Consider the following 110,406-nt stretch of genomic DNA (forward strand, 5'->3'; position numbering starts at 1 on the left):
ATAGTAGGCATCCGTGCGGTAACGCAAGATGCTGTTGTAAACGTAGCGCACACAACCGAACGTCTGAGCCAGCAACGTTTCTTGTTGTTGGTCTGGGTAGAATCGGAATTGGTAGGCGCGTTTAGTTTTCATTATTCACAAAATATCGCATATTTCGTGAAGAGTCAACAACCGAAAATAGCAAACCAAACGGAGGAGCGAGAAGAGGGTCGGCTGTCGCCGACGCGCTATCCCTCCCCATGCCTAAAGGCAGGGGTATCTCGCGCACGACTGATGAAATCTAGCTGAAGTCAATTGGGTCTACATCAACAGACCAACGTATTCCCGAGCGCCCCGGCAGCTTTACTGAGGGATTCAACAGTTGCAGCAAGGCAGCATGGAGCGCGGCGCGGTGCTGGCTTCCGAGCAATAATTGGGCGCGGTAGCGGTTGGCGCGTTTTTCCAGTAACGCAGGAATAGGCCCTAGCCGCTGAATATCTGCACCGTCAGTAACGATCAGCAGTTGGCTGATCTGTTCCAGAAATTGCAGGGCTTTTTCCATGCTGGCTGTGCTGCTGGCACGGATCAGCGCCTGATAGCCTAACGGTGGAAAATGCCAGCGTTTACGGTCTTCCAACAATTGCCGAGCGAAAGGGGTGTAACCATGCCCCACCAGCTGATGCAGCATCGGGTGGTCGGGCTGGCTGGTTTGCAGGATCACCCTGCCCGCCTTGTCAGCACGCCCGGCACGCCCCGCCACTTGTATCAGCAATTGCCCCAACCGCTCCAGCGCCCGGTAATCGGTGCTGAGCAGCGACTGGTCGATGTCGAGGATAATGACCAACGTCAGGTTCGGGAAGTCGTGGCCTTTGGCGAGCATTTGCGTACCGACCAGAATCAGCGGGTCGTTGCTGCGTACCGTGGCGAGCTTGGCTTCGAGTTCACCCTTGCGGCTGGTGCTGTCGCGGTCGATCCGCACCACCACAGCAGCAGGAAAATAGGTTTGCAGGGCGAGTTCCAGCCGTTCCGTACCTTGCCCTTGCGTGGTGAGCTGAGGGTTCTGGCACTGCGGGCAACGTAAGGGCGTGGCCTGTTCTGCCCCGCAATGGTGGCAAACCAGTTTGTTACGGCGGGCGTGCCAAGTCATCTTGACGCTGCAATGCTGACAACTGGCCTGCCAGCCACAGGAGGGGCAATACAAGGCCGGGGCAAAGCCGCGCCGGTTGAGAAAGACCATGACTTGTTCACCACGCGCCAAGGTGGTGCGGATGGCTTGCAGGCTATGCGGCGTCAAACCTGCCTGTAATTCAAACGGGCGGGTATCCTGAATTTGCAAATCGGGTTTACGGGTCGTACCGGGGCGCTGGTTGAGGCGCACGTAGTGAAAACGTGCCGTATCCGCATTGTAGAGCGATTCCAGCGACGGGGTAGCCGTACCCATGACAATGGGAATATTGAGCATCTGCGCCCGTTTGATGGCGAGATCGCGGGCATGGTAGCGGAAGCCTTCCTGCTGTTTGAGGGAAGCATCGTGCTCCTCATCAATCACGATCAGCGCAAGGTTGGGTGCGGGCGTGAAAATCGCGGAACGGGTTCCAATAATAATACGGGCTTCACCGCTGCGGGCTTGCAGCCATGCTTTCATGCGTTCCCCATCACTCAGGGCAGAATGCAGGCAAGCCATCGGCGTATCACCGAAAAAATGCGCAAAGCGGAGCAGCAACTGCGGGGTCAGGCCGATTTCGGGCACAATCACCAGCACTTGCTTGCCAGCAGCGAACAGCGGGGCAATCAGGCGCAGGTAGATTTCGGTTTTGCCACTGCCGGTAATACCATGCAGCAGAATGGGGCGAAGTGGCGCTTGCAGGTTCCATTGCTCGATGCTGTGCAGGCACTGCTGCTGTTCATCCGTGAGTTGCAGGTGATTACGTTCAATAGGCGCGAGGGTTGGTGCTTCGTAACGACCCAACAGTTTTTGCAGGCGGCTGGATAATGGTTTGGGTTTGCGCAAGGCAACCGGCAAGGCAGAAAAGATCACTTCTCCAACCGGGTGGTGGTAATAACGGGCTGCCCAGTGCAGCAGCTCAAGCAGGTGTGCATCCGGCAAGGGCGTCGTATCAAGAAGAGCTTCCACGGGCTTCAACGTGAAGGGGCTATCAGCCGTTTCAGGTGGGGCGATTTCGGCACGGATCACTAGGCCAACAGCAGATTGCTTTCCCAAGGGTATGAGGACGCGAGTTCCCAACAACGGCGCTGAGACATTGGCGTAGCTGTAACTGAACAAAGTGCGCAACGGGCGCGGCACAGCAATATGGAGAATGTAACGGGAAGGAGCTTGGGTCATGTGCGCAAGTTTAGCCGAATTACCAACACAGGATGCGTCCGTTTTACAGTCAGATAGGGCTGAAAACTTGCTCCACCCTTAACAACTCCTTGCTACGTAAGCAGAAATTGTGGTTATACACAGAACCTGTGGATAACTCTGTGGATGAATCGCAAAATTGCCCCTCTAAGCCTTGTCTAATAAGCACTTATACACTTTGATTAAAAAATAGTCACATCAATTTATTTATTCAAAATCAATAACTTAAACTTTTTTAAATCCTTGCTATTGACAAACTTCAATACAAGATGAACGGAGGGTTACAATGTGGACAACTCGTAAAAAAGCCCGGACAAACCGGGCTTTTTTTACGATTGTCAAGACTTGACGTTCATAGTTCCTTCATATTTGTGATCAATTCATTAGCAACGGCCTGACCATCACCGTACAGCATCCGGCAGTTGTCAGCGAAGAACAAGTGGTTCTCGATCCCGGAGAAACCTGCACCCTGACCACGCTTGACCACAATCACGTTCTTGGCGTAATCCGCGTTCAAGATAGGCATCCCGTAAATGGGGCTGCTGGGGTCAATACGCGCCACTGGGTTCACCACGTCGTTAGCACCAATCACCAGTGCTACATCCGCCGTGCGGAACTCTTCATTGATCTCGTCAAGGTCGTAGATAATGTCATACGGCACGCCTGCTTCCGCCAACAACACGTTCATGTGCCCCGGCATCCGCCCGGCAACCGGGTGAATCGCGAATTTAACGGTCACGCCGCGTTCCTGCAACTGCTTGGTCATTTCCCAGATCTTGTGCTGTGCTTGCGCAACGGCCATGCCGTAACCGGGGATGATAATGACCTTTTCTGCAAACGCCATCATGATGGCTGCGTCAGGCGCTTCGATCGCTTTCATTGAACCGGTAACTTCCTGCGCTTCACCACTGGTTTCGCCGAAGTTACTGAACAGTACGTTGGTAATCGGGCGATTCATTGCCTTGGCCATCAACTGCGTCAACAGCGTACCCGCCGAGCCGACCACGATACCGGCAATCATCATCGCCGGGTTATCCAGCACATAGCCTTCCAGACCTACCGCGAGACCCGTGAAGGCGTTGTAGAGGGAAATCACCACCGGCATATCCGCGCCACCAATCGGCAAGGTCATCATCACCCCGAATGCCAAGGCCAGTGCGAAGAACAGGAACAGCACAACCATACTGTAATCCGTGCCACTAGTGGCAATGCCTAAACCCATCCACGCAACCACGATAAACAGGCCAGCATTGATACGCTGCTGATTCTTAAAGCGGAAAGCGCCACGCAATTGCTTGATACCTTGCAGTTTACCAAAGGCAATCAGTGAGCCAGAGAAGGCTATCGTGCCAATCAGCGCACCAAACACCGCCAGCAATTGCACGGTAAGATCCATCTCATGCTGCTTGATCAGTTCCACCGCCGCAATCGCCGCAGCTGCACCGCCGCCCATACCGTTGTAGAGCGCAATCATTTGCGGCATGTCGGTCATGGCCACTTCTTTGCCCGTTTTCCAAGCAATGCCACCACCGAGCGCAATCCCGATAACAATCAACAAGTAATTGCTGTTGACGTGCGGGTGTACAAAGGTAATCGCTGTTGCCAGCACCATACCGATGCCTGCCCAAACAATACCGCGCCGCGCCGTGACCGGGGAGGCCATTTGCTTGAGGCCGAGGATGAACAGCACTGCGGCTGCCAGATAGAAAATCTCAACAATAAGGTTCATGGCTTACTTGCCCCCCTTGCTGCTTTTGAACATTTCCAGCATCCGCTCAGTCACGACATAGCCACCGACGGCGTTACCTGCGGCCAACACGACGGCGATGAAACCGACCAGTTGTTCCATGACACCTTCTGCCTGACCTAGCACAACCATCGCACCGACCAGCACGATACCGTGGACGAAGTTGGAGCCTGACATCAGTGGGGTGTGCAGGATAACCGGCACTTTGGAAATCACTTCATAGCCGACAAAACCGGCGAGAATGAAGATGTAGATTGCAATAAAACCGTCCATTATTCAGCTCCTTCAACCAGTTGGCGAATGGATTCATTCATGATCTTGCCTTCGTGTGTGAGTAACGCACCTGCAATCACTTCATCGCTAAAATCCGGGGCATACGCGCCGTCTTTGAGCATGGGGGTCAGGAAGTTAAGCAGGTTTTTGGCGTACATTTCGGACGCATGTACTGCCACTTGGCTAGGTACATTCAATGGCGCGTGAATGATTACACCGTTGTGCACAATGGTTTTACCCGGTTGTGTCAGGGTACAGTTGCCGCCGCCTTCTGCGGCGAGGTCGATAATGACCGCGCCGGATTTCATGCCATCCACGGTGGTTTCAGGAATGATTTTGGGTGAAGGCCGACCGGGAACCGCAGCAGTGGTAATCAGCACATCTGCCGTGGCAATGTGTTTCGCCAGCTCGGCTTGCTGCTGCTGCTTTTCTGCATCCGTCAGTTCACGGGCGTAACCACCTGCACCTTCTGCCGTAATACCGAGTTCAATGAATTTGGCACCGAGGGATTGCACCTGTTCTTTGGTCGCAGAACGCACATCATAGGCTTCCACCACCGCACCCAAACGCCGGGCAGTCGCAATGGCCTGCAAGCCTGCTACCCCAACGCCAATGATAATGACTTTGGAGGGGCGAATCGTGCCTGCCGCCGTGGTCAGCATCGGGAAAAAGCGCGGCGCAAGGTCAGCGCCCATAATAGCCGCTTTGTAACCGGCAATCGCCGCCTGCGAAGACAGCACATCCATCGACTGGGCGCGGGAAATACGTGGAATCAGTTCCATTGCAAAGCTGGTAATGTTTTTGGCTTTGAGCGCTGCAATGCGTTCCGGGTGCTGGTAAGGCTGCAAGCTGCCGATCAACACGCTGCCCTCTTTCAACTGCTCAATTTCAGCCAGTGAAGGGGCTTGTACCTTCAGTACAATGTCGGCTTGTTGGTAAAGTTCGGCGGCAGACGCGACAATACTTGCGCCATTAAACGCACTATCAGGAAGGTATGCGGCACTGCCTGCCCCGGTTTCCAGCAGGACTTCAGCGCCCAGTTTGCCGAGTTTGGCAATAACGCTGGATTCCATGGCAACCCGGCGTTCGCCTTCGGCCGTTTCCTTGGGCACAGCCACTTTGATTGACATATTCTCTGTCTCCAGAAGGATTATCGTAAAAAATGAAGGTGTATCAGCCGGAGGTTAGCGCGATCCGAATCATACAAGGGGAGACATACTAGCCGAATATTAGCAATGAATGAAATATTCCAAGGCGGATACTTCCAAAAGAAAAGCCGGGCGAACCCGGCTTTTCTTTTATCACATCAAGGCATTCATAATGGAATGCCCAATGGTAGTGTCAACTTAGCGAGAACCGCTAGCCGTCACGTCTGTACGACGGTTAGCTGCACGACCTGCTTTGCTACCATTGTCTGCAACTGGCTGAGACTCACCCTTACCAGCGGCCTTGATAGCAGCAGCAGGAACGCCTTTAGCAACCAAATAGTCTGCAACGGCAACAGCACGTTTCTCAGACAGAGATTGGTTGTAAGCATCAGAACCGATGCTATCGGTGTGACCCACAACACTAATACCAGTCACTTTTGCACCAGCCAAACCTGCTAGGAACTGATCAAGATTCGCTTTACCTGCCGGTTTCAGGACTGCCTTATCGAAGTCGAAATTGGCATCAGAATTCAGCGTCATTTGCTGAATAGGCTTAGGAGCTGGTGCTGGAGCCGGTGGTGGAGCTGGTGCTGGAGCCGGTGGTGGAGCTGGTGGCGCGGCCTCACAGCCTTCTGGCATACTGCCATACTGTGCTTTAACACATTCGTCAAAGCTGTTTTTAACGGCCTTGCCTTCGCTGTTCTGGACGTATTTGCCATCTTCTGCATACGCAGCGGTAGCCATCGTAGCTGCCATCATGGCAGCAATACTAATGCTGGTAACTTTCTTCAGAGTCATTGTGATCTCCTTAAGCCTAGATTTTGAGTTTGGATTGTTGAACCCTGCCACCGCATTACTGAAATACTGATTCTGTCGGCGAGAGGCGCAAGTTACGACGATAGTGTCTTAAATATACAACAACGGCTAGGATTATAGGGTACTTTGAGGTCAAGTTCCTATAGTTAAGGTGCATTTTCTTTACGAGCACACAAAAGAAAAGCCTCCTTGCCTTACAGCAAGGAGGCTCTGTAAACCGTCGCGAATCAATCTCTTTGATTCGTGAGTAGGTTTATTTCTGGTAACGCTTCAGGCTAGAGCGTGCAGCCGGGTCCATCTGAACCGCGCCTTTGTAGTTGCCTTTAGCTTTTACTTTAGGCATAACAGCACGTGGTGCAACATGGCGTGGTGGTGCAGGTTGTACGGGCGTAACTGGCGCGACGACAGGCGCTGGCGCTGCTTCACAGCCTTCTGGCTCGAAACCGTATTGTGCTTGTACACATTCGCCGAAGCTATTTTTAACCACGATACCATCGCTGTTTTTGACAACTTTCATGTCTTCAGCATGAGCACTAACAGCCGTGATCATGAGAGCGGCAAAGCTAAGGCCTGCAATCTGTTTGAGAGTCATAGTGATCTCCTTCAAGTCTGGATTTTTGAGTTCGGAACATTGGATTTTGCTTTATGTTTGAGCGTAGCATTAATACCACAATTGTGTATATTGCACGACAAACGCACAATACGCCACAGGGAAATGCTATGCAAGGCAAAAACGGATCAAGTCACCCTCCTATTCAAGAATTACTCAATATTATGATGCGCTTGCGTGACCCTGAGCAGGGTTGCCCATGGGATATTAAGCAAACATGGCAAACTATTTTACCTCATACACTAGAAGAGGTGTACGAAGTCGCGGACGCCGTGGATCGCCAAGATGCCACGGCACTTTGTGATGAATTAGGTGATTTACTCTTCCAAATTGTGTTTATGGCACAAATTGCCAGTGAACAAGGCTTGTTTGATTTTCAGGACGTAGCCGCAGGGATTTCCCAGAAAATGATTCGACGGCATCCACATGTCTTCGGCGATACCGTCTATGCCGATGAGCAAACACAAAAACAGGCATGGGAAACCATCAAGCAAGCGGAACGTGATACCCAAACGCTGCCGACGAACCCAGCAAGTTTTTTCGCAGGTATTCCCGCAGCGATGCCAGCCTTACGACGTAGCCAAAAAATACAGCAGCGAGCAGCAAGGGTCGGGTTTGACTGGGATCATTGGCAGCAAGTCATCCCCAAAATCCATGAAGAGCTGGATGAAGTCATCGACGCCGTTGCCCAACAGGAATCAGCGGCACGTATTGAAGAAGAAGTGGGTGATGTGCTGATGGGAGCCACCAATATGGCGCGTTTGCTAGGGGTAAATGCCGAAAATGCCTTGCGTTTGTCCAACCAGAAATTTGAACGGCGCTTCTTGCGGGTAGAAGCCTTGTTGGCAGCTGAGGGTATTTCACTGGAAGAAGCTAACTTGGAACAAATGGAAAATGCTTGGTCAGTCGCCAAACAAGAAGAGAAAGCGACAGGCGGCTGTTAAAGCCGTATAAAAAATGAAGCCCCCGACGAACGGGGGCAGTCAACACGGGCAAATATTATTATTATTAGCTTATTATTGTTGTTCTCAAACACCGATTCCCCGGTTAAAAGCCCCCACCTTATCGGCAGGGGTTAGAGGAGTCGAGACATGGTCAGGCGCTTTATTGTTATTAATGTTTATGCCTACTCGCTATCTCTTGGGGCTTGCTGGTAAATACTTTCCTTAACCCTTTCTTATTATTGTTGTCGTCCCTTCCAGACCTTCTAGTCTTTGCCGTCTCAGTCTGTGTAAGTGTTATTGCATCCTTCGTGCCAAGTCAGGCATAAATCATTCATGTTATTAATTTTACTAATGTTTAATTAGAATTAATGATAATTATAAGAAGGCCTGGCAGGCAGCAATCCTGTCAGAATGTGACAGAATTGACATTGTTAGGCATGACACAAGCCTATCAGGTGACAATGTGACGTAATAATCTGACGTAAGGAGGAATTATTTCAAGCTAGCACGTAGGGCTTGGCGGATCATGTCTTCCACACTCAACCCCTGATCTTCGTAAGCAGCAATCATCTGGCTGGCTTGTGCAGGTTTGTAACCCAGCGCCAACAAGGCATTGACTGCCTCATCGCTGGCAGAAACATGGGGAATTTGCACAGATAGCGGCGTGTTGGCATGGCTGCCACTAGCATCTGATTTGGGTAAACGGTCACGCAGCTCGATGATCAAACGTTCTGCTGTTTTTTTACCGACACCGGGAATTCGGCTTAAGCGGGCAATATCCCCGGCGTGAATCACCTGATTGAATTCCAACGGACTCATGCCTGAAACAATGGCCAGTGCCATTTTGGGGCCGACACCATTCACCTTCAGCAAATGGCGAAACAGTTCGCGCTCGGTTTGGGAACTGAAGCCATACAGCAATTGTGCATCTTCACGCACCACAAAATGGGTGTAGAGGGTGACTTCCGCGTGCAATTCCGGCAAGTCGTAAAACGTCGTCATCGACGCCTGCACTTCGTAACCAACACCATTCACATCCAGCATCAAATCCGGTGGTTGTTTGATCAGTAATTTACCGCGTAATAAGCCAATCATTCTATCACCTCGTTAATCCTGCCAGTGCAATACGGCTTTTCAAGTGGCTCGCATGGGCATGGCATAAAGCCACCGCCAATGCATCGGCGGTATCCGCCTGCAAACGCCCCTGCAAACCCAGCAGCAATTTAACCATATGCTGTACTTGCACCTTATCCGCCCCACCTTTACCCACAGTGGCTTGTTTGATTTCTTTGGGGCTGTATTCCGCTACTGGCAAGCCAGAGGTGACACCCGCACAAATCGCCGCCCCTCGCGCTTGCCCTAATTTTAGGGCAGATGCCGCATTATTGGAGACGAACACGTTTTCAATCGCCATTTCAATCGGCTGGTATTCACGGATAATGCGGGTCAGTTCGGTAAAAATCGTACCGAGCCGTTCGGGAAAGGCTCCATCACCCAAGCGTAAACAAGTACTGAAAACATGCTGGGTATGCCGCCCGTCAGTGTCGATAATGCCGATTCCCGTCTGGCGGGAACCGGGGTCAATGCCAAGGATGCGACGTAGTGTCACTTAACCATGCGCCGCAAGGTCGTCATCGTTGAAATCGGCATTGGTGAAGACTTCCTGCACATCATCCAGATCTTCCAGCATATCGATCATTTTCAACAATTTGGCGGCAGTATCGCCTTCCACCAACGTGAGATTGTCGGCACGCATGGTAACTTCATCGTGATCCGGGGTAAAACCGGCGGCGATCAGCGCAACTTTCACCGCAGCGAAATCTTCAGGGGTAGTCACGATTTCAGCAGAACCATCGTCGTCCATCTGGATATCATCAGCGCCTGCTTCGAGGGCTGCTTCCATCAGCTTTTCCTCGTCAAGGCCGGGGGCAAAGTTCATCACACCAATTTTCTTGAACTGGAACGCGACCGAACCGTTCGTGCCCAAATTGCCGCCGTGCTTGGTAAGTGCGTGGCGCACTTCACCAACCGTGCGGTTGACGTTATCGGTCATGGTTTCGACGATCACCGCAATGCCGCCGGGGCCGTAACCTTCGTAACGCACTTCCACGTAATTGTCGGTGTTGGTTTCACCTGCACCGCGTTTGCAGGCTTTTTCGATGGTGTCGCGTGTCATATTAGCACTCAAGCCCTTATCCACAGCGAGACGCAAGCGCGGATTGGCGCTAGGGTCGGACGTTTTGCCTTCACGCGCCGCGACGGTAATTTCACGGATGATTTTCGTCCAAATTTTGCCACGTTTCTTATCAACAGAGGCTTTTTGGTGTTTAATGTTTGCCCATTTACTATGACCGGCCATGTCGAACTCTCGTTTTCAGTCTCAAAAAAGTGCCGATCAGTTTAGCATATTTGCGCGAAGTTTTAGGCATCCCGCACAGCTACCCCTTACTTTTTTCGTCAAGCCTGCTGCGCTTTCTTCACCAAGCCATGCTGAGGGTCATACCCCCACACGGCCAACAGGAAAAACAGGATCAAAGCGCCTAATACGATCAGGGAAGAGAGAAGATTGAATTGGCCGTAAAGCGCAAACCGGATCATTTCCACTGCATGGGTGAATGGGTTGAAACGTGTCAAGGCATACACAATGACCGCGCCCGATTCCTGTAATTTCCACAACGGATAGAGTGCGGTGGAAAGAAAAAACATCGGGAAAATCACGAAATTCATCGTCCCCGCGAAATTTTCCAATTGACGCACGGAAACGGATAACAGTAACCCCAGCGCCCCTAACATCAATCCGGCCAGAATCAGCGTCGGCAGCGCATACAGCCATCCCGACCACGGAATATCAACCTTGAACACCGCACACAATGCCAAAAAAGCATAGGCTTGCAACACCGACAACACCGTTCCGGCCACCAGCTTGCTCAACAGCAAAAACCAACGTGGTTGTGGTGCAATCAGCAATAGACGCATCAAGCCCATTTCACGGTCATACACCATTGCCAGTGACGATTGCATCCCGTTAAACAGCAGCACCATCCCCAACAAACCGGGCACAACGTAAACCTGATATTCGATATAAGTATCGTAAGGCGGGATAATCGATACCCCAAAAATATTCTGAAATCCAGCAGCGAACACCATTAGCCATAAGGCTGGGCGCACCAGTGCCGACAACAAGCGCCCGCGTTGATGCCAGAACTTGATGGTTTCGCGCTGACTAATCGCCAGCATTGCAGGCCAATGCCTTGTGGTTGCCATAACCGCCTCCCCGATGGTTTGCTATCCCTTGATACCGCAAACGGGGGGTTTTATCTACCCACCTTTTACCAACCTGAGGACTGATTTGCGCAAGGCACTCCTCAGTTCCCAATAAACCTACTGGGTTGTATTAACATGAGTTCTGAGAGACGTTCGCGTACCATTTCGCTACCGGATGTGCTGTGACACAGCTTTTCCATCAACAAGGTAGGATCTTGGCAAGACTCCAATGCCTGACCCATGACAGCATCAATACAATGCCGCCACTCTTCCAGCTCTGGCGATTCGGACTGGGGTAGGAAAGAGCCGCGATACAATGAAAAAGCCTCGCTGGCACGTTGCTGCTTCAGGGTTTGCCACACTTCGATAAAATCTGCCCAGACCGATGACAGCAAGCGGTAGGGGCGTGAACCGATTTGCCCGTCCAGTACGCGCCGCAAGTGTGAAAGCTCGGATTTCAGGGTGGCGGTAGAAACCGGCGAATCGCCATACAACGCAGCATGACAACCTTCGAGGCTCAATCCCTGTGGGTTAAGCGCCAACAGGCAGAGAATTTCCACCTGACGCATGGGCAAATTTAATTGTTTACCCCGAAACAGAATGCGCGGCTGCCCTAGTGCGTGGATTTCAAGTTCGGCCTTGGGTTGCGTGGGCGGTAGTGAACGCGCAATGGCTCGAGCCAGTTCCGTGACGGCTGCCTGCCCTAGCGGCGTATGCTGATTCCAAGTGGTCGACATATCAAGAATGCCCACACACTCGCCGGATTGCGGGTGAAGAATCGGTGCGCCGTAGCACACCCAATCATGAACAAAGGGCAGGTAGTGTTCGGATGAAAATACCGTGACCGAGCGCCGCAACTTCAATGATAAGCCAATGGCATTCGTCCCAACGGAACGCTCATCCCAGTGACCGCCAGCGGTGAAATTAACGGCTTCGGCACGTTTACGCATGTGATTGCTGGCGAATGTCCATAACAATCGCCCGGAGGGGTCAGCAATCGCCACGACTAACTCACCTTCCTTAGCGAGTTGCATCATCGTTTCCTGTTCACGCCGGGCTGCCTGACACAAGGGGGATTCCTGCCAATGTCGCGCGGCCGTGTATTCATCATCGGCGGGGGCATGGAGTCGTTGGGGTTTTAAGTGTTGGGCACTGCGCTGCCACGAAGACATGATGTCTTCACGAACATTATCTGGCTTGATGAACGGACTACCCACGACGAAACGGCTCCATTGAGTTTCAATGTCAGACCGTCGTTGGGTCAAAGGGCTACCTCTTACGCTTGCCTGTGCCATACGCCTCCTCCTGCGTGATGCAATTTTGATTGAAAATCGGCCTCCCAACCTTTTCCCAACCTTAGTGTGGCTATTATTAACCTTACCATAGATTAATAGCATTTTTATCATAAACGAGAATATCATGTAAAGTCATTTATTAAAAGCTTATTACAAATAAACCATGAGGTCTTAAACCCCCTATCTCTATTTGCTTTTTTAACGACCAGCAATAATAAACCAGCATTGATTTTAAAAAAATCACATCCAATCAATAACATTTCTACATAAAAATCAATTATATAATAATAACTTGCTTATTAAAATAACCTTGCCTTTATATAGCCGATCCATGTCTTTTTTTAAGCGCTTACCCCCAACCTTTTTCCAACCCTGCCGACATTAGTGTTAATCCTGTTAAACAGTGTGCTGCTGTAACCAACACTAACATGGAGAGGATAATTAATTATGCGCAAACATCAAATTTCATTCGCTATCGCCACTATCATCGCTGCTGGTAGCCTATCAACAGTTCAAGCTGCCACTTGGCAAGCCGGTGACTGGGAATTGGGCTTAGGTGGCAACATCAATACCTTCTACACCGTCACAACGTGTGATGCGGGCAAGCTGGGTGCAGGGGGTGGGACGATGGCAGGGTTGGCCTGCGCGGATCTGGATACGGGCACAGCAGCCACTGATAATACCCATAGCGTTTCCAATGGCTTGTTACCCGCCTCCCTGAACTTCAGTGCCAAAACCAAGCAAAACGGCTATGATCTTGCGGGTAACATCAATGTGTATTATGGCATGGCCTCGCAAGATGCCAACGGCTTACCGGGCGATGCATTGGACTTCTCCACAGTGGATGCACGTCAAGTTTTCATGACCTTCGGCAATGAGAAAATGGGAACGGTTAAGGCCGGACGTGATTTCGGCCTGTTCGGGTTTGACCCCATCATCAATGACATGAGCTTGTCGGGTACAGGGGCAACCTTTGCGTCCGCTGGGCCAGGGCATACGACGTTGGGCGGGCTAGGTTATGGTTATGTGTATACCGACCGCCTCTCACAGATCAACTGGACGTCACCGAAGAAAAACGGGCTGGAAGCTACCGTTGGTGTTTTCAACCCGATGGATGGCGTCGAATCCAGCGGCAAGGCTACCCGTGACGGTGGCCAGCCCGGCATCCACGGCAAACTCAGCTATGACTGGGACAAGGGCAATGGTATCAAAGGCAAGGTATCCGCCACGGCCATCAGCCAGACAGTCCAACTGGCTAACGGCGACAAACCCAGTATTCAGGGAATGGATGTGTTTGCCAAGGTGGATGTGAATAAAGCGAGTTTTGCCGGTTCCTACTATCAAGGTGAAGGCATGGATACGTTGGGATTGGGCGGTATTATTTTCCCCGGTTTTAACAGCACCACCGGTGCGGCGGAAAAATCCAAAGGCTATATGGCACAGGCAACCTACAAGGTAGGCAAAACCAAGCTGGGTCTCAACTTGTCTGAAAGCAAGCAAACCAATCTCACCAAGGTCAAAAACAACAAGGTGACGCTCGGTGCTTATCACAGCCTAACCGATAACCTGACCCTGATTGGCGAAGCCTCCAGCCAAACCAGTGACCTTGATGGCGTAGGCAAGGACGAATCTGGCAGTGTAGCGGTTGGTGCCATGCTCTCCTTCTAAAGTTGCAGCCAACCTTTCGCCAACCTGCGCTCAGGTATAGTGAAATACTCATCTTACACCCGATTGAAAAGGAGACAGAGCATGAAAAAATCCCTGAAATGGACCAAGCCAGCATTCAACGAAATGCGCTACGGTTTCGAGATTAACCTGTACATCATGAACCGTTAATCTTGTATACCTTGGTACTCGGTTCTGCGGCGGGCGGTGGTTTTCCGCAATGGAACTGTAACTGCCCAATGTGTGCCGGGGAGCGGACGGGTGACATCGTTGCCCGTTCGCGCACCCAGTCCTCGATTGCGGTTTCCACCGATAAAGTGAACTGGTTGCTGGTGAATGCTTCACCGGACATCCGTACCCAACTCAATGCCAATCATGCACTGCTGCAACCGGCTCGTCAGTTACGCGATACCGGCATCGTCGCGGTGATGCTGGCCGACAGCCAGATTGACCACACCACAGGCTTGCTGATTCTGCGCGAAAGCAAACAGCCGCTGGAATTGTATTGCACCGATAGCGTCTACGAAGACCTGACGACGGGTTTCCCCATCCTCAATATGCTGCAACATTATTGCGGGGTGAATCGCCACGCGCTGCCACTGGATGGCGCTGGTTTCAGCATTCCGGGACTGGATAACTTGCGCATCACCCCGGTAGGATTGCACAGCAAAGCGCCACCGTACTCCCCGCACCGCCATAACCCGAGCATTGGCGACAATGTAGGGTTTTGGTTTGAAGACACAGCGACCGGCGGCAAACTGTTTTACGCACCTGGCCTTGGGGAAATCGAGCCGCACTTACAAGCGTTTTTCGCCAATGCCGACTGCGTGCTGGTGGATGGGACGTGTTGGACAGATGATGAAATGTTACGCCGCAACGTTGGCACTAAGCCTGCGTTGGCTATGGGACATCTGGCACAATCGGGTGAAGGCGGCATGATCGAATGGCTGGGGAACTTCCCCGACACCCGCAAGATACTGATTCATATCAATAACACCAACCCGATTCTGGAAGAAACCTCGCCCGAACGTGCCGAACTGACAGCAGCGGGGATTGAGGTTTCGTATGATGGTATGTTATTGGAGTTTTGACATTTCTGTCGGACAGCGATAGCGTTTATAAAGGGAATTGACATCCTCCCCTCCCTGAATGTCCCTGAATGTCCCTGAAAGACGGGGTTTGCCGCGCAGTCCGATCAAGTCAGGCTACTTGGTCAGAAGAAGTAAATGAAAAGTTTACTATCTTTGACGATAGTCGCTATAATCTTACCGTGCACTAAGAAATCAGCTCTTCTGTAAAATAAATTATTAAAAATAATGAAGTAAATTATGATAAATCAATATATTGTTAATATCTTTTTGCTAAGAAAAAAATCATTCCTTGTAGGAATAAGCGTATGTTTGGTTGTGGCTGCCATTTTTTTCTATTTTCATCAAAACAAAAAGCATTTGAAGCTCCCTGATCAAGCAACCAACAATTTTCCTGATAATTATAAAGATGGTAAATCTTTAGATGTGATACTCGCTGCTAATGATTCAATAAACCCAAGTAAAGAATTTGGATTCTTAGCTAATAGTGTCAATATTGAGTTAATAAAAAGCATATCCAAAAAACTCAGTTTGTCAGATGAAGAGAAGCAAGAAGCGATTGATGAATATTATAAAAAAAGAAGTATAATAATAACCGATATTCATAAAGGGATGTTGTCTAGCAAAGAAAAACATCCAGTAAGCACTTATGGTATTGAAGTTTACAAATATAATGATGCAGTTGAGAGCTTCTCTCATTCAATGGGAAAGGAATCATGTGCATTGATTGAGCTTATGCCATGGGCAAAAGTTAAAAATTTTTCAAAAGTCGCTATGCTTCAAATAGGTTGGCTAGGGGGAGATTCTGACGATACGTTATGCTCAAAAATACTTTCAGATTTATTGCCACCTATAGCCAAATCCTTACAAGATCAAGCATTGATAAAAGACATGGAGATTATGCAAGTTGATTTGCAAAAGAAAATAAAAGAGTCAATATTGATGTTGGCTACGGCCAAAGCAAGTTATAAATTCTTTATTAGCAATACTTGGATAAAAGAAGGTTTACTTCTAACATCTGATTTAAAAATCAATGCTCATGTCAACGCAAGTATTCTCTTTGGACTTGATCTTACTAATGACTTCAAGATGTCTGTAAATCATGGTGAGCGATATATTTCTATTGACTTACCACAACCTAAAGAACTTTCACGAGCTGTAAAGTTGACGTTTGGCGAAGCTAGTGAAGGATGGTTTTCCCCGGAAATTAATAGTGATATGTATAATTCACTTAACGAAATGGCAAGAAGACGGGTATCTGCTTATGCAAATAACGATAGATTAGATTATATGGCGAAGAAGAATGCCCAAGTAGCTATCATGAACATTTTTCAGCCATTAATGTCGCTCCCTCAATTTAATTACAATGTAAAGGTTACATTTAATGGCGAAAAGCTTGTTGTGGATGAAAAAGACAAATCAGACTCAACACAGTTGACTCTATCAAATAGCAAATAACGTGGAACGTCGTTTGGCTTCTGAAGAGAAGAAAACACTGAAAAAGCCAGATGTGCTAAAGGATTGAGTTCAGCGCTTCAAGCGCAACAACTGCAACTCCTCTTATACTTATCCATCTTCCCAATCCCCGGATTAAACGTATTGGTCGGGTCAAGCTGCTTATAAAACTCGCGTAAGCCGCTTTCCCCCTCGTACAAATGCCCGACATTGTGTTCCGCCGGATACTTCGCCCCACGCGAATCCAGCAGTTCCAGCATCGCCTTTTTCACCGCTTTCGCATCCGCACCTTTTTTCAGGATGTAATCCTGATGGAAAACGTGGCACATGAAATGCCCGTAATACAGCGAATATTCAATCTGGCTACGAATGCTTTCTGGCAATTGTTCCACCCAGTCGCTGTCGTTGCGGCGCAAGGCAATATCCAGCGCCAACATCTCCCCGACCTTGTGACTGTTGACGGTCTGGTAACGGATCGCCGCGCCCGCAACCGCAAAGCGTTGCAAATAAGCTTTGCTAGCCTCGTCCGGCGTGCATTCAAAATACCCGCCGTCATTGGCCTTATCCGCAAAGAATTCCGGCAGGAACGCCTGCGCCTCGGCAATACCGCCATCACTCATTTTCAGGATCAGGTGATGTTCGTAACGGTCACGGAACGTCAGCAAACGCGCGGGCAAATGCTGCGGAAACAAATGACTTGCGCCCTGCATTACCCGGTCACTGAGGTATTTCGGCAGTAACGGCAACTTATTCAAGGTCGCATCCGTGCGCCCCTTGAGAGCAAACAGTTTCGGCATCCAGTCAGTGCCCAGCTTTTCGATGGTGAGGAAGGTATCCTTGCCGTATTTTTCCGCGATATTGAAACTGTCGCGGTGCATGTATTCGCCGACTTCCGGCATATTCTCAAAGCGGCTCAGGATGTGACGGCGCAAACGGGTCAGCACTTGCGGGTCATTCGTACCGATGTAAAAGCTCTGATCCTGCTGCGCTACCGGGAACGTATCCAACCGCACCGCAAACACTGCCAGTTTCCCGGCACTGCCGCTGGCTTCGTACAAGCGACGCGGGTCAGCATTGAAGCGCGAAGGAATCGCGGAATCCACGTCGCGCAAGCGTTCGATATACTCGCGGTCGGAAGCCATTTTGCCGCCATCATCCACGCCTTCTTTCACAAAGTCGCCGGATGCCAGCCGGGTCAGCATGGTTTCCGGCGAATCACCCAGCTCAATGCCCAGATGGTTGACCAGTTCCAGCTTACCATCCGCCGTTACCCGCGCAAACAGTGCCAGCTCGGTATAAGCGGGGCCACGTTTGACCAGTGCCCCGCCAGAATTATTCGCCACCCCGCCGACAATCGACGCCCCCAAACTGGAGGAGCCGATCACCGAATGTGGCGCTCGTTTGAGCGGTTTGAGCAGTTTTTCCAACTTGTGCAAGGTTGCACCGGGGAAACTCAGCACCTGCTCGCCGCCATTCAACAATACAATATCTGCCATCGCCAACGTATTGATCACCACCACTTCCCGGTCGTAATCCGCCCCGCTGGGGGTGGAACCTTCCGTCAGACCGGTTTTGGCCGCCTGCATAATGATAATGGTGTTCGCCGCCACACAGGCTTCCAGCACGCGCCACAGGTTCAGCAGCGAATCGGGGAACACCACTGCCAGCGCCGCACCACTGCCGGAACGGAAGCCGGTGCGGTAATACTCGGTGCGGCGTTGCCCGGTGGTAACTTTATCCGCACCCACGATGCCTTGCAGGGTGGTAATCAAAGGATGGTTCATGGCTTTTGCCTCACATTAATGGATCAGTTACGCCCAACACATGGATAGCAACCAGTGTAATAATACCCGCCATCACGAGGTAGTACAGGGTCGGAATAATCGTCAGGCGAATGGTTTGCCCTTCACGCCCCAACAAGCCGACGGTTGCCGATGCTGCCACCACGTTATGGATCGCAATCATATTACCCGCTGCCGCACCGACCGCTTGCACCGCTACCAGCATCCCGCCCGACACGCCGATCAACCCAGCCGTATCAAACTGGAATTGCGCCATCATCAGGTTAGAAACGGTATTCGAGCCAGCAATGAAAGCGCCCAATGCACCCACCGCTGGGGCAAAGAACGGGTAAATGTCACCCACACCACTCGCTACCAACTGCGCCATAGCACGCGGCATGGACGGCAAATCCGCCAGATTCACCCCGGAGTTGATCAGAATCCGCACCATCGGAATGGTGAACACCAGCACAAAACCCGCGCCCAACAAGGTGCGTGAAGACTCGCCCACCGCTGCTTTCAACTCAGAAAACTTCATGCGATGCAGGAAGAACGTCGCCAAAACCACCAGCACCATAATGCCGCCCGGCAAGTACAGGAACTCGATTTTGCCGGAAATGCCTTTTTCACCCAGAATATCCACCCACGGCAATACCAGCGTGCTGTTCAGGAAACCTTTCACCTCAGTGCTCACCCGTGACAACACCAGCAAACTCGCCAGCAAGACATACGGCAACCACGCCATGCCAATCGACACGGGTGCTTTGGCAGTCAGGCTATCCAGTTTGATTTCGATGCTACCCAGCCATTCTGCTGACCATTCGCTCGCTGGGGCAAAGTCCCACGCTTTTTTGGGGATTAAGAAACCAGCCCGCGCCGCAGGCACAACCAATGACAAACCCACCAATGCACCAATAATGGACGGGAATTCCGGCCCCAAGAAGACGCCAGCCAGTGCGTAAGGAATCACGAATGCCAAGCCTGCGAAAATCGCAAACGGCGCAACCGACAAACCTTCCACCCAGGATTTATTACGCCCGAAGAAACGGGTCAGCATGACGCACATGAACAGCGGCATCAACACACCAATGATGGCGTGGGTAATCGCCACTTCCGAGGTAATCAAACCGTAGAAAACATCCCAACTTGAACCTTGGCTGAGGAGTTTTTCACTGATACCGGCCTTGTCCAGACCGCCAGTGACACCGACGATAATGGGCGTGCCGACCGCACCGAAGGATACCGGGGTGGATTGCACCATCATGCCCACCATGACTGCTGCCATAGCCGGGAAGCCTAACGCCACCAACAAAGGTGCGACCACCGCCGCCGGTGTACCAAAGCCAGAAGCCCCTTCAATAAAGCAACCAAACAACCATGCCACGATAATGACCTGAATGCGCCGATCCGGGCTGACATTGGAAAAACCCGCGCGAATCGCAGTGATTGCCCCGGAATGCTTCAAGGTATTCAGCAGCAAAATCGCCCCGAATATAATCCACAAAATCGCCCCGGTCAGGATCAAACCTTGCAAGGTAGAAGCCAACACTCGGTTAACCGTCATGTCCCACGCGGTCAGCGCAATCGCTGCCGTCACCACAAACACGAAGGGCATCGCCCGTCGGGCGGGCCAGTTGAATCCCACCAGCAGCACGGCTGCCAGCACCAGTGGCAAAAATGCCAGTAACGAAAGCACAGTTTGGCTCATTGAAAACGCCTCCTCCAAGGTAAATAACTGGTCTTACCAATTTGACCGATAGCCAACAACTGGTAAGACCGTGAAATTCTGTAACTTTTACCAAGTCCTTGTCAATCTTTAAATTTATATGCTTGCAATAAAGTTTGAAGCCTTTTATGATAGCCAAAATTGGTAAGACCAAAAAACAGGAAGGATGCAAACCGTGCGGATTGCCGAACAAGTGACCCAACAACTCGAACAGATGATCACCAGCGGGCATTTCAAGTTGGGTGAACGCCTGCCTGCCGAACGCGCCTTGGCGGAACAGTTTGGGGTATCGCGCCCCTCCCTGCGCGAGGCGATTCAAACCCTGATCAGCCGTGGCTTGCTGCTCTCCAAACCCGGCGGCGGCACGTTTGTGCAAAGCGAAACGCCTCACGCAGCCGTTCCGTGCAGCAGCCCGCTGGTTGAGCTGTTCCGTGAAAACCCGGAATACCGTTTCGATGTGCTGGAAATCCGCCATGCGCTGGAAGGCAACGCCGCGTGGTATGCCGCCTTACGCGCCACTGACGAAGACAAGCAGAATATCCGCGCCCGCTTCGATGACATGATCCGGCTGCATGGCAGCGAAGACCCGATGGACGAAGCCCGCGCCGATGCCGATTTCCACCTCGCCATTGTCGAGGCTTCGCACAATCTGGTGCTGCTGCAAGTCATGAAAAACCTGTTTGAACTGCTGCAAAACAGCATTTCGCACAACCTCGACAAGCTTTACACCATTCCACGGGTGTTTGACCCCTTGAGCCACCAACACCGGGCGCTCATGGAAGCGGTGATTGCCAGTGATCCCGAAGCAGCCCGCCAAGCCGCGCAAGAACACTTGGCCTTTGTGGAAGATTCCCTCAAATCCATCGACGCCGACGAAGCCCGCAAAGTGCGTTCGTTGCGTCACCTGACCCTGATTGGAAGGTAAAGCACATGACAGTGAAATACCTGAACCAGCCAGAGGGTAAAACGTTGGAATTCAAACGTGATTTGTCCTCCACCCGTAATATCCTCAAAACGCTGGTGGCGTTTGCCAATACAGCAGGCGGTACGTTGCTTATTGGTATTGAGGATAAAACCCATGAAGTGCTGGGTGTGGCAAATCCACTGGATGCGGAAGAACGTTTGTGTAGCACGATTGCTGATAGCATTGAACCACGCCTTGTCCCCAATGTGGAACTCATGACATGGGAAGATAAAACCTTACTTGTCGTTGAAGTTTTCCCCAGCAATTCACGTCCCCACTGGTTACGTGCCGAAGGTGATGTACGCGGGGTCTATGTCCGGCTTGGTTCTAGCAACCGTCAGGCAGATGCTGATCTGATTGCAGATCTGCGGCGCGGTGTCATGGGCGTTACCTTCGATGAACAGGTATTGCCTGACATGACCGCCGAGGCGATCGACTTCCCGGCTGTAGTCGCTAGTTTTGCGCCGCAACGTAAACTGCTGGAGCAGGATTTACAAACCCTGCGTTTGCTTGTTCCCAGCCAAGGGCGGCTTGCCCCTACTATCGGCGGGCTGCTGCTATTCGGGCATCATCGTGACAATGTGTTTCCTGATGCCTGGATACAATGTGGGCGTTTCATCGGCAGGGATAAAGCCAATATTTTTGATCATACTGAGATACACGATCACCTGCCGCTAGCCGTTGAGCAGGTTATGGCGTTTCTGAAAAAGCACGCCATGCGTGGCGCGGACTTTTCCTCTGGTTTGCGGCGCAAGGATGTCTGGAGTATTCCGTTGACTATCCTGCGTGAAGTCGTCGTCAATGCTGTGGTTCATGCCGATTACTCACAAAAAGGTGCACCCATTCGCGTCATGTTCTTTGATGACCGAATCGAAGTGGAAAACCCCGGTATCTTACTGCCGGGTATGACGCTTGAAGACATGATGCAAGGTGTTTCCCGATTACGTAACCGGGTTATCGCCCGCGTTTTCCGTGAACTTAACCTGATTGAACAGTGGGGTAGCGGCATTCCTCGTATCTTTCAAGAAGCCGAGAAACTCCACTTGCCCCGACCCGACATTATCGAAGTTGGAATGCGAGTGCGTGTCATTATTTATCTGGCAGAACCGCTTGCCACATCAGGCAATGAAGTCACCGGGGAAGTCACCGGGGAAGTCACCGGGGAAGTCGAAAAGCTCCTGTTGGTGATACAGGGAGAAATGAAACGCGCTGATATTCAGGCTGTATTGCAACTCAAACATGCCGACCATTTTCGCGAGCATTATCTTCTGCCCGCATTGAAGACGGGTTTGCTGGAAATGACTACCCCAGACAAGCCGCGCAGCAGCAAACAACGCTACCGTTTAACGCCATCAGGCTTGCAGTGGTTCATCCAAAGGAGAGCCAAAACGTGAATATGACTCAACAAAAACCTGACACCCTTTACTTTTTCGGCACCTGCCTGATCGACCTGATGTACCCGCAAGCGGGCGTCTCGGCGATTCAGTTAATCCAGCGGGCAGGTGTGAACGTGATTTTCCCGCCCGCGCAAACCTGTTGCGGACAACCCGCGTGGAATTCCGGCTACCGCGACGAAGCGCGTGCCGTGGCACGGGCGCAAATCGCCTTGTTCCCCAAACCCATTCCCATCGTCATCCCCTCCGGCTCGTGCGCGGGCATGATGAAAGCCCATTACCCCGAACTCTTCAAAGGCGAAGCTGACGAAGCGCAAGCCTTGGATGTGGCGGGGCGCGTGTTTGAACTCACCGAATTTCTGGTCGATGTGCTGCAAATCGAACTGCAAGATTTGGGCGCACCGATCAAGGTGGCGGTACACACTTCCTGTTCCGCCCGCCGTGAAATGGGTGTTGCCGACAAGATCGAATCGCTGCTGGGGCAATTGAGCAACGTCGAACGGGTAGAACACGCCCGCAAGCCGGAGTGCTGCGGTTTCGGCGGCACATTTGCGGTGAAAGAGCCGGAAATTTCCGCCGCGATGGTGCTGGATAAAACCACCCATATCCGCAATGCCGGAGTCGATCGGCTGGTCAGTCAGGATGGCGGTTGCCTGATGAATATCAGCGGGGCAATGGAAAAGCAGGGTAATGCCATTCCAAGCCAGCACATTGCCGAGTTTTTGTGGGAAAGAACCGGAGGGAATGCCTCATGACCAGCGAATTCCGCCTCACTGTGCGCGAGAACCTCGCCAAAGCCGAAGTCCGCGCCAATTTTTACCGCGCAATGGATGGCTTGATGACGCGCCGCCTCGATCAATTCCCCGACAAGGTGGAACTGGAACGCTTGCGTACCCAAAGCATGGCAATCCGCGCCAATGCCTTAAGCAAACTGCCGGAATTGCTGGAACAGCTCGAAGCCAACCTGACCCGCAACGGCATTCAGGTGCACTGGGCAGAAACCACCGATCAGGCCAACCAGATCGTGCTGGGCATTATGCAGCAGCACAACGCCCAGTCGATCATCAAGGGCAAGTCGATGGTGTCGGAAGAAATGGGCTTGAACCATTTCCTCGAAGCATTGGGCATTGAAGCGCTGGAATCGGATTTGGGTGAATTCATTATCCAGCTTGACCACGAAGCGCCGTCGCACATTATCATGCCCGCGATCCACAAAAACCGCGTACAGATTGCCAAGCTGTTCCACGAAAAATTCCCCGACATCCCCTACACCGAAGACGTGGATGAGTTGACGCAACTGGCGCGGCGCATCTTGCGCGACAAGTTTTACGCCGCACCTGTGGGGCTTTCCGGGGTGAACTTTATGGTGGCGGAAACCGGCACGCTGTGTCTGGTGGAAAACGAAGGCAACGGGCGCATGTCGACCACCGCGCCCCCGGTACACATTGCGGTGACGGGCATCGAAAAGGTGGTGGAAAGCCTGAGCGATGTACCGCCACTGTTGAGCATTTTGACCCGTTCCGCCACCGGGCAGCCGATTACCACTTACGTGAATATGATCAGCAGCCCGCGCAAGCCGGGTGAAAAAGATGGCCCCGAAGAAGTGCATCTGGTGCTGCTGGATAACGGGCGTTCTAATATTTACAGCGACCCGGAATTGCTGGCAACGTTGCGCTGCATCCGCTGCGGGGCGTGCATTAACCATTGCCCGGTGTACGTGCGCATTGGCGGACACAGCTATGGCACGGTGTATCCGGGGCCCATCGGCTCGATTTTGGAGCCGCAAAAAGCCGGGTTGGATGTGCATGGCGAACTGACTCAAGCCTCGACCTTGTGCGGCGCGTGCAGCGAAGTTTGCCCGGTACGCATCCCGATTCCCAGCATTCTCAACCGCTTGCGTTACGACGGGGTGCGCAAGGATGCCGCCAATACCAATACTGTGGGTTCGGGCAAACGCCGCACGCTGAGTGAAGCAGCGACGTGGAAAACCTGGGCGTGGGCAGCGACGCACCCGGCGCTTTACCACACCGGCTCGAAACTGGCGACGCGCTTCAAGGGCATGTTGCCGACCAATCTGGGGGCGTGGACATCGGTACGTACTGCGCCGAAACTCGCCGAATCCACCTTGCACGAACGCCTCAAAGCCTTGGGAGTTGATCATGAGTAATACCACTGCTTCTCGCACCAACATCCTTGCGCGTTTGCGCGAACCGCAACGCCCAGAATGCGGCTTTGACGAGCGTGATTACCTGAGCCGCTTCGACTGGGATCGTGCCGAACGGGTACGGCGTTTCACCGAACGCATGGTGGCGGTACGTGCCGAAGTGCATCAGGCAACGGCTGATACGTGGCTGGATGTGGTCAAGCAAGTCTGTGCCGCCAAGGGCTTGAAAAATCTGTTAGTTTCGCCAGAAACAGAACGGGGTAAACAGATTCATGCACAGGCAGAACATTTTCCGGCACTCAAAACCTACGATCGGCCGATTGAAGGCTGGAAAGAGGAACTGTTCTACGGAGTCGATGCAGCTTTCACCAGCACCTTTGGCGGGATTGCCGAAACGGGTACGTTGATTCTGATGCCAGATGCGGAAGAACCGCGTTTGATGTCGCTGGTTCCACCCGTGCATATTGCGGTGCTGGAAGTGGATAAGCTCTACACCACGTTCGCCGAGGCGGTGCAGGAACAAGGCTGGGTAAAAACGGGAATGCCCAGCAATGCGTTGCTGGTTTCGGGCCCCTCGAAGTCGGCGGATATTGAGCAGACGCTGGCGTATGGGGTGCATGGGCCGAAGGAGCTGGTGGTGATTTTGGTTTAAAACCAGCGCTAGAGACGAAGGCCTCGGTAGAACACTAACCGAGGCTCAGAAGCCTCACTATTCTTCCGGCTTCAAGTCCACCCCTTCGAGGCTCTGCTCAACCGTATCCGGCTTGCAGTAAATCGTTGCCAGTACGTCACCATTCTTTTCAACATGCACACCAGCCTCGATAGCGTGTTCATCTGTAAGGCGGTCAACGCCCCAAAAAACACGATACACATGGTCATTATTAGGGATGTTGACCGTGTAAGACATATAGCGCCCTATACCATTCCACTGCCACGTTGTAACGTCAGCACGCGGTACCGATAGCGCCAAATCTGGCTTTTTACCAGGTTTGCCGAAGGAATAGTCGATGGTTTTGTCTGTATCACAGACCTCAATTTGCTTGCCGCTCTTTTGGGCAGTGCAATGGAACAAGGTATCGCTGCCATTCCCGCATTGGGCAAATGCAGCGCCTGAGATACTAGTGTTTAGCAGCAATGCAGCCAGCGCGATAGTGATTGTTCTCACAATTTTCTGAAGCAGTGGGTAAAACCGTGAGTATAAGCCGATGCCAGTGAAGGCGGAATAACTACGATTATCGGTTTAATTCCGTAAAGTCGCCACCAACCGGTTCGGCGTTGCCAGATACCCAAACACATCCAGCACCGACGTACACACCACATCCGCCGCCATCACGGCCTGCACTGCGACGCCTTCCGCTTGAATCAGCGCAATGCCTAATGCCGCCGTTTGCAACATCAGTTTGTCGTTATTGCCATTGCCCACCACCAGCACGTGTTCCTTGCCGAGTTGCTCGACATACTGGCGTTTGCTGACGTCCTGTTGCCCGTTGGGGATGACGTGAACCGTGCAAGCAACACCTTCCAGCGCCTGCGCCACCGTGCCATAGGTATCGGCGGTGATCACGTGGAAGGTGAATTGCGGCGCAAAGTGGTTGATCTGTTGCGCCACGCCGGGGATCAGTGCGCCATCCTCCGCCAGGGTGCCGTTGTAATCAAACACCACGTGGCGGATGTCCAGCTCAGCTTGGCCGGGAATAGTCACTTGCATGTGTAAACCTTAGCTTTTCGCGCCGCCGCTAAACTTGCCAAACATATCTGCCCACTGTTTAAACATATCAGCATTACCCATGACGCCCGGTTTGAAAAACGCCATCGGGTCATAACCTTCGACGCCTTCCTGCATTTTTTTCAGCATTTGAGCCATGACTTCGCGGTTGAACTCCTGAACATCCGGCAGCCCCATGATGCGGCGTAGGTCTTCTGGTGTCATCTCGACATTAACGGTGATATTCATGGTAATACTCCCTTGGTTGTAATACATCTATTTTGCCACACTTCCATTCGTCGGGTTTATATAACCTATACTCCAATAAACCCTTGTGAAGGAAATGGGCTGTCATGACTGAAACAGTAAACGCCGATCCCCCCATCCCGACATCCCGCTGGCAAGCACTGGGCAAACGCTTGCGTGGCTGGGTCAGCAAATCCCTCGACCTCATGCACTTTCTCACCGAGCGCATTATGGGGTTCCTGCGGCTGTTTGCCACCTTGGGATTGTTGCTGATTGTGCTATTCGTTGTCTATCAGGCAGTGGAAAGTTCGCGTTTGGTACTGGTCAAGCCCTTCACAGTGCCGCAAAGCATGAGTAATAGCCATGCGGATGCCGGGCGTATCATTGCCAATGCCCTGAAACAGGAGTTATTGCTGGCAGAAAACGATATTTACAACACCGTCAAACGCACCAGCCGCAATCGCAAGGTGAATATCGGCGCGGTGACGGGCAATAGCGAAGACTATTTGCTGGGTTCTGACATCAAGTTACCCGAAACCGGGATTTCCATCAATGACGTGGTGGAATTCATCGCCAGCATTTTCGGGCGGCGCAATATTACCGGCTCGGTCTATCAGGATCAGGGCAGGCTGTTCCTGCAAGCGGAGCTGGATGGGCGTATTTTCCCGTTCGAACGCGATCTGGCGGGACATGACACCAACGCCCTGAACATGGATTTAATCAACGACATGCTGCGTGAAGCCCGTATCCAGTTGTTGAGTGTCGCCTCGGAAAGCCACAATCTGTATTACTATTGCAGCGGGGAAGCGGATGCGCTGGAACACAGCGATGGTCAATTACGTGAGTGGTTTGATTACTGTTCGCGCCTGCAAAGCAGCCAGATGACTCCGAATGAACTCGATGGCTTATTGAATGACCTGCATTCTGCGCGGGTGCGGCAAATGGCGAATGGCAACGACACCTTGCGGCACATTCTGGGGCAAACCACTGGCAGTGCACTCGACAAAACCCGCCTACTCTGCCCAGATTATCCAACGACCAAAGCCTGCACCGCCAGTGCCCTACCAGAAGCGGGACAAGTCGCTCTGCGTATTCCAGAACCGATGCCTGCGCCGATGGCAATACCAACGCTACTTCCCAATTTGCCAGATGCCAGCGCCTTCCAAACGAATAATTCACTGACCATGCGCAGTATGATTCGAGTAGCTCCTGAGTCGAATACACCCCTGCTGGAATTACCATCCGTCAGGGTTTTGCTGGCAGAGTGCCTCAATCGCCCACCCGCCAAGCCACAGGATATGCTGGCATCCAACAGCACCGAAGGCGATGCAACCTTGCTGTTCAACAACAACCGTCCCTTACAAGCGTTGGAAAAATATGCGTTGGCTATCCAACAGAATTGCGGCAATGTATTTGCTTGGGCGAATCTGGGGGTGTTGCTGGTATCTGCTGATCCGCCGTTACGCAGCGCTGAGGAGGCGCAACTCGCGCTGGAAAATGCGGTCAGCATCAATGAGCGCATTGACTGGGTACAAAACAATCTGTGCATTGCCCGTGCCTTAGCAGCACCGCTGGATACGATGGAAAGCCTCATCAACAATGATGCCTGTAACGCCGCCCGCGCCTTGAGCCCAGCAAACAAGGTCATTCTCGACAAGCAGTTTTATTTGGCCGTAGCGGAGCGCTATTTAAGCGAAGGGCAATATGACCGCGCTGCAACTACCTATCAGGCAGCGCTCAGCGCGGACAGAAAGCGGGATTGCAATACCAGCAAGGCCATCGAAAAACTGGCCTTGCTGGAAACTTACGGGGTAAAGGGTGCGAAAGCGTCAGCGTGTGCGATTTTGCAGGATGCCCTGCCATTACCCGGTGGAAAAATCAGCGCGTGCGAGGCTAAGCTCGCCGCATTTCCGTGCCCGTGAAGAGGATTTTCTTCTATTCCAGCCCTTGGCTGCTCAGATACTCGTCGTAAGTACCACGGTAATCGACAATCGTGCCGTCGCCTTTGACGTCGAAAATACGCGTCGCCAGTGAGCCAACGAATACCCGGTCATGTGACACGAACATCAACGTGCCATCGTAGCGATCCAAACCGCCGTTGAGGGATTCGATGGATTCCATGTCCAAGTGGTTGGTAGGTTCGTCCATCAACATCACGTTGGTGCGTGACAACATCATTTTGCCGAAAATCATTCGGCCTTTTTCACCACCCGATAACACGCGCACCGGCTTTTTCACGGTATCGCCGCCGAACAGTAAGCGGCCGAGTGTGCCACGGTTTTGGGTTTCGGCGTCTTCGCCTTCATAGCCACTTTTACGCACGTAATCGGCCATCCAGTCAGTGAGGCTGATGTCACTTTTGAAGTCGTCTTCGTGGTCTTGCTCGTAGGTGGAAATGCGTACTTTTTCCGCCCATTTGATGCTGCCTTTTTGTGGCTGCAACTGGCCTTCAAGCAGTTTGAGCAGGGTGGTTTTACCCACGCCGTTTTCGCCGATGATGCCGACTTTTTCACCCGCTTCGATGGCGAAGCTGAAGTTTTTGATCAGCGGCTTATCCATACCCTCGTAGCCGAAGGTGAGGTTTTCGACCTCCACCGCGAAACGGTGCAGGCGTTCTTTTTCGTCATACTCGAAGCGAATCCACGGGTATTGACGGCTGGACGGCTTGATGTCTTCCGGCTTGAGTTTCTCGATCAGCTTACGACGGCTGGTCGCCTGCTTGGCTTTGGACTTGTTGGCAGAGAAGCGCCGCACGAAATCCTGCAATTCCAGAATGCGGTCTTTGGCCTTGGCGTTGGCATTGGCTTGGCGCTCACGGGCTTGGGTAGAAGCCTCCATGAAATCATCGTAGTTGCCGGAGTAAATCTGGATTTTACCGAAGTCCAGGTCGGCGGTATGCGTACACACTTGGTTCAAAAAGTGCCGGTCATGCGAGATGATGATCATGGTGGAATCGCGGTTATTGAGCGTTTCTTCCAACCAGCGGATGGTGTTGATGTCGAGGTTGTTGGTCGGTTCGTCCAGCAACAAAATATCAGGGTTGGCGAACAGGGCTTGGCACAGCAAGACGCGCAATTTCCAACCGGGGGCTACTTGGCTCATCGGGCCATTGTGCTGTTCGATGGGAATACCGACCGCCATCAGCAGTTCACCAGCACGGGATTCGGCGGTGTAGCCATCCATTTCCGCGAACTGACCTTCGAGATCCGCCGCTTTCATGTAATCGTCTTCGGTCGCGTCGGGGTTGGCGTAAATCGCGTCTTTGGCAGACATGACCTTCCACATTTCCTCGTGCCCCATCAGTACCACGTCGAGCACGCGCACGTCTTCAAAACCGAACTGGTCTTGGCGCAAATAGGCGATGCGTTCGTGCGGGTCTTTGGAAACGTTGCCTGCGGTTGCTTCTTGCAAGCCGCACAAAATTTTCATGAAGGTGGATTTGCCCGACCCGTTCGCACCGATCAGGCCGTAGCGGTTGCCGTCGCCAAATTTGACGGAAACATTATCGAATAGTGGTTTAGCACCAAACTGGATGGTGACATTGGCAGCAACTAGCACTGGGAATCCTCTTGAAATCTGATGGGGCGTAATGGGGTGTTACTGTAGCACTTTTGGCGCGTTACCGCAGCGCCATTCCCACGTATAATCACCCGCTTTAAGCGCGTTTGTAAATCTTCTGACCTTGGGCAATGTTATGCAATATCTCACCATTCCGGTTACGGCCTTTCAACAAAATTGCAGCCTTATCTGGTGCGAAGCCACGCGGGAGTGCGCATTTGTCGACCCCGGTGGTGACACCGACCAGTTGATGGCAGCGGTAAATAAGCAGGGTTTGAAACCCGTCGGCGTCTTCCTGACCCATGCGCATCTGGATCATGTGGGCGGCACGATGGCACTGGCTAAGCATTATCAGATTCCCGTTTCAGGCCCACACGAGGCGGATAAGTATTGGCTGGATGCACTGCCCGTGCAGGCCAAGCAGTTTGGTTTGCCGCATTGCGAGGCTTTCGTGCCGGATACGTGGTTGCAGGAGGGGAATACCTTACGGTTTGGGCAACAACAACTGGAGATTATCCATACCCCCGGACACACGCCCGGTCATGTGGTGTTGTTCCATCGGGAAGCGGGGGTGGCGTTTGTGGGCGATGTGTTGTTCAACGGTTCTATCGGGCGCAGTGACTTTCCGGGCGGGAACCATCAGCAGCTTATTCAGTCTATAAAGCTTAAGTTGTGGCCACTGGGTGATGATGTTATCGTCATTCCGGGTCATGGGCCAACCACGACCATCGGCGAAGAGCGCCGCCACAACTCCTTTATCCCGTAACGCGAGGACGATAAAGTGCGTAATATTGCAATGCTGAGCCTGACGCTGTTGCTAACAGCGTGCGGCGGTTCTTCTAGTTCATCTACCTCCCCCCCGGTAGCGACAACTGTGACAACTGTGACAACTGCGACAGCATCCACCACTCCCCTTTCACCTGCCTCAGAACCTGAGTCCATGACGGGAATGTTGGAAACTCATAATCAAGTACGGGCTGATGTTGCTGTTTTGCCACTTACATGGTCTAGCACCATGAGCAGCTATGCGCAGGAATGGGCAACTCATCTGGCCAACGAAAATGGTTGTCAAATGCAGCACCGTTCCGCTGCGGGCATGAATACCTTGGGCGTTGGCGAGAACCTTTTCTGGGCGAGTCCGCTAACATCGACCAATAGCCCTCCGACCCTACAGGCCATTACCCCTACCTACGTTGCCAATGACTGGAGTAGTGAAAAGATTGATTATAATTACGATACCAATACCTGTACTGATGGCAAAATTTGTGGGCATTACACTCAGATAGTGTGGAAAAATACCACGGAAGTTGGTTGCGCCATGGCTGTTTGTCCCGATAAAGGCCAAATTTGGGTATGTAATTACAATCCACCGGGCAATTATACCGGGCAGAAACCTTATTAGAGCCACCGCGCATTTCCCGTTACAATAGGTGTTTTTCAAGCATCAAGGGATGAAACACCATGTCGCACGTGGATATTGCCGCCGTCAAAACCTACTTGCTGGCCTTGCAGGATGATATTTGTAGCCAGTTAGCCGCCGAGGATGGCGGGGCAACCTTCATGGAAGATGCGTGGGATCGTCCCGGTGGCGGCGGTGGGCGTACTCGCGTGATCAGCAATGGCGCGGTGTTTGAACAAGGCGGCGTCAACTTTTCACACGTGTTTGGTGACAAACTGCCACCTTCTGCGACGGCGCAACGCCCGGAATTGGCGGGGCGCAGTTTTCAGGCATTGGGGGTTTCTTTGGTGATTCACCCACACAACCCCTTGGTGCCGACATCACACGCCAATGTACGCTTTTTCGTTGCAGAAAAGGAAGGCGAAGAACCAGTGTGGTGGTTTGGCGGTGGTTTCGACCTGACCCCGTATTACGGTTTCGAGGAAGATTGCATCGACTGGCATCGCACCGCGAAAGCAGCTTGCGACCCCTTTGGGGAAGACGTGTATGCGCGTTATAAGCACTGGTGCGATGAATACTTCTTCCTCAAGCACCGCAATGAACCGCGCGGGATCGGCGGCCTGTTTTTCGATGACCTGAATGAATGGGGTTTCGATACCACCTTTGCCTTCATGCGCAGCGTGGGCGACAGTTATATCAACGCTTACCGCCCCATCGTCAGCAAGCGTAAAGGCTTGGCATTCACCGAAACCCAGCGCGACTTCCAGCTTTACCGCCGTGGGCGTTACGTGGAATTCAATCTGGTCTATGACCGGGGCACTTTGTTTGGCCTGCAATCCGGTGGGCGCACTGAATCCATCCTGATGTCACTGCCTCCACTGGTGAAATGGCGTTACGCTTGGCAACCAGAAGCGGGCAGTGAAGAAGCTCGCCTTTACAGCGATTTTTTACGCCATCGCGACTGGATAGCGGAAGCCTGACAGCGCCGCTAACTTACCAGCTTTTTTCACCCGGCTCTGGCTTGTGACCGGACAATTTGTAGAATTTCCAAGCCAGATAGCCCAAAAAACCTAGGATGAAAACGATGGTGAAAACAGACATGAAAACAATGCCTTGAGAGCTGGAAAAAAAGTGTGACATGAGGCTGATTCCTTACAATGAAACATGTGTCCATCGTAAGGCCGAGCTGAAAAAGCTACTTTGCGTAAAATCAAATAATAATGCAGGAAGCGGCATTTCCTTGTTCTATATCAAGTTTTGGTAGGATTTTATCTCAAGGGGCACTAAGCGCCCTGACTGTATTGAGCAAACCATAGCCATAGTCACTGTCACGCCCTGGATTCCCCAAATCAGTTGCCGTCAAGTTCAAGGATTCAGGATTGAAGCCGGGATTTAGGGATTTCAGTAACGCGATCACTCCTGAGACATGTGCCGTTGCCAACGAAGTACCACTGGATACCTGATAGGAGTTGCGTGGCGCGGTAGTTAAAATACCAACACCGGGTGCAGATAGATCAATATAGTCTCCCCGATTAGCACGGTTGAAAATACTTTCACTCTGATCCACAGCGGTGACAGCAATCACCCCAGGCAAGGCAGCCGGATAAGCCGGTTGTGCAGATGGTCCACCATTACCCGCAGAAGCAACGACTACAATACCTTTTTGTATAGCAGCCAGTACCAATTTATCCACAACCGGGTCAGAGCCGCCCGCAAAACTTAAGTTCAGCACTTGCACCCCTTCTCGCATGGCTAATTCCAATGCGCGAGCAACCAAGCCAGAATTACTATTACGTTCATCCGGATTGGCCGCGTTGGTGCTGAATGCACTAATCGCTATCAAACGTGCATCTGGGGCAATACCAATACGGGGATTTTTACTGATCATAATACCAGCAACTTCTGTACCGTGTAGACGGTTATGCTCATCACCGGGGGCGATAAGTTCAATACGCTGAATATCGCCATGTAATGATTCATGATTGATATCAATGGGGGTGTCGATCATGCCAATCGTAACACCTCGTCCCCCTGTTCGCTGACGGGCAGCCGCAACACCTGTCAAGCTCAGTGGGTAAGCTGGCAAACTGGTATCGTTTACGGCAGCAGTAGAGTAAAAATTACTGGTGCTAGCATCCACTGCTTGCTCATTCGATTTAATGGATCGCACTAAATCATAAGGATCTTGTCCGTTCGTCGCGGCAGTAATCATCGTCGTTTTAATGGAGTCCAAATTGTCGCTGCGTTTGGCGCGTAATTTGTATTTTTTCAGCACAGCATCAGCAGTTTCTGAAGGTTTCTCACTATCATAAGTGATCAGCATTTCATCTTTTGCATAATCAACCTGACGAAATACTGGGGTGTTGACACAGATGCTACTGCTTAGCTGACAGGCGGGGGAGGTATCGGTGTGACCAATCACTTTATATTCTGCCGGGCTACACCCACTCAGAAATAGTAACAAGCTAGCGAGATAAAGAGGGAGATAACGCTGTGCTGACATGATAAATTTTAGAATTCCCGTCCAATAAAGGCAATCACGGCAGCATCCTGTCCCATTTTTTGCAGGATGACATCAGCCTGCTGCTGATCAGTGGGCTGAACACCTTTAATATAAATCTTGAACAGGTTATTTTCATCTGGACCATCGATGATAGTAGCATTCCAATCAGATAAAAACGCCTGTATTTTACTCATTTGAGTCTCATCATTGAAATCCACCAACAACACCAACCCTTTGGCAACAGACAGACTGGGCTGATCATCAGCAACCGCTGCTGTTGTATACACACTTTCAGTGGGTTTTGTCATGATCGAATTGGCAAACCAACCCACAAAACCTAATTGAATCAGCAATAGCATAGCAAACGCGGCATGACGTGGCATCAACCATTCAAAGGTAGGTAAGCAATTTTGTAGCCATGACTTAATATCCCAGCGCCATAAGCTCCCTACAGATGCCGAAGGAGACGTAGTCACTGTGGAGACAGCCTTGGAATCACTCTCTTCCGCACGCTCAATACGCTTTAATAATTTTTCTAAGCGATATTGTGTCGTGTCCATTGCAGACAATTCTAAAAGTCCTGTATTAGCACGAATAGCATCAACCATATTGAGTTCACGCTGATATTCTTCTTCTAATTCAGGGTGTTGTACCAGTGTATTTTCAACGAGCTTCTTCTCTACCTCACTCAACTTCCCAGTGATATACCAAGGTAACAGTAGACGTGCTTCTTCAACTGGATCATTGTGTCGATATTGGCTCATATAATAATATTCTCTAATGCCGCATCAAAGGTCAAAACTGACAATACCTGCCTTTTCCAGCAACTGCGCCAGACGCTTACGGGCATAAAACATGCGCGTCTTGACTGTGTTTTCGGAAATATCCAATATATTGGCTACTTCCCTAACAGATTTGTCTTCAAAATAGGTCAGCCTGATCACCTCTCGATGTTCTTCCGTTAACTGGTCCATCAGGCGTAGTAACTGCTGCTTCATATCATCCAATGCTAACTCCTCATGAGGACTAGCGGCAGGGTCGATCATGGAGTCTAGTATCGACTCGTCATCTAGCGTCACTTCCGATGTTTTGCGCAACCATGACACAACCTTATTGCGGGCAATGGAGTAAATCCATGTGGATACTTTTGACCTACCAGCAAAATTTTCTGCTGATCGCCAAACATCAAACATTGCTTCATCCACTAAATCTGCGGCCTGGGCAATATCATTACGCAACACTCGGGAACAATACTTAACCAATCTAGGCTGGTATCTCAGGTATAACTGACTAAACGCCTGTTGATTCCCTGTACTGATAAGTTCCATAAGGATCTCATCACTAAGTTTACTGGTGACATCAGCCTGTTGCTTGTTCGCTTGTGGGTGACCTTCCATCTTTTATGTCGCTCTCACTACCGGTTTGGTTCTAATCAATTTCACTCAATACTAAAAAAAATAATGAATGATCTTTTTTTATCTTTCTTTGAACCGCTTACCTGTTGGCTGCGACTCACTATTAACACTACACACTCAACTAGTAATATTCAAAAGTTATAATACTCCCTCGCAAGTCTGGCGGATCTTCGGATCCGCCTTTTTTTATTTACAATTCAGTCATTAGCATATCATAATCAGCTTATATAAAGATTTTACTCTCAACTATATGGAAGCTGGTATGTACCAAATTGGCACCACACTGACACAGTTCATCTTAGAAGAACAACGTAAACACACAGGCGCAACGGGCGAGTTCAGCTGCGTACTGAACGACATTGCACTGGCCTGCAAGAAAATTGCTGCCTTGACCAGCAAGGGCGACCTCATCGGCGTGCTGGGTTCCGCCGGTTCCGAGAACGTGCAGGGCGAGGAACAGAAGAAAATGGACATCATCACCAACGACGTGATGATCGAAGCACTTTCCCGTGGACACGCAGCGGCACTAGCCTCCGAAGAAATGGATGAAGTGTATAACTTGCCCGGTAATGTTCCTCGCGGTCACTATTTGGTGACGTTCGACCCGCTGGATGGCTCCTCCAATATGGACGTGAATGTATCGGTTGGTACGATTTTCTCCATTATCAAAGCGCCTGAAGGCGTGGAAAACCCGACCGCTGCCGATTTCATGCAGCCGGGAACCAAGCAGGTTGCAGCAGGTTATTGCCTGTATGGCCCTTCCGCCATGATGGTACTGACCACCGGTAAGGGCGTAAACATGTTCACCTTGGACAAGGATTGCGGCGAATTCTTGCTAACCCGCGAAGACGTGAAAATCCCGGCCGATACCAAGGAATTTGCCATCAACGTTTCCAACCAGCGTTACTGGGAACCGCCCATGCAGCGTTACATCAGCGAATGCCTGCAAGGCGTTGAAGGCCCGCGTGGCAAAGACTTCAATATGCGCTGGGTTGCTTCCATGGTTGCTGAAATTCACCGCATCCTGACCCGTGGCGGCATTTTCATCTACCCGATGGATTCCAAAATGAAAGCATCAGGTAAAACCGGCAAGCTGCGCCTGCTATACGAAGCTAACCCAATGGGTTTCATCGTTGAACAGGCTGGCGGCCTAGCGACCACGGCTTACACCCGCATTATGGAACTTCAGCCAACTGACCTGCACCAACGTGTACCCGTGGTAATGGGTTCACGTAATGAGGTGGAATTGGTCACGAGCTACCATAAGGCTTAACACCTGAAGAAACCCCTCCCGGCCTCCCCTTATCAAGGGAGGAGTAAGAAATGCTAACTCTCTTGCTCCCTTCCCTGATAAGGGGAGGGTTGGGGAGGGGGTTCTTTATTGCATCTCCGCATACGACACGGTATACGACTGGCCTTGCTTGAGCTTGTCGAAATTACCGAACACTTCTTTCAGATTACGCTTCATGTATTCGCGCAAACCATTAATCGTCACCAAATACACCCGCCCGCCCGGTTTGAGGTGGTGCTTGATATCGTGCAACAAAATGCTCATCATTTCCTTACCAACCTTCGCCGGAATGTTGGAAGCGATCACATCAAAACGGGCATCCTTGTCGATATGCTGAAAACCGTTGCTGAGCATCGCGCGAGCATTGGCCAGTTTGTTCACGCCTGCATTGCGGTTGGCGTATTCCACCGCCATGAAATCCTTGTCGACCATCAGCGTCTGGCCTTGTGGAGCCAGTTTTGCCATCACCAGACCGACGGGACCATAGCCGCAACCAAGGTCGAAGCAATCGTCGGTCGGGTTGATTTCCAGGTATTTCAGCAACAAGTCTGTGCCATCATCAATTTCACGCGGTGAAAAAATCCCCCACGTTGATAGGAAAGTAAAACGATTACCGCACAACTCAACATCAAAGCGGATATCATCCCGCAAGCTTTTAGAATAAGGAATATCAGCCATTTAAAGTACCGCCGGTGCTATGCCTTTGGCATATAAAAAAGTGTAAATAAAGGTCGCAAGGCCAGCCAACCACAAGATCGTTGCTGTCGCTTTGCTTAAACCTGGTTTTAGCGCAATCACACCGAGTACAACGTACACGATCAGACCCACCGCTTTAATGATGACGAAACTATCAACACCATGAGCCGTACTAATCAGCGCCAGCCACAACCCCGTTATCAGCAGAAGCAGCATGGATAACGAAGCACTAGCGAGCGCTGCCTTGCCAGTCACTGCCGGGTTGTTGGTCAACATCCAAAATCCCCGGATCAAGTAAACGACGACCGAAAGTAAGGCAACGATGGCGTGTACTTTGACTATCGGCATGTTGGTATCCATGGGGTACGTCCTTATTGCAATTGTTGGAAAATCCGATCCGCTGCTACTAAAGCTTCATCAAGCTCACTGGCTAGGGTGCAATAATGCCCCATCTTACGACCGGGGCGGGCTTCGTGTTTACCGTACAAGTGTAGCTTGGTATTGGGGCTTTGTAGTAAAGCCAACCAGTCGGGGTGCGTATCGTGCCATAAATCACCCAGCATATTGACCATCACCACCGGGGACAACAAGCGCGTATCCCCAAAAGGCAACTCGCACACCATGCGCACTTGCTGTTCAAATTGTGAGGTGACGCAAGCATCAAGGGTGTAATGCCCACTGTTATGGGTACGCGGTGCCATTTCATTCACCAGTAACTCGCCTTGGCGGGTAACAAAGAATTCCACCGCCATGACCCCGACGAAATCGAGCTTGTCGGCGAGGCGGGTGGCAGCCGCTTGTGCGGCTTGTGCCAGTGCGGCATCAATTCGGGCAGGCACAATACTTTGGTGCAAAATGCCGTTACGGTGCTCGTTTTCTGCGACCGGGAAGCAACGCACGTCGCCGCCCACACTGCGGGCAAGGATCACGGAAATTTCGCACGCCAGCTCCACCCGCTGCTCCAACACGCAAGCAACACCGCCCAATTGCGCAAAAGCGGCTTCGGCTTCAGCAACCGAATGCACCGTCATCTGGCCTTTGCCGTCGTACCCCATGCGTGCCGTTTTGAGAATGGCGGGGAATTGGATGCTAGATGGTGCTGCCAGAATATCCGCCGTCGTATGGATCGCTGCAAATGGCACGGGCAGCAAGCCACAGGCTCGCACGAATTCCTTCTCCACCCTGCGGTCTTGCGCCATTTGCACCGCATGAGCGGAAGGGCGCACCGGGCAGAATTGCGTCAGAAACTCCAGCGTTTGCGCTGGAATATTCTCAAATTCAGTGGTGATCACATCGCAACGTTGCCCGAAGGCTGCCAGTGCCGCTTCATCATCGTAAGCAGCAATAAGGTGATCATCAGCAAGCTGGGCAGCCGGGCTTTGGAAATCGGGTTCCAGAATAATGACGCGGTAGCCGAGGGTACGAGCCGCAACAGTAAACATGCGCCCAAGTTGCCCGCCGCCGAGCATTCCGATGGTTGAGCCGGGAAGTAGTGTCATAAAATAATGGTCATCAGGTTTCGGGTGGAAGTTTCATGTTCATGGCTTGACGCCGCTGTTCATCGCGGAACTGCGTGAGTTTCGCCGCCAATTCCGGGTTTTCATTCGCTAACATGGCGACAGCAAACAAAGCAGCATTCGCCGCACCGGCTTCGCCAATCGCAAACGTCGCAACCGGGACACCTTTGGGCATCTGCACGATGGAATACAGCGAATCAATCCCGTTTAAGGCACGACTCGTCACCGGTACACCGAGTACTGGGAGGGTGGTTTTCGCTGCCAACATGCCGGGTAAGTGCGCCGCGCCACCTGCACCCGCAATAATGCATTTCAAACCACGTTCGCGGGCGGTTTCCGCGTATTCAAACAGCAAATCGGGTGTTCTATGGGCGGAAACGACGCGGTATTCGTGGGCAATACCAAACTTTTCCAGTTGTTCAACCGCTTTGGACATGACAGGCCAATCGCTGTTGCTTCCCATGACAACCCCTACTACGACCACCGAACTGGGTTGAGTCATGATGCTCCCCTTATTTTCCTGCAAAATCTGATATTATAACGTGATGTACCCTTTACGCACTAACTAACAGCAAGCAATGAACACAAGCAGCCATCTGAACAGCGTTTTTGAGACGCACATTACTTCCCTTCCCCTGATTGCGCGGGGCAAAGTCCGTGATATTTACGCGGTGGATGAACAGCACATGCTGATTGTCACCACGGATCGCCTATCAGCCTTCGATGTCATCATGCCGACACCGATCCCGCAGAAGGGGGTAATCCTCACGCAGGTAGCCAACTTCTGGTTCGGTTTACTGCAAGACGTGATCCCGAATCACCTAAGCACCCTGACGCTGGATGATTTGACGCTGACGGCGGCTGAAAAAGCCGAGCTGCAAGGCCGCAGCATCATTGTGAAACGCCTCAAACCCTTGCCGGTGGAAGCGATTGTGCGCGGCTACCTGATCGGCTCCGGCTGGAAGGATTACCAGCAAACTGGCGCAGTGTGCGGCATTGAATTACCTGCCGGTTTGCAAATGGCCGACCGTTTGCCTGAGGCGATTTTCACCCCTTCCAGCAAAGCCGACGTGGGTGATCACGACATCAACATCAGCTTTGCCGAGATGCAGGCGCGGATTGGCGCAGACCTCGCCGAACAAGTGCGCAGCGTCAGTTTGGAACTGTACCACCAAGCGTCAGCATACGCGCTCAAACGCGGCATTATTATTGCCGACACCAAGTTTGAGTTCGGGCTGGATGCGGATGGCAAGCTGGTGCTGATTGACGAAATCCTTACCCCGGATTCTTCGCGCTTCTGGCCTGCTGATCAGTACAAACCCGGCATTAGTCCGCCATCGTTTGACAAACAATTCGTGCGGGATTATTTAGAAACACTGGATTGGGGGAAGGTTGCGCCAGGGCCTGAGTTGCCCGCTGATATTATTGACAAAACTGCCGCCAAATACCGTGAAGTTGCCGATTTAATTACAAAATAACGATTACAATAAAAGGAATAAGCCATGCGCGTATTGATCACTGGGGTTGCCGGTTTCATCGGAATGCACCTCGCCCTGCAACTGTTGCAGCGTGGGGATGAGGTTGTCGGTATCGACAATTTCAACGACTATTACGATGTCCGCTTGAAAGAAAGCCGCTTACAGCGCGTGGTGGATGCTGATACCGCCGGTAAATTCACATTCATCCGCCTCGATCTGGCTGACCGTGCGGGCATGGCAAAACTGTTTGCCGAAGAAGGGCTGGATGCGGTGGTAAACCTTGCCGCGCAAGCCGGGGTACGTTATTCCATTGAAAACCCGCTGGCTTACATCGACAGTAATCTGGTGGGGTTTGGGCACATTCTGGAAGGTTGCCGCCATAACGGGGTCAAGCATCTGGTGTATGCGTCGTCCAGCTCGGTGTACGGGGCGAACGAATCCATGCCGTTTTCGGTGCATGACAACGTAGACCACCCGCTGTCTTTGTACGCGGCTTCCAAAAAAGCCAACGAGCTGATGGCGCATACTTATTCGCATTTGTATAACTTGCCGACCACGGGTTTGCGCTTTTTCACGGTGTATGGCCCGTGGAGCCGCCCGGATATGGCGATGTTCAAATTCACCCAAGCGATTTTGGCAGGGCAGCCGATTGATGTGTTTAACTACGGCAAACACCGCCGTGATTTCACCTATATTGACGATATTGTGGAAGGGGTAATCCGCACGCTTGACCACACCGCCCGCCCGAACCCTGAGTGGAGCGGGATGAAACCCGACCCCGGCACGAGTAAAGCGCCGTGGCGCGTCTATAATATCGGCAATCAGAATCCGGTTGAGTTGATGGATTACATCCGCGCCATTGAAGAGGCATTAGGGAAAAAAGCCGAGCTTAACCTGTTGCCACTACAACCCGGTGATGTGCCAGACACTTACGCCGATGTGGATGCACTGGTACAAGATGTGGATTATCGCCCCAGTATGTCGGTCGATAAGGGGACACGCCGCTTCGTTCAGTGGTATCGTGAATATTATCAAGTTTAACGCTGTTAACGAGGTTTCAAATGCAAGGTACGCAACATTCACGCCTGTTTGAGCGCTTGCTGGGTCGCGCCCCGGATTATGTCAGTTTTGGGTTGGTGATTGTGTTCGGCTTTTTGCTGGCACGCCTAACGTGGATGTTCTTCCCAACGGAACTGCGTCCCTTGCTCAATGATTCCGCGTCAAGCAGTGTTGGCAGCACAGCCCCCCCAGCCAACAGCTTGGGGGATAAGCTAGCAAGCTATCATTTATTTGGGCAATATCAGGCCGATGGCAGTAAACCTACCCCAAGCAATATCCAACCCACACAGCTTGCCCTAAAACTTCAAGGGATTTACGCACCCGCTAGAAATAAAGGTTTCGCGGTCATTGAAGAAGGTAGCCAACAAAAAACCTATGCTGTCGGTGATAGCATCAGTACATCTGGGGCGGTGCTAGAGCAAGTACTGGCAGATCATGTACTCTTACGGCGTAATGGTTTATTGGAAAAACTGGCGCTACCAAAACCAGAAGCCAGTGGCAAAGGCACACCCTCTGGCGGCATGGGCATGGACAATATGCCCAGCGACATGCCCATGCCTGACTATTCCGCCTCTCCCGACATGATGCCGCCAGCAGACATGCTCATCCCCACTGAGGCTGTACCTCCACCCCTGCCAGAAATGGAGCAACAATCCTCAGAATCACAAGGCATACCGCCTGAATCCACCGCAACGCCAGCGAGCAGTTTAGGCGATTTCCGTCAGTCCGTACTCAATAACAATATGCGCCTGATGGAAGTGGCTAGCCCACAACCTTATGAACGTGACGGCAAGTTTCTAGGCTTTCAGTTAAGCCCCGGTAGCAATGTCGCCATGTTCAACCAACTAGGTTTGCAGGCAGGGGATATTGTGACAGCAGTCAATGGCACGCCACTGGAGAACCCTGCCATTGCGATGCGCATGTTACAGGAAGCAGGCACAGCGACGCAGATCAACTTGAGTATTACCCGTAATGGGCAGGAAGTATCACTGCCCATCAATTTCTAGTCACGATTCTCAATCAGGCCTTACGCTGCGCATCAATCACGGATGACAATTGCAGCAATTTTTCCAGCACATCGCCCAGTTGCTGCACATCACGAATTTCCAGCGTGAAGTCCATCAGCGCAAAGCACGGGTCATTGGTTTCCCGGGTATGTAGGCTATGGATATTGACCTTCTCCTTGGCCAGTAAACTAGCAATGTCACCTAAAACCCCAGATTTATTGTAAGTGGAAACGGTAATATCCGCTGCGTAGGCCGATGCATGAGAACCCCAGTCCACATCGATAATCCGCTCTTCACGCTCCTTGCGTAGATTGGCGAGATCAGGGCAATCCACCCGATGCACAATGACACCCCGCCCCTGTGACAAATAACCCACAATGGCATCACCATTAACGGGGTGACAACACGTCGCCATCTGGCTGTAGATTTTGCTAACACCGCGCACTTCAATCTGGCTATTTAACGCATCAGGGCTACGCGTTTTACGCAGCTTGAACTCAGGCTCATGGGCTTTTAAGAGAAAATTACGCACCTGCGCCGAAGAAATATCATCGCGCCCAATCGCAATCAACAAATCACGCTCACTGGTACGGTTGAACTGTTTAACGAGTTCGGCGTAATCCAATTTATCAAGGTTTAACAAGTGGCGCTCTTTTTGGAGAATGCGCTCACCATCCTTGATGTTCTGCTCGTGGTTTTGTTGACTAAACCATTGACGCACTTTCTGGCGGGTACTGACAGCTTTAATAAAACCCAGTTCTGGCTTCATCCAATCTTGGCGAGGCTGCTCGTGATTACTGGTGATCACCTCCACTTGTTCGCCGTTATTGAGCACATAATTAAGCGGCACAATAGCACCGTTAACCTTAGCGCCCCGGCAACGATGCCCGACACTGGTATGCACATGGTAAGCGAAATCCACGGGCGTTGAGCCTTTGGGCATATCAATAATCCTACCCTTAGGCGTGATCACGAATACCCGATCACTGAACACTTCCGTTCGGAAATCTTCCAACAGATCACTGTCACTATCATTGGCATCCAGCAGACGACGCATGGAATTGATCGCCTCACCCATTACCTTATCTTGCTTGCCCCCCTCCTTGTAATGCCAATGGGCAGCAACGCCTAGCTCGGCAAAGCGGTGCATCTCAAGGGTACGAATCTGCACTTCAACGTATTTACCACCCGGCCCCACGACTACCGTATGGATAGACTGATAGCCATTTGCCTTCTTTTTGGAAATGTAATCATCGTACTCTTCGGGAATGTAGCGCCACGTCTCATTCACAAGATTAAGGGTGCGGTAACAAGTAGCCTTATCTTCCACGATGACACGCACCGCACGCAAATCGTAAAGCTCATCAATCTCAATATTCTTGCGACTTTTCTTCTTCCAAATACTGTAAAGATGCTTGGGACGACCGTAAACCTCCCCTTTGATCTCGTGTTCACCCAACAACTTCTTCAGAATGTAAATGAAATCAGCAATGTATTGCTCACGCTCAATACGCTTCCCCGCCAGCGACTTAGCGATATCTTTATAGGCTTCAGGCTGTAGAAAACGGAAAGAGAGATCTTCCAATTCCCATTTAATTTGGCTAATGCCCAAACGACTGGCAAGAGGCGCGTACAAATCCATGCTCTGACGAGCCACACAACGGTGCAAATCGGAAAGCTCTTCACGTGACAACAAACGCAGGTATTGCAAACTCCACGCCAGCTTAATCAGCACTGCACGAATATCCTTAACCATCGCCATCAACATGCGTCGCAACTGTTCTCCCTGCTCCTGAGGCGAGGTGCGTGGGTCAGTATTTTCCACACAATCACGGAAACGTTGCAAATTACGCATATCTTCACACAGCAGCCGGACTGGCTCGCCATACTGCTGCTCCACCTCCTCAAGCGTCAGTATTTGCTGGAAACGGCTATCGCACAACAACGCGGCCATGATAGTCGTTTGATCAACATCCAAATGACGCAGAATCTCAGCCACCTCCAAACTACAAGGTTGCAAATGATCTGTGGAAGGAGGCATCAAAAACAAACGGTCGATAATCTGCCCTAACAGATAGAAATCCCGCTCGTTATCAGACACCCAAAAACGGTCAATCCACGCTTGACGGGTACGCGACTCGGTGTCGCTGCTTCGGCTATGTCGCATGTTAGTAATGCATCCTCTCTGCCAAATAATAATTATTATTTATAGTTTTGTAATCACAGACTCCAGTTGAGCAAGATTGTCGATCACGGCATCCGGCTTCTGTCCGCCCGGCCAAACGTGGCCTTCGGGATTAAACCAAACGGTACGCAAACCTGCACTGGCTGCCCCCTGAATGTCCTTTACCGGGTCATCGCCGACATAGACGGCTTGATGCGAGGCAATATTGACCTGTTGCAGTGCCTGATGAAAAATCGCCGGGTGTGGTTTGGCGACCCCTGCTTGCGCAGCACTGTGAACAAATTGGAACAAATGCCCCACCCCGATATGGTGGACACTGGCATTACCATTGCTGATAACCCCTAGCAAAAAGCGTGCCGATAGTGCCTCCAACACTGCCAGCGCACCTTCAAAAAATGTCACTTCATTACGCGCTAGCCAGAATACCTCAAAGCCTTGCTCCACCAATGCCAATGGATAATCATGCTCTACGGCCAGCTCTGCTAACCAATGTTGGCGTAATTGAGTAAGATTATAGTGCAATTCAGGGTATTGCTGCATGTAGTTGATGCGTTTTTTCAGCAGCTGCTCTGGAGAATACCGCTCGGTAATACGCGGGTAATGGATACTCAGCCATATATAAAAGCGCTGTTCGGCGTGTTCAATCACCGGCTTACACGCCCACAAAGTGTCGTCAAGGTCAAAAGCAATACAACGTATAGTCATGATGAAACTCAAGTCTTGCGGTAGAATTCAAGGATAATATTAGAATTAGCTAACACACGATAACGATTCACTCGGAGGTTTACATGAAAATCCGTCACTGGATAGTACTGGCAATGAGCCTGTTATTATTCCCAACATCCTTGTGGGCGCAAACGGTCGTACTCGTTCACGGCTTTCAAGCCAGCGGCATGGATTGGCGCAAACAAGGTGTTACCCCAGTATTGCAACAATATGGCTGGGCAGATGGTGGCAATGTCATCCTCACCTCACAAGGTGTTTATAACCCCACCAACCCGATAGGTCGACCAGCACGCATTTTCTACACCGTTGAATTGCCGCGCCGTGCGCCCATCATGCTACAAGCGCTCTGGCTGGATCTCTACCTGCAATATATTTATGCCCAACGTCAGGAACCCCTGACGCTGGTAGGGCACTCAGCAGGTGGTTTAGTCGCTCGCGACTGGCTAGTCAGTGCCAATAGTGTCCCCGTGGATAGCCTTATTACGATTGCGACCCCGCATGTTGGCACGCCCAGTGCGATGCTTGCTAGCCTTGCCACCAATACCCCGATGGGCTTTTTTGCCAAAATGATGGGGATGGGCAAGTGGAGTGCTGACGCGGAAAACTTATACGACGACATGCGTCCTGAAAAGCCAGGGCGTTTCCTATATTGGCTGAACCATCAACCACACCCAGCGATTCGCTACGTCTCGGTGATACGCGACAATCAGCTACGCCCCGACAGGTTTGATTTCGTAGTACCGACTTACAGCCAGGACATGAACAATACCTTCGCCCTACACGGCAAATCTGAACGCGTAACGGATCAAGGTTCTCACTTCCTTGGTCTCCAGGATGGCTACACACTGGCAAAGATTTTAGCGCACTAAAGCCGGTCTTCCCGCGTCTGCTACCACTGTTCGCGCTGGCTATCAACAGGGATGCAAGGGGGTGATAGCGTGTACTTATGTTAAACCTTGAGTCTGTTGCATGAGTGCCACCACTATCCTGTCCGCCTATTACCGGCATAAGCAAGGCGGCTTTACCACCCGCCTTTACCGCGCTTACCGCGCCCTCGATGCAGCCGGTTATCGGGTCATTTACGTCGCCACCGAAAAGCTGCCGGTTGAGGGTGAACACATCCAGCCGGTCATTTTACCGATGCGCTCCAAGCCCTCCTCGCCGTGGTATTGGCCGGAATTTTACCTGCGAGCCATGCGCGAATTACGCCGCCTGACCCGTGAACATCAGGTGCAACAGCATGTGATGTTCTCGTTTTTCTACGCCACCCTGTCGATTTTAGCCAGTTGGGGGCTGGGGGTGAAAACCCTGACCTTCGTGCGCGGCGATGATATTTTCGATGCGGCTAAAAAGCGTTTTGCCCGCCCGCGCATCTGGGCACACAGCCTGCTGGAAAAACTGGGGATGCGCTATTCGCATCAGGTGATTACCACCAGCGACACCATGAAAGCCAGCATTAACCAGCGCTCCGGCGGTCAGGAGAAAACCGCCAGTCTGCCCAACAATATTGTGACCCAGCCGCTCGACATTCACCTGCCGAATATCCGCGCTGACACGGTGCGCATCGCCACGGTATCAGTGCTGAACCCGCGTAAAAACCTGATGCTGGTGTTACGGGCGCTCAGCCAATTACCCCCCGACCAACGCTGGGAATACTTACTGATTGGCAGCGACAACAGCGGCAAACACTATCTGGAAGAACTACAAGCTTTTACCGCTGAAGCCGGGCTAAGCGACCGAGTACATTTCCTCGGCTGGCGCGATGATGTCGCCACCCTCCTGCAAAGCTGCCACCTGCTGGTGCTACCCACCTTGCACGAAGGCTCCCCGAATGCCCTGCTGGAAGCGATGGGTTACGGCCTGCCTTGCCTTGCCAGCCATATCCCGGAAATCCGCGAAATCTTGCCTGACCGCGAACTGCTGTTCGACCCGCACCACCCAGCGGAACTGACCCACAAACTGGAACGTTTCCTCCAGCTACCGGGCTATGCCGGGGTAATCAAGGCGAAAACGGCACAATGCAAGGCACGTTACACCTTCGATTGGGATCAGCGCATGGTGGCCCTGGTCGACGCAGCCAATGGCTAAAGCAATCACCAAGGGGTATGCCAGTTCCACCGTGATCCGCTTGCTGGCGATTGGCCTCAATGCGGTGGGGGCACTGCTGCTGTTGCCATTTGTGCTCAAGGCGCTGGGGGCAAACGATTTTGGTATCTGGGCGATGGCAACCTCCATCACCGGCTACCTATTGCTGCTGGATTTTGGCATTGCACTGGCCTGCACCCGTTACCTGTCGGTGAATGCTGAAGATCAGGCGGGCTGGCGACGCACGTTCAGCAGTTCATTCGCGCTATCACTAGGCTTGGCAGCCCTGTTGTTACTGGTAGCCGGGCTGGTACAAGTGGGCGTTTACAGCGGGCTATTGCCTGCATCCTACCAGCCCATGCCGAATGTCATCAGCCTGTTGCTGGTGGAAGTCGCGCTATCCATCCCCTTGCGCCTCTACCAAAGCATTTTGCGGGCGGAAATGCGTTATGTGGAAATCGGCCTGTTTGAAATTGTGCGCATCGTACTGCGCTTGCTCGGTATCCCACTGATCTTGTGGGCAGGTGGCGGGCTAATGAGTATTTTGGTGTATGCCTCCGCCGTCAATGTGCTGTTTTTTGCACTCATGCTGATCAATGTTTACCGGCGTGACCGCACCCTTTACATCGACTGGCAAACGGTGGACTGGGTGCATGTACGCGAACTGTTTAACTTCAGCAAATACGCCGCTGTCACGCAGGTGGCAGAATTCTTCAAATACCGCACCGATAATGTGTTGGTGGGAATACTGTTAGGGGTCAGCGCGGTTGCCCCTTATGCCATTATGGTGGTGGTCGTCGATATGCTCACCCAAATCCTGATGCGTTTCCAGAGTTACTGGGACACCCTCATCATGCGCCATGCTGGGGAACATCGCCTCGCCAGTGCCCTCGATACCACCCTGAAATCACTGCAAATCGGCGTGTCATTAGCCTTGCTGGCCACCTTTGATACTTGGTTGCTGGGAACGCATTTCCTGAGCCTGTGGGTCGGTGAAACCTACGCCCATCTGGCGCTACCGCTAACCCTGTTTACCCTGATTCTGCCCGGTCTGGCAGTGCAGTTGGCGACCTCACCTTACTTCAATGCACTGGGAAAACAACGCAGTAATGCGGTGCTGGCCTTGCTGGAAATCCTGATCAAACTGGTCTTGCTATTACCGCTCACCAAGCTGTTTGCGGCGGATGGCGTCATCTACGCCAGTGTATTAGCAGCATTTGGTGCTGCCGTGCTGCGCTTACGCGTCATGGCAGGTATCGTGCAGTGCTCCCCGCTGCACCTGACACGCATGGTAATTTGCAAATTAATGCCCGTGCTGGTGTTACTAGGCGTTCTGTGGAGCCTCACTCTGTTGCTGGAATTGGCAGGTATGCCAGCACTGTTCACAGCAGCACTGATTTTAGCATTGCAGCTCATCTATTTATTATTTTCTATCAAAAAACCTACTTATACGCATCATCCAGCACTTCACGCCATTTGTCCAAGCCCGCGTAGCACTAGCTGACAGCATTCCCTATTGTCAAGGCTACCGAAATCATCAGAAACGAGCATACCTTGAAAATCGCATTCATTGCCATCAAAGGGATTGACCGCATCGGCGGTGTCGAAACCTACACGGTAGAGCTGGGTAAAAGGCTGGTTGACGCAGGGCATCAGGTCATTGTGTACACGGCGAAAACCCCGGAACACCCTGCCCCATTCTATTATGAGGGGATGCGGGTTATTCCGTTATCCACCATTCACCATAAATATTTTGAAAAAATGGTGCTGGTTATCCATGCTAGCCTGCACCAGTTCTCGGTAAAGGGTATTGACGTGGTGCACTACCATGCCGTCGGCCCCAGCCTGTTTTCGTTCCTGCCGCGTCTAATCGGGCGTTACACCGTTTTCCAGAGCCACGGGCATGAATGGGAACGCAGTTCATGGAATAGTTTCGCACAGCTATTTTTTCACCTATCGGAAAAACTCACCTTCTGGTTTGCCAATGATGCTACGGCCGTTTCCCGCACGCTTCAGCACTATTACCAGCAAAAATATCACAAGAACGTTACCTATATTCCGACCGGCATCACACCGCGCTTACACCCTGCCGTACTCAATAAGATTGCCCGTTATGGTGTCACACGTGGTAGCTACATCCTCTATGTTGGGCGCTTATCGCTGGAAAAACGGGTACATGACCTGATTCAAGCATACCAACAATTGGAACAGCCAAGCGTCAAATTGGTCATCGTCGGTAGCGCCCGCGCCCAAGACTCTTACGCTGATAAATTGAATGCACTGGCCGACGGCAATCCCAATATTCTGTTCACCGGTGCGGTATATGGCGAAGAATTAGCAGAATGGTACGACAACGCGTATGTGTATGTACTGCCCTCGCAGATGGAAGGCTTGCCCATCACCCTGCTAGAGGCCATGAGCCTAGGGCGTTGCTGCATTGCCAGTGACATTGATGCCAATACCGAAGCATTAGACGGCAAAGGCATCCTCTTCCCGACAGGCGATACCGCCGCATTACGCGACCGCTTGCAAGATGCGCTCGATGACCCGGCACGGGTGCAACAGATCGGCGCAACCTTGTACCAGCACGTACTTAACCATTACACCTGGACACTGGTCACTGACCAATTCATCCAGTTTTACCAAAAAGCACTTCCCGCAGCAGTTAACAAAGGCACTGTCACTATTATGAAAGGCAACGGCACATCCATCCCCCATTACCCTGCCAACACCCCTGAACCCACACGTAATGCCCCACACATCGTATTAGCAGACCCAGCGCCGGGACGTGATTACACTGCGTATGCGACACCGCCTAAAATCCCGCTGTCACATTACTGGAGCACTCTGCGCCAAAATACTGGCCCCATCCTGCTGACAACCGCCCTGATCAGCGCTCTAATGCTCGGCTTGGCATGGCTGACCAACCCAACCTACACCGCCAAAAGCAGCGTCAAGATCGAAACCACCTCGCCCAAATTGTTGGAATACGATGTGGATACGGCTCGCCCACCGTCTTATATTGACGAAAATATGTTCTACAACACCCAGTACAAAATGCTGCGTAGCCGCGATCTGGCTACCGAAGTCATCGACAAACTGGGCATCCGTGACACCCTGCTGGAAGAACGCGGCTTTAAAGAGCCTGCTTACTGGTTGATTGCCCCCTTGAAAGCCATCGTGGCAGACGCACGCAAACTCTTGCCCGGTAACGAAGCAGCGGCATGGGATTCCCCCGAAGTAACGGCTGAAGAAATCTTTCTAGAACACCTGACCATCAACCCAGTCAGAAATTCACGCATCATTGACATCCATTTCACCTCAACCAACCCGATCATGGCACGGGATGTCGTGCAAGGCATGACCGATACCTTCGTGGAATTGCAACAACGCGGCAAGCAAGCAGCAGCGGAGCAAGCCACCCAATTCCTCGATAAGCAAATCAATGAGGCACGCGACAAACTGCAAACCAGTGAAGCCGCCCTGATCCGTTACGCCCGCAATAAAAACATCGTCGACACCAACTCAGACGAACCTATCATTGCCAAAAATCTGGAAGAACTCAGCAAAGCTCACATAGCAGCCAAGGAAAAACGCATCCAAACCCAAAGTTTGTACAACAGCAAAGGTAAAGTCGCTGGCTCCTTGAATGTGGACGATAGCCCACTGATTCAGGAACACAAAAAGGAACTGGGTAAACTACAAAGCACCTATTTAGCGAACCTTGAGCTATTTAAACCCAATTACCCAGCCATGCTATCCCTGCAAGAGCAAATTAACAGCCGTGAAGCCCTGATTGCCAAGGAAAGTACCCATATCCGTTCAGACACTGCCATCAACCTCAAGGCCTCCTATGAAGCTGCTGTCGCAGAAGAACGCAAGCTGGATGACGAAATCAAGCTACTGGAAAAAGAATTACTGCAATTCCGCGATGACAGCATCGGCTATGCCAACCTCAAGCGCGATGTGGAAACCGGGCGCAGCCTGTACGACGGTTTGTTACAACGCGTTAAAGAAATCAATGTCGTGGAAACAGCCCAGACGGGCAGCATTTCAGTGGTCGACAAAGCCATTTTACCCTCACGCAAAGATGGCCCCAGCTACGCCAAATACCTGTTACTGGGCTTGCTATCCGGCCTGTTCCTCAGCGCTTTGGCCGTCATGCTGCGCGAAACCCTGCAACCCAAAATACGCCTAACCGAAGACTTGCAGGAAATCGGCGGCAAATACCAAGTGCTGCACTCCCTTCCTTACAGCAAAGCACTCCTGAACCGCAGTCAGGCCGAATTGCTCAAGCAGCAACCCGACCAAACCTGGGTAGATGCACTGCGTTACCTGAAAACCTCGCTGGTACTCGCCAACAACGGGCGCTTCCCGCAAATCCTGCATATTACCAGCCCCCTGCCGGGTGAAGGCAAAAGCACCACCGCCGTCAATCTGGCGCTGATGCTAGCCAACACCGGCAACAAGGTCTTACTGATTGATGCGGATTTGCGTAAACCTACCATCCATAAGCACCTAGAACTCGATAACAGCTACGGCCTGACCCATTACCTGACCGGCACTGCCCGCGAAAGCCCGCTGACACGGGTCAAAGGTTCACGCCTACTGTTTGTCATTTGTGCAGGCCCTGCCGTACCCGATCCAGTAGAAGCGCTGTCAGGAGCACACATGCAAACCTTGCTGGACAAATCGCGGGAAGTGTTTGACTACGTGATTGTGGATGCCCCACCGATCCTCGGTATGGCCGACTCCCTGCTACTCGCCAACCGTTCAGACGGAACCCTGCTGATTGTAGCCAACAACCGCTCCAGCAAACAGGACGTGCGCACCGCCATTGACTGTCTGGAAAAGAGCCATGGTAAAATACTGGGACTGGTGCAAAACATGGTTCCCAACAAAGCTAACAGCACCAGCAACTACTCTGACGGGCGCAGCATGATCGTTCACGCCTAACCCCTATTTACCGCGCAGGCACTGCTGTCCCGGTGGCAGCGGTGTGTTGCCGGTACAGCTCATACAGCATCACCGCAATCACCATATCCATGAACAGGTCGTTACTCAGAATCCCCGCATTATGAAAAAGGGAGTTCACAAAAGCGCCCAGTATAAACACCGCCCGATACCAACTACCCGCGATCAACCGATACACGTAGTAGACCAGCAAAAACACCCCGGCAAACCCGAAGGTATGCACCAGATTGAGAATGGAATTGTGTACCGGCACGATATAGTGCGCTTTCTCGCTGGGATCATAATTGAACAGGTTCTGATCATTCACGAAATATTGCACCGCGTACTCAACCGTATCGAAATTAAAACCATAGCCAAACGGCTGGCGCAAAAACAGCTCTGTGCCGTATTTATACAAGGTACTACGCCCGGCTGCCGAAGCATCATCCAGACTGATCATCCGGGAATCGATCCCCGCCTTGTCCGCCAGCAACACAAAGGCAAGCCCACCCAACAACACCAACAAACCCGTCGCCGGAATCACCCGCGCCGGAAATAGAAACAGGTAAATCAACGCAGGCATCAGCAAAGCCGCCCCCATTGCCGAACGGGTTTCCGACGCAAAAATCCCCCCCGCCAGAATCAGCCCCACCACCACAGCCACCATCTGGAAGCGCGGGTTATAACGGTTCTGAAGCACCAGATACAGGTTAAGCATTAACGCCCCCAGCAGCATATAAGTTTGTGGAATCGCATACAAACTCAAACCGGGCGGACGCAACAAGGCTTCGGTAATCTGCGACTGGATTTCATCGCTGAGCTCCTTGTTCTGAATACCCGCCAAAGCACCTTGCAATTTCCACGCAAACTGCACATCCAACGCCTGCATAATCCCCACCAGCGCCGAAGGCAACGCAATCCCCACCACCAAATACCCCAGCGTGCGGAAACCGAATTGCTCCACCACAAAAAAGCTCACCAAAATCATCAGGTAAGATTGCAACAACTTCAGCTCGCCATTGGCAATATTACCGGGGGTAACGTTATTCGCGAGTGACACCACCAAGCCCAGCATCGCCAGCAACAGATAGACCTTGCTGGCCAACCCTATCCGAAACAGCGTCGTATAATCACGCATCACCACCAGCCCACCCGCCAACAGGATCAGGAACGACCTAACCGGCAAGCCCGCCACATACACATTGTTCAGGTAGGCCAAAAAAATGAAATGTAGGGCAAACACCCCCAAAATAACAGTACGCATCGCTTATGGCTCTTGTTCGAGGTCAATCAGGTTAAGGTAGGCCGTGCCCGGTTCGGGTTCCGGGTCGTAGCTGGCATGGGCATGGTAATCCGACACGAAAAACACATAACGCCCGGAAGGGGAGCTAGCAGCACGGGCTTCGCGCTTGTAGGTGGTCACTTCACCGTCGCGGGTAACACCCCAGCGGCGGGCAGTTTGCTTGCTATCGGCGTGGCGAGGGCCGCGCCCTTGCCGGGAATTGCCGACATGACGAGCAGGCGTTTTGCCATCGAGAGAAACCTGATACAAGCTGCCATCCTGATGGCGTGACATCAACACCCAGCCCGGCTTGCCCGCGATACGCGCCACATGCCCGGAAGCACTGGCACGAGCATCCGGTTCCGCTTCTTCTTGGGTGTCAGGCCAAATGCGCTGGCTGTGGGCATCGGCCAGTTTCACCTTGAACAAACCACGCCAGTTGCCGTAGACCAGCCAAGGAATGCCTTCACGGTCGAGGGCAATGTCGCTGTGTTTCACATCATCCAGCAATACCCGTGGGCTGGCTGTCGCGGTTTCAGCAAACGGAACCACCAGCATGGCTTCTTGCGGCGCGTGTTGTGCAAACAGCACGTATTCGCCGGTAGGGTCAACACTTGCCCAATCAAAGCTATCATCCCCCACACTCGCGGCGACCTTGCGCCACGGCAAAGCGCGTTTATCTGCTACTTCATAGGGCTGGATATACATCCCGGAACCGTCCTGTGCCGCGCCTGCCAGCACCAGACGTTTGCCATCGTCAGAAAAATTCCCCTCACCCATCCCAAAGGTAATCCACGCAAAGTCCGGGAAATGCGCCCATTCCTGCACACGGGTTTTATAGGTGCTGAAGTCAATGCTGGCACGCATCAGACGATTGCCATCGGTAAACCAGTACACATTGTCGGCCTGCCTATCCCACAACAATTGGCGTTGCTGAAGGTCGGCTTCCTTTTCGGCGGTCGGCACCCAGCCAACCAAACGCTTGTCGGACAAGCGCCACAAAGCGGCATAAGGGTGGTTTTGTCCCGCCGACCCCAAAGCATGGGTTTCGGTGCGGTTCGCGGGGGAAGTACGGCTGTAAAAGTGCTGGGCGTGTAACAGGGTAATATTGTCTTCGCCATCAGGATGAGGGCATTGTTGCTGCATTTCCGCAGCACTGCCACCCAGCCGCCACACGTTGAAATCGGTATCAGGGTCTAGCGTAAAACCCGCCAAGGGAGGCGCAGCCGCATTCCCGGCAGAACACAGGAGCAGATTAACAAGCAGAAGGAACACAGACAGGCCGGAAAGCTTTATCATCGGATGGTTTTTCTTAAATTTTTCTCATCTGTATAACTCACCCCCCTAGTATTCGCTATTTTTTTTCGACCAAGTACCAACACTTTACGACAGTCGGATGGTCAAATTCATTAAAATAAAGTGGCAAAAAAGCTTATGCCCACCTAACTTTACAAGAGAATGTTGGTCTATCTGATGGAACGATGGGCAAAAATAACTCTCAGGGGAATTTCACCATGCCACAAACCCTTACTACCAGTACCAGTGATCGTGCTGTTGTCAAAGCCAAAATTTTGGAGCTGAATCGTTTGGCGTTAGAAGCTGATGCACAAATGCGCGAATCCTTAAAAATCAATAATACCGCTTCGGCTTATGTCTGGCGTGACCGCCGTGACAATTACAATGCTGAATCCAAACGCTTAACAGATTGGTTGAACACACCACCAGCACCCGCCATGACACCAGAAGAAATCCGCAAGCGCCTTAACGAATTACCCTACAAAATCCAATACGCTGAAAAAATGTTGGCGGAATACCAGCGCGTCAATAATGCCGCCAAAATTAACGAATGGGCGCGGGAATTACAAAGTCTGGAAACAGAACAAACCCGATTATCGAATCTCTCCAACACCACGACAGCAGCGCCTGCGCCTGTACCCGTACCACAACCGGCACCAGCGCCCAGACCCGCTCCCACACCACCAGCACCAGCACCTGTACCAACGCCCAGACCTGCTCCCGCACCACCGGCACCTGTGCCAGCGCCTACTCCCGTTCCGGCACCACAACCTGTCATCAGCAATGGGAATGACTTTATCACCTTGGTTGCTGATAATTTCAACACCAATGGCAATCAAGATTACGCCCACAATACCATTCTCAGTGCATTACTGGATGGTAAATACAGCGCATCCAGCATTTCGGCCAATGACCCCAAAGCAACAGCCTACAATATTATCCGCCAACAAAATGGCTCTCCTTTGTATTGGATACGTAACCAAACCCAGTCCCAAACCTTATATGACCGCCTGCCCGTAGCGAGTAGCGCAGAAAAAAACCGCTTTCCTGCCATAAACGTTAACAAGCTACGCGTCGGGCAACCCTTTTTCATCCGCGACTGCATACAAGTTTATAGCGGCGGGGACATCACGATCGGTGATTTAATCATCATCGATGACACCGTTTATTCTGAATTTGCACAAGATTTCGATCGGCTCGTCAACAGTATCAACGAATACCAGCGGCAACGTGGACGTACCTACCGGGTTTTCCCCTTCATGAGAATGGCGCACCGTGACGCGGTGCAGTTGATTCCTGGCATTAACGATGGCATTAATCAGTTTGGCGGGGCAGTGATGAGCAATGTCAGTGTTTCTGGTAATTTGATTTATTCAGATGGGGCTTTGCAAGGTATCTTCGCAACTGATGGCGCCTTTCGTAATTTACACATCCGTAATAATTACCTGCAAATTGGTGGGGAACACACTATTTCCATCAATGGTATGTTAAGTGGTTCGATCATGGGTAACAAAGATATTAACAACCAATCCTTAGCAGATAGCAAAGTCGCACTGTATCCACTACGCTTGGGTGGTGGCGCCAATATTTATGTACTGAGTTTCAGCAATAATGCCTCACTCCGCTCAACGGATGTGCGTTACTACCAATACGAAGCCATTTTAGGCGTACCCGCCTCACGGGACTTCCGGCAACATGCCATACCTAATAGCCGGTGCTATCAGAATGTGGATATGTTGGAACTCCATGCTATCTTGAAGCGTCAATATCCGCAGACACCCCAGCAATGGCAAACCGCCATGGGCGAGTTGTCAAAACGCGGTTTCGCTCAAGCCGTTAGTTAGTCAAGTACCGGTCAAAAACGGGATAATCATGGAGGATGAATACCTGATGCTGTTTCACACAAAAGCGCTAGCACTTGGATTGTTAGCATTCGGCTGCTGCTTTAGCCCCAGCAGTTTCGCTGCCCCTGATGCTCAAACCAGTAAACTCGAGACAAGCTGGTATAAGGCTTTCTTTGAAACACAGTTCCCACCGATCAGTGCCACTTTACCACCTGCTAATGGCTCCGTGGTTCTCTATAAAAACAAAACGGACTTGGTTGGCCTAAGTTATCCAGCTATTTTTAAACCCATTTCGCGTGAGCTGAGGGCAGCATTGCTTGCTCCCACAACAACCAACCCGTTTACCCCATTATTTCCGGCATTACATACCCCGGAATCCCTAAAAAAACTCAATCAATGTCAAATGCTTAGCGTAAAATTTGAATTGGACGATAAAAATCCGACAACAGAATGGGTGGTAGCCTTTTCTCAAAAACAATGTTTGAGTGCGGATGCATCTGAAGCATTGCGCAGCGGCGATACCGAACCTCATTATTGGGTCATACAAAAAGCGCCTGACAACAACTACCGAGTGTTAGCCGAAGGTGACGGTAACATCTATATCACCAATCAACAAAAAGAGCAGGGTTACAAAGAAATCCGCACGTTAGTCTTGTTAAAACACGCCTTCCCCAACAATGCGCTGCAATGCGGTGGAGCAGAGCTGACATGGCGCTACCGTAACAAGGGTTACTATCTGGCTGATACGGAAGTTATGGCTCAAGATTGCCAACCGCTGTACTTCCCAGAACTAACGGGACAAGCTTGGCAAAATGCATACGACGAATATAAAAGACGCGCAACCGTACTCGTTGATCAGTGGATTAACACCGCGTCCTCGGTTCGCTAACGCTAAGGTCTGAGAGGGTGAAGTGGATATTAATTGGACTGCAACACGTCCCAATGAATCTCTACCTCACCCTTGTCACCTGCGACGTAGGCAGAATTCCCCGTAATCGTGATAGACAAATCCATGGTACGATTTACCAAAGCAGCCAACGCTTCCACTTCCTCCCAAGCGAGACGGTAAAACGAAGCATCCAACTGGCTGAATTTTTTTACATTTTGTGACCACCAAACGTCGGATTTGTTGTTAAAGCTGTAGACACGTACTTTTCTTGCCCGATGGGTAGCCTTTTTCACCCGTTCTGGGGTTGGCTCACCTAAATCAATCCACAGCGCGATTTGATCATCCATAGTACGAACCCAGACTGCTGGTTCTTCCGCATCCTCCAGCCCCTTGGTCAGCTCAATCCCTTCCTGGGCATTGAGGCAATAAGCCAGCACACGCACCATCATGCGCTCAAGCGTTTCGGAGGGATGCTGAGCAATGGTCAGATTCAGAGCGTCATAGTAATCCCGCTCCATATCCGATAACGAAATTCTGGCTTTGTAAATGGTTGGTTTGATTGCCACGAGTAACCTTGTCTGTTGTGTTGCGGTGGAGGGTGCGTGAGCATACTAACATTACAGCACTAGGGAACAACAAGTGGCATTTCTATCTTGGGCTATGCTGCTGTTGTCACCTTGTTACAGAGCAATCATCATGGAAGATAATGAAATTAACCTTACTCTCAAAAGACAGCTAGAAGCCTTGCTTACTACTCTGTCTTCTATTTCAGCGTCAGAACAACCGGGCAACACAGCCTACTATCTGAATAGAATTTCTCAATATGTTGTCAATCGAGGTGTTGATTGCCCAATGGTAGCGGATATTTGGTTGGAGGAAGACTTTGATGAATTAACCGAAAACACTATTGGTAGCGATAAAGCCCGCGAACTTTTTGCCTTGATTGACCGCAGGCATGATGCTGAAATCGGTATCAACTGGGATGTTTTAAACGAGGCGTTGGATTCAGACTAAGCCTCTCTATTTTTCTCATAGTCATAATGATTGAAAAAACCACTCTGCCAATCAGTTTTATTGAATCCAAATAACGAACTAAAAACGAACAATTGATTGCTAAAGGGAAACTATAATCATAAAATGCAAAAAAGTTTCCCGTGGAGTAACTCATGTACGAAGTCAGAGCGTCAACGGTGTTGCAGTGTCTTGAAGAGGCTGCGCACTACTACAACCACTCCGAGATTGCTGAAAAGCTGGGAGTTAACCCCAGCACCGTCGGACGCTGGCTAAAACATGAGACAGAGCCAAAACATGGCATTCTGTACGGCCTGCAACAGATGTTGATGCCGTTTGGCAAACCCGCTGACAGTGCCGATTTCACCTTCATCGACCTGTTTGCAGGGATAGGTGGTATCCGCAAAGCATTTGAATTACAAGGTGGGCGCTGTGTGTTTACCAGCGAGTGGGACTCCTACGCCCAACGTACCTACCACGCCAACTTTGCTGATGGGCAAGCCATTGCCGGGGACATTACCGCGATACCCGAAGCGAACATCCCGGCGCATGATGTGTTGTTAGCCGGTTTCCCGTGTCAGCCGTTTTCGATTGCGGGCGTCTCGAAGAAAAATGCCCTTGGACGGGCGCACGGTTTTGAGGATGAAACCCAAGGCACGCTGTTTTTCGACGTGGCACGCATCATCAAAGCCAAACGCCCCGGTGCATTCCTGCTGGAAAACGTCAAGAACCTGCAATCCCATGACAAGGGCAATACCTTCCGTATCATCCTGCATACCCTGCGGGAGGAACTCGGCTATCAGGTTCACTGGACAACCATTGACGGGCAGCACTGGACACCCCAGCACCGCGAACGCACGGTCATTGTCGGCTTCCGCGAACCAACCGCATTTAGCTGGGATGCACTTCAACTGCCGGGTAAAGGCCGCATCACGCTAGGCAATATCCTACACAAAACCGATGGTAGCGAACCTGTACTGGAACACGACGAAGGCCGCTATTTCGATCATGCCAACCGCAAGATTCATGACAAATACACCCTAACCAACAATCTCTGGAAATACCTGCAAGATTACTCTAACAAGCACAAGGCTAAGGGTAACGGATTTGGTTTTGGGCTGGCGTATGCCAATAGCGTGACCCGTACCCTTTCCGCCCGTTATTACAAAGACGGCTCGGAAATACTGGTCTGGCAAGGCGAAGACAAAAACCCGCGCCGCCTCACCCCGCGAGAATGTGCGCGGCTGATGGGCTACCCGGACAGTTTCCGTATTCCGGTGTCGGATACACGGGCGTACCAATTGTTTGCGGCAGCAGCAGTTCCCCCGATGATGGAAGCAGTAGGCAAACTAATGCTGAAATACATCAAGCCTTTGGGTAAAGTGAGTGATTTTTCAGTTACTTTTCCTAAAGGAGAACAAGCGATGAAGAATAAGAACTGGACACGTGAACAAGTGATGGTTGCCCTGAATCTCTATACTCAATTACCTTTTGGGAAAATGCATAAAGGCAATCCACTTATTATAAAAACAGCTCAATTAATTGGGCGTACACCCGATGCATTGGCAATGAAACTCACCAATCTTGCTAGTCTTGACCCACAAATTACAGAAACAGGCAGAAAAGGTTTATCAGCTTGTTCCAAACTCGACAAAGATGTTTGGGCAGAATTCCAAGGAAATCCAGAAACAATTGGCTATGAAAGCCAGCAAATTGTTGATTTACTCGCTCAAGAAGATGAAAACCTGAGTGATCTATCGAGCAGTGCAATTCCTGATGCATTATTGCCAAGCTATTTCTCAGAAAATAAAGTAGCTAACGCAAAAGTGCGTGTAAAACAATCATTCTTCCGCAAGGCTGTTTTAAGTAGTTATGAAAATCGTTGTTGCATGACAGGGCTTTCTGAACCTAGATTACTAATTGCAAGTCACATAGTGCCTTGGAGTGAAAATCCCCACACGAGACTGAATCCAAAGAATGGTTTATGTTTATCTGCGCTGCACGATAAGGCTTATGATCGTGGTCTACTAACCGTAACACCAGATTATATCATTCAGGTTTCGGATCAACTTAAGGAAATCGAAGAAACTCCATTTTCAAATAGTTACCTCTTAGGCCTGGATGGAATGAGTATGTTATTACCAAGAAAATTTGCACCTGAACGTGAATTTCTTGATTATCACTATTCAAATATTTTTTTGAATTAGATTTTTTATTAATATTATATGGAGTCATTATCATGAAACGCTCAAAAAGTAAATTCACTAGTATTTTAACAAATAATAACCATATTAGTGGCTTTACTAACACGACCAGTAAGGTTAAAAAAAAGCAAGCGATAATCCCTCCACCATTTCCTATGTGTTGGCCTGTTGGTAGTTATCCTAATAAAGATCAATATATAAAGTTCGTGATAAATTGGCATGATCATAATACCGATATATTAGAGATATATGGAATGGTACTTCCAGATATTGCAAATCAATATGAGGAGCTGGACAATCACGCCGAAGCTTTTCTAAAACAAGCTGCTGCTCACGAGTATGACAATCTTTCTACTACAGATATGGTTTTTTCTGAGTTATTTTCAGATACTGCATACGAAAATAAAAAATATTATTTGAAGCATGTTTTCAAATGGAACGATCAAGCTATTGAAAAGGAGATGAAAAAAACTTGTGACATGCCACTATGATTGTTTTGATGTCTTTACCAAGCTTTTGTGAAATGAGTAGGAACCCCCATGAAAACACAGGCAGAGCTTCTCCAATTACTCTCCCGTCTGTTGGCACTCCCGGCAGAAACGGAGTGGTTGGAGTTCAAGGAAGCCAAAGAGAATTTCGATTTCACCAAACTGGGGAAGTATTTTTCTGCTCTCAGCAACGAAGCCAACCTAAATCGGCAAACCGCAGGCTGGCTGATTTTTGGTGTCAACACGCACCATCAGGTTGTAGGGAGCAACTACCGCCCCGACCGTACCCAATTGGATAAACTCAAAAAGGAAATCGCCGACAAAACCAGCGGCAGGTTAACCTTTACCGAAATTCACGAAGTGCAACACCCGCAAGGTCGGGTTGTCATGTTTGAAATTCCACCCACACCGCCCGGAATACCCACCGCATGGGAAGGTCATTTCTACGGGCGTGAAAATGAATCACTCTCCCCCTTGTCTTTGTCGGAGCTGGAGCGTATCCGCCATCCTGCCCACCCAGACTGGTCAGCCCAAACCATCGCGGATGCCACTTTGGATGATTTGCTGCCCCAAGCTATCCTGAAAGCCCGCCAGCAATACCAAGAAAAACACCCACATCTGGCTGAACAGGTCGATAACTGGAATGACACAGTTTTTCTCAACAAAGCCAAAATCACCATCGCAGGTCGCATTACCAACACCGCAATTCTGTTATTGGGGCGACCTGAATCGGTTCACTGGCTTTCCCCCGCCCAAGCCCAAATGACGTGGGTCTTAAAAGATGCCCACGGCAATGATCGCGATTATCAACATTTCAACCCACCTTTTTTGCTGAACACCGATGCCCTGTTTGCCAAGGTGCGCAACCTGACTTACCGTTACCTTCGGGAAAATACCCTGCTGCCAACTGAAGTCAGCCAATACGATTCATGGGTAATTCGCGAATTGCTGCACAACTGCATTGCCCATCAGGATTACACCTTGGGTGGGCGTATCAATGTGGTCGAGCAGGAAGATTCCCTATTATTCACCAATATGGGGAAATTTCTCCCTGATTCGGTGGAATGGGTGATTGAACACGATTCACCGCCAGACCAATACCGCAACCCGTTTCTTGCCCAAGCAATGGTGGAACTCAAAATGATCGACACGATTGGTAGCGGCATCCGGCGGGTATTCAATAAACAACGGGAGCGTTTTTTCCCGCTGCCTGATTACGATTTGCATGACCCGCAACGGGTACGGGTGCGTTTGTATGGCAAGATTTTGAATGAAAACTATACCCGTGCTTTGCTGAACAATACCGACTTGCTGCTGCACGAAGTCATTGCACTCGATTGTTTGCAAAAAGGGCAAGCCTTAACAGATGAGCAATTCCGCCTGCTCAAACACCGCAAATTGGTAGAAGGGCGGCGACCCAACCTCTATGTTGCCGCCGCCGTTGCACAAGCTACGGAAGGAAAAGCAGCCTATATCCGACACCGTGCATTCGATAAGGTATATTACAAAAGCCTAGTCATTCAGTATTTACGGGAATGGAAAGAGGCTGCTCCTGCGGATATTGAGCGGCTACTGTTGGATAAGCTCCCCGATGTTTTAGAGTATGCACAAAAGAAAAACAGGATCAGAAACCTATTACAAGAAATGACCAAAGAGAAGACGATCATGAATCAAGGAGGGAAAGGGGGAAATGCCAAATGGATTTTGCAAAATTAGCTTGGCAATTAGCGCACTTTTAGCTTGAAATCAACGCAACATGTTGATTTTTTATGATAAAACACCATCTAATTTAGATTGGTTAATACATTTCCAGCTTAACCAACACAAAAACGCCCGCAAAAGCGGGCGTTTTCATCTCTGTTACCAGATGACCAGACAGCGATTACGTCGCCTGATAATACAGATTCTGCGGGTGGTTCGCCTGTGCGAAGAAGAACCAACGTTCCGCCAGCAAGCCGACGTACTGCACCAATGCCGCTGCTACCAACAGCACAAACAGATGGTTCGACCAGCCAATCACCAACAAGGTAAAAGGCACAACAAACGCCATTATCAGGAAAAATACTTTGATAGTGTGCAAAAACTGTGGCGTTTTATGGTGGAAAAATTCACGGGTATTGAATGAACCACCCATTGCCCCTTGCGAGATCTGAGTGATTTTGGGGTGACGTACTCCAATCGCCGTACAAGCCGTGCTCTTGCGCTTGATACGCCCATTGCGGCGCAACGCCAACATGCGTGTTAAAAACCCGATCAGGGTAAACACCAACGCCCACAACGCATACGCATCCACCAAAGGACTACCGTAGTAAGCCGCCAACGCCACCGCCAGCGAAAAGCCGGAGGCCAAGCCCAACAGGATGTAATTGATAATGGTCAGTGGCGACGCCCATTCCTGAATGAATTTGATCGCCGCGTAAATCATCCCCGTACAAATATACAGTAGCAGCGCCAACACGCCAGCACCGAAGCCGATAACCAGCGACAGCTTGATTTGCAGCGCGTCAGTGGTCACCAGTACCGGGTCAAGCCCAAAATACTGTAATGCGCCCCAGATCACTGCTGCACCCGCAAATGCAGGCAGCACAATGACTTCACGCGCCAGCCATGACGTGCGCCATTTAGTCGCTGAACGCCATGCCCGTTCAGGCCGCCCTAAATGGAAGAAAGACGCGAACAAACCCAAGCCCATCAGCAGGGTGACAATCACCGTGCCCGTAATGTACATATCCACCGGTACAGGCTCACCAACCACCCCAAACGTGTTGTAAACCTGACCGGTATACAGTGCCAGAAACAAGCCCTGACCCGCACCAATCAATGTGGTCAAAAAGATGACCGAAAAAGCAGGATGCATAAACCAAATCTCCTTAGAACAGGAAGTCGTCCAGCGACGGCAGGTCATTACTGGCCGGTGCACGCTGTTCTTCTTTCTTCAACGGGTTATCAATACGGTTCAATGATTCCTCAGTCACCTGAGATTTCACTTTATGCCGAGGTAAGTAATGGTTCGCAGGCCGCGTACCCCATTCTGGCATCAACTGATAACCGCCACGTTCGTTAATCGCGATCGACACTTCAGAAGCCGGGTCATGCACGTCGCCAAACAGGCGGGCACTGGTCGGGCAAGCCAGCACACACGCTGGTTTACGACGATCTTCGCGCAATGTCGTGTCGTAAATACGGTCAACGCACAAGGTGCATTTCTTCATGACCTTCTGCTGTTCGTCGATTTCACGCGCACCGTAAGGGCAAGCCCATGAGCAGTACTTGCAGCCGATGCACTTGTCGTAATCGACCAGCACGATGCCATCTTCCTTGCGCTTGTAGCTTGCCCCTGTCGGGCAAACCGGCACGCACGGCGGGTCTTCGCAATGCAAACAGCTTTTCGGGAAATGCACCGTTTCCACATTCGGGTATTCACCCACTTCAAACGTCTGTACGCGGTTGAAGAAGGTGCCCGTGGGGTCTTTACCATACGGGTTTTTGTCCACCATGCCTTTGCCGCCTTCGCTGGAAGTGTTCCATTCCTTGCAGGAAGTCACACAAGCGCTACAGCCGACGCAGACGTTCAGGTCAATGACCAAAGCCAACTGGGTCATCTTACTTACCCCCTTTGAACATGTTCTTGAATTTGCCGGAACCACCGATATAGGTCAGCCACTTGCCAACAGGTTTCGCCATACCGGGGTAACGCGGCTGGGTCGGGAACTGCGGGAAGGTGGAACCTTGCTCGTGCTCTTCCGCCCTGTACACTTTGACACGCAGGTCAAACCATGCAGCTTGCCCGGTGATCGGGTCGGAATTAGAGATATGCTCGCCTTCCGCCTGATTGGGTAGCTCTTCGCCAATAATATGGTTGAGTAGGAAGCCACGGGTGCATTCATTAGCGTCTTTTTCCAGACCCCAAGCACCGGAAGCTTTACCAATCGCGTTCCATGTCCACACCGTGTTCGGCTCGACCGATTGGGAATAACGTGCTTCGCAACGTACCCGCCCGTGTACCGATTCCACCCAGATCCAATCGCCGTCTTCAAAACCGTACTTGTCACCGACACTGGGGTGCATGTGCAGGTAGTTGTGTGCATGAATCTGACGCAACCACGCATTCTGCGAATCCCACGAGTGATACATCGCCATCGGGCGTTGTGTCAGGGCGCTCAGCGGGAAGTATTCCTTGTTGATCATCTCGTTTTCGAGCGGCTCGTGGTAGAACGGCAGCGCATCGAAGAAACGTTCCACCCGTTTACGCAAACGATCCGGCGGTTGCTTACCGTGCGAAATGCCTTGGGCAGCGCGACGGAATTTGTGCAACACCTCGGAATACAGGTGAATATTGATCGGCTCAGCGTGGCGAATCATGCCGTTTTCTTTCGCCCAGTTCAGGTAGCCTGCATTCCAGTTACGCATGTACTGGTAAGACTTGGGCATGACCGTGTGGTGCATACAGTTGTTCCGAGCGTACTGTTCCCATTGGTTCGGGTTCGGTTCGCCACGCATGGTCTTTTGACCATGCTGCCCACGCCAGCCACTCAAGAAACCAATACCGGAACCCGGTGCGGTTTCAAAGTTGACGATGAAATCTGGGTAGTTTTTGAACTTACGCTTACCTGCTGCATCCGTGAACGCGGGGAAACCTAGGCGTGAACCCAGCTCGATCAGCACTTCTTGGAACGGTTTGCAATCACCCGTTGGTGGCAGGATTGGAATCCGCACGGAATCGACGGGGCCGTCGAATTCGGAAATCGGACGATCCAGCATTGACATGACATCGTAACGTTCCAGATACGTGGTATCCGGCAGGATCAGGTCAGCAAACGCGGTCATTTCCGAATGGAACGCATCGCACACCACGAGGAACGGGATTTTGTATTCGCCGTTTTCGTCCTTATCCTTGAGCATGTCGCGGACTTCGGTGGTGTTCATCGATGAGTTCCACGCCATGTTCGCCATGAAAATCAGCAAGGTATCCAGCGGGTACGGGTCGCCGCGCCACGCATTGGTAATAACATTGTGCATCAAGCCGTGGACGGAGAGTGGGTATTCCCACGAGAAACCTTTGTCGATCCGTACTGGTTCGCCTTTGTCGTCGACGAACAAATCATCCGGGTCAGCAGGCCAGCCGAGCGGCATCCCGTCCAGCGGGGTATTCGGCTTGACGGCATCCGGTGACGTGCCGGTTTTTGGGCACGGCGGAATCGGGCGCGGATACGGTGCTTTGTGGCGGAAACCACCCGGACGGTCAATCGTACCCAGCAGTGACATCAGAATGCTCAGGGCGCGGATACTCTGGAAGCCGTTAGAATGCGCCGCCAAACCACGCATCGCATGGAAGGCAACCGGATTGCCGGTAACGTGGTCGTGTTCGTTACCCCAAACGTCCGTCCAAGAAATCGGCAATTCGATCTTCTGGTCACGCGCCGTAATCCCCATTTCATGCGCCAAGCGCTTGATGGTGGCCGCCGGGATACCCGTAACGCCTTCTGCCCACTCGGCGGTATACGAATCAACACGCTCGCGCAGCAACTGGAAGGAAGGTTTTACTGGCGTACCGTCTTTCAGTTTGAAATCACCAAACAGGAACGGGTCAGCACCGGGGGTATGCGTGGAAATCGGCTTATTGAGTTCGCGATCCCACCACAGCTTGTTTTGCGGGTCAAAACAGCCTTCTTCTGGTGGCACTTCAAAGCGCAGGAACATGCCGTATTCACGGTTTTTCGGGTCCATATTGACCAGTTCTGGCCCATTGGTGTAATTCACCACGAAGTCACGGTCGTATAAGCCTTGCTCAATAATTTCGCGGGTAATCGCCAACAACAATGCGCCATCTGTGCCAGGGCGGATGGGAATCCACTCATCTGCCACCGCCGCGTAGCCAGTACGCACCGGATTAATCGCAATCATGCGACCGCCGTTGCGTTTGAACTGCGCCAACTCGATTTTCAGCGGGTTGGAATGGTGGTCTTCCGCCGTACCAATCATCACGAACAACTTAGCGTGGTGCAGGTCAGGGCCACCGAATTCCCAGAAGGAACCACCGATGGTGTAGATCATGCCTGCCGCCATATTGACCGAGCAGAAACCGCCATGTGCCGCGTAGTTCGGCGTACCGAATTGCTTGGCAAACAAGCCGGTTAGGGCTTGCATCTGGTCACGCCCGGTGAACAGCCCGAATTTTTTCGGGTCAGTCGCACGAATGTGGCGCAGACGGGTTTCCAGCGTATCGAACGCTTCTTCCCAGGTAATGGCTTCAAACTGGCCTTCGCCACGGATCGCATTGGCCTTGCGGCGTAGCGGCGTGGTCAAACGCGCAGGAGAATACTGCTTCATAATGCCGGAAGAGCCTTTCGCACAGATCACGCCTTTGTTCAAAGGATGATCCGGGTTGCCCTCGATGTATTTCACCTCACCGTTCTTGAGGTGGACATTGATGCCGCAGCGGCAAGCACACATGTAGCATGTAGTGCTTTTGATTTCGGTTGCTTGATTTGTTTGGGTAGTCATATCAGTACGTAACTAAATAAGGAATTACTGAAATACAGTATATACCGATATTGCTTGAGATAGATCAAGGAATCAATAAGAAAAATTATTTATGCCAATAGAATTCATTAATCAGAACATCGAGCTAACCCACAAGAGATAGGTATTCACAATGCCCACTCCCACTATGGATTGCCGATTTTATCCCCATCTTTTACCTCACGGGTAGCATCCATCACCAGCCCGTAACTGACCCGATCCGTGACTTTGTACACCACCAGGTTGGCCACTTTTTCAGGTGGCAACTGGCTACACACCGCGCCAGCCTTACCCTTACAGCTTTCGACCTCATCCACCACGTATCGACCCTGCGTATAAACACCCAGCGTATGTCCCACCTCAATCTGGTCATGCTGCCCCTTATTAATGACAGCAATCATGTAGTTACCGCTGATATATTGAGCATCAAACAACCTAATAATATCTGCACGCACTTTAGTTAGCGGTGCATGAATTACCCCATTCAGGTTAGCCACTTCATTCACTGGAGCAAGTAAGCGGTCGCCTTTGCGAATTTCGCGCTGTGCCTCCAATATGGTAGCAGTGGAGGTCGCATCGACACGTTCAATTCGCGCGGAACCACCGTAAGTCACTTCATAGCCCAATATTTGCCCAGTACGGGGGTCATTCAAAGCCTTGTTCGGGTGAAAAATACTGTAACGCCCCCCCACTGGAGTGTTCTGCAAGTTTTTCACGTAAACAGTTTCACCTTCCCCGATCAAGTGACGGTCATCGCGTGAGGCCAGAATATAAGGCGCATTCTTGATAGTCGCCTCATCGAGTACCCTCGGCCACACCATAAACGGCACTAACGTTGCAATAGGTTCACCAGACCCCTGCCGATCAACCCGAATACGCGGTTGCAGCTTACCTCCTGAAGCGTAATCCAAACTCAGGACATCACCGGGGTATAATTCGTGCGGGTTAGCGATGCGCTGGTTCTTATCCCAGATTTCTGGCCAATGCCAAGGGGTATTAAGAAACTTACGAGCAATACCCCACAGCGTATCGCCCTTTTTCACCACGTAGCTGTTGGGGGCATTGGGATTAAGAATCATACCGCCACCAACGGCATCGCTTGATTCTGCAGTCGTTTGCCCATAATACTTGTCATAAGGATCTGTACCACTGTGTGGCGCTGATGCGTTGGTAGTGCCTGTCGTGGCGCACGCGCTGAGAATCAGCGCAGACCCGATGCCAAGACACAGGGTTCTCAAGAAAAAAGTAGGAGAATGCCGCATGGTGGTATCCTTAGTCGTTATTATGGGTTGGATGTGCGGGTTATAATAAACTATGGCCTGAAAAACATTCAGAACTTTTAGATTTTCGGTATTTACAATGGCAAAACTAGAGATTTTACACCATCCCGACCCGCGCTTGCGCAAGAAAGCCGCGCCCGTCACTCAGGTCGATGACACGATCCGTCGTATCGTGGACGACATGTTTGCAACCATGTATGCCAATCAGGGCATTGGTTTGGCTGCAACCCAGGTCAATATTCACCAGCGCATTATCACCATTGACGTGTCCGAGAACAAAGATGCGCCGCTGTGCCTGATCAACCCTGAAATCCTGCACAAGGAAGGCCAGCTTGAACACGAAGAAGGTTGCCTGTCCGTCCCCGATTACTACGAAAAAGTCACCCGTGCCGAGCGCATCCGCTTCCGCGCCCTGAACGCTGACGGTGAAGTGTTTGAACGTGATGCCGATGAGCTACTCGCCATTTGCGTCCAACACGAAATAGATCATCTGGATGGCAAGCTGTTCGTCGATTACCTATCCACGCCCAAGCAGCAAAAAGCCCGTAAAGTCGTGCAAAAGTGGGAAAAAGAGCAAGCACAAAAAGCTGCCAAGGCCGCGCAGTCATGAGGATTGTGTACGCAGGCACACCGGAATTTGCCGTCCCCGCCCTGCAAGCCCTACTGGCTTCCGAGCATGAAGTCGTCGCGGTGTATTGCCAACCCGACCGCCCCGCCGGGCGTGGGCGCAAACTGACCTTTGGCGCAGTGAAACAGGTCGCCGTGGATGCGGGCATTCCTGTCGAACAACCGCTTTCCCTGAAAGCGCCCGAAGAACAAGACAAACTGCGGGCTTACGCGCCGGATGTGATGATCGTCGCCGCTTATGGCTTGATCCTGCCACAAGTAGTGCTGGATATTCCGCACCACGGTTGCCTTAATATCCACGGCTCGCTGTTGCCACGCTGGCGGGGTGCGGCACCGATTCAACGCGCCATTCAAAGTGGGGATGCTGAAACCGGCGTCACCATCATGCAAATGGCGGCAGGGCTGGATACTGGCGACATGCTTTACAAAGTGGTGTGCCCGCTTACCCCGGATGCTGGCGGGCAAAGCATCCACGACACCCTTGCAGTGCAAGGGGCTACGGCACTGTTACACACCCTCGACTTGCTGGCAGCGGGCACATTGCAACCCGAAGTGCAGGATGAAACCCTTACCACCTACGCCCACAAACTCACCAAGGCAGAAGCACAAATCGACTGGACACAATCAGCGGCAGCTATTGACCGCACTATCCGCGCCTTTGACGCCTACCCGGTGGCGTTTACCTTGTATGAAGGGCAACCGTTACGGTTTTTCGCCTCCCGCTCCCTGAGCGAAATCGAAGGAAACGCCCCCCCCGGCACGGTCATCGCTGAAAGCAAAGCCGGTATCGACATTGCCACTGGCGACGGCACAGTACGCATCCTCAGCCTGCAACTCCCCGGTGGCAAACGCCTGAATGCAGCGCAATTCCTCAACGGGCGTTCTTTACTGGGCGTGCAGTTTTGAGCGCCCGTGCCACCGCAGCCTTGTGCCTGCAACGGGTCATTTACGAAGGCGAATCCCTCACCGAAGTGTTGCAAGACCCCAGCGTTGCCAACCTCAACCCGCAAGATCAAGCGCTGTTACGCAATATGTGTTTCGGCACCTTGCGCTGGCACGAACGTTTAAGCGCCATCCTCAAACAGTTGGTGAAAAAAGCCCTGAAGCCCGCCGACAAGGATGTGGAATGCCTGTTACGCATCGGCCTCTACCAGCTCATTTACCAGCGCACCCCTGACCATGCCGCCGTCAACGAAACCGTCAAGGCCACCAAAAAGCTCAAAAAAGACTGGGCAGGCAAACTGGTCAACGGTGTGTTACGCAACTTCCTGCGCAGTCCGGCGGAATTGCTGGTAAAAGCGGATAGCCGTGTTCCGGCGCGTTACGCCTTCCCCGACTGGCTGCTCACCCGCATCCAGCAAGCATGGCCGGACGATTGGGAAGCCATCCTCAACGCCAGCAATACCCACGCGCCGATGATCTTACGGGTCAACCAGCGCCAGCACACTGCCAGCGCTTATCAGGCGCTATTACAAGCCGCCGATATTGCCGCCGACCTGATTCCCGCTGTGGACAGCGCCTTGATGTTGCAAACCCCGGTCGGCGTTGAGCAATTACCGGGCTTTTTCACGGGTGCGGTGTCGGTGCAAGATGCCGCCGCACAACTCGCCGCAGGCTTGCTGGATTGCCAACCGGGAATGCGGGTACTGGATGCCTGTGCCGCCCCCGGTGGTAAAACCAGCCACTTGCTGGAAATGACCGATGGCTTACACCTGATCGCGATTGATGAGAGTGAAGCACGCCTCAAACGTGTCACCGAAAACTTCACCCGCTTGCACTTGCAAGCCACCTTGGTCGCCGCCGATGCCGGAGATACCGCTACCTGGTGGGATGGGCAAGCGTTTGACCGTATTCTGCTGGATGCACCCTGCTCGGCGACCGGCGTTATCCGCCGCCACCCCGACATCAAAGTATTGCGCCGCGCCAGTGATATTGCCGAATTGCAGCAAGAACAAGCGCAATTATTGCACAACTTATGGCATACTTTACGTCCCGGCGGCAAGTTACTGTATGCAACCTGCTCAATCCTGCCGGAAGAAAACAGTCATCAGGTCGAAGCCTTTCTGGCAGAACACCCCGATGCCACCCTTGAGCCGATGAGTGTTGCCTGGGGTCGGGCGCAAAAGGCTGGACGCCAAATCCTGCCGGGCGAACACGCGATGGATGGGTTTTACTACGCACTGCTCAGCAAAGTAGTGCAGGAATCAACGTAGTGACAATAACAAATCTTTCAAGCATGTCTCACTTCACCCGCTTACTCGTAGCGGGGTTATTGCTATTCAGCTTGTGGGGACAAGCCAATGCAGCGGAAAACGGTATCCATTTCCGTGAGTTTTCCATTCGCATTCAGAAGTCCAAACAATTGGTCACCAACCTCAAGCTGGATTACGAACTCAGTGATTACTTGCGCGAAGGCTTGCTCAACGGCCTAACCCTAAAAAATGAAACCCTATTTACCCTCGAGTGGCACAATACTTGGTGGTGGAATACCCAAAAATCCTTAGCAACGGTGAAAACTGAACTAAAATACCACCCACTTAGCAAGCAATATCAGGTGGTGCGTCTGGATACCAAGGAAAACTGGAGCTTCTCTACCCTGCCAGCAGCCGTGGAGCAAATGGGCACGCTAACGGACTACCGTTTGCCTGCCTTACCCGCTGATGCTTGGGGTGACAATGCGTCTATTTTTGTTGAAGCCACCCTGACCCAACAATCACTGGAACTACCCCTGAAACTAAAGTCACTGTTTTCTGAACGCTATTCCCTGCAAAGTGACGGAGTGTTGTGGCCGATACCCTAAAAAGCCGTATATGGCAGTGGTTGCCGTTAGTACTGATTTTTCTGCTGCTACTGGCTTCCTTAACGTTATTGAATCTTGCCACCCTTAGCCCTAGCAATCTGGAGCGTTATGGGGACTGGCATTTTTACCTGAGTGCTTTGGTGCTGGTGTTACTCAGCATCGTCATCCTGATTAATCTGGTGCGGGTCTTTAACCAGTGGCGTACTCGCCAAGCCGGTTCGCGGTTTACCGTGCGGCTAATGACGGGGTTCTTAGTGATGACCTTGTTGCCAGTACTGTTCGTTTCCCTGTTTGCCGTTAACCTGATAGGCACGCGCATCGACCGCTGGTTTTCAGTCTCCATCGAACGGGCGCTGGAAGACTCGCTGGAATTAAGTCAACTGGCACTGGAAACCCGCAATCGCCAGTACCTAGGCACACTCGATCGCTTCAAGCCCTCACTTCAGGGCAAAGAGTTGTATGAAATACCCCCCATGTTGGAACAGTTACTCAGTATCGGAGCAAGTGAGATTCTGCTGCTGGATGACTCCCAACAAATGCTGGCTTTAGCCATCGAAGACACCGAAACCTTGATCCCACGGATGCCGAACCGCAGCCTATTCCGTGCCATGCAGATCCGTAATTATTACTACGCCCTCGAACCTGATGCTACCAACAAGCTATTTTCACGGGTAGCGATCAGCGTCACTTACGGCAAAGACAATAGATTTAACGCGATTTTGACCGCCCGTTTTCCCATTGCTGACAATGAACAAGGGTTGGCAGAAAGTGTGTTAAAAGCCCGTGACGAATACAAAAGCTTGTTATTTCAGCGTGATATTCTCAAAAGTGTATTCCGTCTGATGATACTGGTCATCATGGTACTCACTGCGCTGTTTTCCTTGTGGGCAGCCTTTCTCTTTTCACGACGCCTCACCCGCCCCGTGCGCGATCTGGTCGAAGGTACTCTCGCGGTTGCCGCTGGGGATCTTGATAAAAAAATCCCCGTCTCAGAACGCGACGACTTCAGCATGTTAGCACTGTCGTTCAACACCATGACCAAACGCCTCTCTGATGCCCGTGCGGAACGTGAACAAGCTCGCCGCCAATTGCAACAAGAGCACGATTACTTACACGTAGTCTTGGAACACTTATCCTCTGGCGTCATTACACTCGACGAAAACGGCATTATCCGGCGTATCAACACGGCCGCCAGTACCATTCTCAACATGGCACTGCTTGAACAAGTCGGCAAGCCTCTCGCCACACTCAGCGATAACCTACCCCCGTTACAACCCTTCCTTGAAATGGTACAAACCCACTGGCAAGACATGCAAGCCGGGCAGGAATGGCAGTCTGAAATCACTCTAAACACCGACAAAGGCCGCCTGATTCTAGTCTGCCGAGGCGCATCGCTACCGCCAGGTGCGGCGAGTCAACAAGGCTCTGTATTGGTATTTGATGACGTCACTGACCTGATCCAGTCCGAACATGATGCCGCTTGGGGCGAAGTAGCGCGACGACTAGCGCACGAAATCAAAAATCCACTGACGCCGATCCAGCTATCCGCCGAACGCCTGAGCCGTAAACTTTCCGGCGAACTGAATGAGGAATCCGCCAACTTCCTCAAACGCATGACCAACACCATCGTGCAGCAAGTAGACAACCTGAAGTCGATGGTTAATGCCTTCAGTGACTATGCGCGTGCTCCTAACCTACACGTCCAACCGGTCGATCTGAACACCTTGGTACAGGAAGTCGCAGAGCTATACCGCCTCAATGAAGGTCAGGTCAACATTATTCTGCAACTGGACGCGGATCTACCACGCCTGCGACTCGACATCCACCGTCTCCGCCAACTACTGGTCAATCTAACCAAGAATGCACTCGAAGCGCTGGAAGAACACCATGTCAGCCCCGCCAACATCACCATCAGTACCCAGTATCACCCGGACAGCAAGCAAGCTATGCTTAACATTCACGACAATGGCCCCGGCATTCCGGTGGAATTGTTGCCACGTCTGTTCGAGCCTTACGTCACTAGCAAACACAAAGGTACTGGACTAGGCTTAGCCATCGTGAAAAAAATCGTTGAAGAACACGGCGGACACCTCACCGCCCGCAATCATGACAACGGAGGCGCTATAATCAGCGTGAGGTTTCCGTTGAACTAAGGAGCAGGGAAGATGACAGCACAATACATCATGGTCGTAGACGACGAGCCGGACATCCGCCAACTTGTCAGTGAAATTCTCGAAGACGAAGGCTATCGGGTCGTGACTGCCGAAAATGCCGCCAAAGCCAAAGAACTGCACCGCAGCCGCAAACCCGACTTGGTACTCCTTGACATCTGGATGCCCGGGCAAGACGGCATTTCCCTGCTCAAGGAATGGCGTGAAAACGACACACTGTGCTGCCCGGTGATCATGATGTCCGGTCACGGCACGATTGAAACAGCGGTTGAAGCCACCAAGCTAGGCGCTCAAGATTTCATCGAAAAACCACTCTCGATGGCCAAAATGCTCTTGACCATCAGCAATGCCCTTCGCGCCAGCCAACTGGAAAAGGAAAATCGGGGTTTACGCAAACAAATCAGCAATTCGCTAGAACCCGTAGGCAGCAGCCAAACGATGCAACGGCTGCGAGAACAAGCCAAACGCATTGCCCAGCATGACACCCGGGTGTTGCTGTACGGCGAACCGGGCGTTGGCAAGGAAACCTTTGCCCGTCATATTCATGCACTCAGCAGCCGTAAGCAGCGCCCGTTTGTACGTGCTGCCCTATCCACCAGTAAAAGTACCGGCCACGCCTCCCTCAATAGCGTGCTATTTGGGCGTGAAGACCTTGGTAAAATTCAGTATGGCCTGCTTGACGAAGCCAATGGCGGGGTATTATTTCTAGCAGAAATTTTTGAGCTGGATCATGACGCCCAAAGCCGCCTGCTGAACGCCCTCAAGGAAAACCGTTACATGCGTATCGGTGGCAATGACTGGATTGACATGGATATTACCCTGATGGTGTCCTCTTCCCACGATTTGCAGGATGATGTCAAAGGCGGCAAGTTCAACGAAGAACTGTATTACTTGCTCAATATCGTACCGGTGATGATCCCCCCCCTGCACGAACACCCAGAAGATGTCCCTGAACTGCTCAACCATTACGTCGACATGCTCACCGCGCAAGAAGGCCTACCGTACCGGCATATTTCATTGGCGGCGCAAAACTTCCTACGCAACCACACTTGGCCCGGCAATATCCGCGAATTGCGCAATCTGGTACAGCGCTTGCTAATCCTCGGTACCGAAACAGAAGTCTCACTGGATGAGACAGAAGAAGCCGTCGGTGCACGTATTCCACTATTTTCGCAGGAAATCGGGCAAATCCCCGAAAGTCTGTTCGACCTACCACTACGTCAAGCACGCGAACAGTTTGAACACGACTACCTGATTTACCAGCTCAAACAGGCGGATGGTAATGTCAGCAAGCTCGCGGATCAGGTAAAAATGGAGCGCACCCATTTGTACCGCAAAATGCGTTCCCTCAACGTTGACCCCAAAAAATACGGACGCTAAACCCACGTTATGAAAATCCTGATCCTTGGCGCGGGGCAAGTTGGCCATTCCGTTGCCGCCTCACTGGCAAATGAAGACAACGATGTCACCATCGTCGATACCAATGCCACGGCGTTGCGAGACATACGCGAAAAGCTGGATGTGCGAGTAGAAATCGGCCAAGCCTCTTACCCGCGCGTGCTAGAACGCGCCGGGATAGAAGACGCCGACATGCTGATTGCCGTCACCAACAGCGACGAAATCAATATGGTGGCTTGCCAGATTGCGCATACCCTTTACCATACTCCGACCAAGATTGCCCGTATCCGCTCTTCACACTACTTGGATCACCCAGAGCTTTTTACCCCCGAATCCGTGCCGATTGACGTATTGATCAGCCCGGAACAACTGGTCACGGAACACATTTTTCGTCTAATTTCCCACCCTGGTGCTTTACAAATCATCAACTTCGCCGATGGCAAGGTACAGATAGTTGGGGTCAAGGCATTGCATGATGGCCCACTCATTGGTCATCCCTTGAAAGCCATGCGCGAACACATGCCCGGCGTGGAAGCACGCGTCGCCGCCATTTTCCGCAAAGGCAAGCCCATCAAGGCCAGCGAAGACACCATTGTCGAAGTCAACGATGAAATCCTATTCATCGCCAGTCCCAAACATATCCGCTCCATTATCAGTGAGTTGCGCAAACTGGATAAGCCTTACAAGCGCATCATGCTGGCGGGTGGCGGCAATATCGGCAACCGGCTAGCACGCTTACTGGAAGCCTCACGTTATCAGGTCAAAATCATTGAAAAAAACAATGACCGCGCCGCCAAACTAGCCGAGCGCCTCGACAAAACCATCGTGCTGGAAGGCGATGCCGCCGACGAAAACTTGCTGATCGAAGAAAACATCGAAAACACCGATGTATTTGTCGCCATCACCAATGATGACGAAGCCAATATCCTCTCCTCCATGCTCGCCAAACGTTTAGGGGCAAGACGGGTCATGTGCCTGATTAATCGCCCCAGCTACATTGATCTGGTGGAAAGCAGCATCGACCTTGCCATTTCCCCGCAGCAAATCACCATTGGTGCTTTACTAACCCACATCCGCCGGGGCGACATTGTGGCCGTACACGCACTGCGTCGGGGGTCTGCCGAAGCCATCGAAGTAGTTGCTCACGGCGATTACAAAACCTCCCGTGTGGTGGGAAGACGCTTAGATGAAATCAAGCTTCCTCCTAGCACAACCATTGGCGCACTCATACGCGGGGAAACTATCCTCATGGCAGCTCATAATATTGTCGTGCAAGCAGATGACCATATCATTATGCTCGTGACCGACAAACGCTACGTGCCTGCCGTGGAAAAACTGTTCCAGGTGGGTCTTCACTACTTCTGACGCGACAGGCTTATGCAATACAAAGTCATTCAGCGTATTTTAGGTCTACTGATCATGGTGTTCAGTTTGACCATGCTCCCCCCGATTCTGGTCGGCTGGATGATGGGTGACCCAGAATTGACACCCTTTTGGGAAGGTTTTTTGCTGACCCTTGCCGTAGGGTTTGTGCTGTGGCTACCCGTACACCGGGAACGGCGTGACCTGCGCCTGCGCGATGGCTTCCTGATTGCAGTGTTGTTTTGGACAATGCTCAGTGCCGTAGGCATGACGCCCTTTCTGCTAGCAGACGAGTTAAACATGAGCGCCGCCGATGCTTTTTTTGAAACCGTATCGGGGTTTACTACAACGGGTGCAACGGTTCTGGTCGGTATCGACAGCTTGCCACGTTCTCTGAACTTTTATCGCATGGAACTGCACTGGCTGGGGGGCATGGGGATTATCGTGCTGGCCGTTGCCATCCTGCCTATGCTAGGCGTTGGGGGAATGCAGCTTTATCGAGCCGAAACACCAGGCCCGATCAAGGATGCCAAGCTGACGCCGCGCATTACCGAAACCGCCAAGCTATTGTGGTACGTGTATCTGGCGCTGACACTGCTGTGTGTATTCGCCTATCGGGTTGCTGGCATGAACTGGTTTGATGCGGTTTGCCATGCGTTTTCCGTGCTATCGACCGGCGGGTTTTCTACCCATGACTCCAGCATGGCGTATTTCGACAATGGGCTGATTGATTACATCACCATTTTTTTCATGTTACTGGCAGGCATGAATTTCAGCCTGCATTTTGTGGTGTGGAACCAGCGTGAACTAGGGCTTTATTGGCGGGACTCAGAATTCCGTGCCTATATCAGTGTGATTGTGTTACTGACCCTGACAGCCTTTGCTTTATTGATGGGCTTTCATACTCTCACCGATCCTGAGCAGGCTTTCCGCTACGCTTTATTCCATGTGACATCGGTGATGACCTCGACAGGTTTGATCGTCACCGATCATTCGGTTTGGCCTAACCTGTTGCCTGTTTTGCTGATTTTTTCCAGCTTTGTGGGGGGCTGTGCGGGTTCGACAGGTGGGGGGATCAAGGTTATTCGCTTCCTGTTGTTGATGAAACAAGGCATACGCGAAGTCACACTCTTGCCGCACCCGGCAGCTCACCTTCACATCAAGATCAACGGGGAACCGGTATCTGAGCAAGTCGTGAAGTCCATATGGGGATTTTTTGCCATGTATATCGCGGTATTTACGGTTTTCATGCTCGGTTTGATCGCAGCGGGAGAAAATCAGGTCACCGCTTTTTCCGCAGTAGCTGCCACGCTGAATAATATGGGCGTTGGGCTAGGTGATGTGGCGTCCAATTTTGCGGGGTTGAATGATTTTTCTAAATGGTGGCTATCACTGGCGATGCTCATGGGACGGCTAGAACTATTTACTGTGCTAGTATTGTTAACGCCTGCCTTCTGGCGTCGCTGAGAGTAATTAAGAGGTTTAGTGCAGTTTAGAGTCATACAACGGGTACTGGGTTTATTACTGATGGTATTCAGCTTGACCATGTTACCGCCTATTTTAGTGGGCTGGGCAATGGGTGACCCCGATATCATGCCATTCTGGGAAAGCCTGGCGTTGTTATTGCTCGGCGGGTTATTACTATGGTTCCCCGTGTACCGACAACGGGGTGAATTGCGCTCGCGGGATGGTTTCCTGATTGTGGTGCTGTTCTGGGTGGTGCTGGGCGTTTCAGGTTCACTCCCGTTTATCTTCTCGGATGCTGTCGACATTTCAGTCACAGATGCGGTGTTTGAATCCATTTCCGGCCTGACAACCACCGGGGCAACGGTCATTGTCGGGTTGGATGGCTTACCCCGTTCCGTGTTGTTTTACCGACAGGAATTGCAGTGGTTGGGCGGTATGGGGATTATCGTGTTAGCCGTGGCTATCTTGCCGATTCTGGGTGTAGGTGGGATGCAGCTTTACCGTGCCGAAACACCAGGCCCCATGAAAGATACGAAGTTAACCCCGCGCATTACCGAAACCGCCAAGTTGTTATGGTATATCTACCTCGCGCTCACCGTGCTATGTGCCATCGCTTTTCGGATAGGGGGCATGGATTGGTTCGATGCAGTTTCCCACAGTTTCAGCACGGTTGCGATTGGTGGTTTTTCAACCCATGATTCCAGCATGGCGCATTTTGATAGCACGGTATTGGAATCCATCGCCATCGTGTTCATGTTGTTGGGCGGCGTCAATTTTGGCTTGCACTTCATGGCATGGCGCAGTGTCAGTATCCGGGGTTATCTACGCGATTCAGAGTTCAGGGCGTATGCCAGTATGATTGGCGGGTTAGCATTGGTCAGCACGGTCTACCTGTTTTATACCGAAACCCATGCTGAATTATCGCAGGCGTTACGGCATTCCTTGTTTCATGTGGTTTCCATCGCGACAACCACAGGCTTCACCACCACAGGCTACAGTGAGTGGCCGGGCTTTTTACCTGTTTTGTTATTGTTCGCCAGTTTCATTGGCGGGTGCGCAGGCTCTACCGCTGGCGGTATGAAGGTTATCCGTTTCCTGTTATTGGTGAAGCAGGGTATGCGTGAGGTGAAGCGATTAATTCACCCTAATGCCCGCATACGCATCAAAATCAACCGCCACCCATTACCTGAAAATGTAGTACAGGCGGTTTGGGGATTTTTCTCAGTCTACATTGCCGTATTTGTGGGCTTTATGTTGGTACTGATGGCGCGTGGACATGATCAGATCACCGCTTTTTCCGCCGTAGCTGCCTCGCTAAACAACCTCGGCCCCGGCTTGGGTAATGTCGCGGGTAACTTTGCGAGCTTGGATGATTTCTCAAAATGGTGGCTATGCCTGGCAATGCTAATGGGGCGCTTGGAGCTATTCACCATGCTGGTTGTGTTGACACCTGCATTCTGGCGCAAGTAGTACGGTTAATCTGTTCTGTAAAGCCGTTCATCACTCTCATCCCGTGCTGACTGGGTGGATTCGGTATACTCCGCCACACAAGGAAGTATGTGCATGGCATGGACGCCTTTCCCTAAATCCCCGCAATAATAAAACAACTAAGGGAATACCTCATGAGCAAGTACTCGCAAAGTGGCATGACCATGATAGAGCTTCTCGTTACTATCGCCATAGTAGCGATACTAGCCAGCATGGCGATGCCATCACTACGTGAAATGATTGAAAACAACCGCCTAACTTCCCTTAATAATCAATTAGTCTCGACCCTCAACTATGTGCGGGCTGAATCTGTCAAGCGTACTTACAATGTCACGATGTGTGTGCGAGCTGATGATGGTACAGATGCAGACTCGGAACCGGAATGTGCCACATCTGGCGGTTTTGAAAACGGCTGGATCGTGTTTGTAGACTGCAATGGTAATAACCAACTGGATTCAACCGGCTGCAATTACGGCCCCGGCAACACCAATGCGAGAGAAGAAATCCTGCTGGATACCACACCCGACTTCAATGGCATAACCATCACCAGCAATAGCAGCAACCCAAACATCATTAGCTACAAACCCAACGGCAATGTCGCGAATGCTGGAACATTAACCATTGGCACAGAAGGTGCTGCTGAACTAGAACTTGACTTTGCCCTGAATACCACCCCCCGTTACAAGATAGTTATTTCAGCACTGACTGGGCGTATTCGTTCTTGTAAAGTTAAAACAGGCACCAGTGGCTGCTGATGAATAATCCCTTGGCATGAATAAAATTTAATTGCGTGTTCGGTTGGTTTCGCGGAAAATCTTTTAGGTTTTACAACAACAAACATGCGCCAGATCAATGCGGTGCAGCAATTTTCCGGCATATAATTTGCATAAACAAGATTCTGCCGGCCACCCGAACAAGGAGAGATCATGCAGAAGCCACCAATGCACCACACCGTCAATCAAGCCTTACAACACCATTACCAAACACTGCGCACCGTCCACATGCGTGAACTGTTCGCGGCTGACCCCGAACGCTTCGAGCACTTTTCCCTGCAAGTCGGCGATATCTTGCTCGACTATTCCAAAAACCGTATCACCGCTGAAACCCTGCAATTGCTGACACAACTGGCGGAAGTCGCCGATGTGGCAGGCTGGCGCGACCGCATGTTCCAAGGCGACAAAATCAACAATACCGAACAGCGTGCCGTGCTGCACACCGCCTTGCGTAACCAAAGCAATACACCCGTGAGGGTGGATGGCGAAGATGTCATGCCCGATGTCAACGCGGTCATCGCCCAGATGAGCGCATTCGCCGAGCGGGTACGCAGCGGCGCGTGGACAGGCTATACTGGCAAAGCCATTGTGGATGTGGTGAACATTGGCATCGGCGGTTCCGACCTTGGCCCGCACATGGTGTATCAGGCGCTCAAAACCTACCGGCATTCACGGCTGGAGATGCATTATGTCTCCAACGTTGATGGTGCGCACATCAAGGAAAAACTGGAAACCCTCGACCCCGAAACCACCCTGTTCATCGTCGCCTCGAAAACCTTTACCACGCAGGAAACCATGACCAATGCCGCCTATGCGCGTGACTGGTTCCTGCAACACGCGGGGGATGCCGCGCATATCGCCAAGCATTTCGTCGCCGTTTCCACCAACCGTGAAGCCGTCACCGACTTCGGGATTGACCCGGACAATATGTTCGGTTTCTGGGACTGGGTAGGCGGGCGCTATTCGCTGTGGTCAGCCATTGGGCTTTCCATCGTGCTGGCGGTCGGTGCAGACAACTTCCGCCGCTTGCTGGGTGGCGCACACGAGATGGACACGCACTTCCGAGATGCACCATTTGAGCGCAATATGCCGGTCATCATGGCGCTGTTAGGCGTTTGGTACAGCAATTTCTTTGGGGCAGCCACGCAGGCAATCTTGCCTTACGACCATTACTTGCGCAGCTTGCCGCTGTACCTGCAACAGGCTGACATGGAAAGCAACGGTAAATCTGTCGACCGCGACGGGCACAACGTGGATTACGAAACCGGCCCAATCATCTGGGGCACGAGTGGCATTAACGGGCAACACGCTTTTTACCAGTTGATCCATCAGGGAACACGCTTGATTCCGGCGGATTTCATCATTTCAGCGACCCAGCCCAACGGCTTGCACGAGCAGCATGACATCCTCATGGCCAACTTTCTGGCGCAAACCGAAGCCTTAATGCACGGGCGCTCCCTTGAGGAAACCATCAGCGGTGGCGTCAGCGAACCCCATGCCCCCAAAGTCTTTGCAGGCAACCACCCCAGCAACGCCCTGTTACTGGATGCGCTCACCCCGCACAGTCTGGGAATGCTAATTGCCCTCTACGAACACAAGATTTTCGTGCAAGGCATTATCTGGAACCTGAACTCCTTCGACCAATGGGGCGTGGAACTCGGCAAGCAACTCGCCAAACGCATCCAACCCGAACTGAATACCACCGAAGCCGTCACCAGCCACGATGCTTCCACCAATGGCCTGATCAACCACTATCGCCAGCGCCGCCATGCAGCGATGCAGAGTGGCAAAGCGCCGCACCATTAAGGACGACACACCATGACACTGGACAAAGATCAACAGGCGAAACTGTACCGCTACTACACCGAGCCTAAAATGGTCACCGAATACACCCGTAAAACCCTGGCCTTGGTGCTGGCAGGTGGCGAAGGTTCGCGCCTTAAAGACCTGACCCAATGGCGGGCAAAACCTGCCGTGCCGTTTGGCGGCAAATACCGCATTATCGACTTCGCCCTGTCGAACTGTGTGAACTCCGGCATCCGCCGCGTCGGGGTGCTGACCCAGTACAAATCGCATTCCATGATCCGCCACTTGCAACGCGCTTGGGGTTTCATGCGGGCTGAAATCGGTGAGTTTGTTGAAATCCTCCCCGCGCAGCAGCGTACCAGCAAAAAAGAATGGTATCAGGGCACGGCAGACGCCTTGTTCCAGAACATCGACATCGTGCAACGCCATGACCCGGAATACGTGCTGGTGCTGGGTGGCGACCACATCTACACCATGGATTATTCCAAGATGTTGTTGCACCACGTCAACTCCAAAGCCGATTTCACCGTCGGTTGCATTGAAGTGCCGGTGGAAGAGGCCAAAGGCTTTGGGGTAATGTCAGTCGACGAAAACTTGCGCATTACCAAATTTACCGAGAAGCCTGCACACCCGGAAGAGATTGCTGACAAACCGGGCATGGCGCTGGCGTCGATGGGCATTTACATTTTCTCGCGCGACTTCCTCTACAAGGTGTTGTACGAAGATGCGGCGAAAGTGCATTCCTCGCGGGATTTCGGGCGGGATATTATTCCTTCCAACATCCACACCTCCACCGCGATGGCTTTCCCGTTCCGCACCGATAAAGGCGAACCGGGCTACTGGCGCGATGTGGGCACGGTGCATTCCTACTGGCAAGCCAATATGGAACTGTGCGCGGTCGACCCTGAACTGAATTTGTATAATCGTGATTGGGCGATTTGGACGTACCAGCCGCAATACCCGCCTGCCAAATTTGTCTTCGACGATGACGGTCGCCGGGGTGAAGCGATTGACTCGCTGATTTCAGCCGGGTGCATCCTGTCCGGGGCGCGGGTAAAACGCTCGCTGGTGTTTTTTGCCACCACCATTGAAAGTTATTCCTCCATCAAGGACAGCGTGATCTTACCCAAGGTCAGCATTGGCAAGAACTGCCGGATCACCAAGGCCATTATCGACAAAGGCACGGTGATCCCCGACGGTACGATTATTGGGGAAGACCTCGAACTCGACCGCAAACGCTTCCACGTCACGCCCGAAGGCATTGTACTGGTCACTGCGGAGATGATGGGGCAGAAATTACGCACAGGCGATAGGGATATGTTATGGCGAATGGCCAGTTAAATGTTGTTCTCTGCTGGCACATGCATCAGCCGTGGTATCGCAATGGGTTAGACGGTGAATACCGCCTGCCGTGGGTTTACTTGCATGGCATCAAGGATTACAGCGACATGGCGGCGCATCTGGAAAAAAATACCCGGATGCGTACTGTGGTCAACTTTGCCCCGGTTTTACTGGAGCAAATTGACGATTACGCCCAGCAGTTAAGTGCCTTTTTGAGCAAGGGCACTGCCATGCAGGACAAATTGCTGAACTTGCTGGCAGGGGTAATTCCCGTCCCCACCGACACGGCGGGACGGGCAGACTTGATTGCCGAGTGCCAGCGATGCCATGCGCCGACCATGATCCACCCGCACGCACCGTTTCAGCGCCTGTTCAAAATGATTGGCGCAACCGATGACTCAGGGGTGGGCAGCCAACATTTCCGTTGTTCGCTGGCGTATTTGAGCGACCAGTACTTTCTGGATTTGCTGACGTGGTATCACTTGGCATGGATAGGGCAATCGTTGCAGGATTTGCCGATCATTCAGCGCCTGTTACAGCAGGGCAGCGAATTCAGCCTCGCTGACCGGCGCGACTTGCTGGGTGTGATGCGTGATTGTCTGGGCAGCCTGATCCCGCGCTACCGCAAACTGGCGGAGCGCGGGCAGGTGGAACTGTCGATGACGCCTTACATGCACCCGATTGTGCCGTTGCTGAACGATTTCCAGAACCTGCACTGTTCCTTGCCGGAAGCACCGGTGCCGCAGGCCAGCGAATACCCCGGCGGGGTAGCGCGGTCGCGTTGGCATCTGGAACGGGGCATTGCGGTGTTCGAGCACTATTTCGGCCTGAAACCACAGGGCGTATGGCTCTCGGAAGGCGGGATCAGCGATGACGCCGTGCAATTGCTGGATGAAATCGGTATCCGCTGGACGGCTTCCGGTGAAGGTGTGTGGCGTAACAGTTGCCGCCTGTCCGCTTATGATGGCGCAGACGAGCACAGTAAACGCAGCCTGTTCATGCCGTATCAGCAACCCGACAGCAATGTGCGCCTGTTCTTCCGCGATGACGGCTTGTCTGACCTGATTGGCTTCAAATACAGCGACTGGCACGCCCGCGATGCAGTGGCCGATTTTGTGCAACATCTGGAAAACATTGCGGTATTCCTCAACCAGAATGCCTCAAAACAAGTGGTGTCGATCATTCTGGATGGCGAAAATGCATGGGAATATTACCCGAAAAACGGTACGTATTTCCTCGATGCCCTGTACGCCGCCCTCAGCAGTTCCGACCAGATTAAAATGGTCACGTTTGCTGAGGCCAGCCACTTGCCGACGCGCCCCCTGCCTGCCATTTGTGCGGGAAGTTGGGTGTATGGCTCATTCTCCACGTGGATCGGTTCAGTCGACAAGAACCGGGGCTGGGATTATCTCGCCGCCGCCAAAGTCGCTTTCGATGCGGTGATGGCAGCAGGCACCTTGGACAAACAGCAGCAGGAACTCGCCAGCCGCCAACTGGGGATCTGTGAAGGTTCCGACTGGTTCTGGTGGTTCGGCGATTACAACCCGGCGGACAGTGTGCGCGACTTTGAACGCCTGTTCCGGCAACAATTGCGCAAACTTTACGAAATGCTGGCAGTAGCAGCGCCGGATTATCTGGATAAACCCATGTCCCACGGCGGGGCAATAGCTGAAAACGCTGGCACAATGCGTAGGAATACCTGATGGGCAATTTACAAACGATTGGACGCGCGGCAGGTATCCTGCTGCACCCTACCTCATTGCCCTCCGGCAAACTGGACGCAGATGCTTACCGCTGGGTCGACTGGCTCGCAACAGCAGGCTTCAAGGTCTGGCAAATGTTGCCGCTGGGTGTACCGCTGGCAGGGTTATCACCCTACCAATGCGCCTCCGCCTTTGCCGTGAATCCGGGATTGTTTGAGGAAAAATCCCCCCCAGCCCCCCTTTTGCAAAGGGGGGAGTATGAGCACTGGTACGAAAACCAGAAGCACTGGGTCGAAGACTACGCCCTGTTCATGGTGCTTAAGCAGCAATTCAACGGGCAGGAATGGAGCGCATGGCCAGAAGCCTTCCGCAGCCGCACCCCGCAGACCCTATTTGCGGCACGCGGTGAACACGCCGAAGACATCGCTGCCATCATCCACGAGCAATACGACTGCTGGCGGCAGTGGCAGGCATTACGCAGCTATGCGCGGGAACACGGCGTGTACCTGTTCGGTGACATGCCCATCTTTGTGGCTTACGACAGTGCCGATGTGTGGGCGCACCCCGCACGTTTCCTGCTGGATGACACCGGCACGCCGACGTTTGTGACCGGCGTTCCCCCCGACTATTTCTCCGAAACGGGGCAGCGTTGGGGCAATCCGCACTATAACTGGGAACACATGCAGGCCGAAAACTTCGAGTGGTGGCGACAACGGCTGGCCTATCACTTTGAATTTTTCGATCTGGTACGGCTTGACCATTTCCGGGGGCTGGCAGCAAGCTGGATGATTCCGGTCAGTGAGCCAACCGCCATCAACGGTTACTGGCAAGACGTTGCCGGGGACGCGATGCTCGCCAGCATTCAAGCCGCCATGGGCAATATCCCACTGGTTGCTGAAGATTTGGGCGTGATTACCCCGGATGTGACCGCGCTGCGTGACAAATACGGCTTGCCGGGTATGAGCGTATTACAATTTGGTTTTGACCACTTTGAAGATAACCCGCACAAGCCGCAAAATGTCCGCGACAATACCGTGTATTATACGGGTACACACGACAACGACACCTTGCAAGGCTGGTTCACCAGTCTGGACTCGGGAATGCAGCAGCACGTCATGCAAGTGCTGGGCATTCACGACACCTCACAGGTGACAGATGCGATGCTGAATACCATCCTCGGCAGCCGCGCCTTGCTCGCGATCATCCCCTTGCAGGATTTACTGCACTTAGGCAGCGAAGCCCGCATGAATACCCCCGGCACAGTGGAGGGTAATTGGGCGTGGCGTGTCGACTGGTCAGACATACCAAAAACTCTGGCATCACAATTGCATGAAACACTACAGGGACACCAGCGAAATGAACGAGAACTTGCGTCGGATACAACAAGGCACACATCACGACCCGTTTGATTGGCTGGGATGGCATCCGCTACCGGATGGCCACTGGGTGCTGCGTAGTTTCATGCCTGCCGCTGAAGCGGTTGAAATCGTCGGGCATGGTCTCATGGCACGCCTGGAAGGTACTGATTGTTTTGAAGCGAGGTTTCCCCCTTCGACTACCCCCTTCGCCTCGCATCCCGCCCTAAGCTGGCAGGACAAACAAGCAGGTAACTGGCACGATGCCGTCTGTCCCTATACGTTTACGCCACAAATAGGCGACCTTGACCTGCATCTCCTCGGGCAAGGTCGCCATCACCACGCCTGGAAAGTGCTGGGTGCACGTTTCACCGAAGTGGATGGCGTGACCGGCTCACTGTTTGCGGTGTGGGCACCAGCGGTCAAGCGTGTCAGCGTGATCGGCGATTTCAATGCGTGGGATGGGCGACGTCACCCCATGCGGGTACGCGGCGATTCTGGCATCTGGGAAATCTTCATCCCCGGTCTGGCAGCAGGCACAGCTTACAAGTATGAAATCCTTAACCGTCACGATGCGATTGTGGTGAAAACCGACCCGTATGCACAGCAAATGTTCATGCGCCCGGAAACCACGTCCTGCGTACCTGTTGCCACGCCTTACGGCTGGCAAGATGGCGAGTGGATTACCGCTCGCGAAACCTTCGACTGGCAACATAAGCCACTCAGCGTTTACGAATTACACCCCGGTTCCTGGCGTAAGCACCCCGACGGGCGCTTTTATTCGTGGGCAGAATTAACCGCTACGCTGATCCCCTACGTGACCGACTTGAACTACACCCACATCGAGCTAATGCCAGTGGCGGAACACCCGCTGGATGAATCATGGGGTTATCAGGTGTCCGGCTATTACGCCCCCACCGCGCGTTACGGCACACCGGATGATTTCCGTGCCTTCGTGGATGCTTGCCACGTAGCGGGGCTGGGCGTGTTGCTGGACTGGGTTCCGGCGCATTTCCCCAAAGATGATTTTGCGCTGGCGAAATTTACCGGCGAACCGCTCTACGAACACGCTGACCCACGCCGGGGCGAACATCAGGACTGGGGCACGCTGATTTTCGATTTCGGGCGCAATGAGGTGAAAAACTTCCTGATTTCCAACGCGCTGTTCTGGATGGATGAATTCCACATCGACGGCCTGCGGGTGGATGCGGTGGCCTCGATGCTGTATCTGGATTACTCACGCAATGCCGGGGAATGGCTGCCCAACCAGTACGGCGGGCGCGAGAATATCGAGGCGATTGCCTTCCTGCGTGAAATGAATACCGTGGTGCATGGCTATTTCCCCGGCATACTGACGATTGCGGAAGAGTCCACCGCATGGCCTGCGGTATCGCGCCCGGTGGAAATCGGTGGTTTGGGTTTCAGCATGAAATGGAACATGGGCTGGATGAACGACAACCTGTCCTACATCGAGCAGAACCCGGTACACCGCAAATACCACCACAACCTGCTGACCTTCAGCCAAGTGTATTCCTACTCGGAAAACTTCGTACTGCCGCTGTCCCACGACGAAGTGGTGCATTTAAAGCACAGTATGCTGGATAAAATGCCGGGGGATTACTGGCAAGCCTTCGCCAACCTGCGGCTGTTTTATGCGTGGCATTACGCACACCCCGGCAAAAAGCTGCTGTTCATGGGCAGTGAATTCGGGCAGTGGGCAGAATGGAACGTGAAAAAGGAACTGGACTGGGCACTGTGCAACTTCCCGGCACATGACAGCATCCGCCATTTGCTGCGTGACTTGAACCACCTGTATCGGGAACAAGCCGCGTTACACCATTACGACTTTGATGGGCGCGGTTTCCAGTGGATTGATTGCCACGATTCTGATCAGTCGGTGCTGAGCTTGATTCGTCACGGGGAAAACCCCACCGATAAGCTGGTTATATTGCTAAACTTTACCCCTGTACCCCGTTACGCCTACCGTATTGGGGTTCCTGCTGCCGATCACTACCGCGAAGTGCTGAATACCGATTCGGAATACTACGGCGGGAGCAATTGCGGCAATGCAGGCATGATTCCGGTGCAAGCCCATCCGTGGATGGGGTTTGAGCATTCGGTCGAAGTAACCCTGCCGCCACTCGCGGCGCTGTTCTTACAAGCGTGCTGATGAAACTACTGTTTGTTGCCAGTGAAGTCTATCCACTGGTCAAAACCGGGGGCTTGGGCGATGTCGCCTACAGCCTGCCCGTTGCCCTGCATGGTGCGGATGTGGATGTGCGGCTCTTGCTGCCGGGCTACCGTGAGTTGTTACGCAAGTTAAGTAGCGTGCGCATCCTCGGCTGGCTGGAACTGCAAGGCGCAGGGCAAATGCACACCGTGCGCATTCTGCAAAGCCACCACCCCGACTACCCGTTCCCGCTGTGGATTGTGGATTGCCCGGCGCTGTTTGACCGCCCCGGCAACCCGTATTTGCAGCCGAATGGCTACGATTGGGCGGACAATGCCGAGCGTTTCACCGTGTTTGCGCGAGCCGCCACCGAACTGGCGCGGGATGCGCTGGATATTGGCTGGAAGCCGGAGGTGGTGCACGCGCATGACTGGCAAACCGGGCTGGTTCCCGCGTTTCTGGATGGCTTGCAACAGTGCCCGCAACGGATTTTCACCATCCACAACATGGCTTACGGCGGGCATTTTTCGCAGGCGGATTTCGTCAGCCTGAAACTGCCCAGCTATTGGTGGTCGGCAGAAGGCGCGGAATTTTACGGCGGCTTTTCGATGCTGAAAGCAGGCATTGTGTATTCGGATGCAGTGACGACGGTCAGCCCTACCTATGCCCGCGAAATTTGCACCCCGGCGTTTGGTTACGGCATGGATGGCTTGCTGCAATCACGGCGCTACAAACTGCACGGCATCCTTAACGGCATTGATACTGAGGTATGGAACCCTGCCACCGATAGCCACTTGCCCGCGCATTATTCCGCCGAACAGATTCAGCCCGGCAAAAGCCGTAACAAGCTGGCCTTGCTGCAACGTTTTGGGGTGGAAAATCCTGATACCCACCTGCCATTCCCGTTACTGGGCATGGTCAGCCGCTTGGTGGAACAGAAAGGTGTGGATCTGATCATCAACGCCATTCCCGATTTGCTGGCGACCACCGATGCGCGTTTCGTGCTGATCGGCGCAGGGCACAGCCATTTTGAACAACGCCTGCGGGAACTGGCAACGCTGCACCCCGAGCGGGTGTTTGTGTTCATCGGCTATGACGAACAATTGGCGCATTTGCTGGAAGCCGGGGCAGATATGTTCCTGATGCCGTCGCGCTTTGAACCGTGCGGTTTGAATCAGATGTACAGCTTGCGCTACGGCACGCCCCCCATCGTGCTGCATACCGGCGGGTTGGCGGATACGGTCGTGGATGCTTCCCAAGCCAATCTGGAACGGGGTATTGCCGACGGTTTCGTGTTCCACGAACCGATCACCAGTGTTTTGAAAGGCACGATCCTGCGGGCGCTGGATTGTTTTTACCAACCACGCTTGTGGCAACAAATACAAACAACCGGCATGAATCATGCATTCGGATGGGATAACAGTGCGGCAGAGTATCTGGCGCTATACAACAAAGGAGCAACACCGTGACAGAGCATTTTTCTCACCACATTCCTTATGTACCCGTACCGCTAGATCCGCTGTCGAATGATGCAGAGGCACTCGGTGAAGATTTCCAGCGCTACCTGTCCTACCACTTGGGGCGTTTTCAGGGTTGCAAGCCGGTCTATTTGTATCAGGCACTGGCGTACACCTTGCGCGACCGTTTGATGGTGGATTGGCGTGCGACTTGGGGCGATTACCTGCAACCGGGCAAACGCCGCGCCTACTACATGTCGCTGGAATTTTTGATCGGGCGTTCCCTCAGCAACAACCTGCTGAACCTCGATATTTGTGAACCGACCAAAACTGCCTTGCTGAACTATTGCACCAATATGGAAGAGGTTGCCTCTCAAGAACCGGATGCGGGTCTGGGCAACGGCGGCTTGGGGCGATTGGCCGCGTGTTTCATGGACAGTTGCGCCACCTTGCGCTTGCCGGTGGTGGGTTATGGCATCCGTTACGAATACGGCATGTTCCGCCAGCACATTGAAAACGGCTACCAGATCGAAGACCCTGACCATTGGCTGCGCGACGATAACCCCTGGGAAGTGGAACGTGCCGAATACAGCCAGCGCGTCCAGTTTGGCGGTTACACCGAACATTTCCTCGATCACAGCGGCAATCAGCGAGTACGTTGGGTTGGCACCAATGACGTGCTGGCCATACCGTTCGATATGCCGATTTCAGGCTATAAAAACAATACTGTCAATACCTTACGCTTGTGGAAAGCCACCGCCACCGACGAATTCAACCTCGACGAATTCAACGCAGGCAGTTACACCGAAGCGGTGGAAGCCAAGAACCACGCCGAACACATTTCGATGGTGCTCTACCCCAATGACAGCAGCGAAAACGGCAAGGAATTGCGCTTACGCCAGCAATATTTCCTCGCATCCGCCAGCTTGAAAGACGCCATCCGCTTGTGGGAACGTCAGGGCAATAGCGACTACAGCAAATTTGCTGCCGAACATGTGTTCCAGATGAATGACACCCACCCGACCATCGCGGTGGCGGAGCTGATGCGCATCCTGATGGATGACAAAGGCTTGAACTGGGATGAGGCTTGGAGCATTACCGCCAACTGCATGGCATACACCAACCACACCCTGTTGCCGGAAGCACTGGAACGCTGGGCGGTACATTTGTTCGCCAAACTGCTGCCGCGTTTGCTGGAAATCATCTACGAAATCAATGCACGCTTCCTGCGCCAAGTCGCCATGAAATGGCCGGGCGACACTGAGCGTCAGCGCCGTATGTCGATCATTGAAGAAGGCGCGGTACAACAAGTGCGTATGGCGTGGCTCGCCATTGTCGGCAGCTTCTCAGTCAACGGCGTGGCGGCTTTGCATTCGCAATTGCTGGTTGATGGCCTGTTCCACGACTTCTACCAACTCTGGCCGCACAAGTTCAACAACAAAACCAACGGTGTTACCCCTCGGCGCTGGGTTGCCCATGCAAACCCCGGCATGACCGCACTGATCAGCGAACACATCGGCAACGACTGGATACGCAACCTTGACCAACTGGCAAAACTTAAACCATTGGCCAACCCGGCGCAAATCGACTTCCATGCCCGCTGGCGCGAAGTCAAACTCGCCAATAAACAGCGCTTGGCAGCCTTGGTAAAACAGGAATGCGGGGTCGATTTCAACCCCACCGCGCTGTTCGATGTACAGGTCAAACGCATCCACGAATACAAGCGCCAGTTGCTCAACCTGCTGCACGTTGTCCACCTGTACCGCCGCATCAAGCTCGGCAAGCTGGAGAACTGGGCAAACCGTTGCGTGCTGATTGGTGGCAAGGCCGCCCCCGGTTACGTGATGGCAAAACGCATTATCAAGATGATCAACAGCGTGGCGGAAGTGATCAATAGCGACCCGGAAGTGAACGGCAGGCTGAAAGTTGCGTTCATACCCAACTACCGCGTTTCCAGCATGGAAGTCATCGCCCCGGCAGCCGACCTGTCAGAACAGATTTCCACCGCAGGCAAAGAAGCGTCCGGCACGGGCAATATGAAGTTCATGATGAACGGGGCGCTCACCATCGGCACGTATGACGGTGCAAACATCGAAATCATGGATGCGGTGGGGCAGGAAAACTTCTTCCTGTTCGGCTTACGCGCCAATGATGTGGATGAGTTACGCCATTGCTACCGCCCGTGGCATTACGTCGAGCAGGATGAAGACTTGCGCGGCGTGCTGGAACTGATCCGCAGCGGGCATTTCAGCATGAGCGAACCGGGCATTTTCGACATGGTGCTGGATGCGCTGATGAGCCAGAACGACCCGTGGATGACCCTTGCTGACTTCCGCAGCTACGTGAATGCGCAAGAACATGTAGCCGTGGCTTGGCAGGATCAGGAACACTGGACACGCATGAGCATCCTCAATACCGCCAGCAGCGGGTTCTTCTCCACCGACCGCACGATGGAAGAGTACAACCGCGAGATTTGGAAGCTGAAAGCGGGTGGCAATGGGGATTAATTAATCCCGCCGTAAGGCTTTCGGCAGCACAAACGAGACATTTTCAGTGATACCCGAATCCTGCACCCGCACATTCGCACCGTGCGCTTGCAGGTGGGCAATCACGCCTTCCACCAGCACTTCCGGGGCGGATGCGCCTGCGGTCACGCCAATGCTTTGCTTGCCGACCAGCCATTCGTCACGGATGTCTTCCGCGCCGTCGATCAGGTAAGCGGGTGTGCCGCGCTTTTCGGCAATTTCGCGCAAACGGTTGGAGTTGGAACTGTTGGGCGAACCCACCACGAGGATCATATCGCTTTCATCGGCAAGCTTTTTCAGCGCATCCTGACGGTTCTGGGTGGCGTAGCAAATGTCGTCTTTTTTCGGGCCGATGATGGCGGGGAAGCGGCTGCGCAAGGCATCAATCACGATGGAGGCATCATCCACCGACAAGGTAGTCTGGGTAACGAATGCCAGCTTTTCCGGGTTACGCACGTCCAATTCCGCCACTTCTTGCGGGGAATCGACCCGGTAGACCGCGCCGCCGTGTGACGTGTCGTATTGACCCATTGTGCCTTCGACTTCCGGGTGATTTTTGTGACCAATGAGGACGGTTTCGCGGCCTTCGCGGCTGTAACGCATCACTTCGATATGGACTTTCGTGACCAGCGGGCAAGTGGCATCGAATACTTTCAGGCCACGGCGTTTGGCTTCCTCCTGCACCGCCAGCGATACCCCGTGGGCGCTGAAAATGACCGTGGCATCGTCCGGCACTTCGTCGAGTTCCTGCACGAAAATCGCACCTTTTTCGCGCAAATTATTCACCACAAAGCGGTTATGCACGACTTCGTGACGCACGTAGATGGGTGCGCCGAGGATTTCTAGTGCTCGGTCGACAATTTCGATGGCACGGTCAACACCGGCACAAAAGCCGCGTGGGTTGGCGAGAATGGCTTGCATGAAAGGCTTCCGTCGGTCGTTTGTTACAGGAAAACTAAGCTACGCTATTCGCTTTACAGGCGCAACCTTGTAAGATACTCGCACCTTTAGTGTTCAAAATAAAAGCGAGTGCATCCATGCTCCACGCTCACCTTTCCCCAGGGCCGCTACCGTCGCGTATGCAATTGACCAAAGACGGCAAGTTAAAACACTTTCTGACTATCGAAGGTCTGCCACCGCTATTGCTGGAAGAGATCCTCGATCGCGCGGAACAATTCGTTACCTTGCCGAATAAACAGCAGAAAAAAGCCCCCCTGCTGCGCGGCAAAACGGTCATGAACCTGTTTTTCGAGAATTCCACCCGTACCCGCGTCACCTTTGAAATTGCCGCGCAACGGCTGGGTGCGGATGTCACCAACCTCGATATTCGTACCTCATCTGCCTCCAAAGGCGAATCCTTGCTGGATACAGTACGCAATCTGGAAGCGATGAACGCCGACATGTTTGTGGTGCGCCATGAACACGCCGGGGCAGCACATTTCATTGCGCGTTACTGCGCCCCGCACATCAGCGTGCTGAATGCAGGCGACGGGCGGCATTCCCACCCCACCCAAGCGATGTTGGACATGTTCACCATCCGCCAGAAAAAGGGTAGTTTCCAGCCTTTAAAAGTGGCGATTGTCGGCGACGTATTGCATTCGCGGGTGGCGCGTTCGCAAATCCACGCCCTGACCACGCTGGCCACCGGCGAAGTGCGAGTGATTGCCCCGAAAACGCTGATCCCCGCTGGGATAGAAAAAATGGGTGTCAACGTGTTCCACCACATGGAACAAGGCATTGCCGACGTCGATGTGGTCATTATGCTGCGCCTGCAACGCGAACGGATGCAAACCGCGCTGCTGCCTTCCGAACGGGAATTTTTCAAACTCTACGGCCTCACCGAAGAACGCATGAAACTCGCCAAACCCGATGCCATTGTCATGCACCCCGGCCCCATCAATCGCGGGGTGGAAATTGATTCGCGCGTGGCCGATGGTCCGCAATCGGTGATACTTGAACAAGTCACCAACGGGATTGCCGTGCGCATGGCAGTCATGTCGATGATCATGGGGCCACAAGGGGGAACAGCATGAGCTTATTAATACGCAATGCGCGGGTCATCGACCCAGCAAGCGGGCTGGATGGGCAACGCACTATCCTCATCGACAACGGTCGCATTACCGCGTTGGCGGAAGCCTCTGCCGCCTTTGCTGCCGACGAAACGCTGGACGCCAAAGGTCTGTGGGTCTTCCCCGGTTTGGTGGATTTGGCGGCTTGCCTGCGCGAACCGGGGCTAGACCACAAAGCCACCCTCGCCAGCGAAACCTTTGCTGCCGCCAGCAGTGGCATCACCACGCTGTGTTACCAGCCGGAACCCAAAGCCAACTTTGACAATGCTGCACAGGTCAAGCTGATTTGCGACCTCAACCGCCGTTCGCACTACGCCAATGTCGAAATCATCGGCAATCTGACCAAAGGCTTGCAGGGCGAGCACCTCAGCAATATGGCGAGCCTGAAACGTGCCGGGTGCGTAGGGGTCAGCAATGGGCAACAGCCTTTCCACAGCCTGCAAACCTTGCGGCGGGCGATGGAATACGCCGCTACCCATGATTTGACCGTGTTCATCTACCCGGTGGAACACGCGCTGGCGGCGGGTGGCTTTATGCATGAGGGCGAAGTGTCGGCACGGCTGGGTTTGCCTGCGATTCCGTCAGCAGCGGAAACGGTCGCGGTCGCGCAAACCTTGGCGCTTGCCAGCCACACCGGGGCGAAAGTGCATTTCTGTCGCTTGTCTGCCCGCATGAGTGTGCGCCTGATCCGGCAGGCTAAAGCCAGTGGCCTCGACATTACCGCCGATGTCGCTGCACACCAACTGTTTTTGACCGATATGGATGTGAGTGATTTTAACCCTTTATGCCATGTCATGCCGCCGTTACGCGCTGACCGTGACCGCGATGCACTGCGCGAAGGGCTGGCAGATGGCACGATTGATGCGATTTGTTCCGACCATCAGCCGCATGAAGTCGATGCCAAACTCGCGCCATTCCAACAGACCGCACCGGGGATTTCCGCGCTGGAAACCTTGTTGCCACTGACCTTGCGCTTGGTGGAAGACGGGGTATTGAGCCTGCCGGAAGCCTTGCGCAAAGTCACCGACAGCCCCGCGCATATCATTAACAATGAAGCCGGGCATCTCAGTGTTGGCGCACCCGCCGATCTGGTGCTGTTCGACCCCTCAGCCCTGTGGGAACTGGATTTGAATCACATGCACAGTGACGGGCGCAATTCGCCGTTCGGTGGCTGGAATTTTAACGGTGCGGTAAAACGTACCTTATTGGCAGGGAAGACTGTTTTTAGTGTTTGATATTGCGCTTTACCAACCGGAAATTCCCCCGAATACCGGTAACATCATGCGCCTGTGTGCCAATACAGGTTGCCGTTTACACCTGATCCACCCGCTAGGCTTTTCGCTGGATGAAAAGCAGGTACGCCGCGCGGGGATGGATTATCGTGACATCGCGGTGGTGCAAGAACATGAGAGTTTCGCCGCGTTTAACCTGGCTATACAGGGCAAGCGGGTATTCGCCCTGAGCACCAAAGCCAGCACCCATTACAGCGATGCGGTCTTTGAAGCGGGTGATGTATTGCTGTTTGGCCCAGAAACCCGTGGCTTGCCGGAAGCCTTGCTGCTGAGCCTGCCGGAAGAGCTAAAACTGCGCGTGCCGATGCTGCCGGATAGCCGTAGCCTCAACCTGTCGAATACAGTAGCGGTAGTCGTGTATGAGGCATTACGGCAACAACAGTTTCCCAGTTTGGGGTAAACTCCAGACATGAAACTGATACGCCGCATCTTACCCGCTCCCGCCCATGACCCCGGTTGTGTTGCCACCATCGGCAATTTCGATGGCTTACACAAAGGGCATCAGGCCGTTATCCAACACGTCGAGCGAAAAGCGCAGGCCTTGAATCTGCCCGCCACCGTGATCAGCTTCGAGCCGTTACCGATCGAGTTTTTTCGCCGCCCCCCGCCACCGCGTATTTATGCGCTGCGTGACAAGCTGCGGCTGTTACAGGCCATGAAGGTCGAGCGCTTCGCCTGCCTGCGTTTCAACCAGCAATTGGCCAGCATGGAAGCGGAAGATTTCGTGCAACACATCCTGCTGGATGGCTTGAAAGTACGCTATCTGGTGGTTGGTGATGATTTCCGCTTCGGCAAGGGGCGGCGCGGCGATTACCACTTGCTGCAAGCAATGGGCGCAGCCGCCGGGATGGAAGTTGTGGATACCCCAACTTTCCTGCACGAAGACGAGCGCGTCAGCAGCACCCGCATCCGGCTAGCGTTAAGTACGGCGGAACTGGCACTTGCCACAGAATTGCTGGGTAAACCTTACCGCATTTCCGGGCGAGTACGCCACGGCGACAAGCGCGGGCGCACCATCGGTTTTCCCACGCTGAACATGCGGGTTCCGCAACACATCGCACTGCGCAAGGGTGTGTATGCGGTGAAAGTCTACGGGCTGGAAGCCAACCCTGTACACGGGGTCGCCAACCTCGGCGCACGCCCCACGGTACACGGTGTAGAAAATCGGCTGGAAGCCCACCTGTTCGACTTTGCGCAACAGGTGTACGGCCAGCATATCTGTGTAGAACCTGTCGCCTTCATCCGTGATGAAATGAAATTTGCATCCTTTGACGACTTGAAGGCACAGATTGCACGGGATGCGGTGCAGGCAAGGACAATGTTTTAAACCGCTGCCAATACTTCAGCGTGCGCATCCTTACCCAGCCGCGCCCCGAATACCGTCACAATACGCGACGCTGCCAGACTCGCCAGCTTACCCGCTTGTGCATTATCCATCCCCTGGGTGATGCCATACAAGAATGCACCGGCGAACATATCACCCGCGCCATTGGTATCCACCGCTTTAACCGGATGTGCTGCGATTTCGGTACGGCCTGAATCGTCTACCACCAACGCACCCTTGCTGCCCAGCGTAATCACCAGCTTGCCTGCATAGGGCTTGATCGCGGCAATCGCCTCTTCCAGATCGTCTTTGCCAGTAAACACACTGACTTCTTCCTGATTACAGAACAGGATATCCGCACCGTCGCCCAGCATTTCATCCACACCACTGCGGAAGAAACGCACCATCGCCGGGTCAGAGAAGGTCATCGCAGTTTTTACCCCGTGTTCCTTCGCTACTTGCCGCGCTTTCAACGCTGCTGCACGGGAAATATCCGAGGTGACCAAATAGCCTTCGATGTACAAGTATTGGGCTTGCTTCAACTCATCCAAATGCAATTCGGCTTCGGAAAAGTCCGCCGTAATCCCCAAAAAGGTATTCATGGTACGTTCCGCATCCGGCGTCACCATCACCATGCACTTGCCGGTTACGCCCTCAGAACTGCAACGCACTTGATCCAATTTAGTATTCACACCAGCCGCGTGCAGGTCATGCATGTAAAATTCGCCGGTTTCATCATTCGCCACCTTGCAGGCATAGAAGGTCTTGCCACCAAACTGGCTCACCGCCACGATGCTGTTAGCGGCGGAACCGCCACTGGCACGCTTTTTCATGCCAAAGGTAGCACTCAAACCTGACAGCAATTGCTGCTGGGTTGCCTCATCAATCAGGGTCATCATGCCTTTCTGGATGCCGTTAGCTGCCAAAAAGTCTTCCGTTACCTCAAATTCCTTATCCACCAGCGCGTTGCCGATACCGAATACGTCGTATTTCATCATGTCCCCATCAGATATTTGCTCGAAAACGCCTTGTACCCTATCCAGCTTTTCTTTTCCAGCATTTACCTTTTAGTCTGCTACACTTTGCCCCCATGAAACAGCCAATTAATGTACAGTTATCCACGAAGTTATCCACAGAAAAGGAATTTATACCTGTCATTTTGGAATGTAATAAAAATAGTCGAACCAGCGCATTAAACACACGCATCACTGGACTTCATACAGCCATCTGTCAAAAAAACAAATCAGTCCATCAGAAAAAATTATTTTTTAATCGTACATTAAGGAAGAGAATAGAAATAATTGGCTTAGCATTGTTCATCGCTATGCCACGTTTTTTATGATACTCACCGACTTATCCACAACAATGACTCGCTGCAACCTGATTAACCAACAATGTTTCACGTGGAGCCTGCATGACGCCAGTGCATAAAATTCTGATCATAAAAACATCATCATTGGGTGACGTAGTGCACATGTTGCCCGCCATTACTGATGCTTGTTACCAACAGGAAAACCTGATTATTGACTGGGTAGTGGAAGAAAATTTCGCAGAAGTTCCCGCATGGCATCCATCCATCAGAAATATTATACCGGTTGCCCTAAGGCGCTGGCGTAAGCGCTTACTCAGCAAAGCAACTTGGCAAGAAATCAGTCAATTCCGTCAGCGACTACAACAAGAGCGCTACGACGCCATCATTGACTCCCAAGGTCTGCTGAAAAGCGCTTTGATCGCCATGCAGGCGCACGGCAAGCGCTACGGCTACGACCATCACAGCATTCGTGAACCGCTCGCCAGCCTGAGCTACCACCAAAGTTTTAGCGTCGCCAAACAGCGTCACGCGATTACCCGCAACCGCCTATTGATGGCACACATACTAGGTTACAGTATTGAAAGCCTACCGCTTGACCACGGTATTGCCCACAGCACTTACCCGTTACCCGCCATTAGCTTGCCACCACGGTATATTGTTGCCTTGCACGGCACTAGCCGCGTCGATAAAGAATGGCCTGAAACTCACTGGGAAATCCTGATCAAAACGCTAGCCCAACAAGGCATCAGCACCTTATTGCCCTGGGGCAATGCCCGAGAACAGCAACGCGCGGAACGGCTCGCACAAGTCGCCCCCATGAGCGTACAGGTACTGCCACGCAGTCGCCTGAGGGAATTGGCTGCGCTATTACAGCAGTCCTTAGGTGTGATTGGTATGGATACCGGCCTGATGCACATTGCAGCGGCACTCGACAAACCGGGGCTAGCACTTTACCCGGTTACTCAACCGGCACTAACAGGTATACAGGGCAACAGTCGCAACGCCCAAGCACCACGGCTAGAAAACCTCAGTGGTATAGAAACGCAGGACGCACAAGCTGTTAGTCAGCGTTTACTGGCGCTATTGACGAGCTAAACTGCCCGCTTTGCAGAAAGTGCTGGATATAGGTAAACGTCAAAGGGGAAAATAACATACCCGTATGAGAAACCCGTTGCTCAATACGTGCTGTTTGTGCCGGGTGTCGTGCTTCACTCACTAGTACTGCACCATCACTGGTCTCGCCCCGCAAAAACGGAAAGCCCAGCCCGAACGGTAGCGTGCCAATCACAGCACCCCACTCGCGCCCGATGCGGTGTGGCACACCGTTGCCAGATAAGCCTTCCAGCATACTGTTACCAAACACCTTGCCCAGCACCGGTATGGGCTTAATGGTACGCGCAATCTTACTGCCTTGAGCGGGTGTACCCAACGTCACCAAACGTCCCGGTGGAAGATCAGGGTGCTTTTCAAGCAAATGCAAAGCAACCAGCCCACCCAAACTATGGGCAACAAGGTGCAAGGTGTCTGTCTGCACGGTTTGCAGCAATGGGTACAAGCGCTCGGCATTAGCGGCGGGTGTCAGCCTCACGGAGGCATAAGCAGGCACAATCACCACATACCCCAACGCCCGCAATCTACCTGCCAATCTGCCTAATACCCAAGGACGCATCCAAATACCGTGCAACAATACGACCGTTTCAGTAACGATATTAAGCCTCCAGTTCTGCCCTCAAGCGAGCCTCTTCCTTATTTAAAGCGCGACGCTGGGACAAAGAACGCCACAACAGTGACAATACAAACATCAACGAGACCAATGACACAACCAGTGATACACGGGATGGCGGCGGTACTGCATCACCCTCTTCTCCTGTCGCATTCCTATTCACTTTTTGCGCCAACATATTTTGTAAAGACACCGGTTGCCCACTGTTAGGGTTAGCTTTAGCTGGCTCAGCAAGCTGATCAGCAAACACGGGAGGGCTTCCATCAGCCAATGGTGGTGCTGTTACAGCGGGTGGTTCCTCATTGCCCGCTAGCGTCAAACTGGGTGCTGAAGCTTCACCTAGCTCAACAGGAGGTGGCAAAGCAGCGACCGTATTATTCGGGTCCAATGTGTTGAGACGGGCATGTAATGCCTCACTTTCGGCATACTGACGCTTGATCGAAATGCTGGCAGTGCGTAAGGAGGCTTGCAGGTTTTGGATATGGGTGTCCCGCTGTTCCAATAATTCCTTGAGTTCCTTCAGCTCTGCCTGCATGGTAGCGTCGGCTTGTTGGGTTTGCTCTGGCGTATTACCTGCTGGGTCACTCGTCGAGGTATTGGGCAAGGCAGCCACTTGCACAGAAGCGGCTTGTAATTCGACGATGCGGGCATCTTTGGCTTGCAACTGCTGTTGCAGCTCTGCCAGTTCAGTCTGCAACTTTACAACAAGATCATCCTTCGATGGCGTCTCAGGCAACTGTTTAAGTTGCTCTGCCAATGTCGCACTATGGGCTTGCTCTTCGGCAAGTTGGGTGCGTAGTTGTTGAATTTCACTTTGAAGGCTGGCTTGGCTAGCTTTTTTATCAGCACTTTGCTGTACCTCAAGCACCATCGGAATTTTCAGGTAAACATTTTTACGCAACACATTCATATCCCCACCCACAAAAGCATGAGGATTTTGCGCCTGAATGGCTGCCATCATCTGTGGCACGCTAATATCAAAGGATGGACGGCGACGGCTGGCAATGTCCCATAAGGTGTCATTATTTTTGACCGGCCCATAGGACACTTCCGCTGCGACAGTGATAGGTTGCAAGGAAAGGGATGCCGCCAGCAACAGCCCCGTGGTAACGGCAAGTGTTTTGTATGTCATGACAGTTCCGCGCAGACAGTCTAAGTTAATCATTTATATAGACGATTCCGGCGAACAATGCAGCCGGATCGTCAATAGCCCCTAATTATCATAACCTGATGCTAGCCAGTCTGCACGGTTTACCCGATAGCCTGACTACTGGGGTTCGGGGATTCCGCTACGGGTTGATTCGCCCACTGGCTTGCCAACAGATACTTTGACTTTCCGACACCGCTCTCTGGATTCAGTTCCAGCACAGCTTCCCGTTCTAATTTTTCGAGGATTTTTTCGGCTATTTTCTGGCGTTCTGGTTTACCAATCAACGATGGCTGCAAACCCAGGGCTTTGGTATGGTGACGAATCGTCTGGGTCACCGCCTCCGTGACGGGACGCACCGTAGGCTTGACCTCACCATTAAGGATGCGGGCACGTACTTCAGTATAAATCAGCTTGAAAAAACGTTCACGGGTCAGGTCATGCACTTTGGATTCGAGCGGTTCTGGGCGTGCTGCTTCTGGGGTTATCTGGTTTAGATACGTTTCGCGCGCTTCATTCCCAAAATCACGGGGAATGCCATTGCCCGTCATGCTACTGATAGCAGCATCACTCGTTGCGGTATCACGGGTCTCGGTGTGGATCACATCACCGTGGGTATCACGCCCCATCAGCAACAAGGCACGCCGGTGATCAGCCACATGACTGCCAACAAAATGAAAGGCATATTCAAACGTACCAATGATAATCATCGAGAATAGAAACGATGCCCAAATGCCACCGATATTGAACAACCCCTTGAGTAAACGAATCATGGCGTAATGCTTGTCTTCGTCATACTCCAGCGTTTTGGCTTGCATAATCGCTGCACTCAGTGCCGAACCAACCACCGCTGCTGAACCACTCGCCGCCGTTTCAGCACTCGCGACTGCTCCTCGCGCTTCGGCGATTTTGCCATGTTCGTAACGTTCACATTGTTGGATGCGGCTGGCAGTACGGTATTTCTCATGACAGGCGGCCAGCTCGGCTTCGTGTTGGGCTACCGCACCGCTAGCGGCAGCGAGTTGTTGCGAGCGACCAGAAGGCAGGGCTGCTTGTGCACTCAGGTTTTGGATACTGCCCAGTGCCGCTTGAAACACCGGGGAGTTTTCAGAACGGTGGCGCACCGTGGCATCTTCACGCTCCATCGATTGAGATACTTCCGAAAATAATCCGAAAAATACCACAATCACCGTCGCCACTACCGCCGCTGAACCTTTGTAGCCACTGGAATACAAAAATGCCTGCGCCGCCGTGATGACGGCCGTAATGCTGAGGCCAAGCAAGGCATTTGCCCATTGCTCACCACTCCAGTTAAGCGGTTCCATCGCCCCGCCCACAAAATATTTCACCACAAAAAACGCTGAAGCAAGAAACGCTGCGATGGCGGCTATCAATAGCCAAGCCTCCGCTTTGCGTAAATCAGCGAGGATGTCGCGCAGTGATTTGGTCGCGACCAGATGCGCTGGTCGATCCATATTGGTATTTATAGGGGAATCAGTCATAATAAAATCTTCCTGTCAAAACGTTTACTCAGTGGACACGGGAATTCTCAGGCGTGTTGGAAGCGGCAACTTTCACCACGCCATTTTTTTGCCAGTGTTGTCATGTCATATCCAACCCGCCAGCATCAGCAGTACGCCCAGAAACCACAGCAAATGCCGATCGGCTCGCAAGCTGTGCGCTGCCCCTACGGCTCCCACCAATACCAACCCCATTAACACGTAAGGTAAATGTAAGGTGGCGGTTTCCATGTCCTTGATTTGCTCAATCCCCGGCAAGAGAATCAGCAAAACCCAAACAGCGACTGCCCAGACAACGAGCACAGCGCGGGTAATTTTCCACACCTGCCCCCAGTCTAATTTCTCGGGTCTTTCAATCTCAGTCTTCACTCCCATTTCTGTATTCATCGTGCGACTCCTGTTGTTGCTTCCTCACTAATAACTGCGGAACAAGCCCACCATTTTGCCTTGTACCTGTACGCTTTCTGCTGGGTAAACCATTGGGTTCAAGGTACGGTTTTCTGGGCGTAACTCGATGCAGCCATCTGCTAAGCGGTAAAGGCGTTTGAGGGTTACTTCCTCACGCTCCACCAGTGCCACTACGATGTCGCCATCGCAGGCATCTTCCTGTTGCTGGATCACGACAAAATCGCCATCCATAATGCCGATGTCGATCATCGACTCACCACGCACTTCCAGTACGTAACGCCCATTGCCACGGAATAGATCGCCGGGGTTGATTTCATCCTTGCCACTGATTGCCTCGATCGGTTTACCGGCAGCGATACGGCCTGCCAGTGGTAAGCCAAGGCTTAACGGCATTTGTGGGTGACGCGCCACTGCCGTTTCGGGCATCCGGTAGGCACGCTTGCCCGACGTTGCGTGCAAGCGTCCTTCCCGGATCAGCGCCTGCACATGTTGGTGAACCGTGCTGCGGGTGGAAATTCCACCAGCGCTGGCAATTTCATCCAAAGTAGGGGTGTAGCCATTCCGGGCGTAGAGGGACTGGATGATGTCCATTATTTGCTGTTGTCGTCGTGTGAGCATTGTGAACTCCTTCCTAACAAACCGAACAAAACACGAACCAAATATACGGTTTAGGGCTACGACAAGCAAATCAAAAATACTTGCCATTTATTCGTTTTTTGTTCGGTTTTTCCGATGAGCGGTAGGCTTGACGTGAAGGGTCAGGGTATCGCTACCCCGCCCTGATGATAGGTGTTTACTGATCCACTTACTGAGTGATAATAATTTGGTCAAAGTAAACTATTTTTGCTTGAGCTTCACCGAGTTGTAGGTTAACCCGTTTGATAAGCAATGGGTTACCCAATTGTGCTCGCGTCAACGTCACCGCCGTCCATTGATTCGCAGGAAGTTGAATGTTCACATTACCCATTTCTACACCGCTATCTTGCGTCTGGATGTTGACACGTAATGTTGTTGCCACAGGTGCATAAGCCCAAAAGGTTAGCTTAGTATTACTCGTCGTGGTAATGCCGCTGTTGTGGCTCAGTGATAACCCGCCCCAACCAGAGAAAGCAGCACGAATAGAACGACTACCAACCTTAACGGGACTGGTATTGGCAAAATTACGTGTTACATCCCATGACCAATCTTGCCAAACACTACTGAGAACATCGTCATACAGCGTCACAGTTTTAGGTAAACAGGCGGCTGTGTTTATCTTGAGGGAATTACTGTCCGCAGAGATATTACCAGCAGCATCACGCGCCCTGATGGTGAAGGTGTAAGCAGTACCACAAGTTAAAGTGTTTAGGGTTGTGCTAGTAGCAGTTAACCCCGCAACCAGCAGATTGCTATTATTGTAAAGGTCATAGGCGACTACACGTACATTGTCAGTCGCAGCCCCCCAGCCCAATGCAACACCTGTGGTGGTCGGTGTGCTAGTGGCTATCAGACTCGTTGGGGCGGTAGGCGCTTGCGTATCAAACGCAGGAGGCAACATGAGTCTTGCCAGTAGTTGCACATAAGCCGCCTGGTAGTAAATAGCCGGTTCACTCAATTCCCAAGCATTTTCTGGGTAGCCCGTATTCCAGTCCCGGTAGGCTTTTTGAGGAGGCTGGTTGCTGATATTGGAGAGTGCCCCACTGTAAGACTTATTCGGCCCGCCAACCAGATAGCCCGGTGCGGGGCCATTCGGTGAAGTTAGCGCATTATCCCAAACCGTACCATCATTGAACCATGTATGGTAAAGCTCATTGATGGGCTTTTCTGCGCCATAGGCGTACATATTGCTGAGCATCGACAAACCCAGCGGGTTGTTACCATGCAGCCAATGGAGATGTTGTTCAGCCAATTCTTTATAAGTATTGGCGTCAGCGGCGTTAATAGCAAAACTAGCAAAATCATGTTTGATATTAGCAACATTGGCTCTCACCACATTATGCCCCCAGTTGTATTGGGCGTCTGGCAAGTAAGCACGGTACAAGTCAGTACCACTGCGGTAGTCGGTGAGTGACATAATGCTGTTTTGGGCGGCTTTTTGGGTACGGATAGTACTCGCTACGCTGGAGCTTACCCCGCTCATGCTGGTATAGCGTAACAGGGCTTCTTGCAGGGGCTGGTTGTAAGGCCCCCACCAGTTATTGCTCACGGGTTCTAAGCTACTGTAGCGGCTTTCAATAAAGGTTCGGTACTCTGCTTTGCCAGTGGCTTGATAAAGGTAAATGGCGGCAATCAGAGCACTTTGTCGTTGGCCTGCTTGGTCAACATCAGCATCGCCTGCTTTAATATCGCCATCGTCACAGTTTTCTTCAAACCGGCTGAAATTGGCGGTGATAGTGCGGGCGCGTACCCAAGCCGATTCCGCACGTACCAGCAAGTCGTTGGCATAACTGGCTTGGGAGGGGATGCCCACCAACACCTGTCTGGCTGAAGCAAACATTGCACTACCAGCGAGGGTCGCGGACGTACATTCTGGCAGGTAGTAACGTAAGCGTGTATCGGCACTGGGGGGCGATATATCGTTGTAATCATCTACCCCAACTTTCAGGAATAAACCGCCTGTACCGCTGGCATTTTGCATCCGTTTTAGGAAGTCCAATTCCCACTTGATTTCATCCAATAAATCGCTGAGGCCGTTACCAGACTCTGGAATATTGAAATTGTCACCAAAAATAGCGGGATTGGCTCGATAAGCATCCAATAATTGCAAGACAGCACTTTGGGCGAAAGTGGTGTATTTGTTCGTATCGCCTGCATCCATCCAGCCGCCTGATAGGTCGCGGGCTGAGGCAGCATTGCCTTTCGCCCAGCGACTGGTGGCAGAACGATCCTGACCTGCACGATCATAAGCAGATGCATCAATCCATTTGGTGTCAGCGTATGGGGCGAGTTTGGCCATGTTCAAGCGTTGGTAAAAAAACGTGCGGACTGCTTGTTTTAACACATCACCGTAGGCATTGTTACTGACCTCAAAACGCCCTGAGCCAACATTGTTAAGTTTGTCGAAGATATAGTAAGACCCCGGCGTCTTAACGCTGGAAAAATCAAACTGCCAACCACGATCGCCTGACTGCTGATGCGTAGCACCGTTGCGCCAACTGCTTAATGTCCCCTTATAGATCACGACATTGTCAGACCAACGACGTACCTCGTATTGATTAGCCCCTATCCCCGGTGAAAAAGATTCTGCGGCATTAACCCCCGCTTGAGGGTCAACGATCGTAGCAACCTTACGCATATTGGGTAAGTAGCCGAATTGATCGTACTTAATGTAGGGTGTGATGGTGGTAGGTGCTGCCAAGGTCACACCTTGTAAAGCAACGCTTGCCAACATGAATACTACGGTTTGTGCAACCATCGGAAAAGCGGCAGATTTGCGCTCCAATTTATCTTTCATGCTTAGTACTCCCTCGCAAATGGATGACTATTTAAGGGGTAGCCAATGACAGACCTATCCTTGATTTATGATAGTCAAATATTACTTATGTGCATAGATACTATACAAAAAATAAATCGCTGCACTTCAATTTTCCACAGAAGCAGCAAACCCTATTTGCAGGGGTAAAGCATAGAACCGCGCTTACTGTACCTGTACACCGAAGTATGTGACGAGCATGGCCTCGGTAGCGCTGGCATTGCGCAGTTCGTGGATTTCACCGGGTTCGATGCTGATGCAACTTCCGGCGGGGAGGTCGTATTCGATGCCATCAACCGTCATCGCAGCATGGCCGGATTGGATGAAAAATACTTCCAGCATATCACTGTGCTGGTGGGCGTGGGCGATTTCGCCGGGCGGGAAAGTCGCTTGCGAAAAGTTGGTGAGTGGGGGGAATTCACCGTAGGTGATTAACGCTTGCTTCTGGATGCGGGCGTTATGGCTGACGGTGGTAATGGGCGTTTGGGTGAGGGTGGTGAGTTTCATGTTAAAAGGGACTTATTCTGTTGGTAAACCTTATCGAGCTGACGCGCAATCAACTGGCGGGTATCTGGCTGGATACCCAACCCACTGGCTACTGTCTCCCAGTTCTGCACCGCAGCCACGACCTGTTCGATAACGGCTTGTGCCTGTTTCCAGCTACTGAAATTGGCTTGCTGTGCCAGCCGCTGCATCACCTTCACGGGTGGTGCTTTGCCGTAACCGCCAAACGCGGTGCTGTGTTCCCCATGCGGGTTGGGGCTAAAAGTAATGTCGTAACAAGGGCTAGGCCGCCAGTTGCCAGCATCATCCAGCAGGAATGCCCAGTTTTTGCTGTGGTCATCCTGATTACAGGCAAACAGGTTGAAAACCGCACGGGTAAACTGGATTTGCCCCACTGCCGGGCTTTTACACAATATCTGGCTGGCTTTGATCAAGTCTTCATAATCCAGCGAAGGCATTCGGAAATCCGCATCCAGCAAACCGCACAGGCTATGCAGATGATAACGCCCAGTCGTGGGGGATGCTGCATGGCAATCAAAGCGACGTAATGCCAGCCACACCAGTGCCTGCGACCCAGCCGCTGCGGGTAACAATTGCCATTGCGGGACATCAATACCCGCCTGTGCCGCCATGCTCAGGTAAGCCGCTTCACACAAACCTTCTTCATGCCCCAGCGCCAGCGATGCAGAAGTGAATTTCACCAGCCACGGCTGCAACCCGGCTTGTGGCAACGTACTGGCACGCGCCGGGTTATCAGGCTGGAGGTAGATTTGCGCCTTGGGACGTGCCCCACCGGAACTGCCTGCATTCGCCAGTTGCGCCAATACCGTGTCGGTCTGGCCTTCAAAAATCCGGGCTGCTTCCTGCCCCAGACGGGCAACATCCACCCACAAAGCAGCATCCAGAGGGATGTAAGCAGAAACCGGGGTGTATTCAAGCGCCCCCATGCCACGGTTGCCGATGTACGCCAGCCTATCCAACGCGGTCAATTGCTGCGGTAAAATCCCCTGACGGCGGAAGACCCGATCCATCAACAGCAAACCCCAGCCATCCGGCAGGGAATCGGCGAAAACACCCTGTAGCCCACCATGCGGTTGGCGCGGCGCTTGGTGCAACCCGGTATCAAAAGGAAGCTGGAAGGGTGACAAGCTATGATAGCGCTGCCAATAATCATCAGCATACTGGAAAAATACCCCCTGACGGTTTTGTGCCAGCACCCCTACTGATACCAACTGACCGTCACTCAAGCGGCGTGACACCGCCAATCTATTCACCGGGGTAAAGCGACTCATTGCCCCAAGACCTCCTCAATACTGCGCGGGCTTGCTGCCACTGGCTTGCCCAAGGCTGCCAAGCGCTCAAGCTGATCAACGCATTGCCATAACAGGATGAACTGCCGCAGGGAAATCTGCCCGCTGGTTTCAAATTTCTTGATGGTTGCTTCCGGCACAGTGCTGCGTTCAGCCAAGAGGCGGCGCGACAGTTTCATGCGCTTACGCCGCTCCCTGACGGCATCAGCCAGTTGTTGCTGTACATCCGTAGCGGTGACGAGGGAAAGGCGGTTCATGCTAGCCTGCTGAGTGAAATGAATTGGATACCATTATAACTGATTTGGCGTTAAAAAGGTGTCTTTAGCTATCATGGTAGCTTTTGTGATTCATGGCTGCCGTTATTTCAAACCTACCCAAATATACCTATAGCTAGCTAAAAGTAGTCATGGTGTTGAATCCCTGCTTCACGGGGGCTGGTTTCGCTTTCGGCTTACACCGAGAGCCAGCGCCTTCCCCTCCACAGGCAGACACCGTGTAACTCACGGCGTATTCTTGCAAATTCTTGGCGGCGTTTACGTCACGGTCATGGACTGCACCGCAAACAGGGCAAGTCCATTGACGTATCGAC

97 protein-coding genes are annotated in these 110,406 nt (G+C 52.2%); 50 read left to right on the top strand and 47 right to left on the bottom strand.

Annotation, left to right across the window (positions count from 1 at the left end; genetic code table 11):
- The 7 genes from Q394_RS19610 to Q394_RS0108560 all read right to left on the bottom strand — a co-directional run.
- Positions 1-132: helix-turn-helix domain-containing protein (locus Q394_RS19610; RefSeq protein ID WP_038140967.1), on the bottom strand; the 132-nt coding region annotated here is incomplete at its 3' end.
- A gap of 148 nt (positions 133-280) precedes the next feature.
- The gene (locus tag Q394_RS0108535; RefSeq protein WP_028488920.1) at positions 281-2,323 is read right to left on the bottom strand and encodes a primosomal protein N'; all 2,043 of its coding nucleotides are present in this window, start codon (positions 2,321-2,323) and stop codon (positions 281-283) included.
- Between the two features lie 370 nt (positions 2,324-2,693).
- A complete protein-coding gene (locus Q394_RS0108540) occupies positions 2,694-4,070 on the bottom strand; it encodes an NAD(P)(+) transhydrogenase (Re/Si-specific) subunit beta (RefSeq protein ID WP_028488921.1) in 1,377 nt (458 codons plus the stop codon).
- Between the two features lie 3 nt (positions 4,071-4,073).
- On the bottom strand, positions 4,074-4,361 hold the full coding sequence (locus Q394_RS0108545) for an NAD(P) transhydrogenase subunit alpha part 2 (RefSeq protein WP_228291392.1): 288 nt from the start codon (positions 4,359-4,361) through the stop codon (positions 4,074-4,076).
- Positions 4,361-5,491, bottom strand: a complete 1,131-nt coding sequence (locus Q394_RS0108550; protein WP_028488923.1) for an NAD(P) transhydrogenase subunit alpha — start codon at positions 5,489-5,491, stop codon at positions 4,361-4,363. The genes Q394_RS0108545 and Q394_RS0108550 overlap by 1 nt, the downstream gene beginning before the upstream one ends.
- Positions 5,492-5,707: 216 nt before the next feature.
- Positions 5,708-6,307: an OmpA family protein gene (locus Q394_RS22985; protein WP_051543142.1), complete on the bottom strand. Its 600-nt coding sequence runs from the start codon at positions 6,305-6,307 to the stop codon at positions 5,708-5,710.
- A gap of 271 nt (positions 6,308-6,578) precedes the next feature.
- Positions 6,579-6,917, bottom strand: coding sequence for a hypothetical protein (locus Q394_RS0108560; RefSeq protein ID WP_028488925.1), 339 nt, complete (start codon positions 6,915-6,917; stop codon positions 6,579-6,581).
- Positions 6,918-7,045: 128 nt separating this feature from the next.
- On the opposite strand from Q394_RS0108560, the gene mazG reads away from it, so the two are divergent.
- Complete coding sequence (gene mazG / locus Q394_RS0108565) at positions 7,046-7,879, top strand: nucleoside triphosphate pyrophosphohydrolase (protein WP_028488926.1); 834 nt, start codon at positions 7,046-7,048, stop codon at positions 7,877-7,879.
- A gap of 492 nt (positions 7,880-8,371) precedes the next feature.
- On the opposite strand, the gene ruvA is transcribed toward mazG, so the two are convergent.
- From ruvA to Q394_RS0108590, 5 genes are all read right to left on the bottom strand, one after another.
- Entirely contained in the window at positions 8,372-8,974 is a 603-nt protein-coding gene (gene ruvA, locus Q394_RS0108570; protein WP_028488927.1) for a Holliday junction branch migration protein RuvA, read from the bottom strand.
- A gap of 4 nt (positions 8,975-8,978) precedes the next feature.
- Positions 8,979-9,488, bottom strand: a complete 510-nt coding sequence (ruvC, locus tag Q394_RS0108575; RefSeq protein ID WP_028488928.1) for a crossover junction endodeoxyribonuclease RuvC — start codon at positions 9,486-9,488, stop codon at positions 8,979-8,981.
- Entirely contained in the window at positions 9,489-10,238 is a 750-nt protein-coding gene (locus Q394_RS0108580; protein WP_028488929.1) for a YebC/PmpR family DNA-binding transcriptional regulator, read from the bottom strand. It abuts the gene before it with no gap.
- 98 nt (positions 10,239-10,336) lie between these two features.
- Positions 10,337-11,143, bottom strand: coding sequence for an ABC transporter permease (locus Q394_RS0108585; protein WP_028488930.1), 807 nt, complete (start codon positions 11,141-11,143; stop codon positions 10,337-10,339).
- A gap of 101 nt (positions 11,144-11,244) precedes the next feature.
- The gene (locus tag Q394_RS0108590; RefSeq protein ID WP_028488931.1) at positions 11,245-12,438 is read right to left on the bottom strand and encodes a helix-turn-helix domain-containing protein; all 1,194 of its coding nucleotides are present in this window, start codon (positions 12,436-12,438) and stop codon (positions 11,245-11,247) included.
- 447 nt (positions 12,439-12,885) lie between these two features.
- Here Q394_RS0108590 and Q394_RS0108595 point away from each other — a divergent pair, with 447 nt between their 5' ends.
- The 4 genes from Q394_RS0108595 (at position 12,886) to Q394_RS0108610 (ending at position 16,649) form a co-directional block, all read left to right on the top strand.
- The gene (locus Q394_RS0108595; RefSeq protein WP_028488932.1) at positions 12,886-14,106 is read left to right on the top strand and encodes a porin; all 1,221 of its coding nucleotides are present in this window, start codon (positions 12,886-12,888) and stop codon (positions 14,104-14,106) included.
- A gap of 81 nt (positions 14,107-14,187) precedes the next feature.
- Positions 14,188-14,274: a pyrroloquinoline quinone precursor peptide PqqA gene (pqqA, locus tag Q394_RS23070; protein WP_038140970.1), complete on the top strand. Its 87-nt coding sequence runs from the start codon at positions 14,188-14,190 to the stop codon at positions 14,272-14,274.
- 2 nt (positions 14,275-14,276) lie between these two features.
- A complete protein-coding gene (gene pqqB / locus Q394_RS0108605; protein WP_028488933.1) occupies positions 14,277-15,194 on the top strand; it encodes a pyrroloquinoline quinone biosynthesis protein PqqB in 918 nt (305 codons plus the stop codon).
- A 237-nt stretch (positions 15,195-15,431) separates the two neighbouring features.
- Complete coding sequence (locus Q394_RS0108610) at positions 15,432-16,649, top strand: DUF4230 domain-containing protein (protein ID WP_028488934.1); 1,218 nt, start codon at positions 15,432-15,434, stop codon at positions 16,647-16,649.
- A gap of 77 nt (positions 16,650-16,726) precedes the next feature.
- On the opposite strand, the gene dld is transcribed toward Q394_RS0108610, so the two are convergent.
- Positions 16,727-18,430, bottom strand: a complete 1,704-nt coding sequence (gene dld / locus Q394_RS0108615; RefSeq protein WP_028488935.1) for a D-lactate dehydrogenase — start codon at positions 18,428-18,430, stop codon at positions 16,727-16,729.
- 10 nt (positions 18,431-18,440) lie between these two features.
- Positions 18,441-20,135: an L-lactate permease gene (locus Q394_RS0108620; protein ID WP_028488936.1), complete on the bottom strand. Its 1,695-nt coding sequence runs from the start codon at positions 20,133-20,135 to the stop codon at positions 18,441-18,443.
- A 184-nt stretch (positions 20,136-20,319) separates the two neighbouring features.
- On the opposite strand from Q394_RS0108620, the gene Q394_RS0108625 reads away from it, so the two are divergent.
- The 5 genes from Q394_RS0108625 to Q394_RS0108645 are packed head-to-tail and all read left to right on the top strand — an operon-like array spanning position 20,320 to position 25,327.
- On the top strand, positions 20,320-21,078 hold the full coding sequence (locus Q394_RS0108625; RefSeq protein WP_028488937.1) for an FCD domain-containing protein: 759 nt from the start codon (positions 20,320-20,322) through the stop codon (positions 21,076-21,078).
- A 5-nt stretch (positions 21,079-21,083) separates the two neighbouring features.
- Positions 21,084-22,511, top strand: a complete 1,428-nt coding sequence (locus tag Q394_RS0108630; RefSeq protein ID WP_028488938.1) for an AlbA family DNA-binding domain-containing protein — start codon at positions 21,084-21,086, stop codon at positions 22,509-22,511.
- Between the two features lie 2 nt (positions 22,512-22,513).
- Complete coding sequence (locus tag Q394_RS0108635) at positions 22,514-23,266, top strand: (Fe-S)-binding protein (RefSeq protein ID WP_038140972.1); 753 nt, start codon at positions 22,514-22,516, stop codon at positions 23,264-23,266.
- Positions 23,263-24,678, top strand: a complete 1,416-nt coding sequence (locus Q394_RS0108640; protein ID WP_028488940.1) for a LutB/LldF family L-lactate oxidation iron-sulfur protein — start codon at positions 23,263-23,265, stop codon at positions 24,676-24,678. The genes Q394_RS0108635 and Q394_RS0108640 overlap by 4 nt, the downstream gene beginning before the upstream one ends.
- A complete protein-coding gene (locus Q394_RS0108645) occupies positions 24,671-25,327 on the top strand; it encodes a LutC/YkgG family protein (RefSeq protein WP_038140975.1) in 657 nt (218 codons plus the stop codon). The genes Q394_RS0108640 and Q394_RS0108645 overlap by 8 nt, the downstream gene beginning before the upstream one ends.
- A 57-nt stretch (positions 25,328-25,384) precedes the next feature.
- On the opposite strand, the gene Q394_RS0108650 is transcribed toward Q394_RS0108645, so the two are convergent.
- The 3 genes from Q394_RS0108650 to Q394_RS0108660 all read right to left on the bottom strand — a co-directional run bounded on the left by Q394_RS0108650 (position 25,385) and on the right by Q394_RS0108660 (position 26,629).
- Positions 25,385-25,840, bottom strand: coding sequence for a hypothetical protein (locus Q394_RS0108650; protein ID WP_028488942.1), 456 nt, complete (start codon positions 25,838-25,840; stop codon positions 25,385-25,387).
- 75 nt (positions 25,841-25,915) lie between these two features.
- Entirely contained in the window at positions 25,916-26,383 is a 468-nt protein-coding gene (locus tag Q394_RS0108655; RefSeq protein ID WP_028488943.1) for an HAD family hydrolase, read from the bottom strand.
- Between the two features lie 9 nt (positions 26,384-26,392).
- Positions 26,393-26,629 (bottom strand): DUF6489 family protein, encoded by a 237-nt coding sequence (locus Q394_RS0108660; RefSeq protein WP_028488944.1) that lies wholly within the window; start codon positions 26,627-26,629, stop codon positions 26,393-26,395.
- Between the two features lie 104 nt (positions 26,630-26,733).
- Here Q394_RS0108660 and Q394_RS0108665 point away from each other — a divergent pair, with 104 nt between their 5' ends.
- Complete coding sequence (locus tag Q394_RS0108665; protein ID WP_028488945.1) at positions 26,734-28,548, top strand: tetratricopeptide repeat protein; 1,815 nt, start codon at positions 26,734-26,736, stop codon at positions 28,546-28,548.
- Positions 28,549-28,561: 13 nt separating this feature from the next.
- Here Q394_RS0108665 and Q394_RS0108670 read toward each other — a convergent pair whose 3' ends face one another.
- The gene (locus Q394_RS0108670) at positions 28,562-30,184 is read right to left on the bottom strand and encodes an ABC-F family ATPase (RefSeq protein ID WP_028488946.1); all 1,623 of its coding nucleotides are present in this window, start codon (positions 30,182-30,184) and stop codon (positions 28,562-28,564) included.
- Positions 30,185-30,320: 136 nt separating this feature from the next.
- Here Q394_RS0108670 and Q394_RS0108675 point away from each other — a divergent pair, with 136 nt between their 5' ends.
- The 3 genes from Q394_RS0108675 to hemF are packed head-to-tail and all read left to right on the top strand — an operon-like array spanning position 30,321 to position 32,563.
- Positions 30,321-30,950, top strand: coding sequence for an MBL fold metallo-hydrolase (locus Q394_RS0108675; RefSeq protein WP_028488947.1), 630 nt, complete (start codon positions 30,321-30,323; stop codon positions 30,948-30,950).
- A gap of 15 nt (positions 30,951-30,965) precedes the next feature.
- Positions 30,966-31,586, top strand: a complete 621-nt coding sequence (locus Q394_RS19620) for a CAP domain-containing protein (RefSeq protein WP_028488948.1) — start codon at positions 30,966-30,968, stop codon at positions 31,584-31,586.
- Between the two features lie 59 nt (positions 31,587-31,645).
- The gene (gene hemF / locus Q394_RS0108685; RefSeq protein ID WP_028488949.1) at positions 31,646-32,563 is read left to right on the top strand and encodes an oxygen-dependent coproporphyrinogen oxidase; all 918 of its coding nucleotides are present in this window, start codon (positions 31,646-31,648) and stop codon (positions 32,561-32,563) included.
- Positions 32,564-32,576: 13 nt separating this feature from the next.
- On the opposite strand, the gene Q394_RS22595 is transcribed toward hemF, so the two are convergent.
- The 4 genes from Q394_RS22595 to Q394_RS0108705 all read right to left on the bottom strand — a co-directional run bounded on the left by Q394_RS22595 (position 32,577) and on the right by Q394_RS0108705 (position 35,483).
- A complete protein-coding gene (locus tag Q394_RS22595; RefSeq protein ID WP_169735887.1) occupies positions 32,577-32,723 on the bottom strand; it encodes a hypothetical protein in 147 nt (48 codons plus the stop codon).
- A 133-nt stretch (positions 32,724-32,856) separates the two neighbouring features.
- On the bottom strand, positions 32,857-34,086 hold the full coding sequence (locus tag Q394_RS0108695) for a S8 family serine peptidase (protein WP_038140980.1): 1,230 nt from the start codon (positions 34,084-34,086) through the stop codon (positions 32,857-32,859).
- 8 nt (positions 34,087-34,094) lie between these two features.
- The gene (locus tag Q394_RS0108700; RefSeq protein ID WP_028488951.1) at positions 34,095-34,850 is read right to left on the bottom strand and encodes a hypothetical protein; all 756 of its coding nucleotides are present in this window, start codon (positions 34,848-34,850) and stop codon (positions 34,095-34,097) included.
- Positions 34,851-34,874: 24 nt separating this feature from the next.
- Positions 34,875-35,483 carry a sigma-70 family RNA polymerase sigma factor gene (locus Q394_RS0108705; RefSeq protein WP_028488952.1) on the bottom strand — a complete coding sequence of 203 codons (609 nt, stop codon included), beginning with the start codon at positions 35,481-35,483 and terminating at the stop codon, positions 34,875-34,877.
- 280 nt (positions 35,484-35,763) lie between these two features.
- Between Q394_RS0108705 and Q394_RS0108710 the strand changes: the two genes are divergently transcribed.
- The gene (locus Q394_RS0108710) at positions 35,764-36,774 is read left to right on the top strand and encodes a class 1 fructose-bisphosphatase (protein ID WP_028488953.1); all 1,011 of its coding nucleotides are present in this window, start codon (positions 35,764-35,766) and stop codon (positions 36,772-36,774) included.
- Positions 36,775-36,879: 105 nt separating this feature from the next.
- On the opposite strand, the gene Q394_RS0108715 is transcribed toward Q394_RS0108710, so the two are convergent.
- From Q394_RS0108715 to purE, 4 genes are read right to left on the bottom strand one after another with little or no spacing between them, the layout of a single operon-like run.
- Positions 36,880-37,470 carry a class I SAM-dependent methyltransferase gene (locus tag Q394_RS0108715; protein WP_028488954.1) on the bottom strand — a complete coding sequence of 197 codons (591 nt, stop codon included), beginning with the start codon at positions 37,468-37,470 and terminating at the stop codon, positions 36,880-36,882.
- Complete coding sequence (locus tag Q394_RS0108720) at positions 37,471-37,848, bottom strand: SirB2 family protein (protein ID WP_028488955.1); 378 nt, start codon at positions 37,846-37,848, stop codon at positions 37,471-37,473. It abuts the gene before it with no gap.
- A gap of 11 nt (positions 37,849-37,859) precedes the next feature.
- Entirely contained in the window at positions 37,860-38,987 is a 1,128-nt protein-coding gene (locus Q394_RS0108725) for a 5-(carboxyamino)imidazole ribonucleotide synthase (protein ID WP_038140982.1), read from the bottom strand.
- Positions 38,988-39,000: 13 nt separating this feature from the next.
- The gene (gene purE, locus Q394_RS0108730) at positions 39,001-39,507 is read right to left on the bottom strand and encodes a 5-(carboxyamino)imidazole ribonucleotide mutase (protein WP_028488957.1); all 507 of its coding nucleotides are present in this window, start codon (positions 39,505-39,507) and stop codon (positions 39,001-39,003) included.
- A gap of 76 nt (positions 39,508-39,583) precedes the next feature.
- On the opposite strand from purE, the gene Q394_RS0108735 reads away from it, so the two are divergent.
- Genes Q394_RS0108735 through gspC form a run of 3 tightly spaced genes read left to right on the top strand, consistent with a single transcriptional unit; the run spans position 39,584 to position 42,549 of the window.
- Positions 39,584-40,483, top strand: a complete 900-nt coding sequence (locus tag Q394_RS0108735; RefSeq protein WP_038140984.1) for a phosphoribosylaminoimidazolesuccinocarboxamide synthase — start codon at positions 39,584-39,586, stop codon at positions 40,481-40,483.
- Between the two features lie 24 nt (positions 40,484-40,507).
- Positions 40,508-41,524 carry an NAD-dependent epimerase gene (locus Q394_RS0108740; protein WP_028488959.1) on the top strand — a complete coding sequence of 339 codons (1,017 nt, stop codon included), beginning with the start codon at positions 40,508-40,510 and terminating at the stop codon, positions 41,522-41,524.
- A 20-nt stretch (positions 41,525-41,544) separates the two neighbouring features.
- Positions 41,545-42,549, top strand: a complete 1,005-nt coding sequence (gene gspC, locus Q394_RS0108745) for a type II secretion system protein GspC (protein ID WP_028488960.1) — start codon at positions 41,545-41,547, stop codon at positions 42,547-42,549.
- Positions 42,550-42,562: 13 nt separating this feature from the next.
- Here gspC and Q394_RS0108750 read toward each other — a convergent pair whose 3' ends face one another.
- Positions 42,563-44,716, bottom strand: a complete 2,154-nt coding sequence (locus tag Q394_RS0108750; RefSeq protein WP_028488961.1) for a RelA/SpoT family protein — start codon at positions 44,714-44,716, stop codon at positions 42,563-42,565.
- A gap of 39 nt (positions 44,717-44,755) precedes the next feature.
- Positions 44,756-45,439: an HAD family hydrolase gene (locus Q394_RS0108755; RefSeq protein ID WP_051543146.1), complete on the bottom strand. Its 684-nt coding sequence runs from the start codon at positions 45,437-45,439 to the stop codon at positions 44,756-44,758.
- Positions 45,440-45,522: 83 nt separating this feature from the next.
- On the opposite strand from Q394_RS0108755, the gene Q394_RS0108760 reads away from it, so the two are divergent.
- The 4 genes from Q394_RS0108760 (at position 45,523) to Q394_RS0108775 (ending at position 52,501) form a co-directional block, all read left to right on the top strand.
- Positions 45,523-46,329 (top strand): esterase/lipase family protein, encoded by an 807-nt coding sequence (locus Q394_RS0108760; protein WP_084260397.1) that lies wholly within the window; start codon positions 45,523-45,525, stop codon positions 46,327-46,329.
- A gap of 100 nt (positions 46,330-46,429) precedes the next feature.
- On the top strand, positions 46,430-47,548 hold the full coding sequence (locus Q394_RS0108765; protein ID WP_028488964.1) for a glycosyltransferase family 4 protein: 1,119 nt from the start codon (positions 46,430-46,432) through the stop codon (positions 47,546-47,548).
- On the top strand, positions 47,541-49,049 hold the full coding sequence (locus Q394_RS0108770; RefSeq protein WP_028488965.1) for a lipopolysaccharide biosynthesis protein: 1,509 nt from the start codon (positions 47,541-47,543) through the stop codon (positions 49,047-49,049). The genes Q394_RS0108765 and Q394_RS0108770 overlap by 8 nt, the downstream gene beginning before the upstream one ends.
- 50 nt (positions 49,050-49,099) lie before the next feature.
- Positions 49,100-52,501 carry a polysaccharide biosynthesis tyrosine autokinase gene (locus Q394_RS0108775; protein WP_028488966.1) on the top strand — a complete coding sequence of 1,134 codons (3,402 nt, stop codon included), beginning with the start codon at positions 49,100-49,102 and terminating at the stop codon, positions 52,499-52,501.
- A 7-nt stretch (positions 52,502-52,508) separates the two neighbouring features.
- Here Q394_RS0108775 and Q394_RS0108780 read toward each other — a convergent pair whose 3' ends face one another.
- Both Q394_RS0108780 and Q394_RS0108785 read right to left on the bottom strand, forming a co-directional pair.
- On the bottom strand, positions 52,509-53,762 hold the full coding sequence (locus Q394_RS0108780; protein WP_028488967.1) for an O-antigen ligase family protein: 1,254 nt from the start codon (positions 53,760-53,762) through the stop codon (positions 52,509-52,511).
- A gap of 3 nt (positions 53,763-53,765) precedes the next feature.
- A complete protein-coding gene (locus Q394_RS0108785) occupies positions 53,766-55,079 on the bottom strand; it encodes a hypothetical protein (RefSeq protein ID WP_028488968.1) in 1,314 nt (437 codons plus the stop codon).
- A gap of 215 nt (positions 55,080-55,294) precedes the next feature.
- Between Q394_RS0108785 and Q394_RS22710 the strand changes: the two genes are divergently transcribed.
- Both Q394_RS22710 and Q394_RS0108795 read left to right on the top strand, forming a co-directional pair.
- On the top strand, positions 55,295-56,920 hold the full coding sequence (locus tag Q394_RS22710) for a hypothetical protein (RefSeq protein WP_028488969.1): 1,626 nt from the start codon (positions 55,295-55,297) through the stop codon (positions 56,918-56,920).
- Positions 56,921-56,948: 28 nt separating this feature from the next.
- Complete coding sequence (locus Q394_RS0108795) at positions 56,949-57,809, top strand: hypothetical protein (protein WP_028488970.1); 861 nt, start codon at positions 56,949-56,951, stop codon at positions 57,807-57,809.
- 29 nt (positions 57,810-57,838) lie between these two features.
- On the opposite strand, the gene Q394_RS0108800 is transcribed toward Q394_RS0108795, so the two are convergent.
- The gene (locus Q394_RS0108800; RefSeq protein WP_028488971.1) at positions 57,839-58,375 is read right to left on the bottom strand and encodes a YaeQ family protein; all 537 of its coding nucleotides are present in this window, start codon (positions 58,373-58,375) and stop codon (positions 57,839-57,841) included.
- A 130-nt stretch (positions 58,376-58,505) separates the two neighbouring features.
- On the opposite strand from Q394_RS0108800, the gene Q394_RS22370 reads away from it, so the two are divergent.
- The 4 genes from Q394_RS22370 to Q394_RS19630 all read left to right on the top strand — a co-directional run bounded on the left by Q394_RS22370 (position 58,506) and on the right by Q394_RS19630 (position 63,228).
- Positions 58,506-58,823, top strand: coding sequence for a hypothetical protein (locus tag Q394_RS22370; RefSeq protein ID WP_156946785.1), 318 nt, complete (start codon positions 58,506-58,508; stop codon positions 58,821-58,823).
- Between the two features lie 152 nt (positions 58,824-58,975).
- Complete coding sequence (dcm, locus tag Q394_RS22990) at positions 58,976-61,027, top strand: DNA (cytosine-5-)-methyltransferase (protein WP_211248797.1); 2,052 nt, start codon at positions 58,976-58,978, stop codon at positions 61,025-61,027.
- A 32-nt stretch (positions 61,028-61,059) separates the two neighbouring features.
- Positions 61,060-61,515 (top strand): hypothetical protein, encoded by a 456-nt coding sequence (locus tag Q394_RS0108815; RefSeq protein ID WP_028488972.1) that lies wholly within the window; start codon positions 61,060-61,062, stop codon positions 61,513-61,515.
- Positions 61,516-61,563: 48 nt separating this feature from the next.
- Positions 61,564-63,228: an RNA-binding domain-containing protein gene (locus Q394_RS19630; RefSeq protein ID WP_038140989.1), complete on the top strand. Its 1,665-nt coding sequence runs from the start codon at positions 61,564-61,566 to the stop codon at positions 63,226-63,228.
- Between the two features lie 166 nt (positions 63,229-63,394).
- On the opposite strand, the gene Q394_RS0108825 is transcribed toward Q394_RS19630, so the two are convergent.
- The 4 genes from Q394_RS0108825 to Q394_RS19635 form a co-directional block, all read right to left on the bottom strand.
- Positions 63,395-64,369, bottom strand: coding sequence for a dimethyl sulfoxide reductase anchor subunit family protein (locus Q394_RS0108825; protein ID WP_028488973.1), 975 nt, complete (start codon positions 64,367-64,369; stop codon positions 63,395-63,397).
- Between the two features lie 13 nt (positions 64,370-64,382).
- On the bottom strand, positions 64,383-65,114 hold the full coding sequence (locus Q394_RS0108830) for a 4Fe-4S dicluster domain-containing protein (protein WP_028488974.1): 732 nt from the start codon (positions 65,112-65,114) through the stop codon (positions 64,383-64,385).
- A 1-nt stretch (position 65,115) separates the two neighbouring features.
- Positions 65,116-68,016 (bottom strand): molybdopterin oxidoreductase family protein, encoded by a 2,901-nt coding sequence (locus Q394_RS0108835; RefSeq protein ID WP_028488975.1) that lies wholly within the window; start codon positions 68,014-68,016, stop codon positions 65,116-65,118.
- Positions 68,017-68,180: 164 nt separating this feature from the next.
- A complete protein-coding gene (locus Q394_RS19635) occupies positions 68,181-69,296 on the bottom strand; it encodes a LysM peptidoglycan-binding domain-containing protein (RefSeq protein ID WP_051543150.1) in 1,116 nt (371 codons plus the stop codon).
- 97 nt (positions 69,297-69,393) lie between these two features.
- Between Q394_RS19635 and def the strand changes: the two genes are divergently transcribed.
- The 17 genes from def (at position 69,394) to Q394_RS0108925 (ending at position 93,739) form a co-directional block, all read left to right on the top strand.
- A complete protein-coding gene (def, locus tag Q394_RS0108845; RefSeq protein ID WP_028488976.1) occupies positions 69,394-69,924 on the top strand; it encodes a peptide deformylase in 531 nt (176 codons plus the stop codon).
- A complete protein-coding gene (gene fmt, locus Q394_RS0108850; protein ID WP_028488977.1) occupies positions 69,921-70,847 on the top strand; it encodes a methionyl-tRNA formyltransferase in 927 nt (308 codons plus the stop codon). Before def ends, fmt begins: the two co-directional genes overlap by 4 nt.
- Positions 70,844-72,154, top strand: coding sequence for a 16S rRNA (cytosine(967)-C(5))-methyltransferase RsmB (gene rsmB, locus Q394_RS0108855; RefSeq protein WP_028488978.1), 1,311 nt, complete (start codon positions 70,844-70,846; stop codon positions 72,152-72,154). The genes fmt and rsmB overlap by 4 nt, the downstream gene beginning before the upstream one ends.
- Positions 72,155-72,177: 23 nt before the next feature.
- The gene (locus Q394_RS0108860) at positions 72,178-72,741 is read left to right on the top strand and encodes a DUF4390 domain-containing protein (RefSeq protein ID WP_028488979.1); all 564 of its coding nucleotides are present in this window, start codon (positions 72,178-72,180) and stop codon (positions 72,739-72,741) included.
- Complete coding sequence (locus Q394_RS0108865) at positions 72,726-74,894, top strand: sensor histidine kinase (RefSeq protein WP_028488980.1); 2,169 nt, start codon at positions 72,726-72,728, stop codon at positions 74,892-74,894. The genes Q394_RS0108860 and Q394_RS0108865 overlap by 16 nt, the downstream gene beginning before the upstream one ends.
- Positions 74,895-74,906: 12 nt before the next feature.
- Complete coding sequence (locus Q394_RS0108870) at positions 74,907-76,292, top strand: sigma-54-dependent transcriptional regulator (RefSeq protein ID WP_028488981.1); 1,386 nt, start codon at positions 74,907-74,909, stop codon at positions 76,290-76,292.
- 9 nt (positions 76,293-76,301) lie between these two features.
- Positions 76,302-77,675 carry a Trk system potassium transporter TrkA gene (trkA, locus tag Q394_RS0108875; RefSeq protein ID WP_028488982.1) on the top strand — a complete coding sequence of 458 codons (1,374 nt, stop codon included), beginning with the start codon at positions 76,302-76,304 and terminating at the stop codon, positions 77,673-77,675.
- 12 nt (positions 77,676-77,687) lie between these two features.
- Positions 77,688-79,139, top strand: a complete 1,452-nt coding sequence (locus tag Q394_RS0108880) for a TrkH family potassium uptake protein (protein ID WP_028488983.1) — start codon at positions 77,688-77,690, stop codon at positions 79,137-79,139.
- Between the two features lie 18 nt (positions 79,140-79,157).
- On the top strand, positions 79,158-80,609 hold the full coding sequence (locus Q394_RS0108885; protein ID WP_028488984.1) for a TrkH family potassium uptake protein: 1,452 nt from the start codon (positions 79,158-79,160) through the stop codon (positions 80,607-80,609).
- Between the two features lie 152 nt (positions 80,610-80,761).
- A complete protein-coding gene (locus Q394_RS21420; RefSeq protein ID WP_051543158.1) occupies positions 80,762-81,382 on the top strand; it encodes a GspH/FimT family pseudopilin in 621 nt (206 codons plus the stop codon).
- A 171-nt stretch (positions 81,383-81,553) separates the two neighbouring features.
- Positions 81,554-83,206 carry a glucose-6-phosphate isomerase gene (gene pgi, locus Q394_RS19645; protein ID WP_051543163.1) on the top strand — a complete coding sequence of 551 codons (1,653 nt, stop codon included), beginning with the start codon at positions 81,554-81,556 and terminating at the stop codon, positions 83,204-83,206.
- A gap of 12 nt (positions 83,207-83,218) precedes the next feature.
- Positions 83,219-84,547: a glucose-1-phosphate adenylyltransferase gene (glgC, locus tag Q394_RS0108900; protein WP_028488985.1), complete on the top strand. Its 1,329-nt coding sequence runs from the start codon at positions 83,219-83,221 to the stop codon at positions 84,545-84,547.
- A complete protein-coding gene (locus Q394_RS0108905) occupies positions 84,529-86,250 on the top strand; it encodes a glycoside hydrolase family 57 protein (protein WP_028488986.1) in 1,722 nt (573 codons plus the stop codon). Before glgC ends, Q394_RS0108905 begins: the two co-directional genes overlap by 19 nt.
- Positions 86,250-87,659, top strand: coding sequence for a 4-alpha-glucanotransferase (gene malQ / locus Q394_RS0108910; RefSeq protein WP_028488987.1), 1,410 nt, complete (start codon positions 86,250-86,252; stop codon positions 87,657-87,659). Before Q394_RS0108905 ends, malQ begins: the two co-directional genes overlap by 1 nt.
- Complete coding sequence (glgB, locus tag Q394_RS0108915) at positions 87,580-89,775, top strand: 1,4-alpha-glucan branching protein GlgB (protein ID WP_245606758.1); 2,196 nt, start codon at positions 87,580-87,582, stop codon at positions 89,773-89,775. The genes malQ and glgB overlap by 80 nt, the downstream gene beginning before the upstream one ends.
- Entirely contained in the window at positions 89,775-91,244 is a 1,470-nt protein-coding gene (glgA, locus tag Q394_RS0108920) for a glycogen synthase GlgA (protein WP_028488989.1), read from the top strand. Before glgB ends, glgA begins: the two co-directional genes overlap by 1 nt.
- Positions 91,241-93,739: a glycogen/starch/alpha-glucan phosphorylase gene (locus tag Q394_RS0108925; protein ID WP_028488990.1), complete on the top strand. Its 2,499-nt coding sequence runs from the start codon at positions 91,241-91,243 to the stop codon at positions 93,737-93,739. Before glgA ends, Q394_RS0108925 begins: the two co-directional genes overlap by 4 nt.
- Here the strand turns inward: Q394_RS0108925 and ispH are convergent, their stop codons facing one another.
- Positions 93,740-94,678 carry a 4-hydroxy-3-methylbut-2-enyl diphosphate reductase gene (gene ispH, locus Q394_RS0108930; RefSeq protein ID WP_028488991.1) on the bottom strand — a complete coding sequence of 313 codons (939 nt, stop codon included), beginning with the start codon at positions 94,676-94,678 and terminating at the stop codon, positions 93,740-93,742.
- A gap of 116 nt (positions 94,679-94,794) precedes the next feature.
- On the opposite strand from ispH, the gene Q394_RS0108935 reads away from it, so the two are divergent.
- Genes Q394_RS0108935 through ribF form a run of 4 tightly spaced genes read left to right on the top strand, consistent with a single transcriptional unit; the run spans position 94,795 to position 98,445 of the window.
- On the top strand, positions 94,795-95,790 hold the full coding sequence (locus Q394_RS0108935) for an aspartate carbamoyltransferase catalytic subunit (RefSeq protein ID WP_051543164.1): 996 nt from the start codon (positions 94,795-94,797) through the stop codon (positions 95,788-95,790).
- Positions 95,787-97,061, top strand: coding sequence for a dihydroorotase (locus Q394_RS0108940; RefSeq protein WP_028488993.1), 1,275 nt, complete (start codon positions 95,787-95,789; stop codon positions 97,059-97,061). Before Q394_RS0108935 ends, Q394_RS0108940 begins: the two co-directional genes overlap by 4 nt.
- Complete coding sequence (locus Q394_RS0108945) at positions 97,054-97,518, top strand: tRNA (cytidine(34)-2'-O)-methyltransferase (protein ID WP_028488994.1); 465 nt, start codon at positions 97,054-97,056, stop codon at positions 97,516-97,518. The genes Q394_RS0108940 and Q394_RS0108945 overlap by 8 nt, the downstream gene beginning before the upstream one ends.
- A 9-nt stretch (positions 97,519-97,527) precedes the next feature.
- Positions 97,528-98,445 (top strand): bifunctional riboflavin kinase/FAD synthetase, encoded by a 918-nt coding sequence (ribF, locus tag Q394_RS0108950; RefSeq protein ID WP_028488995.1) that lies wholly within the window; start codon positions 97,528-97,530, stop codon positions 98,443-98,445.
- On the opposite strand, the gene Q394_RS0108955 is transcribed toward ribF, so the two are convergent.
- Positions 98,442-99,440: an adenosine kinase gene (locus Q394_RS0108955; protein ID WP_028488996.1), complete on the bottom strand. Its 999-nt coding sequence runs from the start codon at positions 99,438-99,440 to the stop codon at positions 98,442-98,444. The genes ribF and Q394_RS0108955 overlap by 4 nt on opposite strands.
- A gap of 416 nt (positions 99,441-99,856) precedes the next feature.
- Between Q394_RS0108955 and waaC the strand changes: the two genes are divergently transcribed.
- Positions 99,857-100,849 carry a lipopolysaccharide heptosyltransferase I gene (gene waaC, locus Q394_RS0108960; RefSeq protein WP_028488997.1) on the top strand — a complete coding sequence of 331 codons (993 nt, stop codon included), beginning with the start codon at positions 99,857-99,859 and terminating at the stop codon, positions 100,847-100,849.
- On the opposite strand, the gene Q394_RS0108965 is transcribed toward waaC, so the two are convergent.
- The 10 genes from Q394_RS0108965 to Q394_RS21905 all read right to left on the bottom strand — a co-directional run.
- On the bottom strand, positions 100,815-101,441 hold the full coding sequence (locus Q394_RS0108965; RefSeq protein ID WP_028488998.1) for a lipase family alpha/beta hydrolase: 627 nt from the start codon (positions 101,439-101,441) through the stop codon (positions 100,815-100,817). The genes waaC and Q394_RS0108965 overlap by 35 nt on opposite strands.
- A 22-nt stretch (positions 101,442-101,463) precedes the next feature.
- Complete coding sequence (locus tag Q394_RS0108970) at positions 101,464-102,609, bottom strand: FimV/HubP family polar landmark protein (protein WP_028488999.1); 1,146 nt, start codon at positions 102,607-102,609, stop codon at positions 101,464-101,466.
- Between the two features lie 119 nt (positions 102,610-102,728).
- Positions 102,729-104,126, bottom strand: coding sequence for a hypothetical protein (locus Q394_RS0108975; protein ID WP_028489000.1), 1,398 nt, complete (start codon positions 104,124-104,126; stop codon positions 102,729-102,731).
- Positions 104,127-104,231: 105 nt separating this feature from the next.
- Entirely contained in the window at positions 104,232-104,531 is a 300-nt protein-coding gene (locus Q394_RS0108980) for a hypothetical protein (RefSeq protein ID WP_028489001.1), read from the bottom strand.
- A gap of 27 nt (positions 104,532-104,558) precedes the next feature.
- Entirely contained in the window at positions 104,559-105,170 is a 612-nt protein-coding gene (gene lexA, locus Q394_RS0108985) for a transcriptional repressor LexA (RefSeq protein WP_028489002.1), read from the bottom strand.
- Between the two features lie 187 nt (positions 105,171-105,357).
- Positions 105,358-107,985 carry a glycoside hydrolase family 9 protein gene (locus tag Q394_RS19650; protein ID WP_051543172.1) on the bottom strand — a complete coding sequence of 876 codons (2,628 nt, stop codon included), beginning with the start codon at positions 107,983-107,985 and terminating at the stop codon, positions 105,358-105,360.
- A 183-nt stretch (positions 107,986-108,168) separates the two neighbouring features.
- The gene (locus Q394_RS0108995; protein ID WP_028489003.1) at positions 108,169-108,510 is read right to left on the bottom strand and encodes a cupin domain-containing protein; all 342 of its coding nucleotides are present in this window, start codon (positions 108,508-108,510) and stop codon (positions 108,169-108,171) included.
- Entirely contained in the window at positions 108,507-109,799 is a 1,293-nt protein-coding gene (locus Q394_RS0109000; RefSeq protein WP_028489004.1) for a type II toxin-antitoxin system HipA family toxin, read from the bottom strand. The genes Q394_RS0108995 and Q394_RS0109000 overlap by 4 nt, the downstream gene beginning before the upstream one ends.
- Positions 109,796-110,074, bottom strand: coding sequence for a helix-turn-helix domain-containing protein (locus Q394_RS0109005; RefSeq protein WP_028489005.1), 279 nt, complete (start codon positions 110,072-110,074; stop codon positions 109,796-109,798). Before Q394_RS0109005 ends, Q394_RS0109000 begins: the two co-directional genes overlap by 4 nt.
- Before the next feature lie 133 nt (positions 110,075-110,207).
- The coding region (locus Q394_RS21905) for a zinc ribbon domain-containing protein (protein WP_156946789.1) at positions 110,208-110,406 on the bottom strand (199 nt) is incomplete at its 5' end.

This window comes from Thiothrix lacustris DSM 21227 (genome assembly GCF_000621325.1).
Taxonomy (GTDB): Bacteria; Pseudomonadota; Gammaproteobacteria; order Thiotrichales; family Thiotrichaceae; genus Thiothrix; species Thiothrix lacustris.

What these genes read in the sequence shown, in the direction of transcription:
- Q394_RS0108740 (WP_028488959.1), top strand. Translation starts at nt 40,508, where the DNA reads ATGCGCGTATTGATCACTGGGGTTGCCGGTTTCATCGGAATGCACCTC.
- Q394_RS0108710 (WP_028488953.1), top strand. Translation starts at nt 35,764, where the DNA reads ATGTACCAAATTGGCACCACACTGACACAGTTCATCTTAGAAGAACAA.
- Q394_RS0108720 (WP_028488955.1), bottom strand. Translation starts at nt 37,848, where the DNA reads ATGGATACCAACATGCCGATAGTCAAAGTACACGCCATCGTTGCCTTA.
- Q394_RS21420 (WP_051543158.1), top strand. Translation starts at nt 80,762, where the DNA reads ATGAGCAAGTACTCGCAAAGTGGCATGACCATGATAGAGCTTCTCGTT.
- Q394_RS0108795 (WP_028488970.1), top strand. Translation starts at nt 56,949, where the DNA reads ATGGAGGATGAATACCTGATGCTGTTTCACACAAAAGCGCTAGCACTT.
- Q394_RS0108780 (WP_028488967.1), bottom strand. Translation starts at nt 53,762, where the DNA reads ATGCGTACTGTTATTTTGGGGGTGTTTGCCCTACATTTCATTTTTTTG.
- Q394_RS0108635 (WP_038140972.1), top strand. Translation starts at nt 22,514, where the DNA reads ATGACTCAACAAAAACCTGACACCCTTTACTTTTTCGGCACCTGCCTG.
- pgi (WP_051543163.1), top strand. Translation starts at nt 81,554, where the DNA reads ATGCAGAAGCCACCAATGCACCACACCGTCAATCAAGCCTTACAACAC.
- Q394_RS0108665 (WP_028488945.1), top strand. Translation starts at nt 26,734, where the DNA reads ATGACTGAAACAGTAAACGCCGATCCCCCCATCCCGACATCCCGCTGG.
- trkA (WP_028488982.1), top strand. Translation starts at nt 76,302, where the DNA reads ATGAAAATCCTGATCCTTGGCGCGGGGCAAGTTGGCCATTCCGTTGCC.
- Q394_RS0108785 (WP_028488968.1), bottom strand. Translation starts at nt 55,079, where the DNA reads ATGATAAAGCTTTCCGGCCTGTCTGTGTTCCTTCTGCTTGTTAATCTG.
- Q394_RS0108970 (WP_028488999.1), bottom strand. Translation starts at nt 102,609, where the DNA reads ATGACATACAAAACACTTGCCGTTACCACGGGGCTGTTGCTGGCGGCA.
- glgC (WP_028488985.1), top strand. Translation starts at nt 83,219, where the DNA reads ATGACACTGGACAAAGATCAACAGGCGAAACTGTACCGCTACTACACC.
- Q394_RS0108700 (WP_028488951.1), bottom strand. Translation starts at nt 34,850, where the DNA reads ATGAGCCAATATCGACACAATGATCCAGTTGAAGAAGCACGTCTACTG.
- Q394_RS19635 (WP_051543150.1), bottom strand. Translation starts at nt 69,296, where the DNA reads ATGCGGCATTCTCCTACTTTTTTCTTGAGAACCCTGTGTCTTGGCATC.
- Q394_RS0108770 (WP_028488965.1), top strand. Translation starts at nt 47,541, where the DNA reads ATGGCTAAAGCAATCACCAAGGGGTATGCCAGTTCCACCGTGATCCGC.
- Q394_RS0108815 (WP_028488972.1), top strand. Translation starts at nt 61,060, where the DNA reads ATGAAACGCTCAAAAAGTAAATTCACTAGTATTTTAACAAATAATAAC.
- glgB (WP_245606758.1), top strand. Translation starts at nt 87,580, where the DNA reads ATGAAACACTACAGGGACACCAGCGAAATGAACGAGAACTTGCGTCGG.
- Q394_RS0108735 (WP_038140984.1), top strand. Translation starts at nt 39,584, where the DNA reads ATGAACACAAGCAGCCATCTGAACAGCGTTTTTGAGACGCACATTACT.
- Q394_RS19630 (WP_038140989.1), top strand. Translation starts at nt 61,564, where the DNA reads ATGAAAACACAGGCAGAGCTTCTCCAATTACTCTCCCGTCTGTTGGCA.
- lexA (WP_028489002.1), bottom strand. Translation starts at nt 105,170, where the DNA reads ATGCTCACACGACGACAACAGCAAATAATGGACATCATCCAGTCCCTC.
- Q394_RS0108975 (WP_028489000.1), bottom strand. Translation starts at nt 104,126, where the DNA reads ATGACTGATTCCCCTATAAATACCAATATGGATCGACCAGCGCATCTG.
- Q394_RS0108750 (WP_028488961.1), bottom strand. Translation starts at nt 44,716, where the DNA reads ATGCGACATAGCCGAAGCAGCGACACCGAGTCGCGTACCCGTCAAGCG.
- waaC (WP_028488997.1), top strand. Translation starts at nt 99,857, where the DNA reads ATGACGCCAGTGCATAAAATTCTGATCATAAAAACATCATCATTGGGT.
- Q394_RS19650 (WP_051543172.1), bottom strand. Translation starts at nt 107,985, where the DNA reads ATGAAAGATAAATTGGAGCGCAAATCTGCCGCTTTTCCGATGGTTGCA.
- Q394_RS0108550 (WP_028488923.1), bottom strand. Translation starts at nt 5,491, where the DNA reads ATGTCAATCAAAGTGGCTGTGCCCAAGGAAACGGCCGAAGGCGAACGC.
- Q394_RS0108630 (WP_028488938.1), top strand. Translation starts at nt 21,084, where the DNA reads ATGACAGTGAAATACCTGAACCAGCCAGAGGGTAAAACGTTGGAATTC.
- Q394_RS0108610 (WP_028488934.1), top strand. Translation starts at nt 15,432, where the DNA reads ATGATAAATCAATATATTGTTAATATCTTTTTGCTAAGAAAAAAATCA.
- Q394_RS0108590 (WP_028488931.1), bottom strand. Translation starts at nt 12,438, where the DNA reads ATGGCACAGGCAAGCGTAAGAGGTAGCCCTTTGACCCAACGACGGTCT.
- Q394_RS0108940 (WP_028488993.1), top strand. Translation starts at nt 95,787, where the DNA reads ATGAGCTTATTAATACGCAATGCGCGGGTCATCGACCCAGCAAGCGGG.
- Q394_RS0108645 (WP_038140975.1), top strand. Translation starts at nt 24,671, where the DNA reads ATGAGTAATACCACTGCTTCTCGCACCAACATCCTTGCGCGTTTGCGC.
- Q394_RS0108580 (WP_028488929.1), bottom strand. Translation starts at nt 10,238, where the DNA reads ATGGCCGGTCATAGTAAATGGGCAAACATTAAACACCAAAAAGCCTCT.
- Q394_RS0108825 (WP_028488973.1), bottom strand. Translation starts at nt 64,369, where the DNA reads ATGCATCCTGCTTTTTCGGTCATCTTTTTGACCACATTGATTGGTGCG.
- Q394_RS0108595 (WP_028488932.1), top strand. Translation starts at nt 12,886, where the DNA reads ATGCGCAAACATCAAATTTCATTCGCTATCGCCACTATCATCGCTGCT.
- Q394_RS0108905 (WP_028488986.1), top strand. Translation starts at nt 84,529, where the DNA reads ATGGCGAATGGCCAGTTAAATGTTGTTCTCTGCTGGCACATGCATCAG.
- ispH (WP_028488991.1), bottom strand. Translation starts at nt 94,678, where the DNA reads ATGCAAGCCATTCTCGCCAACCCACGCGGCTTTTGTGCCGGTGTTGAC.
- Q394_RS0108955 (WP_028488996.1), bottom strand. Translation starts at nt 99,440, where the DNA reads ATGATGAAATACGACGTATTCGGTATCGGCAACGCGCTGGTGGATAAG.
- Q394_RS0108535 (WP_028488920.1), bottom strand. Translation starts at nt 2,323, where the DNA reads ATGACCCAAGCTCCTTCCCGTTACATTCTCCATATTGCTGTGCCGCGC.
- fmt (WP_028488977.1), top strand. Translation starts at nt 69,921, where the DNA reads ATGAGGATTGTGTACGCAGGCACACCGGAATTTGCCGTCCCCGCCCTG.
- Q394_RS0108560 (WP_028488925.1), bottom strand. Translation starts at nt 6,917, where the DNA reads ATGACTCTCAAACAGATTGCAGGCCTTAGCTTTGCCGCTCTCATGATC.
- purE (WP_028488957.1), bottom strand. Translation starts at nt 39,507, where the DNA reads ATGACTCAACCCAGTTCGGTGGTCGTAGTAGGGGTTGTCATGGGAAGC.
- gspC (WP_028488960.1), top strand. Translation starts at nt 41,545, where the DNA reads ATGCAAGGTACGCAACATTCACGCCTGTTTGAGCGCTTGCTGGGTCGC.
- Q394_RS0108620 (WP_028488936.1), bottom strand. Translation starts at nt 20,135, where the DNA reads ATGAGCCAAACTGTGCTTTCGTTACTGGCATTTTTGCCACTGGTGCTG.
- Q394_RS0108835 (WP_028488975.1), bottom strand. Translation starts at nt 68,016, where the DNA reads ATGACTACCCAAACAAATCAAGCAACCGAAATCAAAAGCACTACATGC.
- Q394_RS0108760 (WP_084260397.1), top strand. Translation starts at nt 45,523, where the DNA reads ATGAAAATCCGTCACTGGATAGTACTGGCAATGAGCCTGTTATTATTC.
- Q394_RS0108545 (WP_228291392.1), bottom strand. Translation starts at nt 4,361, where the DNA reads ATGGACGGTTTTATTGCAATCTACATCTTCATTCTCGCCGGTTTTGTC.
- Q394_RS0108830 (WP_028488974.1), bottom strand. Translation starts at nt 65,114, where the DNA reads ATGACCCAGTTGGCTTTGGTCATTGACCTGAACGTCTGCGTCGGCTGT.
- Q394_RS0108870 (WP_028488981.1), top strand. Translation starts at nt 74,907, where the DNA reads ATGACAGCACAATACATCATGGTCGTAGACGACGAGCCGGACATCCGC.
- Q394_RS22595 (WP_169735887.1), bottom strand. Translation starts at nt 32,723, where the DNA reads ATGTCACACTTTTTTTCCAGCTCTCAAGGCATTGTTTTCATGTCTGTT.
- Q394_RS0108715 (WP_028488954.1), bottom strand. Translation starts at nt 37,470, where the DNA reads ATGGCTGATATTCCTTATTCTAAAAGCTTGCGGGATGATATCCGCTTT.
- Q394_RS0108540 (WP_028488921.1), bottom strand. Translation starts at nt 4,070, where the DNA reads ATGAACCTTATTGTTGAGATTTTCTATCTGGCAGCCGCAGTGCTGTTC.
- ruvA (WP_028488927.1), bottom strand. Translation starts at nt 8,974, where the DNA reads ATGATTGGCTTATTACGCGGTAAATTACTGATCAAACAACCACCGGAT.
- Q394_RS0109000 (WP_028489004.1), bottom strand. Translation starts at nt 109,799, where the DNA reads ATGAGTCGCTTTACCCCGGTGAATAGATTGGCGGTGTCACGCCGCTTG.
- mazG (WP_028488926.1), top strand. Translation starts at nt 7,046, where the DNA reads ATGCAAGGCAAAAACGGATCAAGTCACCCTCCTATTCAAGAATTACTC.
- hemF (WP_028488949.1), top strand. Translation starts at nt 31,646, where the DNA reads ATGTCGCACGTGGATATTGCCGCCGTCAAAACCTACTTGCTGGCCTTG.
- Q394_RS0108625 (WP_028488937.1), top strand. Translation starts at nt 20,320, where the DNA reads ATGCAAACCGTGCGGATTGCCGAACAAGTGACCCAACAACTCGAACAG.
- dcm (WP_211248797.1), top strand. Translation starts at nt 58,976, where the DNA reads ATGTACGAAGTCAGAGCGTCAACGGTGTTGCAGTGTCTTGAAGAGGCT.
- Q394_RS0108660 (WP_028488944.1), bottom strand. Translation starts at nt 26,629, where the DNA reads ATGAATATCACCGTTAATGTCGAGATGACACCAGAAGACCTACGCCGC.
- malQ (WP_028488987.1), top strand. Translation starts at nt 86,250, where the DNA reads ATGGGCAATTTACAAACGATTGGACGCGCGGCAGGTATCCTGCTGCAC.
- Q394_RS0108860 (WP_028488979.1), top strand. Translation starts at nt 72,178, where the DNA reads ATGTCTCACTTCACCCGCTTACTCGTAGCGGGGTTATTGCTATTCAGC.
- Q394_RS0108880 (WP_028488983.1), top strand. Translation starts at nt 77,688, where the DNA reads ATGCAATACAAAGTCATTCAGCGTATTTTAGGTCTACTGATCATGGTG.
- Q394_RS0108695 (WP_038140980.1), bottom strand. Translation starts at nt 34,086, where the DNA reads ATGTCAGCACAGCGTTATCTCCCTCTTTATCTCGCTAGCTTGTTACTA.
- Q394_RS0108765 (WP_028488964.1), top strand. Translation starts at nt 46,430, where the DNA reads ATGAGTGCCACCACTATCCTGTCCGCCTATTACCGGCATAAGCAAGGC.
- Q394_RS22370 (WP_156946785.1), top strand. Translation starts at nt 58,506, where the DNA reads ATGGAAGATAATGAAATTAACCTTACTCTCAAAAGACAGCTAGAAGCC.
- Q394_RS22710 (WP_028488969.1), top strand. Translation starts at nt 55,295, where the DNA reads ATGCCACAAACCCTTACTACCAGTACCAGTGATCGTGCTGTTGTCAAA.
- Q394_RS0108675 (WP_028488947.1), top strand. Translation starts at nt 30,321, where the DNA reads ATGCAATATCTCACCATTCCGGTTACGGCCTTTCAACAAAATTGCAGC.
- glgA (WP_028488989.1), top strand. Translation starts at nt 89,775, where the DNA reads ATGAAACTACTGTTTGTTGCCAGTGAAGTCTATCCACTGGTCAAAACC.
- Q394_RS0108995 (WP_028489003.1), bottom strand. Translation starts at nt 108,510, where the DNA reads ATGAAACTCACCACCCTCACCCAAACGCCCATTACCACCGTCAGCCAT.
- Q394_RS0108725 (WP_038140982.1), bottom strand. Translation starts at nt 38,987, where the DNA reads ATGACACTACTTCCCGGCTCAACCATCGGAATGCTCGGCGGCGGGCAA.
- Q394_RS0108585 (WP_028488930.1), bottom strand. Translation starts at nt 11,143, where the DNA reads ATGGCAACCACAAGGCATTGGCCTGCAATGCTGGCGATTAGTCAGCGC.
- dld (WP_028488935.1), bottom strand. Translation starts at nt 18,430, where the DNA reads ATGAACCATCCTTTGATTACCACCCTGCAAGGCATCGTGGGTGCGGAT.
- Q394_RS0108655 (WP_028488943.1), bottom strand. Translation starts at nt 26,383, where the DNA reads ATGCAAGTGACTATTCCCGGCCAAGCTGAGCTGGACATCCGCCACGTG.
- ribF (WP_028488995.1), top strand. Translation starts at nt 97,528, where the DNA reads ATGAAACTGATACGCCGCATCTTACCCGCTCCCGCCCATGACCCCGGT.
- Q394_RS0109005 (WP_028489005.1), bottom strand. Translation starts at nt 110,074, where the DNA reads ATGAACCGCCTTTCCCTCGTCACCGCTACGGATGTACAGCAACAACTG.
- Q394_RS0108705 (WP_028488952.1), bottom strand. Translation starts at nt 35,483, where the DNA reads ATGGAAGGTCACCCACAAGCGAACAAGCAACAGGCTGATGTCACCAGT.
- Q394_RS0108755 (WP_051543146.1), bottom strand. Translation starts at nt 45,439, where the DNA reads ATGACTATACGTTGTATTGCTTTTGACCTTGACGACACTTTGTGGGCG.
- Q394_RS0108935 (WP_051543164.1), top strand. Translation starts at nt 94,795, where the DNA reads ATGCTCCACGCTCACCTTTCCCCAGGGCCGCTACCGTCGCGTATGCAA.
- def (WP_028488976.1), top strand. Translation starts at nt 69,394, where the DNA reads ATGGCAAAACTAGAGATTTTACACCATCCCGACCCGCGCTTGCGCAAG.
- Q394_RS0108980 (WP_028489001.1), bottom strand. Translation starts at nt 104,531, where the DNA reads ATGAATACAGAAATGGGAGTGAAGACTGAGATTGAAAGACCCGAGAAA.
- Q394_RS22985 (WP_051543142.1), bottom strand. Translation starts at nt 6,307, where the DNA reads ATGACTCTGAAGAAAGTTACCAGCATTAGTATTGCTGCCATGATGGCA.
- Q394_RS0108640 (WP_028488940.1), top strand. Translation starts at nt 23,263, where the DNA reads ATGACCAGCGAATTCCGCCTCACTGTGCGCGAGAACCTCGCCAAAGCC.
- pqqA (WP_038140970.1), top strand. Translation starts at nt 14,188, where the DNA reads ATGAAAAAATCCCTGAAATGGACCAAGCCAGCATTCAACGAAATGCGC.